The following is a 115,343-nucleotide window of genomic DNA, read 5'->3' on the forward strand; positions in this document are numbered from 1 at the left end:
AAAAAGGGGCAAAAATATGAATTTTATCTATTTCAGAAATACCACAGCCATCATCCTCAAAAGAAAAATGTATTTCATTGTCAGAAGACTCTTTAACAGAAATAGATATTATTCCGGCCTCTTTATCTTGGAAAGCATGATTAATTGCATTAGTGACAAGATTAGTAAATATTTGACTAAATACCCCACCATAAATACTAGCTTGTATGTCATTATCACAACATAGTTTAAACTTAATATTAGCGCTTTGGGTAACAGGAACTAAACTCACTAATATCTGTTCAATGTATGGCTTTAATTTAATATTTTGCAATTCATCTACGAACTGATCTACAGATACCTCTTTAAAGCTTTTCACTAACTTCGCTGTTCGTGAAAGATTATTCATCACCAACGTATTACTCTTTTCCATTTCCGCAATAAAATGATCAAATTTACTCTTAGTTAACTCTTGATCTTCATAAGATTTCCTGAGCATACCTAAGGTATCCCCTAAATACGAATTAGCGGTAATACTTATGCCAATTGGGGTATTAATTTCATGGGCCATACCGGCAACCATAATGGTTAACGATTCAATTCGTTCAGATTGTATAAGTGCATTACGTTGCTTTTCTTCTTCTAAATTAGTCTTTGTTATTAATAGTAATTGATAATCTTGAGCAACACTATTTGAAAGAATTAACCCAATTAAAGGCACAATAAAAGCTTTGGTAATCAAAATACTAATAACAATAAAGAAAAGTACCCTTACGGTTTTACTCACTAAAGGTTCAAATCTCATTCCACTGTATTCAAACTCATTAATTCCTTGATAAAGAAAATGTGTAAGTGCTTTTTTATCAAACACCGCTGCGTCGAATTCTTGCACTTTCTGAAGAAGATTATCCGCAACAGCAAGATCGTCATGACACACTTGCAGGATATTTTTAGTCCCTATCAACTTCATTATCAATATTTCAAAAGAGCCAATAAGTTCTATACATTTAATAGGTTGCTCTCTCACCAACATTATATCTTTTCGTACATCATTGGTAGATACCGAGTCAACTTCAAATGATTTTACAGTTTTCACTAACTGGGTAATATATTTTTGATGAAAGTAGTTTAACTCATGCATTTTTCCGCCTATTTGAATTTCGTACGCACCAATAATACTTATTAAACTTGAAATGATAATAAGAAAATTTACGATATTCAGTTTCATAGATACAGAAAAACGCTGAGTTTTCTCTGTACCATTGGACTTTAATTTATTTTTCGTCCAGATAGTATTTTTAAAAATCATGTAATGCCATTCAAGGTTATCTGCTCACTAGATTAAAAGTCATTTTAAAAATAACCTTGGTAGGAGTATTTATCAGATATAATTAATATTGTAGGCTAGTGAATATACGAAGTAATGACTTTATCAATACTAGCTTTTTAAAAGCATAGTTGTCTTTTAACAATTTTCCAGTATTTATATATCATTGAAATAAAAATTTATTTTTGAATAAAAAATATAACTAACCTATTAGTTAATAATGAGCTTAGTACTTTTATTGATTTTTACAAAAAATACGACCATGATATGAAAAATCACCTCGGTAATCTTGAGTTACTTTTCACTTGAATAATTATTTAATATTGTGCTTAATATTATTCCGCCTCTTGTTTACTTAATTTTTCCTTATTAATTAGTAGAGTTATTTTATCAATCATCAAGATCAAGCAAGTAGCCAAGACATCCCCTTTGATAGTCCATCCTTAACAAGCTCACTTGCCAATACAAAGCTCAAATTCGCTACATTCAATTTATTTAATTACCTTGAACCACCGAATGCCGCTTATGAGTTCGAACGTATTTTTAGTGCTGAACAATGGCAAAAAAAACAACGTTGGATTAGTGAATATTTAGACGAATATCGACCGGATATTATTGGCTTTCAAGAAGTATTTAGCCCTAATTCATTAAAAGAGCTAGTGGCGAGTCAAGGATATCAATATTTTGCCGTGGTTGATCAACCTCAAGTAATTGATGATTTTATTTATCAGCGTCCTGTTGTCGCTATTGCCTCTCGTTACCCTATTATTGAAGTATTTTCGGTAGAGCCTAACATTGAGTTTGCCCAAAAATTAGGCTTAACCGATCAGTTTTCTTTTAGTCGTAGAGTATTACGAGCAACAATTGATATTCCTCATTTAGGCAATTGTGATTGTTATGTTGTGCATTTTAAGTCTAAACGTTCAATGATTGAACTGAATGAGCACAATAATAACTTCTCACCTGAGCAGACCATTATTGAAAGTCTAAAAGCACAAATAGCCGGTAGCTGGGGCTCAACAGTGCAACGTGGCAGTGAAGCAACATTATTAATGATGGATATGATACAGCGCCGTGAAGAAACGAATCAACCAATGGTATTAATGGGTGATTTTAATAATACCTTAGCCGATGGGGTGTTAAGCCATATACTCACCAACACTTTACGGTTTGTCTCAACCATTGATCGTGATGCCTATCTGGCTAAGTATTGCTTACATGATGCTTGGGATTTATATCAAGCTGTGCTTGCCAATGAAGGAAAAACTGTTAACAAAGCTGAAGAAACGCGCCCCCCAACACATTATTTTGGCGCAAGTAGCTCTGTACTTGATTACATTTTATTATCTTGTGAATTTGATGCTAATTATCACGACAGTCTTTATGCAGTTAGTGCACATGAAACTTACGATCGCCATTTAATTAATCCCATTTTTGAACGTGATGGCGAAAGTACCGATCATGGCGTGGTCTTAGTATCGCTTACATTAAGATCATAATGGTTAATTATTGCTAATTAATCCTCACAACTAGTCATATTTATTGTTATATAGTGACTAAATAGTAAGAAGCTAAGGCACAAATGTTGATATAATCTCAATAACTAGCGACTAGTGCTATTTTATATCAACACTGATAAATATCATTACTGTATTCTGATAGCTATCAAATATTCTATTTTATCTTCGACATAACTCAACGAGACTGCAATGCCCTACTTACTTTTAATACTGACCACTTTATTTTGGGCAGGAAATTTTGTTATAGGACGAGCAATGCACTCAGTATTGCCACCTATTGTTATGGCGGAGCTTCGTTGGACATTAGCATTGGTGATTCTATTGCCTTTTTTAATACCAAGGCTTATTAAGCAGAAAGCTGTAATATTAACTCATTGGAAAATGCTGACGGTATTTTCAATATTTAGCGTTGCTTGTTTCAATACCTTTATTTATATCGGTCTTACTAGTACAAATGCCTCTAATGCCACAATACTACAATCAGCTATCCCAATATTTATACTAATATTATCTTCAGTATGGTTAAAAGAACGTGTTTCTCTTCAGCAATGGATCGGAGTTACTATTTCGTTAATTGGCGTTTTAATGCTGATAACTCAAGGTCAAATATCTAACCTACTTTCATTGTCATTTAATGTTGGTGATTTATATGTATTAACCGGTGTACTCTGCTGGGCTATTTATTCATTATTATTACGCTGGCGCCCTGCTGAACTTGATGGTTTTACTTTTTTTGGGGTAACAGTGCTTATTGGTTCACTCATATTACTGCCTTTTTCTGCGGTAGAATTTTACTTTGCTGAGCATATTGTATGGGGAAATAAAAGCACATACGCGGTGCTCTACATGGCGATTTTCCCTTCTATCCTTGCTTATATTTTTTGGAACAAAGGTGTTGCCGATATAGGCGCAGTAAAAGCAGGGCTATTTATTCATTTAATGCCGTTATTTGGATTGTTACTCTCTTCAATTTTTCTGAACGAGAAAATTCATAGCTTTCATATTGTCGGTATTCTTTTTATCTTTTCAGGTATTTATTTAGCAATAAAAGCCAAGTTAATTCAGTGATACTGTTTCCCCCCTTTAATAACGATGTCCGGTATTTACTTTTATAGGAATAACTGCACGACTAGAATAACTGCACGATTAATAGCGCATTGCATCTTTTTCTTTAAAAGAAGCAATCAAATCATTAAGCGCTTTTTCACGTTCAGGTTTTGACTCGTTAGGCACTAATCGACAAAACTTTACCGCCTCTATTGCACGGTCATCGCCATAAAGCGTTAATACTTGCTCTAAAAAGTCTTTATTTAATGAAAAAGTAGTGCTTAAGTAATCCAACATAGTAATAAAGCTTGTAAAAGTCAGGCCATCAAATACAAAATTCTCATCCACTACTGTATTTTCAATAGGAACACCATCAATAGATAATTCCCAACCACTAAAATTAACACGCTCTCGAGCAATCAAGAACATTTTCCAACCACTCTTTTTAAAGCCATCGAAGGCACTGCCAGTTAGCTCAGACTCTTGCAGCTCTTTTTCGGTCCAATTAGCCCCTATCGCTAACGCTTTAGCACTTTGTTTTACTATTTTATCTTTAATAAGCTTTTCAAGTATTACAAGTGCACTTGATTCGTTATGGCATCGGTAAGATTTACATTCATCACAAATTGGCATATTGACTGCTTGGCGTGTCTTTAATGTAGTCACAATCGTTTGGTGAGACCCTTCACCACAAAACCAACAAGTAAAACGACAATCGAAGGGGATATCAAGATTTAGTACATGCATACAATATTGCTCATTTTAGATTACCGCAAAGGCATTACTCGTTAGTTAGCTGCTATTTATTATATAGCGTCGTAAATATAAAACACTATCGGTTTATCGATTAAATCCAGGACAACAAACGACTTATTAAAAAATCACCTTAAAACTTAAGGTATTTATTCTATTGCCGATACATAATTAACATCAACTTAGCATTAAAAAATCATGATTAACAATGTACTAAATAGCTCATCTAGCTTAGTAACATCTGTTGCCCAACCAATCAATGATATAGCTCACACTCTCACCGATGAGCTTAAAAATATTGCACCAGAAATAGCTCAAGAGCTGCTAAGTCAATTTGACCAAGAAAAAGTTGAAACATTACTCAAAAAAGAATTTGCCTCTATCCTTACGTTAACGAGTCAACCGGTCACTGTTAACTATGATATTTCCCCTGAAGAATTAGCGATGCGTACTGTATTAACCAGCCAGCAGGAAGGATTGGATAAGAACGAGAATAGCGAAGAGTTAATGAAACGTTTGAATAAGTCGGTAAAAAACATCCACGGCGCTTACGCAAATACTAGTGATATCTTATCGCGTTTAGGGCAGCTAGGTCATGAACAAAAGTCATTTTTAGCATCCAGTGAACAGCGTGTTGAACGAATGTTAGACCCGTTAATGGAAAGCAGCTATCGCGAAATAAATGAGGGTGACGACAGCAATCGTTTTGAACTGTCAGTAAAAACTAAAGAAGGCGATATTGTTAATATAATCTTTAACTCTGCTCAAGGTTATGACGAAGATACAGGTGAAGCGGTTGATAGTTTTGGTATTAGTTATGAAGTTGAAGGAGATTTGTCAGAGGTTGAGCATCAAGCACTCAACCAAATATTGTTAGAAGTTGGCGAAATGGCTGATGAATTTTTTAAAGTCAGTGCAAACTCTTTTGGGCAAAGTTCATACACTAAATATGTACCTCCAGGCCAAGCTGAATTTAACCTAGATTTTTTAGCTAATTTCAATAATGAGCAATTATCTGGCTTTGACATTGCTTTTTCGACTACTGAAAACCAACCTATTGCCGCTTTAGAAAATAGTTTTGAGCTAAGTTACAATTTTGATGAAAAACACAATACACAAGCGCTTTCGTTTAAGTCAAACGCTGGCGTTACCGAAATAGATTTTTCATTAGATATGTCTATTTTTGGTGGTAAAGACGTAGACCAAATGCAGCAATACTTAAGCACATTAGACCAAAACCTTGAAGATAGCCGTTTTAATAGTAATGACAGCAAAGAAAACTCTGCATTTGGTAAGCAAAATGATGCACGTATGCAGCAAGGTTTTGCTGTATTTAAAGACGCTTTTACCAGCATGTCATCAGCTGCCGAGCGCTATAGTAATATCGAGTCAGTCGCCGCTCGCGAATTCACTAATGGCAGAGAAATGGTCGCCGATTTAGTTGATAACATGGTGACTAATGATCCTCGTTATAAAGGTCTTGGTGAAGAAACTAATAACACATTAGGCACGGGGATTTCTAAACTAGCCGATTTTAACGCTAAATTTTCATTTACGTCGGAGCCAGAAGGACTTCGACCTATACATCCTAAAAGTACTGTCGAATTAAGTCAGGTAACCGAGCACTATAAATCAGGTGAACTAAACGGCACAACGCAAAGTAAAACAGTTAACGCTCACTTTGATTATCAAGGTACCCGTCCAGATAATTATGATAAAACTGAAAGTTACAACATTAATACTGCTGTTAAAAAGCAAGAATTAGTAGGTCTTGATCAAGAACACCAAGTAGATATTGATAAAGAAACATACGAATTCAATCCAAAAACAAATCAGTATGAATTAGAAACGGCACTGCTTGAAAGAATAACAAACGAGAGCAGTATTCGCCAAATTAACGATATTTGGCTAGAGAAGAATGAAACTAGTCATGATAAAAAGGAAACTGAGCGTGTTGATTACACCGGAAAGCCTGAAGATTATGAAAGAACAAGCCATCACTCTCATGACAAATTAGTTACGTTGATTGGTGACTTAGACAAGCTAGCAAACAATAAACAGGTTAAACGTGACTACATGATTGACTTAAATAACGTAAACTTTTTTATGGATAATAAACCAGCAACTTAATTGCTCTTAATAAATGATATCTCCCACCCTGATATAAGTTAACGATAAGCCAGTTTTGAAATCAATGCTTAATTGCTTATATTGACTACAAAACTCACTTATTATTCATAATACTCGCTTAGCTAGCTTGCAATTCCGACATAATAAATTGCTTAAATGCTTCTACAGGTTGCGCTCCTGCTGCCGCAACTTTACGGTTAAGCACTACAGTTGGTACTGATGATATACCCAAACGTTGCCATTCAATTTCTTTTTCTTGAACTTCTTTAATTGCATTTTTATTTTCAAGTCTAACACTTGCTTCATTCGCATCTAAACCGACGGCTGAAACTTCTTTGATAAGGACTTCACGGTCTGAAATGTTTTTCTGTTCAGTAAAACAAGCGGCGAATAATCGTAACTTTAATTCGGTTTGAAGATTGTAATCTTTGGCAAACTCCAACATAACATGTGCATCACGTGTATTCACTATCCTCATTTCTTCAAAAAAGTTAAATTGAAAGCCAACCTCATTGCCGCGCTCAGCCATCTCAACTCTAAACTTAGCGCTACTTTCTGGCGTAGAGCCATACTTTCTTGCTGAATGTTCTCTTAAATGTTCGCCTTCTGGTGGCATATCAGGGTTTAATTCAAATGGCTGCCATTCAATTTCAACTTGATCTTGAACACCTAATTCAGCAATTGCTTGCGCTAAGTTTTTATAACCAATAATACACCAAGGACAAACAACATCCGAAATAATATCTATTTTTAGCTTGTCTACCATATATAATTCCTATTAACCTTAAACTCAATTTTTATTAACTGAGTGAGTCTTATTTAATTTCTATAAATGAATTAACACTATTTATTGCACACCTATACCAACAAGAATACTATCAATACTATATTCAAGCTCTGATTTATCAATGCCAGATCGCGCCATCGAAGCAGTCCCCTTTAATATAGTGTATAGACTTAACGCATTGGCTTGAGCATTATTATTTAGCCCTAATTTAATAGCCTCAGCATCACTATTAAACAGTTCGGTATAAACTTGAATTGGCATAGCATCGGCTTCTTTAAGTAACTGCTCTGCTTGTTCAGGAATATCACCGCTTACAAGCTCTGACTGACATAATGCCAAATAACAACCTTTTGCATCACTTGTATCACATTGCATAGCTACAATAGACATCATATGATTTTTTAAACGTTGTTTTAGTGTCACTTTTTCTTCAAAAAGCAGGCTAATAAGTGGCTTCATTTTAGTATCAATATAGCACTGGGTCGCTTTAACAAATAACGCTTCTTTATTACCAAAAGCACTGTACATACTCGGCTTATTAATTCCCATACGCTTAGTTAAATCAGTAAGAGAAGCACCAACATAGCCCTTTTGCCAAAAAACATCCATGGCAGCATTTAAAGCTGTATTTTCATCAAATAATTTTTTTCTACCGCTAGACACAATGACTCCGAATTAAACAACCAAGTATAAAACCAATTGTACTTAACGGTACATTTTAAGTCAAACCTTACCGAAAGGTACAATTAATTAACTAAAGTATTTCTTTAAATTTATAACCAACACCATAAACTGCAGAGATCGGGTTTACCCCCTCTTCTATCTCGTTTATCTTTTTACGTATATTTTTTATATGGGTATCAATATTACGATCTGACATATCTAACGCCTGATTATATATAGCGTTAATAATATCTTCACGAGTAAACACACGACCAACCTGACTGATAAAAAGCAGAAATATTTTAAACTCAACCGCAGTAAAACCTATATCCTTCCCCTTAAGAAGCGCAACATAATCTTCTTTATGTACCTCAAAACCCGATTGATAAATAATATTCATTTTAGTTTGCTGAGTTCTTCTTAACACAGCCTGTATTCTTGCAATCACCTCTTTTGGGCTAAAAGGCTTACAGATATAATCATCAGCACCAAGGTTTAAACCCAATAAGCGATCGATCTCTTCGCTTTTAGCTGTGACCATAATAATAGGGACATTCGAGAACAACCTGACTTCTTTACACAGTGTAATACCGTCTACATCTGGCAACATTAAATCTAACAGAATTAAATCAACATGATTATTTTTTACAAAATTAACCACGTCCTGCCCACTATTAAAATGTTCAGTGCAGTAACCTTGTTGTTTGCAGTAAGCGATTAGCACTTCAGCAATGTGCTCTTCATCTTCAACAATCAGTATTTTATGTGTTGTCATTATATTAACCTACAATAGGAAAGGTAACTTTTACCGCCAAGCCACCTAATGGTGAATCTTGTATAGCAATATCTCCACCATGTGCCTCTGCTATTTGTTTACATAGTGATAAACCAAGTCCTGAGCCGCCATAATCTCTATTTCTTGATTTTTCTACACGGTAGAAACGTTCAAAAAGTTTAGTATGCTCCTCAGGCAACACACCTGGCGCAGAGTCATGAACAATTATCACTAACTCATGCTCAAGTTTATTAATTTCTATATTTATTTGTCCACCAGCATGAGTATATCGGCAGGTATTTTCTAATAAGTTTGCAAATAGCTGGTGCAACCTATCTTTATCACCACTAACTAGGCATGAATCTGTATGTTGTAAAGCTTGACTATTAAGCGATAAGTTGTGCTCTTCAAATCTAGGTGTATAACTTTCAATTAATTGTTGAAGCATTTCGCATACGTCAATATCTACCGCATTATAAGTTAAGTTAGCTGTATCGCTGTTAGTTAATTGGGCAAGATCATCAACAATATGACTTAAATTATCAACCTGATTAATGAGTAAACTAATGCGCTTTTCATCAGCAATAAAAACACCTTCTTGCACAGCTAATAAGTGCGATCGTAGAACAGTAAGCGGTGTTCTTAATTCATGAGACGTATCAGACACCCACTGAAACCGCATTTGTTGATTATGTTCAAGCGTACCCGCCAATTCATTAAAGTTCTTAGATAATGTCCCTAGTTCATCCTGAGTAAGCGGTTTAATTCTACTGGAAAAGTTTCCTTTATTAAGCTCACTCGTACCAACAACAATTTGTTTGATTGGCTTAATTAAATGCCGAGATAACACAATTGCCATAATAAAAGCCAGGAGAATAACGAATAAGGTGATCAATAAATAATTATGAAGTTGTGCCGATAAAAAAGCTTCAGCTGGACTATTTTCAACTAAATTTGAAGGCACTAAACCGATCCAGCCGATCACGGTATTATTTAATAAAACAGCTTCGATATAAGGGTTTTCATTTATATCAGCCCTACCAACAACAACTTGTTTATTTTCATCATACAAACTGATGCGTTTACCTGTTTGTAATAAATCAGCGGGAAGGTTTACCCATAACATCGATGGTGACTTTTTTTGCGTGGCTGCTTGTTTATTTATTACTTTTTTATTATTAATGCTCTGCGTATTATGGGCAAAGCTAGTATTGTCTTTTGAATATACTTCTGACGTATTTGGATTCTTTTCAGGTGCAACAATAGAACGCCATAGTTGTGTATTGTCACTAATAGGATCCCAAGAGCCGAATTCAGAGTAGAGACTTACAAGTTGTTGCTTAACCTCGTTAAGATGCTTATGTTCTTCTTTTTCAACAAAGTGATTAAACTCTACTGAGAAATTCATATAGATAAACGCAAACATTAAGCCAACCAAGGTTATATTAGTGATGAAAAAAGCTAAAAAGAATTTATGGATTAACTTCATAGGCTCTCTGGTATTTAAGATCATGGCTTTATACTTTGTAGCAGTATTGCATATTGACTATATGCCTACAATTGAGGTTTTCACATAATAGATAGACTTACTCAAATTATTGTTAAGTAAACCTATCTATATATTAAAGAGCTAAAAAGTCATATGAGCAGTAGCGCCAGCACTGAGTAATTTGTACTGAGGCTTAACAAAACTCGTATGAACTGCTCCTAAGCTTTTATGAAATGAAACCGAGAGTTCAGTTACCTTTGAATAACTATGTCTTGCTTGAAAAATAATTTCTCTGGTGTGATCATCATTTTTATCCACAACGGTTTCTAAATAAGCAGTTTCAATACTTATCGGTTTTCCATTTACCGTTAAAAGCATTTTTTGTTTAAGCGCATCCACAATGAAAGCTTCCTGTTGGCTAGCATTTAAATTATCAGGCATTACGGCATCAATATCGCCCAATAACCAAGCCTGATCACTTTGTAAAGCAGCACTAAAATGTTCAAGATCGGTATACATTTTCACTTCTATTTGCCCGTCTCTTAAAATAACTTGCGCAGTTGTCTCATTTAAAATATGAGCACTTAAAGGTATGCTAAGCGTTATAAAATAACCAATACAAGCGAACATTAAAGCACGCAAGGTTTTTGTACATTTCAATTTTCTAACTAACGTCATTCTAGTTACCTCGGTTATTTATTACTGTTGAGATTCAGGTTGCTCAATGGTTGCACGACAAATTAATGTATTTACAGTTTCAAGATCATCACCCCAGATTATCTGAGCATTTTCATCCCAAGTTATCTCGTTATAACCATCTTTTGGCCCTACCGAGGCAGTATTATGTTCAGTTGCATCATCCCAAGATGAATCATCAAAATCAGTTTTTAACCAATTGTTAGGCGCTTCTTTAGACATAAAAGTACAATAGCCTTCGCCAGCAACAGGGTTAGACTCTTGCTCACATAACTTGTTCAAAGGGGCTCGATGAAGTACTTCACATTTCCAACTACTATCTGTAACAGAAACAACTTCATTAGTATCTATATCAGTTACTTGCATAATAAAACCGCCATCACCCATTTGTTGGTTTCTGGCACCTATGTACTCTAACCCTGAATCATTTTGCTTAAAGTCTTTAATAATCAAATTAAGCTGAATAGGATAATCTTCAGAAAAGATAACCCTTTCTGCATTAAAAGAACGCTCAGTGGTTATAGAGACTGAATCTTCAATAAGAAGGTTTTCGCCAACATAAACAGCAAACCAGTTGTCAGCCCATGCTTCTAGTTTAAAATGGTGTTCACCTGAAATGTTTGGATTTGTAGCATTAACAGTCACTAATGGCGTTAAAACATTTTGCTTACGCTTAGGTTCAGACTTAGGTCTGTCTTCTTGCTCTGTAGCTAAATTTTTCGCTGGTTCAGCTTTTGCTTGATCACTGTTTCTGCAAAAAGTGCCTTCTTCAACTTTGCCACCATTGCTAATGGTTTTTTGTTTAAAGTCATAACAGCTATCCCCCTGCTTTGATGGCGTATAAGTCGTGAAATACTCTTCACCTTGATATGAATAACGCATAGTACGGCTGCCATCTTTTGACACTGTGTGAGTTAAGTTTTCAACACCACCTGCAGGTGGACGAAGATCAGCTCTTATTCCTTGCGTATCACCACTTAATGGAGCAACTCTAGGTAATTTTGCGGTATCAACTTCACCAACTAAACATTGAATGATATAAGGTGGAGTTACTGAGGTTTGATAACGATAACCAAAAGTGTCATCTGCCTGACCATTACACACATCTAAATCACCTTTACTGATTTCACTGCCGTCAGGATTCTTGTCGCCATACAATGGATAACCATCGTATGCCCAACCAATAATGCTATCATCGTCTTTATTTTTCATAGTCTCAATCATACACGTTGGTGACACATGATAATGATAGTCGTCACCTCGACCAGAATGCCCTCCACAGTTATCTAACTGCCCTAACACTAAGGTATCGTGTTTAGCATCATATTGACTGACATCTAACTCACCTTGCGATGAATAGTCATAAATAGGTACACCATTTACAGCTACGCCAACGGCAGCATCAATAGTCGTTAACGTATCGGCTTTTTTAGGTTCGAGTTTAATCGGTGCTGCATAACCTTGTGCAGGTACGGGAATTTGTTCATTAGTGCCCGTAATGCCTGTCATCATTTCATGATCAGGATAGGTAGAAGATGCAATGTAGGCATAGGTTTCATCGCAAATTACATCAACATTTTTATCAAAACCTGCGTCACTTACCGACTGTTGAATTGTAGTGCAACGAGCAGAATCAATGTGTTTAGTCAAATCAGGTTGAATAAAAGGAGCTGGCTTAGGTCTTTTTTCAACGCCTTTTTTCATCCCACCATTTGAACGTTTATTTGCTCCCCTCTCACCTTTTGCCCTCTGGTTATCACGCTCATAACTTACAGTCATTTGTGCAGAATCTAACGTGATATCTTTCATTGCCGCTAAAAGTGTCTCTCGATCGACTTTTTCATGCTCATTAGAAACACTACGTTCAGGAAAAGTAACCGGCTCAGACAAAGCATAAAGAGTGTAAGTATAATTTTTCACTCCAGGACCTTTAGAGCACGGTGGCGCATATTCGTTTATATCGTTAACACTATTACTACCCAATAAACCGAGTGTTTCACCACTATTTATTTGTGTGGCATCCCCATTGATGTTGTACATCGTCCAGTACCAATGAACACCATCTGGTGCATTATGATGCATAATCAAGGTATAAGATTGTGTAGTTTCAGGTGCCCCACTCCAACTAAAAGGAGGGTGAACACTTTCACCATCACAAGTATAAGTAACAGGTAATTTACCACCGTCTTCCATAGCAGGGCTTATTAAAGTAAACACGTTAGTATCACTATATTGCTGAGTTAATTCACTACCATTATTACATGCACTTAGTGATAAACTACACACTCCTACCAGTAAAGCTGCCCACGAATTTTTCATCATTTTAAACCCCAATAAATTATGCTTAAACATTAAGAATTCAACGTCAAAATTAACTATAAAAATTAAACGTTAATACTTTATTGTCGTAAGCTTAACCACCAAATGTAGGGCAATTATGTAGTTATATAATTTATTTATCATTTCATTACAGCTATTTTATCTCGAACATAATTAGTTAAAGATGACGCACTGAAAACAATTAGCTGAAATTTTTTACCTTATTCTCCTCTCTTCTTTTAACAAGATTATTATTTTTTTCTATTAAAGGAATGGTGTATGCCCAGGTCATTGATAAAACTATTAACAGGAGTGTTACTTATTGTAGGCTTCACTGTACAGGCACTTGAAATTGAAGAATTAGGCGATGGCTTATACCGCTTTATAGACGATAGACACCGCTCAGTATTTTTGATCACTCCACAAGGTGCCATTGTTACCGACCCTCTTAATAAAAAAGCGGCTACCTGGCTGAATGAACAAATTAAAACGCGTTTTAACGTACCTGTTAAATATGTCATTTATAGTCATAATCACAGCGACCATATTTACGGTGCAGAAGTATTTAAAAGCCCACATACAATCTTCGTTGCTCATAGGTTAAGTGCACAAGATATTAAAAATACTAAAATGAAAACAGTTAGCCCTGATCTAATATTCGATAACGAACTCACACTGACGCTAGGAGATTCAAACGTTAAACTTAATTATCATGGACCAAATGACGGTCGAGGCTCAATAAGTATGTTGTTTGAAAAACAAAAAACCTTATTTGTAGTTGATTGGATAATGATAGGTAGAATGCCATGGCAAAAACTGTGGAGTTACGATATCCAAGGTATGATTAATTCCACACAAGCTGTCCTTCATTATGACTTTAATACCTTTGTCGGTGGCCATGCTGACATGGGTAATAAGGATGATGTAAAACGCTATTTACGTTACCTAAAACAGCTGTACAGTAAAGTTACCGAAGGTATTTTAGCTGGTCAAACGCTTGATGAAATAAAGCAAAATGTCAAGTTAAGTGAATTTAAAGACTTAAGACAATATGAAGCTTGGCTGCCACTTAATATAGAAGGTGTATATGAACGATTAATGGAAGAGTCCGGCATGGGATGGCGAAGTGACTTGTAATAACTACACCATCAATCTAATACCAAAAAGTAATTGAGGTTTGACTCTAGAAGATTTCAAGGAGAAGTCAAAGATGATTTATTTTTGACTTCTTAAATATATTCAGTATTACAACAACCAACGAAAAATTATCGATCGAAAGCAAGCATCTTACTCAGTGGCACTCTCTTCTTCTTTTTCATTCAATGAATCAACAAAGGCCTGCAATCCTTCTTGAACAAGATCGTAAGTGGTATCAATCGTATCACTTACTTCACCTTCTAATACATTCAAACCGCCCAATATGTCTTTCGCTTCACCAAAACCTTGATCAATGCCACTACCGATAACATCCATAAATGCATTAAGAGATTCTTCTTCACTCAGATCAGGATTTTGCTCTCTAAAAGCACCTAAAAATTGCGTACTAAAAGACACAATACGCTCTGCTGTTGCTTCAGGACTAAAATCAAGGCCAGACTCATAAGCATCTTCCACACTGCTTTCAACACCACTTACTTGCAATGCTTCATTAATACCTTGTAAAGCTGCTTTCAATGCTAATGATAAAGGTTGATCACCAAGTGAATTACTAAATTCTAACGTTGATTCAATAATAGCTGCATTAAGCTGTTTCTTTTGAGAAACCGCGATAGACTCCTGAACCTCGCCAGTTTGACCTGTTGTAACTTGCGGGTCTTCAACGCTGTTATTACTGTCTGTCGACTTAGTCATAGAACTGGTATCTTGGCTATAGGGATTTTTTGCCATAACGGTATTCATACTATTAATGGGTGAGCTCATGGTATTACCTTCATTAGTTAGCGCTTATAAAAGTGTATCGGCATTACTAAGTATAACTTAAGATTAAATTGTTTATATTTTATCCCCAATTTATTTCGTCTACTATATTATTTTTAGTCTGTTATTGTGAATATAAAATCACTTTAATGAAGCGATAACGTCTCTGACTTTCAGCATCACAACAATATAACTAAAAAATTCAATGTAAGTCATTTCATTAACTCAGTCCTATAGCCTTAGTTGGCAAAATTCATCTAACTTATTAATTTTAAAATATAAAAATGCTTGAAATTAAAGTTATTACTCTAATAATTTTAAAGTAAATTTTTTTTATGATTTGTAACTAACGATTTAAAAGAGAATTAAGACGTTATTAACCTCACTGATATTGCACTTAATTAAATGATTAACAACTGAATAAACAGGCTAAAATAAATTATTTTTTTAAAAAAAAATTGTTTATTAGTGTTGGAAAACATCAAAAATTAAATTAGAATGAACGTTCACCCTAAAAGAGAGATTGGTTAACATGCAGCGTTCACGCGTCATTATTTTTATTATCACTGCTTTAGCAAGTGCAATTGTTTTATCTGGTTGCGAACAAAATCAGCAGGCAAATGCACCGGCTCGGCAGCCTACTCCTGTTGGCGTTATTAAATTAACAAGCCAACCACTAACACTTACAAAAGAGTTACCAGGTCGAGTGACTGCCTCACGAGTAGCGCAAATTCGTCCACAAGTAAATGGTATTGTACAAACACGCTTATTTACTGAAGGTGCCGAAGTTAAAAAAGGTCAAGCGTTATATCAAATTGATCCAGCAACATTTGAAGCGCAAATAGCAAGCAGTAAAGCCGCTATCAGTAAAGCGCAAGCAAATATTGCTAATGCAAAAGCTAAATCAGATCGTTATGCAGAGCTACTAGAAATAAAAGCTGTTAGCCAGCAAGACTATGATGAAGCAGATGCTAATTATAAAAGTGCGCAAGCTGACTTACTCACCGCACAAGCACAACTTAAAACAGCGCAAATTAATATTAACTACAGTAAGGTTTCATCGCCTATCAGTGGTCAAATAGGTAAATCTAATGTTACAGCTGGAGCTTTAGTAAGTGCTAATCAGACAACTGCACTAGCAACAGTTACTCAACTTGATCCCATTTATATTGACCTTACCCAATCAAGCAGTGAATTAACACGTTTGAAAAAAGCTATTGCCAATGGCGAGCTCAATAAAGATCTTACTTCACAATCAAAAGTTGAGCTAAAAATGGAAGATGGCTCAGTATACCCGCATCAAGGCACTCTTCAATTTTCAGAAGTAATTGTTGACCCAAGCACCGGCTCGGTCACCTTACGAGCTGAATTTCCAAACCCTGAAAAACTACTGTTACCAGGTATGTATGTTAGAGCTGTCATTGTTGAAGGTGTTAAAGCTAACGCAATCTTAGTACCACAACGTGGTGTTAGTCGTAATAGTAAGGGCGAACCTACAGCGATGGTGGTTAGTAAAAACAACACTGTTGAAGCTCGAGTATTAAAAACTGACCGTACCGTAGGCTCTAATTGGTTGGTAACAAGTGGCTTAAATGATGGCGATCAAGTGATTGTTGAAGGCTTACAAAAAATAGCACCGGGTGCCCCTGTTAATGCAGTGCCAGCCGAATCAATCGCTAAAATTCAATAACGGAGCACATAAATGTCACGATTTTTTATCGATCGGCCTATTTTTGCTTGGGTACTTGCCATTGTTGTTATGTTGGCTGGTATCCTTGCAATTAAGAGTTTACCGATTGCTCAATATCCGTCAATTGCACCACCTACAATTAGCATTCAAGCTAGCTATCCAGGTGCATCTGCACGTACATTAGAAGATACGGTTACCCAAGTTATTGAACAAAAAATGAAAGGCTTAGATGGCTTACTTTATATGTCATCTACGTCTGAATCTAACGGTTCAGCAACATTAACACTAACTTTTGATGCCGATACTGATCCAGATATTGCACAAGTTCAAGTGCAAAATAAACTTGCGTTAGCAACACCGTTACTACCTCAAGAAGTACAGCGCCAAGGTGTTTCGGTTGCTAAATCTGCCCGTAACTTTTTAATGGTTGTCGGCTTTGTTTCAGAAAATGGCAGCATGAGTAATATCGACATTGGTGACTATGTAGCATCCAATGTGCAAGATATCATCTCTCGAGTAAATGGCGTTGGTGAAGTACAATTATTTGGTTCGCAATATGCGATGCGTATCTGGTTAGATCCAGATATGTTACAAAAATATAAACTAACCCCTTCAGACATCAGTGCTTCTATCAGTGCACAGAATGCGCAAGTATCAGCAGGTCAACTTGGTGCTTTGCCAGCAATATCAGGCCAACAGTTAAATGCGACAGTTACTGCTCAAAGTCGTTTACAAACGCCTGAACAATTTGAAAATATTTTTGTTAAAACCAATACTGATGGTTCTGTGGTGCGTTTAAGCGATGTAGCTAGAGTCGAGCTTGGTGGTGAAAGTTATGCCGTTGTTGCACGTTTTAATGGTAAACCTGCTTCAGGTTTAGGTATTAAATTAGCAAGTGGTGCTAACGCGCTTGATACAGGCGATGCGATTAAAGCGGCCCTTGCAGAGTTAGAGCCGCTTTTCCCTGAAGGTTTAGCAACAGTTATTCCTTATGACACCACTCCTTTTGTTAAGTTATCAATTGAAAAAGTAGTCAGTACCTTAGTTGAAGCCGTCGTTTTAGTATTTTTAGTTATGTATCTATTTTTACAAAACTTCCGCGCAACATTAATTCCAACAATTGCGGTACCCGTTGTATTATTAGGTACCTTAGCGGTACTACAAACGTTAGGTTATTCAATTAACACCTTAACCATGTTTGCAATGGTATTAGCAATTGGCTTATTAGTAGATGATGCCATTGTTGTCGTTGAAAACGTTGAACGTGTCATGACAGAAGAAAAACTTTCTCCTCTAGAAGCGACACGTAAATCTATGGATGAAATTAAAGGTGCCTTAGTCGGTATCGCAATGGTGTTGTCGGCAGTATTTGTGCCTATGGCCTTTTTCAGCGGTTCTACCGGGGTTATTTATAAACAGTTCTCGGTCACCTTAGTTACCGCGATGAGTTTATCAGTATTGGTTGCCCTAATTTTAACACCTGCTTTATGTGCAACAATGTTAAAACCAAGCCATGTACATAATGATTCATCATTTATTGGTCGCTTCTTTATGGCCTTTAATCGTGGTTTTGATAAAACCAATGCTGGTGCACAAAGTTTTGTTGGTCGTATGATTAGACTAAGCAAACGCTATTTATTATGTTACGGCCTCATTGTTGGTGGCATGATTTATATTTTTGCACAATTACCTTCAGCCTTTTTACCAGATGAAGACCAAGGTATTTTGTTCAACTTAGTTAGTTTACCTGCGGGATCAACAACTGAGCAAACCTTGAATGTAGTGCAAAAAATGGAGCGTCATTATTTAGAAGATCAGTCTGATGCAGTGCGTTCAATATTCACGGTAACAGGTTTTAGTTTCGCCGGCTCTGGACAAAATGCAGCAATTGGCTTTGTTGGTTTAAATCATTGGGATGAACGTCAAGATCCAAACCTTTCTGTTGGTGCCGTTGCAGGTAAAGCAATGGGCTTTTTCTCAACCATAAAAGAAGCCTTTATTTTTGCATTCCCTCCTCCTGCGGTTATGGAGCTTGGTACTGCTAATGGTTTTACTTTATTTTTACAAGACCGTGTAGGACTGGGACACGACAAATTACTCGAAGCGCGTAATATGTTACTTGGCATGGCTTCTCAAAGCCCTGTGTTAGCAGGCGTTCGCCCGAATGGTCAAGAAGATAAACCCGAACTTGAACTCGATATCGATTTAGCCAAAGCCCAAGCACTAGGTCTAACACAATCTGATATTAACAGTACGTTATCTACCGCATGGGGTAGTAGTTATGTGAATGACTTTATTGATCGTGGTCGTGTGAAAAAAGTGTACCTGCAAGGTAGCGCTGAGTCACGTATGGTTCCAGAAGATTTAGATAAATGGTATGTACGTAATAATAACGGTGATATGGTGCCATTTACCGCTTTTGCTCAATCATATTGGACTTACGGGTCACCTCGTCTTGAACGTTATAACGGTTTTTCAGCAATGGAAATTCAAGGTGCAGCTGCGCCAGGTTATAGTACAGGTCAAGCGATGGATGAAATCGAAAGGTTAGTTAAAAACTTACCTGCCGGTGTTGGTTTTGAATGGACAGGTATTTCATATGAAGAGCGTTTAAGTGGTGGTCAAGCACCATTATTATATGCCCTTTCGCTATTAATTGTATTCTTATGTTTAGCAGCATTATATGAAAGCTGGTCAGTACCTGCGGCGGTTATGATGATAGTACCATTAGGAGTTTTTGGTGCGACCATGGCAGCATTCCTAGGTGGTTTATCAAACGATATTTACTTACAAGTAGGCTTGCTAACAACCATAGGCTTGGCGTCAAAAAATGCAATTTTAATTGTGGAGTTTGCTATTCATAAAATGGATGAAGGTATGCCATTAGTTGAATCAGCCATTGCCGCAGTAAAACTACGTCTACGCCCTATACTAATGACATCAATGGCATTTATTTGTGGTGTATTACCACTTGCAATCGCGTCAAGTGCTGGCTCAGGTGCACAAAATGCACTCGGTATCTCAGTTATTGGTGGTACGTTAGCCTCATCATTAATCGTAGTATTATTCGTGCCATTATTCTTTGTATTAGTACGTCGAGTTTTTCCAGGTAAACATAAAACTGTGACAGAGGATAAATCATAATGACATTTAAAACATTCAGTTTAGCCAGTTTAAGTGTTGTAGTGCTAAGTGCCTGTCAAATGGCGCCACCACGTGAAGATATTGTACTGCCAGTACCAGAAAGTTATGCAGTACAAAGCCAACAAGGTGATATTACTGATTTACACTGGCAGCAATTTTTTACCAATGAAAAACTACAAAAACTGATTGAGCAAACACTGACTCATAATAAAGACATTAAACTTGCTGCGCTTAATGTGCAGCAAGTACGTGCACTTTATCAAATTGAAGACTCAGCTTTATATCCATCACTTGATTTTTCAGCTTCAGGTACGCGTCAGCGCTTACCCAGCGATTTATCATCTACAGGTAGTGCACAAATTAGTGAAAGCTATTCAGCTACCGTCGGTATGACAGCGTATGAACTAGATTTATGGGGTAAGGTTCGCAATCAATCAGATCAAGCACTACAAACCTTGTATGCCTCAGAGCAAACTCAAACGAGTGTAAAAATTAGCTTAATCTCTGAATTAGCCAATGCCTGGTTAAATTATGCTGCTGATAAAGAACAATTAACACTTGCAATGGAAACACTAAAAAGCCAGCAAGCTTCATTAGCATTAACCGAAAAAAGCTACGCGCTAGGCGCTGCATCAAAGTTAACCTTAGCGCAAATTCAAAGCACAGTGGCCGCGGCAAAAGTTGATATTGCAAATTATCAACGGATGTTAAAACGTGATAAAAATGCACTTGATCTATTAGTAGGCAAACCTGTTGCAGCAGACTTATTACCCATTGAGAGCTTGGATGAAGTACTAAACTTCCCCAATGTTCCCGTTGGTTTACCGTCGGAATTACTTGAACAACGCCCTGATATTAAAGCAGCTGAGTTTAAGTTATTAGCAGCGAACGCTAATATTGGTGTCGCTAAGGCAGCGTTTTTTCCAAGTATTACACTAACGGCAAATGCAGGCACTGCTTCAGCTGATCTTGATAATTTGTTTTCAGGCGGAACTGGCACTTGGAGTTTTATCCCTTCAATAACGATTCCTATATTCAATATGGGGCGTAATCAAGCAAATTTAGATGTAGCACAAACCCAGCAAGAAATTGCCTTAGCCAGCTATGAACAAACCATTCAACAAGCGTTTAGAGAAGTTTCTGATGCGCTTACGGATAGAGAGGGTTATATGCAACAGTTAAGTGCACTTGAAGAGCTATATAACAGTAATAAAGTATCCTTTACACTTTCTGAAGCACGTTTTGAAAAAGGTGCTGATAGTTATTTACAAGTGCTGGATGCACAACGTAATTGGTATAGTGCAGGACAACAGCTTATTAGTGGTAAACAAGCTTATATTACTAGCCAAATTAGTTTATACAAAGCAATTGGTGGTGGTTGGCAACGACCTACTCAACAGAGTAAATAATCGTTAGTGCCACAGAATTAATATTTTATCACTCGTTTATAAGTTCGTTGATTTAACTCATAATATTGTTAATTGAGGTCTTGTAAACTAGTGATAAGTATTAGGTTAAAGGGAAGCTGTGCTTTTCGGAGTTACTATGAAAGAAAAATCTAAAAGACAAACAGATCCTGCGATTGCGCAAGCTCGACGTGAACAAGTTTTATGCGCAGCTGCAGACTGTTTTAGACGTAAAGGTTATCACGGTGCCGGAATGGCCGAAATATCCAAAACGGCGGGAATGAGCGCAGGTCATATTTATAATTATTTTGCCAGTAAAGAAGCCATTATTGAATCGATTATTGAGCAAGATATGGAAACAATGTTCTCAATTTTTCAAGAATTTGAAGATCAATCTGGAGATTTAGTCACAATTTTAATCGATGGCTTAGATCATGCTGTAGATCATCATAGTGATGTCACTCAAAGGGCGCTTAATTTAGAAATGTTCGCCGAGGCTGCACGTAACGATAAAGTTTCAGAGCAACTACAAAAGTCTGACTGCTACGCAAGGAATAAAATGCGCAGCTTATTAGTAGGTGAACGTAGTTTAATAAAAGATCTCAGCGAGAAAGAGCTTGAAAGTCGCATAGAAGTAATGTTTTCAATGATAAGTGGCATTACCTTACGTAGAGCACTTAATCCAAGTGTTGATAAAGAAACCATTTTAATAGCCTTGCGCCCAGCAATGCGTGTACTGTTAATGCCCTTTACTACTGAAGAGCCAATGGAATAGAAAGTTACTTTTATTTCAGTGCTAATATGTCTACAACGTATTATCCAAATAGACTGAAGATAGTAACCCATTCAGTACGAAATAAAACATCAAAAATTCTCTCATTAAAAATTAGTAACAGGTTAATTTTGAGAGAGTTTTTCTCCATAAAGAATCACCTAATACCAGTTTCATTAATTAAGTGAACAAATTTATACGTAGAAAAAATTGCCAAATACAAGGCATTTATTTCAATAACTAGTTGTTCTAATTATTAAATAAATAACGATGTAGTTGGTGATTTTAGCAAGTAAAAATGATCACATAGTTAGTGAGATTGGTATAAACTAAGTTAATCAAGTCAACTGCCTTTTAGCTAAATATCCAATTGCGCTTTTAATACCGGTAGAATTACACTAACCATTTTTAGGTAAAAGAGCCAATACTATTCCAATAACACGAAAACAACCTCACAACAAAATTCCTAAGGCTGAATAAGTCTGCTATATTTTATTGGTTTGATTATAAATTTAGGTACTATATCCACTAAAACTGTAGCTATAACCTTGCATATTAGCTTTGGTATTAACCTTTATTCTTAACTGTTTATATTAAATTTGTGTATTAAATTTGTATATTAAATTTTGCATTCTCCTGCTCACTAATTATAAGAATCGAAAATAAGGAATAAATATGTTTTTCCACTTTACAGGTAAGTCTTCTATCTTCGTTTCGCTTTTAGTGCTCTTGTTATCAGCTTGCTCTTCTAATCCCAAATTAATGCCAACACCAAATGTATTTATAAATACGCCATACTCAGAAAAGGATATCCCAGAGGCGCTACGTGAAACCGGTATGGAGCTGATATATGTTACTGATCGAGGCACCTCCCCGAAAAAAAATATAAAATATGATGCCAGTCGCTCATCATCGATTGCTTACGGTGTTGCCAAAGTAAATTTTGGCGATAAATCACTACCGTGGAATGAATTACTAGTACAAAGTAATCTTCAAGAGCGCTCTACCGACTTAACTTATGTTTTAGAGCAAGTAGACGAGCAAGGACGTTTTCCTTTATCCCCTTATAAATTTAAAATCATAGAAGATCGACTTCAAATTGATGAAGAGATTCTAGAGAAAAAGTCTTTTCATGAAAATCAACTCAACCGCCAGATTAACCAGCGCTTAAAAAACAGTGCAAATAAAGATGTGGTTTTATTTGTACATGGCTTTAATAACACCTTTAACGAATCCGTATTTACCCTTGCAGGTATTTGGCACTTTATGAAACGACAGGGTGTGCCTGTGGTATATTCTTGGCCTGCTGCGGCCAAAGGTTTTAATGCCTACTTTGCAGATAAAGAATCAGGGCAATTTACTATTTTTCATTTAAAAGAAACCTTACGACTACTCTTTAAAAATCCTGAAATAGAAAAAATTCATATCATTGCTCATAGCCGTGGTACAGATGTAGTCACCACAACGTTACGAGAACTAATAATAGAAAATAGAGCCAGTGGTGGAAACCCAAGAAAAGACTTACGTATTGAAAACTTAATTTTAGCGGCTCCCGATTTAGATTTTGGTATTATCAAACAAAGATTAATGGCTGAACAATTTGGACCTGCATTTGGAAAAATCACTATTTACACCTCTCAAGAAGATAGCGCCTTAGGCATTTCTCAATGGTTAACAAATGGCTTGAGTTTTGGACGATTAAATACAAAAGATGTTAATAAAAATGAGCAAAACATCTTTAATTCTGTTGGCAATGTTAGTTTAATTAAAGTACCAAAATCAGGTGGTTTAATCGGACATGATTATTTTCATAGTAACCCTGCGGTTAGCTCTGATCTTATTAACCTGATTTTATACAATGCAGCACCAGGATCAAAAAAGCGACCATTGAAAAAGTTAGAAAATAACTTCTGGTCGCTCGGTTTTGATTATTTAATTAATAAATAAGTATTTTGACGAACTATCAATTATTAGCAAGTTGCTTGGCTTGCGCTTTTAATTGCGCCAAATCAGCTTGATCATAATAACGATTATGTGAAACAACTCCAGTAAGTTTTTGCGTATTACGCACATCAATTAACGGGTTATCACTTAAGAAAATAATATCAGCTGTTTTACCTTTACTCAATTCGCCAAACTGTTCACTTTTACCTAAAAACTTAGGGCCGGCAAGCGTAGCTGATTGTAAAGTTTGTAAAGGTGTTAAACCATAGTCACTAAAAATAGCTAGCTCCTGATGAAGTGATATGCCAGGGTAAATATAAGAATTTAAAAAGCCAGCATCAGTACCTGCAATAATGGACACACCTGCCTGTTGTGCCAACACAAGTAATTGAGCTGTTTTTATAAAACGTTCTTTACGTTGTTTTATTTGCTCAGGAGTATCTTTATTAGCTCTATCGACACGCCATTGATAAGTCGCTTTAAGCCCTTCACCAAGATAATTTAAAAATTCATCATTTTGGTGGTTATCTTCATCAATATAAGCGATAACTTGTCCACCAATTAAGGTTGGTACAACCGCTGTATTATTGTTAGCGAGTACTGCGTACTTACTTAATGCAGTTTTTTTATCAATATTTTCCGTAATGATAGGTAAAGCACTACGGTAACTAAGCTCACCTGAAGCTACTTTTTTTGAGATTTCAGGCTCATTAATAGCTGCTGCTTTTAATAAGTAGGTCATATGTTCTATGGCATCTAATCCGGCATTAGAAACATCGGTAACTGATAATGAAAAAGGAATATGTCCCGATATTTGGTAACCACGTTTCTTAACTTCTTTAACCGCTTTTAAATAAAGTGCTGGTGTTAACGCACTATCGGTAATTTTGATAAAGTCGACATTCATCTCATCAAGGCTATCAATCGCCGCATTCATTTCTTCAACTGTTTCTACTTCAAGATCACCCGGCCAAATAGAATCTTTACCCTCAAGTTTTGGTCCTGAAGTGTAAATGGTTGGACCAACTAACTGGTTGTTATTTACTTGCTCACGCCAGCTTAACACTGACTCACTTAAATCAGCAGCAGCATCTCGAACAGTGGTAATACCGTAAGCAATATACAATGGTAAAAGCTGTTTATTCTCTGCAATTAACTCTTTACCACCACCAAAATGTACATGCATATCCCACAAGCCAGGCATAATAAATTGATCATTAGCATCAATATGCTGCTCAACAATATAATTATTTTTTAGTGAATGACTACTGCGTTCAATAATCACACCATCACGAATAGCTAATGACTGTTCTTTATTTAGTTCACCTGTTTTTACATCAACAATAGTGGCATTACTAATCACAATATCAGCGTGTTCTGTGGGTTTAGTGACACAAGCACTAAGTAGCAAACAAGTTGACAATAAAAGTGTATATTTCATATTTTTATCCTAAATTTTTTTATTTAGATTATCACAATCATAAACGGTAACTAGTGGCTTTGAGTTAAAAGGTAAAAAAGATAGGATGACTGTTATAAGCTGTTGACTGCTAAAACAAATATTTCCTTTTTACTGTTCAGTTTTTTTAATATTCATTGGCTACTTTTATGTTTTTCACCAAAAAGTCTACAGCCGCTTTTACTTTGGGTACTAAGTAGCGCTGTTTTTGATACAACAAATACACTGCAAAGTCAGAATTTTGCGTGATCGCTAATTCATGCTCAAACTTAAGTTCTTGTAACTGCCCTGATTCTAAAAGTGAAGCGAGTGCCCATCGCGTTGACATAAGAATACCTTCACCATTACAGGCCTTTCTTGCTAACCAAGGACCGTTGTTTGAAATGGCTACAGCGGGCCCAGATACATCATGCCATTGACCATCCATTTTACATAACCAGGGTGTTGGTCCTGCTGGTGTTTTGAAATAAAGCCCTTTATGCTCTTTAAGCTCCATTACATTGTTAGGCATGCCGTACTTATCTAAATAACTTGGTGAAGCAACAGGAATAAAGCCATTTTCCATTAATCGTATTGCTAAAACTCGCTCATTTGGCGCATAACCACCGCGAATTGCAATATCGACATCATCACGTCCAAGTGTTGATAATTCGTCGCTCAAACTAACATCTAGAACAATTTCAGGATATAACTTACTGAATTCGTCTAACAAAGGTAGTAATATTTTATCACCAAAGCCTACCATCGAACTGATACGTAAACGTCCCATTGGCGTTGTTTGATAGCTACGCACAGTTTCATTACTTTGTGCTAGTTGATTCAATATTTGCTGTACATCTTTATAATATATTTGTCCTACTTCTGTTAGTTTAACAATTCGGGTGGATCGTTTTAACAAAGTGGCTCCTAAACTCTTTTCTAAATCAGCCACACGTCTAGATAATGATGATGGAGGCACATTAAAAACCTTTGCTGCTTTAGTAAAGCTACCCGTTTCAACGACTGTACTGAAATAGCGTATTGCACGAAGTTGATCCAACTTTTTTCTCCATAAATAATTTTTGCACTATTATTGTCTTTAAAGCAATAGTGATTGGTATTTTCACCTATATATCATCATATTTAAATAGGTAATAATAGATTTTAAGTTAAACATTGCAAACTAACGCCGTTGCAATGTTTTAAATACAGACGCTTTAATTGCACTTTGCGCAATTAGAAAATTTTCACGTTAATGATGGAATACTGACTTATGATTACTCTGCACGGTTTTGCCGCTAGCAACTATTACAACCTAGTGAAACATGTACTTCTATACAAAAACCTGCCATTTAAAGAACACCTTGTTTATGGGGGTAGTGACGAGTTACTGGCAATCAGTCCAGCCGGAAAAGTACCAGTTATAACAACAACTGAAGGTCTTAACATTTCCGAGTCGAGCGTTATTTGTGATTTTATCGAAGATACTTACCCAACCACAGCACTATACCCTAAAGAGGCTAGTGAACGTGCGGTTGTTCGTCAAATTATGAAAATAGCAGAGCTTTATTTTGAATTACCAAGCAGACGACTTATTCCTTATGCACTGTCAGGCACCGATGCGCCTGAATCAGTTAAAACTGAAGTTCGCCAAGTATTAAAACACCGTGGAATTAGCGCCTTAAGCCGCTTGTGTAAATTTTCCCCTTGGATTGCAGGTGAACAATTTACCATGGCTGACATTTATGTTTATTACGTCAACACCATTGTTAACACTTTTGCTACTAGTCAACTTGAATGGGATGTACTTGCAGAAGTCGCTGAAATGAAAGAATGGAACAATAAAATGAGCCAATTAACTATTTCTCAAAAAGTAGAGGCCGACCGCCTAGCAAATATGCCTGAGTTTATCGAAAAAGTGACCGCTCAAATTAAAGCAGCTAATGCGAGATAGCAGTAATTTATAAAAATTAATAGCATTATCGCTACCAATAGATTCAAAAAAGTAACAAAACACAATCAATAGCAACAAGGTTATTGATTCTAAATTTATAATTTGCAGGAGCAAAACTCATGACAAAATCAAATATTCAGCTTACTTCAACAATCAGTGAAGACAATAAATTAACATTAGCGCTACAAGACTTAGAAATACCACAACCAGGTGCTGATGAAGTCGTTATTCGCGTAGAAGCTGCACCATTAAATCCATCAGACTTAGCTGTGCTGTTCAGCGTCGCTGATATGTCAACAGCGAAACAATCAGGCACAGAGCAAAGCCCAGCAATTACTGCTGACGTCCCAGCTAAGTTTATGCCTGCAGTTAAAACCCGTGTAGGTAAAGCAACCCCCGTTGGTAATGAAGGTGCAGGAACCGTGGTAGCAGCCGGCTCTTCTCCTGCGGCACAAGCATTAATGGGTAAAACAGTTGCGGTTATTGGTGGTGGCACTTATCGTCAATATTTATGTGCTAATGTTCAAAGCTGCTTAGTGTTAAAAGAAGGGACTACAGCTAAAGAAGGTGCATCTTCTTTTGTTAACCCTCTTACGGCATTAGCTATGGTTGAAACCATGCGTGCTGAAGGTCATAAGGCAATCGTTCATGCAGCAGCAGCATCGAGTCTTGGACAAATGTTGAATCGCATTTGTATTGCTGATGGTGTTGATTTAATCAATATTGTGCGTAAAGCTGAGCAAGAAACCTTGTTGCGTGATATGGGTGCAAAATATGTGATTAACTCAAGCAGCGAAACTTTCCTTGCTGACTTAACTGCAGCAATTATTGAAACAGGTGCAACCATTGCATTCGACCCAATTGGTGGCGGGAAATTAACAAGTGACATCCTTAATTGTATGGAAGTTGCTGCGTCTCGTGATATGACAGAACATAGCGTATACGGCTCAGATACTTTTAAACAAGTTTACATTTATGGTGCATTAGATCGTGGCCCTATTACCTTAAATCGTAACTTCGGTTTTGCTTGGGCTGTTAATGGATTCTTATTATTCAATGCACTAGGTAAACTAGGCACTAAAACAGTGATGGGGATGCGTAAACGTGTTGCCGATGAAATCACCACAACATTTGCTAGCAAATATACACATGAAGTTTCATTGGCAGAAGCACTACAATTAAAATCGATAGCAGCTTACTCGAAACAAGCCACTGGTGAGAAGTACTTGATTACGCCTCAAAAGTAATTGTCGAACAAGAATCATCAGCAATAAAAAGTAACAAAATCTTAGCCGATTAATTTATATGTTAAGCAAAAAGCAGATACTTGTAGCAGTATCTGCTTTTTTATTAACTGATTTATACCCCAATCTGTCATCCCGATTTTATTCAACCACATGCACGGAATTCCGATCAAGTAACCTAATCAATGATAAAATTGAAAACCACTGTATGAGCAAGCCCCCTTTACTTTTACGTTTAAAATCTATTAATCGTGACAGTGTTTTTTGAACTATTCCTACATAAAAACCACTGGGGATGCAGCATTTTTTAGAATGGAAACAACGCTCCAAGCTGCAATAGCATAATCACCTGACTTAATCGTTAAATCTAACGCAACATTATCGCCTTTCACTTCAATCCTATAATCATCGCCAGTAAAGTTAGGCACGGCGTCAATATTAAATTTAGTCGCTTCGGGCCCAGCGCTCGCTAGTGAGGTGGCATAAATCACATTAAAAACATAAGGAAAAACCTCAACAATTTGCTTCGCTGTGCCCGTAAAAACTCTTTCTTGCTCAGTGATCTTCATCAAGCCATCTTTATAAAAAGGTGTTCGAGCAATAAAGCCAGGTGATTTTTTAGATGTTATAATCACATCAATCGGTGTGGCACTCATCAATGCAGCTGTTTGAAGAAGGTTAAACCCTCCCGTTGCACCACCAGCAATATAGATTTTAGTATTATTGTCTGCAGCAACTTTTACAGCCCTTTGATATAACTCAACATCTGCAAATGCTGCCGTAGATAAAACAATAATATGTGCACCATCTGCTAATATTCTTTCAGTATAATCAATGACGGACTCAGCTGATGCAGCTTCTGCAACAAATTCAGGTTTTAACTCCATCAACCCATCAATATCGGTACAAGGTTTACAATTAAAATAATCAGCAAATTGTTTTGTTCTGATTGGATTTCGACCTAATACTGCAATCAGCTCATATTCAGGAAGAGCCCCCTCTTTTATTGCTTGAGCAATAGTTTGACTTAAATAACCACAGCCTATTAGTGCTAACTTCTTTTTCATTTTTAATACTCCTCTTTGTTAATGATTTATTTGCCACCAAGCTAAACATTCACACAATGATGTATGCATTGCGAGATTATTATTGTGCTCAAAGCGCCTCGATTAGCTTTCATGATTAGCAAAATGAAAGTAAAAATTGATATGATTTTCACAATAAAGAGAACCCATTATTGTGTAAGATTATTGATGGACATACACGGCGACACTTTGTTGAAAGTACCGCAGTGTATTTTATGATTTTGTTCAGCTGCTTTATTATTGTTTAATCGGTAAAATTATTGCTAATAACTCAACCTCAGCACAATAACGCCTATAAAAGCAGTTATTAACCCGAGCAACTCTTGTCGAGTAAAAGACTCTTTTAAAATAATACGAGAATAAAGCAAAATAATTAAAATATTCATGCCTGAAATAGCAGAGACTAATCCGGTATTGCCGATGGCAAAAGCTGATATTATTGCAACCATACCCGCGACGTTAGACAAACCAATAAGCAACCCACAAGAAAATGTTTTTATTTCTGACCAATCTGACTGAGTATTATGCGGATCAACAACACCCGTTTTACGTTTTACTATCCAATTCATAGCAAAAAGAAAACTACCAAAACCAAACATTGACGTTAAGGTTGCAAAAGTATCTGCTTCAAGCAAGGTTGACTGCTTGCCTAATAAGTCATTAAAGGCGAAGAATAAAGCCGCAAGTAATCCCCATTGCGCACCTTGTAAATTTGTTAAAGAAATATCGTTAGAATAGCGAATAATATACAAGCCACCAAAAATAATAAAAAAACCAAGTAACTGAAGTGACGTTAACGTTTCACTCCACAACAAAAAGGCAAATGCCAGTACAAATAAAGGTGTTAACCCTGACAAAACACTAATGAGAGAGGCCTTACCAACTGAAAAGCCTTTATGCAAAAAAGCATTAGCGGCAAAAGAGCCAAAACCCAATGCCAAACCAACAACTACATCTGCCCAACCATACCATTGCTGATCTAATAAAATCACGCCTGAAATACTGATAATAAAGCCAACAAAAAACACACCAAATAATAATAAATTACGATTAAGTTTCTTCTGTGATGTCCATTGATACATTATTCCTCGGGCACCGAAAAAAACGGTCGCGAGTAATGCAAAAATTATCCACATAATAAATTGATTCCTTTAAAAAATTAAATTGAAGTAATACTTCTTTTAAATTGCTGACGTAAAATTACATAACTAACACCAACGCTGACATTACACTTAGTTTTACAAATTGATAATCCATACACTATCCATCTAAGTGTTAATTACCTCACCATACCATGCAGTTTATGATGCAGCTAAACGAGTGCAGCCATAGGCGTAATTCAAACGAAGCTAGTATAGTCACTTTCTTCATATTATAAATAAGCACATATGGCACAATACATTGCATAAGTGGTATTTACCTCCATTCTCTCTTTGTCATCCAAAGAGTTATGTTGAATCTACTATTTCATCATGGTGTAAACTCACATTTCTTACCAATTTGTGTTGGTATTAATATAATTCGTTAAAATAATGCTAGTGGCAATTGGTGTAACATTTTTTAACAAATGAATTAATTTATACAAAGCGGTAATTTGCAGCATAAAATAGCGTAACTTCAGTGATTTCATAGCCATGTTTCTTTCAACATCAATTTCAGCATTCTTAAAATTTTATAATCACATAAAAATAACAGTTATAACTTTACCATTTCGTTGAGAATAAGTATCATTTGCATAATTATTCTATTAACTCTACACAAAGGAAAGCAATTCAAATGAAATTTGCCTTAATCCAAACAAAAAAGATGGTCGCTAGCTTAATATTACTTGCTAGTTTTAGTACTTTTTCTGTGCTTGCCAATGGTGAGGTCGGTGAACATGTTAATCACCTTACAGCCAACCTCAAAAAGTATGAAGAAGAAGTAAATTGGTTATCAAGTAAAACAGAAGGTATTATTGCTGCCTATCAAAAAAGTGGTGCTAAAGCAGCTCATGCAGAAGCATTAATGGAACACTGGGAAGCAGTTGATTTTCATGCAGCTATTGAAACCAACTATGTGCTAATATACGCGTCAATTTGGCAAGGTTTGTATGGCGTAAAAGATAGTATTGATAACCAGTCACCTATCGAAAACGTAAAAGTTGAGCAAGCTAAATTAGAAAAAGCATTATGGCAAGCATTAGGTGCAGTTAAAATGGCTGCTAAATATCAAGACGATGGTTTATTAACCAAAGTTAAAACAACTGTTGATGCACCAAAAAATTCAATTGAAGCACTAGCAGTAATTGATACCAATTTACATTCTGTTGTAGCAAAATATGCTGAAAAATTAATTGATACTTCAACAAATATGGTACATGACACATACCTTAACTTATTTGAAGGTGTTGAAGGCGAACTTATCGCTTTAGATGCAAGTTTAGTTGAAGATTTAGAAAAAGATTTTAACGTAACGTTACCAAAAGCAATTAAAGAACAAAAGAGCGTCGAACAAGTACGTGAAATTGTTCTAGCTATGACTCAAAAAATTAGTAAAGCAAAAGCTTTATTAGAAAAAAATGCAAAAAACAAAAAGGCTGTATTTTAAGTTATGCAACGTAGAACCTTTATTAAAACACTTTCTTATTTAGGTGCAGCAAGCGCCTTTCCTTTTTTATCTGCTCGTGGTTTTGCTGCGATAAGTAGTGCTATTCCAGTCGCTGAATTACCGGAATTAAAAGGAGAGTTAACCCTATATCTCGGTAGAGGTGAAGGTGGTTTATATGAAGATGTTTTAGATGCAATAAAAAAGCGTAATCCTAACTTTAATTTACGCATCCGCCGCGGACCAACAGCCGCTTTAGCAAATATGATCATGGCAGAAGCTAAAGCCGGTGTTAGTCAGGCGGACCTCTTTTGGGCGGTTGATTCTGGTGCTATTGGGCAAGTAGTTGATGCTGGTCTTGCGCAAAAACTACCTGGTGATTTAACACAACAGTTACAACCTGAATTTCGTTTTAGTCATTGGGCACCTATTTCAGGACGCATTAGAACCCTACCCTATAATCCTGATCGTATTAGCGCAGCGCAAATTCCTGATAGTATTATGGCCTTACCCGATACTGACTTATCCATTGCTTGGGCGCCAGCTTATGCTTCATTTCAATCTTTTATTACCGCTATGCGTTTAATTGAAGGTGATAAAGCCACAACACACTGGCTAAAAGGAATGAAAAACAAAACTAAACAATATGCCGGTGAACTTGGTGTTGTTATGGCCGTTGAACGTGGTGAAGTTGATCTAGGCTTAGCGAACCATTATTACACCCTAAGATTAAAATCAGGTAAACCTGATGCTCGATTAGCATTAGCATTCACAAAGAATGATGCTGGTTGTTTAATCAATGCTTCCGGCGTACTAGCATTAAAAGAAGGTAAAACGGCGACTGATTTTATTCGCTATTTATTATCTAAAGAAGTGCAAACATATTTATCTACCGAAGCTTATGAACTACCTCTCGCGGGTCAGTTACCAACACCTGCTGGTATTCCAAATTTAGCTCAACTTTCTCCACCTAATGTTGACCTAACTAAGCTTGCTGATTTAAGACCAACAATAAACTTAATGCGTAAAGCTGGCATAATATGACCCGTTGGCCATTATCGTATACTATTTCTTTAGTTATTGCTTTATTAGCTTTTTTTCCCGTTATTATTCTATTTGCGTTGGCATCTGACAGCGTACAAATGTTTGATATTCGAAACCTAGAAATATTAAGCAATACCTTATTGTTAATGCTATTCACCGCTGTGGGCGCGGTACTCATAGGTGTACCATTAGCGTTACTCGTTACCTATGTAAAAATTCCATGGCGAAAGTTTTGGTTAATTCTGTTAGCAGCACCACTTGCCCTACCTAGCTATTTAGGCGCGTTTACTTTTTATGCCGCATTTGGCACTGGCGGCGAAATAGAAAATGTCACCGGAATCGCCACACCTGCACTTAATGGTTTATTGGGCTCTAGCGTTATCATGGCTTTATATACCTATCCATTCGTTTTATTGAGTACGCGCGCAGCGTTAAGTAGTTTAGACGCGAGTCAAGTTTATGCTGCAAGAACGTTAGGAATGCCACTACTATCAAGCATATGGCATGTAGTATTGCCTCGTATTCGTAATGGTATAGCAGCAGGTACATTACTCGCTGCCATGTACGCGTTGTCTGATTTTGGCACTCCAGCCATTATGGGATTAGATACCTTTACCCGTGAAATTTATGTTGAATACAACTCTTTTGGTTTAAGCCAAGCGGCTATGTTGTCTTTACAGTTATTAGTAGTCGTTGGGTTAATTTTATACTTAGAATCAAAAGTTAAAGGTAGTCAAGAGCCTCCAGGTCGACACTTAACTTTTTGGCCTAAACCTTGGCAAGCTAATTTATTATTATTAACAACTTTACCAATAGTGATGTTAGCAATTGTTCTGCCACTTGCAATTTTCTCTTTATGGTTATGGCGTGAAGGCACTGGTAACTTTGATTTTACTTATGCATTAAACTCCGCTTATGCATCCTTATTAGCCGCATTTTTTGCCGTAATATTGGCTTTACCTTTAGCTTATGCAGCGATTAAAGGTACAATGGGTCGTATTATGGAGCGGATAACCTTTATTGGTTTTGGTATCCCGGGCATAGTAATGGGTACAGCCTTAATCTATGCAGGTTTACAATTACCATTTTTATACCAAACACTCGCTTTATTGATATTAGCTTACGTATTAAGATTTTTACCGCTAGCCGTAGGTACAATACGCAGCTCTACCGAAAGCTTAGACGGCTCACTAGTAAACGCAGCACGCGTACTAGGGGCTAGTCCAAAAGAAGCCTATCAACGTATTACTTTGCCCTTAACAATGCGTGGCATAGTTGCCGGAGGTGCTTTAGTTTTTCTTGAAGTAATGCGTGAATTACCAGCCACCTTGCTACTTGGCCCTATTGAATTTGAAACCTTAGCGACTTATTTATGGCGTGTCTATGAAGCCGGTTATTTTGGTCGAGCTGCCATTCCAGGTTTAATATTAATTTTCATATCAGCGCTAGGTTTAGCGCTTATGTTTAGTACAGAACGCTGGAATAGTGTTGAATTAAATGAGGAAGAACAGCGTTAATGCTCACAATCAATAACTTATCAATCAAGTATGGTCATACGACCGTAATAGACAATTTAAATTTAGAATTAGCTAGCGATGAAATACTCATGCTAGTGGGCCCTACTGGCTGTGGTAAATCAACAATTTTAAAAGCACTTGCCGGTTTAATACCTATTGCGCAAGGTGAAGTATTCCATAAAAGTTGGACCGCCAATGTAAAACAACAGATTGCCCCTGAAAAACGTAATGTCGGTATGGTGTTCCAGGATTTCGCCCTATTTCCACATTTAACCGTTGAAAAAAACATTGGCTTTCGATTAACTGACACTACTCAAGCTGACCGATGGATAAAAACCCTAGGCTTAGAAGCTTTTCGTCATGTTAAACCAAGTAACTTATCAGGTGGTCAAAAACAACGCGTTGCATTAGCACGAACGCTAGCGCATCAACCTGCGTTTATTTTATTAGATGAGCCATTATCTAATTTAGATGCCGCGCTAAAAGACGACCTACGCTGGGAAATTCGTACCGCATTAAAAACCGCCGGTATTCCCGCTATTTGGGTAACTCATGATCAAGAAGAAGCCTTATCTGTTGGCGATCGTATTGGTGTATTGCGCGCAGGAAAATTAGAGCAAATTGACAAACCTGAGTTTTGTTATAGCCACCCTGTTAATCGCTTTGTTGCACGTTTTTTAGGAGAAGCAAATTTTCTTTCCGCTGAAATCGCGACAGGAAAAAACCTAATTGTGTCAGATATCGGTTTTGAACAAGTAGTAGAGCACGCACAACTGAGTGGCCATGTTGATTTATTATTACGACCAGAAGATCTTTTAGTACAAGAAGATGAGCAAGGTAATGGCAAAATAGTATCAATGCGTTATGAAGGAAGTAGTCGTTTATATCAAGTTGAAATAGGTGAAAAATTACTTAAGATAAGAACTCACCACGACGTAAGTTTGCAGCAAGGACAATCAGTGAGTGTAAAAATAACAACAACCAGACCTTTAACAGTATTTGAACAATTATAAATACGGTTAAAGCTTTTAATAAAACGTTATTTTTCCTATTTATCACTATATAAATTAAGACTTAGTTAGCTTAACTCGTGACTGTTTTTTCTGCTAACACAACACGATTACGCCCGTTGTTTTTTGCTTTATAAAGCGCTTGATCAGCTGATTTATATAAAGCATCAAACGACACTCTATTTTCAGATGTACATGTTAAACCAATGCTTGCTGTTATTTTAACGCATGAGTTATCAGGCAAGTTAATCGCTAACTCTTCAATCGTTTTCTTTATGCGATGAGCAATAACTTCCGCCTCTTCTAAAGAAGTGTTAGGCAATATTCCAATATACTCTTCCCCACCTAAACGAGCCACACAGTCAACATCTCTAAGCTCAGATTTAATAGCATTAGCGCACTCAATAATTAAAACATCTCCCACATCATGACCAAAGCTATCGTTTACTAATTTAAAGTTATCTAGATCAAGAATAAATACACAAAGATCTTGTTTATGCCTTTTATACAGTGCGATGTAAAGGTTAAAGGAAGACATTAACCCACGTCGGTTAAGCAAAGATGTTAGTGCATCCGTTTTAGCCTGCTTAGCCAATAGGTGTATCATTTTCGTTCTATTATCCGCATAGGCCCATGCGAGTATTGTGCCGCAAGTTAATGCTCCCGCAGCTGCTACAATACCATAAATATTAAAGCCCTTTTCAGGGTAATAAACAGAAAAATAAATAAGCGCAACAACAAACAACACATTAAGAAATATTGAAAGGATAAAAGCCTTTTTTTTCTCTAATAATAAGAAACAAATAAAGGGGAATAACGACAACCAAACAACGTATCCATTAGCAGAGGGGCTAGCAAAAGTGCCAACCATAACAACTAAAGCAACCGTCACAATTCCTAAAATAACGGGCCATAATTGGGCCGGCCTTTTTGTTTCTATACGGTGTATTATAAATAATACAATAGCGCCAATAGCTTCAACAGCACTATCCAAATACAAATCGAATAAAAAATAATCAATAAAAGAAAACAGCAGTAAGAATGAGCAACCAATAAAAGAGCCAATAAAAATAAAACGCCGATATCCTTCAACATCAGCTAAATCATCTGTATAAATGTTATGCAAATGTTCTTTCATTTATTTCCTAACTCAGCTCTGTATTTAAAAAACAATATAATGATTCTATTTATAGGGGATAATAACACTACGGCACACAATTATTGTAAAAAAAAGGAATATTTTGACCTTTAACTGATTAACTGTGCATTACTGTAGCTGAAACTTCATTTATTTTCTTCTCGATTTAGTTGGCTTCTTACTGTTTTTCTTAACCTGTTTTTTGATCGCCTTTTTAACAGGCTTAACCACTTTTGAAAATTCTTTATGAAAAGGCTGTTCGATAACAACCGGGATAACTTGCCCTATGCTATTTTCAATATTATTTAACTGTCTTACATCATTTTCTACAGCAAATGATATGGCCATACCATTTTTACCAGCACGAGCCGTTCGGCCAATGCGGTGTATATAGTTTCTTGGATCTTCAGGAAGATTATAGTTAATTACTAACGTAATATTATCAACATCAATACCACGAGCAGCAACATCAGTCGCTACTAACACTCTTAAATTAGCATCTTTAAAGTTCTGTAACGCTTCCTCTCTCACTGCTTGTGTTTTACCACTGTGCAAGCTAGCAGCCGTTATTGACGCTTTTTCTAGTGCTTTAACAATAATATCTGCACCATACTTTGTTTTACAAAAAATGAGTACTTTTTCATAGGCAGAATTTTCGAGAATATTAAATAACAAAGGTACTTTATTCGCTTTTTCAAGTTGATATACACTTTGATTAACCAAGTCAATGGTAACGGTTTCAGCCGCTATTTGAATTTTTGTTGGATTATTTAAGATAGCCTCAGCAAGTATTTCTATTTCCGCAGGCATGGTTGCTGAGAACAAAAGCGTTTGTCGGCTTTTCGGCAGTTTAGATATAATGGTTTGAACATCTTTAAAAAAGCCCATATCTAACATAGTATCGGCTTCATCTAGCACAAACACTTCTAACGCTTTAAAGTTTATATCGCCCGTTTCAATTAAATCTAATAACCTTCCAGGGGTTGCCACTAAAATATCAAGTCCAGCTGCGATAGCGTCAACTTGACCTTGTCTTCCTACACCACCATAAACAACCTTAGTTTTAAGTTCTAAACCCTCAGAATAATCATCAATATTTTCCATTATTTGCGAAGCAAGTTCTCGGGTAGGGGTTAAGATAAGCGAACGTGTGCTCTTAGCCTTAATATCTATTTTATTGCGTCCAAATTTATTGATAATAGGCAATGAAAAGGCCGCAGTTTTTCCTGTTCCTGTTTGCGCTATACCAAGCAGATCATCCCCATTAATAAGGGCTGGAATACATTCTTTTTGGATCGGTGTAGGCTGTTTATAACCTTTAAGATTAACACGGTCAATAATTGACTCTAAAAGTGAAAATGCTTGAAATTCTGACATGCTGGCTCGGTATACTTTAATTGATAGCCTACTATTCTAACAGAATGCTTTAACATGGTTAAGATGTATTAAAATAGGCTTGCTAACGCTCCCTTAACGTACGTGTAAGATTAATTTAGTTAAATAAACCACTATATAGTGGTAATCACCATTTAGTTTGTTAATATTTTATATTATAAAACATATTAAAAATACAACGCCTATTAAAATCCTTTTAAATCAAACACATAAAACATTGGCATAATTACTGTTATAAGAACCTTATCAATCAATAAACTATAATAAAAATACAGGATACTGACATGAACAGCATAACCAAAAATATAACTAAAAACATAAGCAAAACATTAATACTTTGCGCGATACTGGCTTCTTCCTCATTAGTGTTTGCAGCATCAAACCCCGTCATCAGTGAAGTTGAGTACGAACTAAACGATATTGAAAACCTCTCGTTAGACTTTGATCATACTAAAATTAGTATTACAGCAAACGAAAGTGACTTAATTTTACTTAGCATGGAACAAAAGCTAAAAAAAGGTAAGGCTGAGTATTGTTTACAAAAATTCACAAAAGACCATAGCAGTAGCACATTAAAACTATCGGCTGAAATTAAAGAATTGAGTGTTTGGGGAAGTAATTGTTCTGTTGAACGTAAGCTTGTTATTCAACTTGGCAAAGGAAGCATAAATAATCTACTTATCAAGCATTCACATGGTTCAATGACTCTTGATAACGCCAGTTACAGTGAACTTACATTAAATGCTAGTCATACTGAGGTAGATATCGCCAATTTACAAGCAAAGCAAGCTGAGTTGGAATTACACCATGGTCGTTTAGCTATTAAAACGATCAATGCAGATCAATTAATTCTTAATGGTAGCCATAGTACTTTAGATATTGATAAGGCCGTAGGCAATAAAATGGAAGCGCAGTGGCGTCATGGCAAGGCTGATATTGAAGAGAGTCAATTTGACCAAGTTGAGTTTGATAGTGCTCATTCAAAAATTGATTTTGTAAAACATAAAGGCCAAATGACGGACGTTGAAGCTGCGCATAGTAATATTCGCGTCAATACAACAGACTCAGAACGTATCGTATTAAGTAATAAGCATGGACCAATATACTATGAAGGTGATGCTAAATTTATAAAGGCAAAAAATGCGCATGGGCAAATCAGCTTAACACAAACATCGTCAGCAAGATTTGAAATTGAAGGACGAAACTCACATGGTAATATCGTTGTTAAAGTGCCTACTGAAAGCACCTATCAGTATTCTTTAGACTCAGACGATAAATCTTTCTTTACTAAAGCTACGCAAGCTGAGACCGAAAGTAAAAGCCAAATTAACTTAAAAGTTTCTCATGGAAAAGGCGTTGTTAAAGAAATTTAGCGGTTAGACTTAGTAACTAGTTTACTATCTAAGCACAAGTACAAGTACATCACTGTTATAAATAAGATCTGAGCCGTTTTAAACATAAAATGAATTATACAAAGCGTATAAATGCATTAATTCGGCTCAACCCTCGTTTAACTTTTATATCTTTTAAACTAACATGGCTTGAATTAAAGTAAAATCACACGAAATTCTGACGTATACTTTAATGAATAGCGAATGCTTCAACCTACTTAAAGTCTATTCAAGCAATTTTTTAAACAACCGCACGCAAACAATAGTCGCGAAAAGTAATTAAATAATAATTAAAAAATAATTCAGTAACCAAACGCTCAGCCTCCTTTGTTTTTTTAGCTATAAAAGGCTAAAACCAACAATTTAGCCATAAAAGGCTAAATTTGCATTATTAGCCAAAAAAGACTAAATTACACTCTATGTGTAGCAAGGAATTTTAATGTGAAATCTACTTATAAACCTATCTCAGTAATCAGTGGCGATATTATCAACTCAACGGAGCTAAGCTCTGAGCAATTCGAACGACTGCTTACACGGATCAAAGATATCCAAACATGGATCAACGAAGGTAATAAATCAAATGTACATAGTATTGAACGAGGTGACGAATTTAAAACCGTAGTACATGATATTGAAAACGCACTCAGATACACTATTATCTATCGCGTTGCTATTAAAGCGCTAGGTAAGAAATTTGATAGCCGTATTAGCTTTGCTATTGCTTCAAATGCTGATCTACGTGAGTCTGTTTCTGAATCGATGGGGGAGGCATTCGTTCTTTCTGGTCGAGGATTAAAGAACTTAAAAAATGATAGACTGTATTTTGACTCTGATCACTTAGAGCTCTCAGAAAACTTTAATTTACTCTTTAAATATTTAGATAGACAACTAACTGAATTAACTGCACGCCAATGTGAAGTTATGCTACCAATGCTCAGAACAAATGACGCTTTATCAGTAAATGAACTATCAAGTAGGCTTAATATTGCTGCTGCGACAGCCAGTAAATCACTTAAAGCATCAGGTTGGTCACTAATCAGCGAGTTAAATTACCGATTCATAAACCGAGTTATAGGTCTCAAACATGTTTGATTTTTTTGATACGCTAATCCCTTTTTTACTTGTACATATCATTGGTGATTTTTATCTACAACCCAAAAAATGGGTAGATGCAAAAAAACAAAAAAAACATCGCGCACCTGAGTTATATTTGCACTCATTATTACACGGTGTCGTGCTATTAATTCCTGCCATGGCATTAGGCCTTAGTTGGCAATCAACAAGTTTCTTGGTCGTTATTGTAGCCATAAGTCATTTTTTTATAGACCTATGGAAAGTATCTACACCTAACGGTCATAAGTTTTCCTACTTTGTTATTGATCAGACTTTACATATATTTGTACTAGCAGGTATTTCATTTCACATGACGGACGATTTAACTATTGGATCTATGATACAACATGAAAAGTTTTCTGATGCTATCATGATCATATTTGCTTATTTGATCATCCTAAAACCAACGTCCATTGTGATTGGTAGCATATTGAAAAAGTATCCGATTTCAGCAACCAATAATGAGGCAAGTGTTAATGGCCTTATCGCCGGCGGTAAGTTGATAGGTTATTTAGAACGAGTACTAATACTCACCTTTACACTTGTTGGGAGTTATGCGGCAATAGGGTTTGTATTGGCTGCTAAATCAATATTTAGATTCGGTGAATTGAATAAATCTGACGATCGAAGTATGACTGAGTATGTGCTAATAGGATCGTTAGTGTCGGTAGTAATCACAACACTGTTAGGAACCGTAATATCGCTTGGTTTAGATGTAAAAATAAAATGAATAATACAAAGTGTATAAATAAAAGTACTCTTTTGCGCACGATCATGTAAATAAATAGTGTCGCCTCACGATGGACCCCAAGGAAAACGATGCTTTGTTTACGTTATAAGCCAACATGTTCGCTTAATTCACATCAATGCTCAGCGATATCTAAGCCCCAGATAAAAGCTCATATCACTAATGCATAAAAACAGATAAACGCCTCCTCGCATGCTTTCATGCCTGTTAAATATTTAGTAGTTAAGTTTTTGTTGATTAAACTTTTAGTGATTAAATTGCTCAAACTTTACAGCTAATTCTGATGCTATTTTATCTTGCCCTTTCATTTTTAATACTTCGATTATACATTCTATCGTGCATAACCCACCTTTAGGTTGATTAGCCCTAAGTTTGTATAAAGAATCATTTGTCGTTTTCAACGTAAATTTCGGCGCATCTTTTAAATAAGGGCTGTGATTGAAAATTTTATGTGACTCCTGCCACGTACCATCAATAATGATAATATTTTCATATTCTTCAATGCTTGCCTGTAATTCTGTCGAAGGTTCTTCTGATGAAGACTCTCCTTTAGAATACAATAACAACGCCTGATTGTTTTCTATTAGTTTAGTCAGGCCTTTATTAGGATTTACTCTTTCCCAGAGTATACGTTCAACAATATCATTAGAATTACCTATCGCAAGAGAGCCAGTATTAGTTCCTCTATGTAACTCACGCTCATGTGTCAGTAAAAATATTTTCATTTATTTATATATTTATGCAATATTCCGCTTTAAATTCTTAAGCGTACTTTACACCACTACCCTCTCCAATAAAAACAAGCACTCTTCCGTAACGTTATTCACTTACTATTAACTGAATTAAACGCATAAGTCTGTCAATATTTAGGAAACTTGTTACAATGCTGTTTTTATTTTAGCTAAACTTTAGGCAAACAATGGATAACAGTAATGACCCACTTCATGGCGTAAAACTTGAACAAATCTTAACCGAACTAGAAAAAAAAATTGGTTGGGAGCAAATGGGTGAGTTACTTAACATTCGTTGTTTTATGAATAAACCACGTCTTAAATCAAGTTTAAAATTTCTGCGTACAACCCCGTGGGCGCGCAGTCGAGTGGAAATTTTATACCTAAAAACATTTTGTAGTAAGCATAAAGAAACCGGAAAAATAATCAGAGCGATACTCGCGCAAGATAATAAAGTGGCACAAACGACGTCTAAAAATCCTGATACCAGCAAGAACACTCCTTTTGTTTGGCCAACAGCGAAAAAGAAATAGATTTATGCCTCATGCCCTTATTAAAAGCAGAGGTAAATTTGCTGTCAAATATTTTTAAGTAGTTTCTAAAATAAAAAAGGCATTAACAATAAAAAACTACCTTATCGTTAATACCTTTTTTACACTATGTAATAAGACTTAAAGCGCCAAATCTAAACCTTCAATGATATATAAGCGATTGCCGTCAATGTCTGTTTGCCCAGCATCAAGGTATTTCTGTTCAAGTACACCACCAGATGCCCAAGTAGCAAAATCATCATCGTTTATTACACCAATAGTACTATCGTTGATTAACCACATACCTTCTAACTTGTCGTGTGGATAGCCAGTTTCTGCTACAAGATCAACTAACAATGTTTTGCTGATAGTGTGAATGCCAGCACTTTCAATTGTTGACCATCCATCAGCTTCTAACGCAACTTCTTCTAGGGTTTTTCCGTCAATTAACAGGCCTAATGCATCATCTTGTGTAATATTTGTACTTACTGAAACTGATTCAATGTCAGTTGCATTACTGATGTCGATTCTATAAAGATGCTTCATTGCTGAAATATCTTTATTGTAAAAACTACCATCACGCTCAATCACAACAAAATCAGTGTTACTTAATGCAACAATACCTGATTGTGAGTTTTGATTTTTTTCTTGTTTGTATAAATATTGACTTACAGCACCGTCTGTTAAGTTAACCGTTACAATACGTACAATGTCGTTATCTTTTACTGCACTACTTGGGTTGTAAATAGTAGATTGCATTATACCAACCAATGTTGTTTCATCAGGCGTAATAGTTAAACCTTCCATGCCGCGGTTCGCACGTCGATTAGCAAATTCAGCAGGTAAAGTGAATATATTACGTGTATCGTCAGCAAAAGCATTAATACGACCAATTTCAACACCTTCAGCATTAAAGTGAACCATATGGGGACCATACTCATCACTTACCCAAAAGGTTCCGTCAGACAGTGCCACTAAACCTTCGCCATCTAAGCCATAGTCATCTAGTTTAATTGGATTAGTTGTTTCATTAAACGCTAAGCTCATGTCAACTACAATAACATTACCATCGGCGTCATACGGTGTTTCACCAGTGCCACCTAATGCAGCTGTATTAGGTAATCCTGATATTTCTGTACCGTCAGGACGTTTTAATAATATGTCCTTAATTTTTTTAACATCGCCATTTTCTTGTAACTCAAATAACCCTATACGCGGTATATAATCGGGAGTAGGAAATTTTTTACCGGTACCTTGCTCGCCTGTAAATGCCGCATTTGGTCCGCGATCTGTTAATGCATAGAATTGTGTAGGCTCTGTTGGATGAGCTACCATATCTGAGCCAAAGCCCCCGTTTCTAATTTCCATAAAACTTCCAGACTTTGCACCATTATCAATATCAGAGCGCATAACTGAATAAGGTAATGGAGATCCTGATGACGTGATTGGGTTTGCGTCACAGTTTGTGCTAGTTGTTGTTATCTCAGAGTCAGCTAAAACATTATCGCTATTACTATCTAAACCAGAGGTTACCTTTAGACCACCAAAAAAACATTCGCCATTACCTAGATTTAAGGCTTCATGGTTAATTAAACTATTTAACCCAGAAGAACCTTGAACACCATCTTTACCTTGTGAGCCATCATCACATGCCGTTAAATATAGGGTAGCCATTAAAGCAAATGCTAGTTTTGTATGTTTCATATTTTGCCTGTTATTTAGTTAAATAAATCATTAGTCGAAATTTTAGACAAATATTAAAGATCTAGCATTACAGAAATATTACGCTTTTATAGCAGGATTGTGAATTTACGGCAGATTAATAAAAAGGGGAAAATAGGGTCAGAGCCGTTAAAAAATAGTAACAATATGAATGAGAACTGCTAGTAAATGTCACCAACCCCTTTTATACTTTTTTTATTGTTCTTTTATTAGAGTAAAAATACATTTTAGCCCTAATTCAATATTTTCAATGTGCATACCCGCAAATCCAAGTCGAATGAAGCGGTCTTGGCTTTGCGTTTTATCCACTAAAAACTGCGTTTCTTGTTGAATAAAAATACCATTGTCTAATGCCTTTTTTGCCAATTGCTCTGCACTTTGGGATATCTCTACCCACATTGCCATTCCACCGTCTGGGACGGTAAATGATGTTACCTTTCCTAATGTTTGATAATGCATTAGCTGCTGAACCATAAAATCACGCCGTTGATTATAAACCTTAGTTGCCTTTCTTAAATAACGTTCAAAGTCTCCAGCTTTCATCCATCGTGCAATCGCATCCTGCATTGGTACGTTAACCTTATGATTTATGATGGTTTTGTAATTAACCACTGCATCACTTAATGTTTTATCTAACGCCATAAATCCAATGCGCGCGCCAGGAAACATCACTTTAGAAAAGGTAGACAAATAGATAACCAATCCATTGGGATCATCACTCGCCATAGGCGCTAACGGCTGGCATTTATAATGATATTCGTGGTCATAATCATCTTCAATAATCGCAATATTATATGCACTCGCAATACGATAAATCGCATGGCGCCGGCTCACTGGCAAAGTGACTGTTGTGGGATACTGATGCAGCGGCGTTAAATAAATCAGCTTAATAGGTTTGTTTCTTTTTATTTGCAGCTTAATTGCCTCTTCAAGCGCACTTGGGATCATACCTTTGTTATCTTGCTTTATAGAAACAACGTTGGCACCTGCACTTTTAAACGCTTTCCACGCAGGTTCATAGCCCATAGCTTCTGTCGCTACACTGGTTTCAGAACAAAGTAATATCTGCGATAAAATATAAAGCGCTTCTTGAGAACCATTGGTGATCACAATTTCACGATTAATCAGCGATCTTGCACGACGAAGATACTCTGTTATTTGCTCAATTAACGGCAAGTAACCTGCGGTATTACCATAATTTAGTTCGTTAATGTTAGGCCGACTAAATACCTCGCTGGTGTAACTTTTAAACTCATTAAAAGGAAATAAAGCAATATCAGGCATGCCACCGGCAAAATTAAAACGATAATTGGGTTTTACTTGAACAGCGCTAGGCTCAACACTTTTTGTAAACTGCCAATTGAAAGATGAAGACTTACTATCTTGAAAAACGCCGATGCCAGCAACACTTTTTACCTGTTGCGAACTATTTACGGGCAAATCCTCTGCAACAAAATAACCTTTGCGTTCTTGGCTAACAATCCATCCTTGTGCTATTAGCTCATTAAACGCCGCCATAACAGTGTGGCGATTGGTATTTAATTGTAAAGCAAGTTGTCTGGCTGATGGCAATTGTTCTAATGGTTTTGCTTTGCCACTTTTTATCGCATCACGCAATGCTTGGCTAATACTTAAGTATTTTGCCGTTCTCTTTCCACTTTTGCCCCCCTCTTTTCCCATATTTTCTAGAGAGAGGATTGAGAGTGCTGATAAATTAAGTGCTTTCACTGGTCTAGTTACAAGTTTATTTCTGGTTGTTTATAACATACCAGTTTAAGTAACAATACACACAATATTTATGACTTCAATACGATAAGGTGATTAACAATGAAACAGCCTATGCCTATTACACTCTCGAATGATGTGGTGACATTAATACCAATGACCGAAGAACACGCCCATGCTTTTTATCAAGCGGGTAAAGATAAAGCAGTCTGGCGCTGGACGCCCCCCTACCAATGCGAAACACTAGAAACCGCTCAACAATGGATTAAAGAATCGTTGACCCAAGTGTCTAAAGGCGAACAAGTCATGTTTGGCATTATTGATAATGCCACTGGCACCTTTGTTGGCAGTACACGTTATTGCAGTATTGATGTTGCAAATAGCGCACTAGAAATCGGCTTCACGTTTATTAAACCTGAATTTCAACGTAGTCACATCAATAGTCATTGTAAATTGCTGTTATTAACTCACGCGTTTGAAGGTTTAGGCACGGTGCGCGTACAATTAAGAACCCATGAAAACAACCAAAAATCACGCAATGCTATTAGCCGCTTGGGGGCTACATTTGAAGGAATATTAAGAAGTCATCGTTTATTGTCAACCGGCGAATACCGTAATACCGCTTTATTCAGCTTGTTAAAAAATGAATGGTCACACGTTAAATTAAACCTACAACAAAAAATAACAAACCACACGCACAACGTTGTTTCAACAGGAGCAGCCCTACAAAAAACTAAAACAAGCGCAGCGTTAAATGAACACATTACATCAATAATAAAAGAATACCCCTTGGCACAAGTGATGATTGCAAGTAATGATAATTTACACGACCAAATAATTTACTTACCCGTATGTTTAAACCAAAACAAAAATGTAATAAACGGTCATTTATCTATCAACAACAAAATAGCTTGGTTATTAGAAAATAACGCCAAAGTCACCTTAGTATTTCAAGGCGATGACGCTTATATTTCCCCTTTAACGCATGAGAAAATTAAAGTGCCAACGTGGAATTATCGCCGCATTCATATCACAGGTCACTTTCGCTTTTTATTACCAGAGCAGAACAAGCAACAAATGACATTACAAATAGATAATTTGGAAGCTGGACAATGGACTATGGAGGCTCAACCCGAACAAATGATCAATGGCATGTTAGCCAATATTCGCTGTTTTGAAATATCGATTGAACGCGTTGATACAATATTTAAACTCGGCCAACAAAAGCCTTTAGCGGTTAAACAAGCAATTGCAACGCAGTTAATGAAACAACATAAAACGTCACTAGCAAAAGCACATTTACTAGATGAGTAATCAGAAAAGGTGACCTAAACTTAATGCCGTTCACTTAAGGTGAATGGCATTACGGCTCTACCCCTTTTATTTCTCTCGCCTATAATAAAGAAGTAGCACAAACCACTTCCATCAAACCCACGTCTTTGTTTGGCTAATAACGAAAAAGAAATAGACTTATGTGTCAAATTTTAGACATTAGGCACGAATTGTAGTGAATGGAATCAGAGCCTTTAAAATATAGTGACAATAGCTAGCAAGTGTCATCGACCCCTTTTATTCTTATTAGCCAAAAAAGGCTAAATTGAAGTTATTAGCCAAAAATGGCTAAATCAATATTTAGATTTGGTGAATTGAACAAGTCAGACGATCGAAGTATGACTGAATATGTGCTAATAGGATCTTTAGTGTAGGTAGTAATCACAACACTATTAGGGACCATAATTTCGCTGGGTTTGGATGTAAAAATAAAATCAGGCTATTAACATTACTCCTGTATTTTATGGCTACCAACTAAACCAGCAATATTACCCGACCCCGAAATAGCAAGTGTCACCGACTCCTTTTATTTTACATAAGTAGATGGGGCAGAGCCTTTTAAAATATATAAATGAATCATGAATGTATTAATTTGGTTCTGACCTTTCTGATTCGAATGTAAATAGATATCAAATGTCACCGAGCCCTTTTATTTTAAAAATTAAAAATTGATAAAATCATAACCTACAAATAATTTATTAGCTTCATCATAGAGTTCAGTTAATACACTCTCAATATCCACTAAAACTTTCTCCACCTTATTATTTATGTCAACCTCACTACTGTTCTTTGGAGGGGCTATAACTGTATCATTATTTTTCTTTGACTTAGATTGCATGCAATTTAAACTATCAATTTTCGTTAAAAGTTCATTAAATATATTTTCACTATCAATGACACTTTTCAGTAACGAACTGTTATTACTTTTGATTAGAAAGGTCAAACTATTAATATCAACATAGACTTGCTTACCTAAAGGCAATATTAAATTTGAAGACACTATATCTTGAGTTACCCCTTGCGCTTTACTTAAACGCTCAGAGAAATTATTAATATCAATCCTATCTTTTAAGGCTAATTGAATCCCTTGAACTAAGCTACGCTGTCTTGCTAAAGATATTAATGCATTATTCAGGCTTTCAACTTCTTTATCTTTCGTCTCAATCTTTTTTTCTCTAGTTCGATACGAAAAGGCCAAATAAGCACCGGTAGCAGTTGCTACCATAGTTATTATAAATCCAATAAATAAATCAAAGGAATTAGGTAATATTTCTTTTTCTATTACTAAACATGAAAAATACCACAATATTAAAACAAAAAAGGCACATAAAATACCAAGTAAATAAGGCGTAGCGTAACTGTTATCTTTTTGCATAAATACTCCATAAATAATGATTCTACAATACTATTTAATTATTTAAGATTAAACAAAAAAGCGAGCCTAAGCTCGCTTTTTAATAATCTATATCAAACAGTTAACTAATCAATATACGTTTCAATCGGAGGACAAGAACACACCAAGTTTCTATCTCCATATACATCGTCAATACGGTTAACCGTTGGCCAGAATTTATTGGCTGCAACGCTTGGTACTGGGAACACTGCGTCACTGATAGAATAAGCTCTATCCCAGTTAGCGTCAGTAATATCAGCTAACGTATGTGGCGCATGGTGTAATGGGTTGTTTTCTAATGTCCATTCGCCTGACTCAACTTTGCGTACTTCATCACGAATACATACCATTGCTTCAATGAAACGGTCAAGTTCAACTTTAGATTCTGACTCAGTTGGCTCAATCATTAACGTGCCTGCTACAGGGAACGACATGGTAGGTGAATGGAAACCGTAATCAATCAATCGTTTAGCAATATCCATTTCAGTTACGCCACTGGCTTCTTTAATTGGGCGTAAATCTACAATACATTCATGGGCAACGCGGCCATTGGTGTCTGTGTATAATATTGGGTAATGTTGGCTTAATTTAGTCGCTAAGTAATTCGCGTTAGTAATTGCATACTTACTTGCGGCTGTTACACCCTCTTTACCTAGTAATGCAATGTAAAGGTATGAAATACATAATATGCCTGCACTACCATAAGGTGCTGCTGATACTGCGCCATTGCCAGCGGTTGTTTCGTCAACATTAATTAATGCGTGATCAGGTAAAAATGGGGCAAGGTGCGATTTAACGCCAATTGGTCCCATACCAGGGCCACCGCCACCGTGTGGAATAGCGAATGTTTTATGTAAGTTAAGGTGTGATACATCTGCGCCAATAAAGCCTGGAGATGTAATACCCACTTGTGCGTTCATGTTTGCGCCATCAAGATAAACTTGACCACCGTTGTCGTGAACAATGTTACAAATTTCACGAATAGTCGTTTCATATACACCGTGTGTAGACGGGTAAGTGATCATGATACATGAAAGATTTTCAGCCAATTCTTCTGCTTTGGCTTTTAAATCAACCATGTCAACATTGCCTTTTTTGTCACAAGCAACAACAACCACTTTCATACCAACCATGTTAGCTGATGCTGGGTTAGTACCATGAGCAGAGGCAGGGATTAAACAAATATTACGATGTGAATCGCCACGGCTTGCATGGTATTTATGAATAGCGATTAAACCGGCATATTCACCTTGCGCACCTGAGTTAGGTTGCATCGACATTTTGTCGTAACCCGTTAATTCAACTAGCCATTCAGCTAGTTCATCAATCATTTTCTTGTAGCCAATTGCTTGGTCTTGAGGAGCAAACGGATGCATGTTGGCAAATTCAGGCCAAGATACCGGTATCATTTGTGCCGTTGCATTTAACTTCATGGTACAAGAGCCAAGTGAAATCATTGAATGATTCAAGGCTAAATCTTTGTTTTCAAGTCGTTTAATGTAGCGCAACATTTCTGTTTCGCTGTGATACGAGTTGAATACTGGGTGTGTTAATATTTCAGATTCACGTACTAGTGATGCTGGAATCGACGTTGAGCCTTGCGTCACTATTTGTGCATCAAGCCCTGCTACGTCTAAACCGTGATCAGCACCTAATAAAATAGTAAACAACTGAGCAACATCAGCACGTGTTGTTGTTTCATCAAGCGAAATACTGATTTGACCTTCAACGTCGGTACGTAAGTTAACGCCCGAGATTAAGGCACGTTCAACGATTTCAGCTTTGCTGTTCGTGTTAGTGTCAGCTACGTTAAACGTAAGCGTGTCAAAGTAGTTATCATGAAGAGGCGCTAAACCTTTAACACGTGTACCTGTTGCTAAAATGTCAGCAAAACGATGAATACGGTTTGCAATTGTTTTTAAGCCTTGAGGACCATGATATACCGCATAGAAAGCAGCCATGTTCGCTAATAATACTTGTGCTGTACAAATATTTGAGTTGGCTTTTTCACGACGAATATGTTGCTCACGCGTTTGCATAGCCATACGAAGTGCGTTGTTACCGCGAGTATCTTTTGAAACACCGATAATTCTACCCGGTAAAGAACGTTTGTATTTATCACTCGTAGTAAAGAATGCTGCATGTGGCCCGCCGTAGCCCATTGGCACACCAAAACGTTGGCTTGAACCAATAACAGCATCAGCACCTAATTCGCCCGGCGCTTTTAATAACACTAAGCTCATAATGTCTGCTGCAACCGCAACAATACCTTTATTTGCATGAATTTTTTCAATTAATTCGCTAACGTCAGTTACTTCACCAGTAGCACTTGGGTATTGAATAAGCGCACCAAAAACATCATGCTCTGGCGCTTCATTCGCTGGTGCAACAATTACGTCAAAACCAAACATATCGGCACGTTGTTTTACAAGGTCGATAGTTTGTGGAAAAACATCACTTGAGATAAAGAATAGGTTTGATTTTTTATTTTTAGAAACACGTTTAGCAAGTGCCATCGCTTCAGCAGCGGCTGTGCCTTCATCTAATAAAGATGCACTCGCAAGCGGTAAACCGGTTAGGTCGATACACATTTGCTGATAGTTAAGTAACGACTCTAAACGTCCTTGTGCAATTTCTGGTTGATAAGGTGTATAAGCCGTATACCAACCTGGATTTTCTAGTACATTACGCGTAATAACATTCGGTGTTAAGGTACCGTAATAACCTAAACCTATGTATGAAGTGTTTACTTTATTTAAGTTAGCAACAGCTTTTAAATCAGCCAATGCCTGTACTTCTGTTTTGCTATCACCAATTGCGGGTAATTGTGCTAAACGAATATCATTTGGAACAATTTCGTCAATTAATGCATCAACTGATGCAACGCCCATATCATTAACCATAGCCTGAGTTTGCGCTTCACTTGGGCCAATATGTCTGCGGATAAAATCTTGAGTTTGCTCTAATTCTGCCAACGGTAATGAGGCAAAAGAATTAGTTGGTGATTGAGAAGTCATATAAATTTCACTTAAATAAATTTACTATTTAGAGAATACCAAGATAAAAAATTGGTATGAAGAAAGCCTCAAACACAATCGGTTAAAGGCTTAATATTTAACTAATATAATCAGCGTTTAGTCAATGCCAGCTAAACGCGATTATCGAGGCTTACTTTAGCTAAGATAATCAACATTTAGACAAAGCCGTCAAGTTGCGAGCCGTTGGAGCTTAGTACACTAAGTGACAAGGCGAGTAACGCAGACAATGCCGACTAAATTTGATTAGCGACGCTAAAACTGAAAAAATTAATCTTCGTCGATAGAGTTAGCGTAACCGTCAGCGTCTAATAAGTCAGCTAATTCAGCTTCATCGTCTAACTTAATTTTAAATAACCAACCGTCACCAAAAGCATCAGAGTTTACTAACTCAGGTGAATCTTCAAGATCTTCATTCACTTCAACAATTTCACCTGTTACCGGTGCATAAATGTCTGAAGCCGCTTTTACTGATTCAGCAACAGCTACATCATCACCAGTGCTAACTTCATCGCCAACGTCAGGTAATTCAACAAACACCATATCACCTAATAAATCTTGTGCGTGTTCAGTAATGCCGACAGTAACAATACCGTTACCTTCATTACGTACCCATTCATGTGAACTTGCATATTTTAATTCTGAAGGAATGTTGCTCATTTTTATTTTTCCTGTTGGTTAGATTTTATTTTTTTAAAGTAAATAATTTAAAGTAAATAGCTTCAAATAAGCTGTTTAAATTTATAGCACAATGGCTAGTAAATAATTAGCACAATCGCTAATAAATAATAGTATAACGATTCAATAATTGTCATTACGATAAAGCAAAATAAATACAAATATTAACGTTATTTACTGTAATTTTTTATATCTCGAAATTAGAAAACTTTTTTGCCGTTACGTACAAAGCTAGGCTTGGTTACTGTTACTTTTACATTTTTCTTACGCATTTCAACTTCGATCACATCACCTACTTTTACGCTACGTGGTACACGTGCTAACGCAACGCTGTGACCTAATGTTGGAGAGAAAGTACCTGATGTTATTTCACCATTACCAAATTCAGTAACAACTACTTGGTGTGAACGTAAAATACCTTTTTCTTCTAGCACTAAACCAACAAGTTTAGGTTGGTCGCCCGCCGCTTTTTGCGCCGTTAATACATCACGACCAATAAAGTCACGATCTTCTGGCTCCCAGCTAATAGTCCAAGCCATGTTAGCGGCTAATGGTGATACTGTTTCGTCCATATCTAAGCCATATAAGTTCATGCCAGCTTCTAATCTAAGCGTATCACGAGCACCTAAGCCACAAGGAGTTACATCTAAATCAAGTAATTTTTGCCAAAAGTTTTCTGCTTCAGCTTCAGGAACAATAATTTCGTAACCTTCTTCGCCGGTATAACCCGTTGTAGCAATAAATAAATCGCCCACTTGTACACCAAAGAATGGTTTCATACCTTCAACTGCAGCAATTTGTTCAGGTGTTAGTAAGTTAGCAACTTTCGCTTTGGCTTCAGGACCTTGAACAGCAATAATGCCAAATTCAGGACGTTCTGTGATAGTGGCATCAAAACCTGCTAATTGCTTTGTCATCCACGCAAGATCTTTTTCACGAGTAGCAGAGTTAACAACTAAACGGTAGTTAGTGTCGGAAAAGAAGTAAATGATTAAATCGTCAATTACACCACCGGCTTCATTTAACATGCCAGTGTAAAGTGCTTTACCTGCAACAGTTAATTTAGCAACATCATTGATAACAAGGCGACGTAAGAAAGCTTTTGCATCAGGACCTTGTACATCAACAATAGTCATGTGAGATACATCGAACATACCTGACTTTTGACGAACGGCATTATGCTCTTCTATTTGAGAGCCATAGTTAATTGGCATATCCCAGCCATAAAAATCAACCATTTTTGCGTTAGAAGCTAAGTGTTTTGCATGTAATACGGTTTTGTTAGTCATACGTCATTCCTAAAGAAGTCATACTTTACGTAGTTACACCTGAAATTGTATGGTGACAAACAATTAAGGTGCTCATAAAATTTGCACAGATTATAGCCCTTGGATTCTGCTTATTCAACAAAATATAACCATAAATACAAATTTAAAACCAACTTTAACAGCTATACAGAATTTAATTTCAAAAAAGGTTATTTTAAAAAATTAATCCTTGTTATTTATTGTGAATTACAAAGATAGCCGCAATAAATTTTATTAGTGAGCGAGAATAGTAAGATTCTGAATCAAGTTCAGAATGACGGACGAGGAGTTTAGAATGACTACGGCGAGTTCAAGGTGACACAAAACTACCATTTCGTTGGTTTTCGATTTCGTCATTCCGTTGGTGGCTTAATATGGAATCCCATGCGTATGGTTGAATAAAACCGAGATTCTGAGCACTTTGAGCTACACAGCATAACGATTTAGATTCTGAATCAAGTTCAGAATGACGGACGGGCGTTTAGAATGACCACAGAGTGTTCAGGATGACAAAAAAAACCGTCATTCCGTTGGTCATTTAATATGGAATCACATACAGTTAGCACTAAACAATCATTGGCGTTTCGGTTGTGCTAGCTCAGGTAAGTCACTTTTTAAACCAAGGGCTTGTTCTATCAAGTGTTTTTTGGCTGGTTTGAAGTTATTAAGTAAACTCATACCAACGCCTCTAAGTAATTGAAACCCAGATTGGTTTATAGAAAACATTTGTTTAATCGCTTCCATCGCAGCAATCATTTCAATAGCTTCACTTTTTCGATAACGTGAAAATGCTTTCAGTTTTTTTGGATCCGCCAGTGTTAATTCATCACCACTGTCGGTATCAATAGTGCTAGAAAGTGTTTGTGCTAATGAAGCCGCGTCTAACAACCCTAAGTTCACGCCCTGCCCTGCTAACGGATGAATAGTGTGTGCCGCATCACCAATTAACACCATGCGATCTTTAACAAAATCTTGTGCTAACCGCATTGTTAATGGGTAAGCAAAGCGCTCACTGATTAATTCAATAGTGCCAAGTTTCCCATCACTCGCTGCCGTTAACTCTTTGGCAAAATCAGCAGGCGATAATTTGATTAAGCGTTCAGCTTCTTCAGGTGACGTTGAATAAACAATTGAACAGGTATCACTGTTTTTAGGAAAAAGTGGTAAAAAAGCTAAAGGTCCAGTCGGTAAGAACACTTGCCAGGCGGTCTTCTTATGACCTTGCGAACATTTAACTGTAGCGACTATTGCATGATGATCGTAATCTCGACTGATCATCGGTATATCCATTTGCTTACGTAACCAAGAATTAGCGCCATCAGCACCTACAACTAACTTAGCGATCAGCGGCACTTGCATTGAGCTATTTACAGCGTTGTTACCCACTTCATTACTCGTTGCAGGCATTTCAAAGCTAGCAAAAGCTTCACTATCGCCTACCGTTATATTGGCAAGTTTACTATCAGTAAAAAAACTTATGCCTTCATCTGCTTGGGCTTTATGCCATAAAACATTACGAATCACTTTGTTTTCAATAATAAAACCTAAGTTTTCATTTTGGGGAAATTTATTAAGATCATTAACAGAAAAGTCTAACTTGCCTATGCCAGCTTTATCCCAAATATGCATACCTTGATAAGATTGAGCGCGTTCAGCAATAATAGTTGACCAAACATCTAAGTTATCAAATAAGGTCTGGCTTGCAACATTAATAGCACTTACGCGCACTTCCGGTTCAGCCGTTAGCTCAGAAATAGGTAAAGTGTCTGCAATGGCAATGGTTAAGTTGCTCGTTTTTCTTAATGCCAAAGCGAGTGTTAACCCAACCATGCCAGCACCAACAATTAACACATCAAATTTTTGCATTTTTATTCTCTTATTTTAAACTTGCTTGATTAGCTACAGCCTAATCTATGTAGCCTATTTCATTCAGTTAGCTTAACGTAAACTACCGTAACTTAAATTAGTAACCCATCAACTTATTCACTAAAGTATTTTTAATGGGCGAAAAGTAATTCATGACTTTTAAGCCAACATTTCTACCCGCCACCAAAGGCATTAAATCATTAGAAAATAGCGTAACAAGGGAGTCAGTCAATTGGATAACTTGTTTTTGATCTTGCTGACGCTTTTGCGCATACTCATTAAGTGAAGCAAAACGGCCAATATCTTTTTGTTCTTGCAAACTTTTCTCAATAAGCTCTCGCATTTGCTGTACGTCTCTTAAACCTAAATTAAACCCTTGCCCTGCAATAGGGTGAATAGTGTGCGAGGCATTACCAATAAGCGCCATACGGTGATAAGTTTGCTGTTCTGCTTGCAGTAATACGAGTGGAAAAACATTTCGTTTACCCACGTGAGTAATTTCGCCAAGCCAACTACCAAACTCACGTTCTAATGTTTGTTTAAAATCGTGATCCGATAGTGCTAAAATTTCTTCTCTTTGCTCTGGCAACATAGTCCACACTAACGAACAACGACTATCACCACTTACATCAATTCTTGATTGCGAGCTCAACTTAGCTAACGGTAACATCGCGATTGGGCCAGATTTAGTAAAACGCTCGAAGGCTTTATGTTGATGTGAATTTTTAGTAGCAACATTAGTAATTAATGCCACTTGTTGATAATCACTGTGGTTAGTTTTAATGCCGGCTAATTTACGACAAGGGGAGTTTACGCCATCACAAGCGAGTAATAAATTAGCATGTAAAATCTGCTCTGAGCCAAGTACTACCGCTACTTGTTCGGTAGAAGCTTTTAGTTCATCGCTATTTAGTGTCGAACCTTGCCAATGAATATCAACAATAGAGTCTGGTGTAAACCAGTGAATATTGTTTTTTGATGCGAGTTCTTTTAGCTGGGCTTGACCAATTAACGCCATTTCAATGACATAACCTAAGGCTGAAACCCCATGCTCTTGCGCTTCTATTCTGGCTTTGCCGTAATAACCTTTATCAGAAATATCTATTTTTTCAATCGCACATGCATCACTAGATAAATGCTGCCACACCCCCATTTTTTTTAAATATGATGCGCTGCCGTGCGAAAGCGCTAAAACACGAGCATCGAATAGTGATGAAGTACTATTATCTTTTCCACTTACTCTGCTTTCTTTATTTACTGCATTACATTGTGCTGACTCTGTGGGTGTGGTCTCTTGCTCTCCTCTCTCTGTTGCTGTCGGCTTTGTTGCTTCAACAATGGCAATAGAAAGCAAGCTACCATCAGCTTTTTTCAAATCAGCTAAACTTAATGCCATCAGGCTGCCAGAAAGACCACCACCTGAAATGATAATATCAAAAGTGTTACGCTTATTTTTCATTAGTTTAATTAGCCATTAATGCTTCAATATCGGCAATAGTTTCAGGGCAATCTTGTGTTAAATTTTCACAGCCCAGCTTAGTAACAACAATATTATCTTCAATACGAATACCAATACCACGCCATTTCGCATCAATTGTTGTATCGTCAAGTGGCATATAAAGTCCAGGCTCTATGGTTAACACCATACCAGGGATAAATTCTCGGCACTGTTGTCGTGATTCATTCATCTGATAATCACCAACATCATGCACATCTAAGCCAAGCCAATGCCCTAAACCATGAATAAAGTATTTTTTACAAACCTTTTCTTCTACTAGTTCAGCTACGTTACCTGACAGTATGCCTAGCTCAACTAAACCTTTCGTTAAGCATTCATTCGCAATTGTATTTAACTTAATAAAGTTGGTGCCTGGTTTAATTGCGGCAATCACTTGTGATTTTGCTTCAAGCACTAATTGATAAAGGAGCTTTTGCGGTTCGGTAAATTTACCGTTAATAGGAAAAGTTCGAGTGATATCCGCCGCATAGCCAGACAACTCACCGCCAGCGTCAATAAGCAATAGCTCATTATCATTTAGACGATCGTCGTTATTGGTATAATGCAAAATATTCGCGTTATCACCACCAGCAACAATAGTTGCATAAGCCGAGTGACGAGCCCCGTGACGCGTAAATTCGTGTAATATTTCATTTTCTATTTGATATTCAAATAGCCCAACTTGAGTTTGCTGCATTGCTCTTTTATGCGCGAGAATAGAAATGTAGTTTGCTTGGCGCATCAATTCAATTTCATTGGTGCTTTTAATTAAACGTTGTTCATCAATCAATGGACTCGCATCAACTAATTGCGAAGGTGCTTTCACACCTTGGCGCACTGCTGATCTGACTTGTGCTAATAAATCAAACACTTTTTGAGTGAGTAGCTTATCGTCAAAAGCAAAGTAAACTTGTGTTAGACCATTTAAGTATTGTGAAATAAGATCGTTTTGTTCATCAAGCGTAAAGCATTGATCAAAGCCATACTCTTGACAGGCTTTTTCTTGTCCTACTCTCCGGCCATGCCACACTTCTTGAGCTTTATCTTTCGGCAGCGAAAATAAAATTGCTTGTGTTTTATTATCACGCTTTAGTAACACTAATAATGCATCAGGTTCATTAAAACCGGTTAAATAGTAGAAACTCTTATTCTGACAAAAATTAAATTCAGTATCATTACTTCGAGTAACTTCACTGGCAGCAGAGAATAATGCCAATGAATTATCTGACATTTGTGAAAAAAAGCGCTCACGGTGCTGTTTGAAATCACTTATCGACAAACTTGCCAAACCGGGTAATTTATTTTCTGTTCCTGTCATATATTCTACTTCTTTCATTTTATTACTGCGGGTATCAATAAGTTTTCATCAGTAATTCATTATCAGTAATGGATATCTGTAGTGCTAATGTTTGACTAATGTATTGTGCTATTTTTTTGAGTTTTCTCGCTTGCTTGGGTCGATAATGTACCTAATTCGCTAAAGCATAATAAAGCAGAAATGCGTACATATTCATTTATTTCAAAATAGGCTTGCTCAGTGTCTTCATTTTCTTCCATATCATCAGATATATTGGCTATTTCAGAAAAATCAGTAAGCACTTCTTTTACTTCTTCAGAAAGAACAGGGTTATCTTTTTGTTGTAAGCCAAAGCCTAAATTAAACCCTTGCACCCAAACACCTAACGCATGACCGCGCTCAGCAATAGAATCGTCGTCATCAGGTAGCATTAACTGAAAAGTGTATGCATCATCAAGAATATCAGTCCATAATTCAGTGAACATTTGCTTAATCGTTGATTTAACTTTGTTCGGTAAGCCTTCACCATTATTAAACAAGTCATTTATCATCGTTAAATAATTAGCATCGTCAACCGGAAAACCTGCACAGATTAACCCCGTTAATACCCCATGAATTTCACTGGCGTGGGCTTTAACATTTTCGGTAGTGATATCTGCCTGTGTGCTAGCAAAGTCTAACGTCTTGTTTACGGTCATATTTTCACCTGATATTTTAACTGAATGTTTGCAGAGCGTGACTCATTACAAATTATTTTAAAGAAAAAGAGCTAAGTAGCTATTCTAACATTGCCCTAGTTAAAAGACATCAGCACAGCAGCAAACTTTGATGACAAATTTAAAGGAATTAACTTAAATCAGCGGCATATTTTCTTAAAATCTCAAGTGGCACTATCTCAAGCGCCTTAATATGCGTTTTTTTAAGATAAACTCGTGGCGCCTTATCATCCATTTCAGCCTGTAGCCACCGAGCAGCACATAAACACCAAGTATCCCCTGGTTCTAATCCTTCAAAACCAAACTCGGGAACGGGTGTAGATAAGTCATTCCCTTTAAGGCGAGAATATTCTAAAAACTCAGCTGTTGCTTTAATACTAACGGTATGTGAACCAATATCTTGCTCACAGGTGTTGCACATATTATCGCGAAAAAAACCGGTAACCGGCTTACCCATACTGGCTTCAAGTGGTTCACCAAATACATTAATCGACTCATCCATTTCCATAATTTATACCCTAAAATTTTCAAGCTAATATTGACAAAGCATATAGCCATTAAAAAAATGAAATCAATATACCAAACAACACAGTGAAACGCTAAGTTACAAATAAATTTGTAACAGCTAGATAAAAATGTATACAAAATATGGTCATTTACTTGCATAGAAAGATCAGCACAGTTATAGTGCAAGTTAATCTGCAATTTATTCTATGTTGTTCAATAAGCTTGGAAATTATATAAAATGACTCAACGGACTGTTGAAATAAATGTGCTCGACCGTAAACTAAAAGTGGCTTGTCCTATTGGACAAGAAAGTGCTTTATTAAGTGCTGCCGCTGAGTTAAGTGATCGCTTAACTAATTTACGTAACAGTAAATCAATTGCGACCCCAGAACAAACATTGTTAATGACAGCATTAAATCTAACTAATGAGTTACTACTAACAAAACAACAACTTAAAACAGAAAAAGAAGAAAACAATCAAAAAATAGCGTTATTACAATCCACTATTGAACAAGCATTAGCCCCTGCGAAAAAACACGCTTAGTTATTTTTAATTAAGCTCATATTCTGCCACAACCTACTGGCAACTGGTCCAAGTAACCTAGACTTCAGTTTTATCACTTGATAATTTAATGCTAAATATGTTTCTACGTCACTTAGTTTTAACGCAATGAGTTCTTTTGATTTTAATTCGTTTTCAATCATATATTCAGGTAAACGCCCCCAACCTATACCACTCATAATTAACGTTTTTTTGGTATTAAAATCATTCACATACCAGCAACGCTGCCCTGTTTGTACACTATAATTGATTCCCTGACTGCTCTGCCCTGAATCTTGTACTACAATTTGATATTCATCTTTCAACGCTTCTACTGACATTAACGCTGGGTGACGCTCTAGTAATGCAGGTGATGCTACATTACATAAGCCGCCTTGATATAGTTTTTTTGCCTCGTAATCACCTGACTGTAACGCTAAAAGATCAATCGTTGTTAAGGCAAGATCAGCCTGTTCAGACTTCACGGCTTCTAATGCCCCATTAATATATTCTTGTTTTAAAATGATCTGTGTATGAGGAAAGTCATGACGTATTGATTCAAGTACAGGCAAAATTCTTTTTAGATCATAAGAGGCTTCAATTGCTAAAGTAACCGCGGCCTCATTGCCTATCGCTAAAAAAGAAGCAAGTTGTTTTATTTGCTTTGCCTCATTCATTAAACGCTGGGCATGTTGATAAATTTGTTTACCATTATCTGTTAGTACTAAACGATAACCTTGGCGATTAAATAACTGTAAACCTAATTGTGCTTCCAGCTGCTTAAGCCCTTGACTAACCGCTGGCTGAGTTTTAAATAGCTTTTCACTAGCCTCTTTAAGGCTGCCTAACTCAGCAACTTTCACCAACATTCTTAATTGTTCTAATGTCATTTATTAATCAACTTTTCATGAATATATTATTAGATTACCAATAATTATAGTTAAGCTAAAGTTAACAAGTTACAAACAAATATTCAATATTAATTAAGTTTTTATATTGTAATACTGTCGGCTAAGTAATGTTTGGATACATTTTATAGAGAGCTAAAGTACTCTCTTTGCCCAGTAATAGAAAATTATGGAGTTAGCATTGAACAACACAAAAGCAACTTATGGATTTATTAGTGTTTTTTTTCACTGGTTGTCTGCAGTCACTATCTTTGGCTTATTTGGCTTAGGCTATTATATGGTTGATTTAACCTATTATAGCCCATGGTATAAAACCGCCCCTGACTTACATAAAAGTATAGGTTTGATATTTTTTGCTGTAATGCTACTTAGAGTAATTTGGCGATTTAAACAAGTAACGCCAGATCATCTAGCAAGCCATAGCTCGCTTGAGAAAAAAGCAGGTAAAGTGACCCACCTTATACTTTATGTGCTGATATTTATTATCATGATAATGGGGTATTTAATTTCAACAGCGGATGGGCGAGGAATAGAAATATTTGAAATGATAACTATACCAGCACTGGGATCTATCATTGAAAATCAAGCGGATGTCGCTGGATTTATACATAAATGGTTAGCATATTTACTGATAGGGCTAGCGACATTACATGCGTTAGCAGCACTAAAACATCACTTTATTGATAAAGATGACACTTTAAACAGAATGATTGGCAAACGCCAAAAAAACGGAGAATAACTATGAGAAAACAATTAACAAAATTAGCACTTACATCGGCGTTTGTTGCAGCCACCTTCATGCCAACGGTCAATGCAGCTGACTACATTATTGATACTAAAGGTGCACATGCTTCAATCAACTTTAAAATTCAACATTTAGGCTATAGCTGGTTAACCGGTCGTTTTGACAAATTTGGCGGTTCTTTTAGTTATGATGAATCAAATATTGCCGCATCAAAAATTGAAGTAAATGTTGATACGAGTAGTATTAACTCAAACCATGCTGAACGCGATAAGCATTTAAGAACTGGCGACTTTCTTGATGTAAGCTCATTTGCTAATGCTAAATTTGTTAGTACTTCTGTTGCAGATAAAGGTAATGGTAAATTAGCCATTACAGGTCAATTAAGTTTGCACGGTGTGACTAAAGAAATCGTTATTGATGCAGAAACTATTGGTGAAGGTAAAGATCCGTGGGGCGGATACCGTGTAGGTTTTAGCGGTACAACAACGATAGCGTTAACTGATTTTGCAATTAAAATGGACTTAGGTCCTGCTTCAAAAACTGTAGAATTGAATCTACATATTGAAGGTATAAAACAGTAAAGCTAAGGTTATCTAGTAAGAGTAGTGGTTAATGGACGTTAATATTTTTTCTTTAACCACTGCTTATTCAATAGAAATGTCTCTCGCACTATCTTCTTCATTGAAGTGTGTAATTTACTTTCTCGTGTGCAAGATGATATTCAAACATTACTTACCGGTATAAATTACTGAAGCTGAAAAGAATGTAAACGCAGGTTCATCAGCAGCACGAAACTTACCGGTATATCCTGCATTTACTTGGCAGTAGTTAACCTAAGCCCGGTTTAACCAATTTTGAGGAACTAAATAGTGGTTAAGCTTTGCTTCATCACTATTCTCTTCAGCTTTAAAATTATATTCCCAACGTGCTAAAGGTGGCATCGACATTAGAATAGATTCTGTTCTGCCACCTGATTGCAAACCAAATAATGTACCTCGGTCAAACACTAAGTTAAATTCAACATAGCGACCGCGACGGTATAACTGAAATTGTCTTTGCTCTTCAGTGTATTCATCATTTTTACGACGATTGATGATAGGAACATAAGCGTCAATGAAGCCTTGTCCAACGGATTTAACATAATCAAAGCTTTTTTCAAAACCCCATTTATTTAAATCATCAAAGAATAATCCACCTACGCCACGAGTTTCATCACGATGTTTTAGGTAGAAATATTCATCACACCATTTTTTATAATCATCATAAACATTTTCACCAAAGGGTGCTGATAAGTCATGAGCTACTTGATGCCAGTGTAATACATCTTCGTTGACAGGATAAAATGGTGTTAAATCAAAACCGCCACCAAACCACCACACTGGGGCTTCTCCTTCTTTTTCAGCAATAAAAAAGCGTACATTGGCATGAGATGTTGGAATATGAGGATTTTTAGGATGAATAACTAAAGAGACACCACAAGCTTGCCATGTTCGGCCGGCTAACTCGGGTCTATGAGCCGTTGCTGACGGTGGTAATTTATCACCTGAAACAACTGAAAAATTAACACCACCTTGCTCTATAACAGTGCCGTCAGTCATTACTCGCGTACGACCACCGCCACCTTCTTTGCGCTTCCAATTGTCTTCAATAAATTGGCCACTGCCATCGGCTTGTGCTAATGCTTGGCAAATACGATCTTGTAACGTTTTAAAATAACCAATAACGTTCGATATTTCAGGAACTTCATTGGTAGGGTTTAAGGTGCTCATAAAATAAGGGATATCCATCAAAACAACGAGTAATGAAAATAATTATATCATTATTTCATTAACCTAAACTACTAATCCCCTGCTGTATTTTACCTAGTTTGCCATTAGCATTAATTACTTTAAATTTTAAATCTCTTAGTGAATAAGGTCGATAACCACTAACCAAGTTAAACCGTTCAATAACAGTATGGTGAATAATAGGAATATGCTTCGATTTAGCATCATCAATATTTACCCTAACTAAGCGAGGAGCCAAGGTTGCTGCGTTTCTATTCGTTCGAATTTGGCTATGTAATGTGCCATCGACCAAAGGCTTGATATTAAGATCATCAATACAGATACTATCTTGCGCCCCCGGTACTTTTAATCCAGCAAAATCAATTTCGTTAATATCTTGTATGCTCAATTTATCACGCACACTATCAAGCATAAATTGCAAAGTAATATCAGACAAACCATCAAACCAGTAACTACCACCAATATCAGAATGCACACCGGCAAACCATATTTCGGTCACTCTTTTATCATAATTAAATAAAGTTGGTTGAAACAAAATTCGTTTCTCATCCAGTGAAAGTAAATGCACCGCTTGTTCAACATGAGCACCAAGAGTGCCATTTTCAAAGACAATACCACTGGCAGGGAAAGTATCCGGATTTAAATCTAACGAACCACGTGTTGCGGCAACAGTATCAAACACGCCTAAAAACTTAACCTTATAAGGCAAATGTGCAGCAAACATGCGTGCAATAGCAGCACCACGACTAAAACCGAAGATATAAATAGCATCTCCTTCAGAAAAATGTGTAGATAGATCGGCACGCGCATTGGCGATAATATCATCCATATCGCCATAAGGCGGCGCAAACATTGCGTTGAATTTACGTTTAAGCCAACTACCGCGAGTACCAACACCACTGTAGTAAAAGCTTTTTTGTGCTGTTGTAATTGTATTTACAGAATTCCTTTTAACATTTTTTCTGGCATTAAATGAATTAAGCTTACCACCAAAAAAAGCATGTAGTTTTAATACATTACTGATACTAGAGTCTTCAAAAAAATCATCCGCATCTTGAGGTGAATTACATGTGCCATCAAAACAGAAAATAAGCTTTTTCATAAATTATTCCTTTAAAGTATTAGTGGATACTAAGTTGGTTAAATTTATTCCTTCCACTAAATAAAGTCTAAAATAGTGGTTATTTCAAGCAGTTCTTTACTGCTCATATCAACTTTTAGCCTTCTCCCTCTAGTCAACAACCCTGTGAGACTGGTAGAATCTACCTCATTATTTTTATGAAAATGAAAAACGAGAGATTGAATAATGGGAAGAGCTTACCAAAACAGAAAATTATCCATGGCAAAAACTGCCGGAGCAAAAACCAAAGTCTATTCAAAGTACGGTAAAGCGATTTACGTTTGTGCTAAGAATGGTGGTATAGATCCCGATGGTAACCTTGCTTTACGTGGTTTAATTGATAGAGCTAAAAAAGACCAAGTACCTACACATGTAATAGAAAATGCGATAAAAAAAGCATCAGGTACGGGTGGTGAAGATTTTGAAGAAGCACGTTATGAAGGTTTTGGCCCTGGTAACTGTATGGTAATTATCGATTGCTTAACGGATAACGGCAACCGTACCATTAAAGATGTTCGTCAATGTTTTACTAAAACCAATTCTAAAATCGGATCTTCTGGTACGGTTTCACATATGTTTGATCACCAAGCAATATTCGCTTTTAAAGGTGAAGACGATGAAGCTGTTTTAGAAAATTTAATGATGGCCGACATTGATGTGTCTGACGTTGAATTAGAAGATGGTATTATTACTGTTTATGCACCACACACTGAGTTTTTCAAAATAAAAACTGAATTTGCTAACTCTATGCCTGAATACGACTTAGAAGTTGAAGAGATCTCTTGGGTTCCTCAAACTTATATTGATATTGAAGGTGAAGAAGATTTAGCTAATTTTGAGAAATTCATTGCCATGTTAGATGATTGTGACGACGTACAAAATGTTTATCATAATGCAGAAATTAAAGACTAAATAAACGCGTAACATTGTTGCTCTAGTCGCCATATCAAGCCTATCTTAGTGATAGGCTTTTTTATTTACATTTATTAAACATGACTTTGTTGAGCCGAACATGGTTGAATTCGAGCCTAAAACGCTTCATCGACATTAAACGTCATTTCTTCCTGGCTAACAGGATGCCTTAACGTTAACCTTTGTGCATGAAGGTGTAAGCGCTGAGCAATATTGTCATTGTTATTTCCATATAAATCGTCACCCAATATTGGCGTATTTAACCCTTGTGGATGAGCACAATGAACCCTTAATTGATGTGTTCTTCCTGATTCAGGGCATAAATATAACTTTATTTTTTTATCGGTATGTTCAATAACTTGCCAATGGGTTTTCGATGCTTTTCCAGCCTCAAAACACACTAACTGTCGGGGTCTATCGTCCAAATCACCTCTTAACGGCAGATTAATTTCCCCTTCACTTTGTTCAACTATTTTATCAATGTTAGCCGCTACTTTATTTTCAAGTAATGCCACATAACGCTTTTTAATAGTACGATTAATAAATTGTTGCTGTATGTTTTTTTGTGCCCGTTTAGTTAACGCTAATACCATTACGCCTGAAGTAGACATATCTAATCGATGCACAATTAGAGTGCCCGTTGCTTCTGGAAACTGTTCTTTTATTCTTAGATAAACAGAATCTTCAATGTTTTTACCGGGCACAGATAAAAACTCATGCGGTTTATTAACCACCACAATATCGTTGTCTTGATAAATAATATCTAACGCTTTACCTTCTGCGGGGTTAACCAATAAAGGGTTATCATCTAATGTCATGCCCTCTAGCATATGCGCTAAAATTGGTTGACATTTACCAGAGCATGCACCATAAAACTTTTTATGTTGACGTATTTCAGACTTAGGCCCCCGACCCCACCAAAATTCGGCCATCGCTAGTGGTGTCATATTATTCATAAAAGCATATTGTAATAATTTTGGTGCGGCACAATCACCAGTACCTGCTGGTGGCATTGGATGGCGTGTGTCTTGAAATAATTCAAGTAAATCTCTTTCAACGCCAGCACTGTTTAATAAACTATACTGTTTAAATAGTTTTTTTTGTAACCTTGTCGACAACCGTTTTCGTTTATTTTTAACGGCATCAACTTCATCAGTTAACGCGGTTAATTTTTCTTGCGTTGCTGTTATTAAATCAAGCCAATGCTGTTTTAACGCTTTTAATTCATTTTTATCATAAACACTTTGTTTTGCTAATTCTTTCAGCTGCTGTGCTAACTGTTCTTCAGTAAAATCATCCCTTACTTGGCTACGTTTAGCTTTTCTCGTTTTCCGATTAAACGCCATTTTTTCATGCTGCTGAGCAAGCTGTTCTTCTTGTTGAATAGCAAGTGATGTAAGTTGAGATTGGTACTCTTCTAACTTCGGGTTAACTAAGAGTTGCTCGAGTTCATGATTAAGTCGATTGATAATAATACTGTCATCGTGATACCACTCGGCTTGATCATTAAGCTCAAAAACAGGTGGTACAAAGGTCATATTATTTTTAAGCGAAGCTTGTTGAATAGAAAGATCAAAGTGTTTTCCTGAAAAAGCAATAAGATAACCTATGTCACCTTGCTGATTTTTTACTAACAGCACGCCAAACATTTTCCCTTGTTGTTCAAGCTCTTTTGACAGTTGTTGATGGTTTTCAAGTTGGTTTTGTAATTCTGTTGCCGCTAATAAGCACAATGGATGAGGATCATAGCAAAATGGGAAAGTAAAACGTTCGGGTAGAGTGTAATCTTTTATATTCTGACTAAAAGCGTTAAAACAAGTTTTCGGGTAGATCATAAATTTCCAAGGGTCTTTATACGGCTAGGCGATTTTACAACAAAATAATCTCTAAATTATAGCATCACTTAACACCATTAACCGTTAGTACTTTTTAGGTATAATAATTGACATAGTTAGGTGTGTATTCAACTAGCTTGGCATAATTGTCAGGTGAAGTAAGCCCTTTGGTTCCCCAATTCATTGACATCTTAAATAAATCTGACTGTTCATCTTGCATTTGCACAATACTCATTAAAATTTCTTTGTCACTTTTACCCTTTGCACGCCCCTGACTAATAAGATCTTGTTCTAAATTTAACACATTCTGGTGTGCTTGTTTTAATGGCTCTTGTAAACGATTTATTCTTTCGGCTATTTCAAAACCATTATCGGCATTCATAATTTCATTTAAATTAATCGCCGCCATTGACGGCATTCGTCCGATTAAGGAATCAACCTTTGCGGTTAGTTCTTCAGGTGAAGCGTTTTCAATAAAAGAACTGCATATTTTCGGGTATCGTAATGAACGATAGCCTTGGTTTCTTGCGTGTTATCTGCCGAAATTTGTTCAACTTTATTGGTATTGTTTCGAACTTGTTGAACAGCATAGTGTTGTGAACTAATTGAATTTATCACTTATCTTCCTTAATCGTTTTTTTCATTCCTATTGATAAGTAATCTGTTATGTACATAATAAAATGACAGACTAATATGATGATTTAACTCTTTACGATACTAAACTAAAGAGCAAATAGCGTACCAACCCTCGTCAGCTATAAATTGTTAGCCGTGTATTGATTTACTCAATATGACCCAATAAAAACGGCAAAAAGTGCCTTTGAGTATTTTTACATCGGCAATAAATTGCCATTTATTTGTAATTGATATGGTAAGAACAATCATAATTATTGATGGTTAACAAGCGCGACAAAACATAAGTGGTAATGGTACATTTTTTGCTAAATATTGACTAAGAATCTGTATATTTATATGACGTAATCAAGTATCGAGGATAAAATGGAAGTCACCACTACAAATTTTCAAATTCATTCACAAAATGTGCAACAAACAAATAACACAACAGCTAACGCTAGTAATACTGGCACTACTTTTTCACAAGTTTTTGCCCGTTATCAATCAGCTAGTGCACAAAGTACAACTCCTGAAGAAATAAAGGAAAGTGCTGTATTTAAGATGAATACAAGTAAAGGTGATCAAACAGCAATTAATCTAGATGAATATCTGACTCCGGGACAGCAATCAACGCCAGTGAACTTGGATGATCTACCGTTATTACTTCCTACGACCCATAACATTGATACTTTGTCGAAATATTCACAAGAACAATTCAAAGACTTGTTGGCGCAATATAACATTCCATCGCCGCCAGCAACCGTAGAATTTGATAATCACGGTCAGGTCGTTTTACCTGCGGATTATGCTTATGCCGACCAATTAAAACAGGCATTATCTGAAAATCCAAAAGTTGAAAATGCACTACGAACAACGGCTGCTTTAGCAAGTCATTACGCCGGCATCATGGAAGGACAACCCTTTCGTGATGAAATGTCTACCGCAAGAACCCAAGCAGACAGAGACAGAATAATTGAAAAATATAGCGAATTATTTGACGATAATCGCCCTAGTAAGCAAATTATTTTAACCTTCTTAGAAAATGGCAATATGTTGGTAGGTAAGAAAGAACAGTAGTAAAAAGAGGATAACACCGAGGAAATTAAGCAAATGCCAATTAAAAAAGCCTCATAACGTTAATGATAAACCAACAACAAAACGACGGCCAAAATCTTCTGCTTTCATTAATGAAGCGGCGGCATCTGTTTTAGCGGTACTAAAAATGGGTTCATTGGTTACATTAAAAACATCCACCCGTAAGCGTAAACTATCTGAATACAGCCAGCTGAAGCTTAAATCCGTACTAGTATAAGCTTTAATATAGCTATCAGCATTGTTTGTCACATCCCTATCAGTAAGGAATTCACTCCGATGGTTAACATTCAGTCCAGCTTGCCAACTATCATCACTGACAACAAAACGTACGTTAGCGGTAAAATCGGAAACACCGTCAATTCGAACATTACTCTCATCTGGCGTGGTAAAATTTGCGTTGATAATACGTGTTATATTAGCGCCTACACTACTTTCTGAAAACCAAGCACTACGCAATGGTAGTAACCAGTGAATACTTGCCTGTAAACCGTTAATATTACCAGCGCCGTCATTTGTTCTTTGTAATGAGTTGTATTCTATATTTTGGTAATTAAAAGACTCTTTTTGTTCTACAATCAAGTTATCTATATTATGATTAAAACCCAACAATTGAGCATTTAATGATGTTTGTAACCAGGTAACAGAAAACGTAGTCGTATTTGCGACAACCGGTTGTAAAGCAGGATTCCCCAGTTCAGCATAAGGCAAACCACCAGAGTTCACATGAACTTTAGGATTTAAATCCGAGTAATTCGGACGATTATAAGAACGGCTATATCCCGCCCGCCACTGCCAATATAAAGACGGTTGCCACAGAATATTTAATGACGGTAACCAGGTTACAAAACTAAGGCTATCGTTGAGTGGAAAGACAGCTTCAGTTGCTGCATTTAATTGCGCCCCCGCTATTTGACTTTTCATATCACTATAGCGAAGCCCTGTATCAAATGACCAATGCCCTAACTGCCATTGCGATTGTAAATATCCCTCTTTTGAAACATAAGTTACTTTATAACTATTGAGTAAATCATTATCAGTAACACCTCCAAAGGGTAAACTTATATCGTACAATTGAAATAAATCACTTTTTGGAATCAGCCAATCTTGCGTATCTGAATTCATAAAGTCAGCGGAAAAAAGATCGGGAATAGATTCTAGCCATCGGCCATCTAATTTAGGTAATGCCGCTAAAGCAGAAACCGATAAACTTACATCACGACGGGTATATTTATACGCTTGGGCTGAATGTAAAAAACCAAAGTTTAACGTTTTCAATCTTTTACCCAAAAGAGAATCCCCAGTTGAATCCCATTGACTATCAATGCCCCATTCATCTACTTTATTCAATACATTAATGTTACGTTTACTCATCTGATTAATATTTGAATAACTACTGACCAGTTTTAGATTACGATCAAAGGTAAACTTATCAACCGAATAGTTTTGTAACTCAACAAGAGCATCCATCGGCGAGAGCCCTACATGTACTCGAGAAATAGGCTCTTTAGTCAAACTGTTAGCTACACTATGACTATAAAATGGTGTTATTATTAAGCGTTGATGAGGTTGCCACTTCATGTCTGTTTGAAAGGTTTTATTAGCATAATAGAGTGTTGACTCTTCACGGCTAGATTTGCCAGTAACATTTGAAAATATAAACTGATCTAAGCTATTTTTATTATGAATTGCCTTTGCTTTGGCCGACTGACTTAATGGATTTATCGATAGTCGATATTCATCAAAAGCAAAATCAGTTTCAGAACGAAACCACAATGTATTAATCGTTAATAGTTCGCTTGGTTGCCATGCTAAAGCACTATAAATCGTTGCTCTAATACGATCTTCATTTTCAATGGTTAGTGCCAAGCCATCCGTTGGCACTAAAATATCATCATCAATATCAGGCCACTGATAAACATTTAATGCACCGCCATTTTCCCCCCAATGCCAAGACTCAAATTGAAACTGACGCTGCAGTCGACTTTCATAATTCATCTTCACAATTAAACCGACGGTATCATCGGCAAATTTAGTATTTGCAGTTATTCCAAAACTAGGCTGAAGATCTCGCTCTCCCTCTAACGCAGCAACCGTCAACCTGACGTCTAAGTTGTTTTTTTGATAGTCTAATGGGGCATCGCTAAATAAATTAACGGTTGCACCTATTGCACCGCTAGGTAACCGAGGATCAGCAGTTTTAGAAACAGCGACATTTGAAAATAACCCCGCGCTAAAAATATCAAAACGATGCGCTTTACCATATTGATTTGAATTGCGAACATTTTCAGTATTAGCAAGACGACGGCCATTAAACAGCGTTAATTGATACTCTGCGCCTAACCCCATCGCATTAATATTAAGTGCCTCACCACGATCTCGAGTAATACTTAGTCCTGGAACCGCTTGTAATGCTTCAGCTAAATTTTCAGCAGGTAATTGGGTAAGCATAGCGCCTAAAATAAAATCGGTTTCGCCTGCATTATTACTTTTTATTAATTGTGCATAATCAACGGACTGTTGATATTTATCATTATATCTCTCAGTTAACGACCCCGTTGGCAATTGTCCAATAACAGTGACTTCTTCTAATTGATTTACTGAATTTTCAATTGATTTTTTAGGGATATTATTAACGTTATAAATGAGAATACCTGACGAGGTTTGCTTCCAGTTAAGCTGGTGCGATTTTAGCCAAGTCGTCAACTGCTTATTAAAATCAATACGATTAATGTCGTTATTTGGGGCACTACTTGCTTCTACCTCGACCCCTTCAAGTAATGATCTGTCATAAATAATCGCGATTGAAAACTTCTCAGAAAAATTGTTGAGCTGTTCAATTAAACTAACCCGTGCCGCATTAACATAAAAAGACAAGCCACATAACATGGCACTTAAGGCTAAATATAAAAAACGTTTCAACATTTATAGGCCCCGAAAAACGTAATCAAAACAGCATAGTAATAGTGCAAATATATTAATCAGTAGAGGACAATATAATGCTGTCATCAAAAGTATTGATTGAAAGCTTATTTAATTGCGCAATAAGGGTTAACGCACCAAGCACATCATTCGTTTTAAAACGTCCACTAACCCGTAAATTGGCATCAACCTTACTCAGTACAACTGGCCTTTGAGCATAACGATTAAGTTGATAAACAGCATTACTAATAGAGACATCGTCAAAATTAAGCCAACCAAGTTGCCAATCAGGTTGTTTGGCTGTAAAAGTAGAAACAATTATATTATTGTTATATACACGTGCTCGTTGTCCTTTAACCAGTTCAATCTGCTGTTTACCGTCAATAGTCTTTACGGAAACTTTCCCATGAAAGACATCAATATTTGTTTCACCTAAGGTATTATTCACATTAAAGGCAGTACCAAGCACACGTATAGTCGCGTTACCGACTTCCAGTGTAAAAGGTCTTTCAATATCTCTTTTTATTGAAAAATAAGCTTCTCCCTTACTTAATAGTGCAGTTCTTGATTGACTATTTTCACTAAATTTTAACGTTGAATGTTGATTTAAAGCGACTTTAGACTCATCAGACAAAATTAAATTTTCAGCATCATTACCACTATAATACTGCGCAGCTACACTAGCTGGAGCAGAAGTCGTAACGTCTGATTTGATAAAATTAAAGCTTATAAAAGAAAAAATAACACTCGCAGCTAAAGCGCCTCCCCATGTCCAAAGCTTAAGTTTGCGAGGTTCTTTTACAAGGAGGTGAACCTCTGCTTCTTCCTCTACTTTTTGTAAGGCTTCAATAAGCGCAGGATCATGCCAAATCTGTTGCGTTAATTGCTCATTGTTAGCGTTTTTTTTGGATGTCGATACCATTAAATGTCTCAATTTTTTAACTTAAACTTATTCTTATAACTAACTATGTTTCATTACTAATATGAATGACGGTTTAATCTCTACTAAGGGGACAATCAATTATTAATTAATGTTGATATAGCGTTTTTCAACATATCCATAGCACGCGATATATGCTTTTTGACCGCTTCTTCAGATACACCTAAATTTTTTGCGATTAATTGCCGACTTTCACCATGTAACCGACGACGAATAAAAACGTCACGACGCAATGGTGACATTTGCATTAACACTTGCTGATATAACCGCATACGCTGTTCATGTTCGAGTAAGTTTTCAAGTGATAAAGCTTCACTTTCTGGATCATGTTCAAGACTTTCTGGAAATTTTTTTTGATCTCTATGATGATCAATAACTAAGTGTTTCGCCATGCGAAAACCATACGCAAGTAAGTTATCTATATGCTCCGTATTTTCTATTTTTAACGCCTTTAACAAAAGCTTTTGAAATAAATCATCAGCATCAGCATGATCATCTACCGACCGACGAAAAAATTCCTGAAGCGAATTTTGGTTCGCTATAAAGCACCTAACTAATGGTCCATGTTGCTGAGTATTTTTACTAATAATCGGTGATGACATTTTAGTGAGGGACATGATTCTCTTTTTTGTATAGTTATTTACAGCGTCAAGTTATTAATCAATGAGCATTAAAATGGCGCTAATATTCGCTTAGAAAATACAGGTTTATTATGATGATTTAATGACAATTTTATGAAACTTCTGTAGTAAAACTGACATAAAAGTTTCATCAAATATATACGTCCCCTTTTCATTTTATGTTGCGTCTTTAGTGGAGAAATAACTTATTAAATCTTAATAAATACTAACAAATAGGAATAACGTAATGTCTAACCGAATGTTTCAACTATCGCCATTAGCACTTGCTTTAAGTACTTTATTTATAAGCCAAGTTCACGCACAAGAAAATGATTCAAATGAACACGCTATGGAAGAAGTTGTTGTTACCGCTAGCTATTCAAAAAGCTTAAAAAAGGCAGTCGATTTAAAACGCGAAAATATCGGTTTTTCTGATTCGATTGTCGCATCTGATATCGCGGACTTCCCAGAACAAAACTTAGCAGAGGCATTACAAAGAATGCCAGGGGTAACAATTGAACGTAATAAAGGTTTAGGGCAAAAAGTAAATGTTCGAAGTTTACCTAGTGATTTCACCTTTGTGTCTATTAATAACCTGGCAACAGCATCTGGTAGTGGTGGGCGTGACGTAGAATTTGATATTTTTGCCTCAGAAATAATTCAAAGTGTTACTGTAAAAAAATCACCTACTGCCGCAGATGAAGAAGGTGGTATTGCTGGTTCGGTTGATATTAATACAGCAAGGCCTTTTGATTACAATGAACGTAAAATTGTGGTTTCACTAGAAGGTGCTTATAACGAAATATCAGAAGAAACTGATCCTAAACTTGCCCTATTAGCTAGCGATACCTTTGGAGATTGGGGGGCATTAGCATCTTTCGCATACTCAGAACGTACCAACCGTTCAGACAGTAATTCAGGTATAGATTTTCGCCCTATTTCTCGTTGGTTAGAAAAAACCGGTTCATCGCAATTTCAAGCTGACCAAACAGCAGAAGTATTAGAGCGTGATGCAGGTATAATAATTAACGACCGATTTGATGATGATGAGACTAGCCGAGTTGTCTTTTTGAATAAAGTAGGTGATCGCGCTTACTTAACAGAGCAAGAAAAATGGGGGGCTACATTATCTTTGCAATATAAACCTAATAGTAACTTTAGTTTAACGTTAGATGGTTTAGTGGGAAATTTTGATGACCATGAAGACGAATACGATGCAGCAGCCTACACAGCATCAAGTATTAGTTCGCTTGAAAAAGTACATGCATATGACAATACAACCCTGTCAGAATATGGAATTACAGTAATAACAGATGCTGATTACGCTGCTACACAACATGAGCTTTTAAGTAAAGAAAATAGCAACAATACTGACTACCAACAATATAGTCTGACAATGGATTCATTACTTGGACAATGGGATATTTATGGTGTAATTGGTTATAGTGGTGCTCAAAAAACATCAGAAAACACCAATTTAAAGCACACAGCTTACCGTGCAACACGCTCTCGTTATACGAGTACAGGCGCAGAGACTCTTTCAAGTGATAACGCCGAAAGTTTTGATATGTACAATACACCCGAAGCTTATTTATTTGATTATAATGAAGTAAATATTGAAGATATTTCAGATGACAAATATGCCGCTCAATTAGACTTTTCACGCCAATTAAACTTAGCTTATTTACCTGCATTATCAAGTATTCAATTCGGTGCTCGCTATACCGATAAATCAAAAGAACGTAACTACGGCTCTAACCGTGTCACAGGTCCAACTGCTGGCGACTCGTCATGGGTAGGTACACGCACATTAGCTGACAGCCAACTAACAAGTATTTCAGAACTAGTCTCAGGTGGCGAATACTTACCTGAAGTTTCATCAAAAGTAGATTGGAGCCAAGTATCAAATAGCTATGCACGTAATGAATTAAGATACGACGGTTTTACCGTTGATTTTGAACCTGATCAATTTTATCAAGTTAAAGAAAAAACCTCTGCCATATATGCTATGGCAGATTTTTCTTTTCATATTGGCAAAATGCCCGCAACCCTAAATGCTGGTGTTCGTTATATTGATACTGAGGTGATTTCGTCTGGTTACCACCAAATACAAGGTAGCGATGGTACAACGAGTTACACATCCGCCCCTATATCAAAAAGCGGTAACTACACTGACTTATTACCAAGCATAAACTTCTCTCTTGATCTGAGTGACAACTTAGTCTTACGTGCTGCTGCATCCGAAACTCTTATTCGCCCAGCCTTAACTGACATTGCTTACAAGCGAACAGTCAGCCTAAGTGAATTTAAATACCGTGATGGTAACCCTGATCTACAGCCAACGTATGCCGACCAATGGGAAATGGGCTTAGAATGGTACTTAGAAAAAGGAGGTTTATTAGCCATTTCTTACTTTGAAAAAGAGATTAAAGGCGTAGTGCGAGAATCATTAACTGGCGTTGTTAATGATGTAACTAAATACAATGATAACGGTAGTATTGATGGTGTGTACGACTTTGATATTTATCAAAAAGTTAATGCCGAAGGTGCCTACGATGTCAGTGGTATTGAATTAATTGCACAAATTCCATTTGGACGTTTTCACAGTACATTAGAAGGGTTTGGTGTTAATGCTAACTACACTTCTTTAGATAATTCATTAACAGGCTCATCAGATTTAGGTATTCCAACCCCAGCAGAAGGTCTAGCTGACGAAACTTACAACGTAACCTTCTATTATGAAAACCTCAATTTCGATGCTCGTATTTCTTACAACTATAAAGATAAATATGTTGAATATATAGAGCGCGATATATATCCAGTTTATCGTGATGCTTATGGTCAAACAGATATTTCTCTTGGCTATAATATTAACGACACAATTAAAATGACATTAGAAGGTATTAATATTACAGACGAAGCCACTAAAGGCTATACACTTGATTCTGCTTTCCCGACAATGTATGAGTTTTCGGGTAGACGAATATCACTAGGTTTGCGTGCTATTTTTTAAATAACGTTTAAAAAACAGGGATCATTATGATCCCTGTTTCTACATAATTAAAAAATAATAAACTTAACTCATTGATACGGTTGACAGGAACTAAGCATGAAAGCCTTACTGCTCATCATTAGCTTAATAAGCATAACAACACACGTACAGGCTAACACTAAAACCCAAGTCGCTTTTATACCAGACATTCATTTTCATGATATTTACGGCGATTTTTCTCAACAAGGGTTTAAGGGGATTCAACTAGCGAAAGATATCCCACCGGTGAGTATTCGAAGTATGAGATCGCAAATTCATTCTACACGTTTATTTAATGAAAATTACTTTGCTTTAATTACCACACTTAACGATATTGCAGCTAAGGGTATAACACTTGTTGCTCTACCGGGTGATTTTACCGACGATGGCCAACTTGTACACCTTTATGGTCTAAAAAAAATTCTTAATAAATATACAAAAGAGTATGGTATGCGTTTTTTTGCCATTCCTGGTAATCATGATCCGGTAAAGCCATTTAAAAGTGCGGGTGGTAAACCTGACTTTTTAAATGAAAAAGGACAAGAACTAGCTATTTATTCAACAGAGCACCTTCGTTGCACCAAGAAAGTGCTCAACAACACAAACATAAACACTGATAATAAAAAAGTAATATGCAGTGACGATATAGCGCATGGAGGCTACAAAGAAGTAGTTGAGATTATGGCACCTTTTGGACTAATGCCCAGCAACAATGAACTTTTATGGGAAACGCCGTTCTCAAAAGGCCCCTCATTAGCTGAACGTAGCTACGTGCAATGCGCCGAAAATGATAAAAGCAACTGTATAAATATCCCTGATACTAGCTACTTAATTGAACCCTTAGCAGGCCTTTGGTTATTAGCTATTGATGCAAACGTATATATCCCTCAAGTAAAAAATGGTGTATTTGATTTTCAAGGCTCGGGGAATGCAGGATATAACAAAGTACTTTCCGAAAAACCTTTTCTACTCACTTGGATCAAAGAAGTAGTACAACGTGCAAAAACACAGAACAAAACATTAATCGCATTTAGTCATTTTCCAATGGGTGAGTTTTATGACGGTCAAACAGAGTCAATACAAGCATTATTTGGTAATACAGCTTTTCAACTAAAACGTGAACCTACAAATGACACTCGAAAATTACTCGCTGAAACAGGCTTAAGACTGCATATTGGCGGACATATGCACATGAACGATACATCAGTAATTAAAAGCAAAGAAAACACACTATTTAATATTCAAGCGCCATCAATTGCAGCATATCGACCTGCTTACAAGTTAGTTAGCATAGAAAACAGTTACGCGACTGTAAGCACGGTAACTATTGATAATGTTAAACACTTTAATCTTCTATTTAGCGCGTATCAAAAAGAACATAAATATCTGTTAAAGCATGATCCTGAACACACCTGGAATAAAGAAATTTTAAGCGCTAATAATTACCAGAATTACACTAAAATGCACTTGCAAGCACTTGCTAAATGGCGGTTTATACCTCGTGAATGGCCAGCAAGTTTTCGTGATGACGTCCTTAAACGCTCATTATTTGATACGTTAATGTTAACTAACAACCTTGATCATTGTGCAACAGAAGATCCGCCTTGCTTGCCAAGCGAATCTACCTCACAACGGCTAAATACAAAACAGCTTCACGCTCTGAAAAATACAACCGTATTCGATTTTATTTCAGACTTTTATTTAGTGCGTAATGCCGGTTCACTAGCCTTTGCCGACATTTCAGAAGAAACTCAACAAATATATACAACAATGGGTACTTTGCTTAAAGAAAATAATTCATGTAGATCAAAAAACCTAGCATACTCAACCTTAAACAACCTTTGCCAAGTTACAGATGCTTTAGCACGTGCTTTTGTCATTTACGAAAAATTCAGTAATGCACTACCCGACAGTTGTTTAGTGATTGATTTGTCATCACAAGCTCCTATACAACATTGCGCCATTAACAATACCGCTATTAAACGTCATTCAATGTAGGATTATTTCTATATATGAGTATTACTATTCTATGCTCTTAATTGGTTGAAAAAGCGAAACTGATATTTTTTAACAAACGCTGTAGATGTAAATGATGAATAAACTTAATAGAGTAAAAATAAAAGGCTCTTAAGCTAAGTTCAGGTTGATTACTAAAAAGAAAAACACCATGATAACTATTCTTAATTATTTTGATGGAATTCTTTATGGCTGGCGCTAGTTTACTTACTTTACTTGATGATATTGCCATGTTGCTCGATGACATTGCAGTGCTGTCTAAAGTAGCAGCTAAAAAAACAGCAGGTGTTCTTGGTGATGACCTTGCCGTCAATGCAGAACAGCTTTCTGGTGGTATACGTGCTGATCGAGAATTACCTGTAGTTTGGGCGGTATTTAAAGGTTCAATGCTCAACAAGGCCATGTTAGTTCCTATAGCCCTGTTACTTAGCTATTTCTTACCCATGCTCATTATGCCGTTACTTATGCTAGGTGGAGCCTATTTATGCTACGAGGGTTTCGAAAAAGTTTGGCATAACATTACAGATAAAGCCGCAGTTGAAGCGCATAAAGCAAAATTAAAATCCGCATTACAAGATCCAAACATAGATTTAAAAAGTTTTGAAAAAGATAAAATAAAAGGCGCTATCAGAACAGATTTTATACTATCTGCTGAAATTATAATTATTGCCCTAGGTACTATTGCTGATAAAGACATCTCAACACAAATATCAGTATTGGTTTTTGTCGCAATTTTAATGACTGTTGGCGTATATGGATTAGTTGCATGTATTGTTAAAATTGATGATGGGGGTTTAGCGCTAATACAAGATAAGTCGGCATCGATATGGGGAAAGTTCAAACGTGCTTTAGGAAGGCTGATGATTGGCTTTGCTCCGAAATTAATGAAATTTTTAGCCATTGCAGGCACAGCAGCCATGTGGCTTGTTGGTGGTTCACTTATCACACACGGTATACATGCCACGCAAACTTATATAACCGCAGTCGCTGACTTTATGGCAACAACTCCATTTATCGGAAATGTACTTTCAATGATTACACCATTGACCATCGATTTAATTGTTGGCTTTTGTTTAGGTGCTTTGTTGGTTTTTATTGAAGTTATGATTAGAAAAATAGTCGTTAAACCTGAGCATGCATAGTTTTACAAATCGTTATGCTGTGTAGTTCAAGAGACTCAGGGTCTCAGCTTTATTCAACCGTACGTTTGGGATTCCGTATTAAGTGACCTACGGAATGACAGCGCTTGGTGATCATTCTGAACTTGATTCAGAATCCCAATCGTTATGCTGTGTAGCTCAAAGGGCTCAGAATCCCTTTCTTATTCAACCACACGCGTGGGATTCCGTATTAAGTGACCTACGGAATAACGGCGCTTTGTCCGTTATGCTGCACGCTTTGTCGCCATTCTGAATATTCTCCGTTATTATAAACTTAATTCAGGCTCTTACGTTTAATGTCTAACAACCTCGCCTACTTTCTTTGTTGTTACTTTATCAACTAAGTAAATAATCGACTGATAATCAATACCCGCGTGTTGAGATAAGCCAATCTCACAGGTTCTGCTATTACTATAACCTGCGGTACAACCTTGAGGTACTTGAGCTTTTAACGGCGCCAGTGCGTTGTCATTTAGCTCAGGCGTGGTAAACCCTTTATCGCCCGCGAAACCACAACATTGAATATGCTCAGGAATTACCACCTGAGTACTACAACGCTCGGCTAATTGTTGCATTTTTCCAGCTAAGCCCATTTTACTGCTAGAACAGGTAATGTGTAACATAATAGGTTCATCAACAGGAGTGAAGTTCAAATGATTAATCAAAACTTCTTCAACAAAACCAAAAGGTTCAAATAGTGAAAGCCCCCTAATTTTATCTTTATTTTCTAATAACATCGATTTACAAGGGCTGGTATCGATTAAAATAGGATACTTACCTTGCTCACTTAATATCGCTAACTTATCGAGCATTGCATTACTTTTTTGCTCTGCTTGTGAAAACATCCCTTTACTATTAAATGGCATACCACAACATTCGCCCGTAAAATCTGGACTAATAACATCAAATCCAGCTTTTTCTATCAACGATAAAGTAACGTCTGTTAGCGAGCGCTGGTCTGTTGCCGTTAATGATTGCCCCATGTTGCGACTTGAGCAGCTTGGGATATAAACCACTTTAGGTCGAGAACCTGCTTCGTTAACATTGCTATTAGCTTTAATTTTCGTAGGATTATAGTGTGCTTTTTGTGGTATATATTTATTCCACAGAGGTAACTTATTTGCTGAAAGCTTTCTAATAGTACCTGTCACTCCTGCCATCACTTTATTACCCAATAAACGTTGGCCAAAGCTTGCGACTGCTAATGTCATTCGAGTTGTTTTTTCAACTGTAGAGAAGTTATTAGCAAAGGCATTAGCCACACCTTGGTGACCTTCATTATTGCGATGACGAAGCTCTCTAATAAGGTCACCCGTATTAATACCGACGGGGCAACGTTCAGCACACAAGCCTGTTGCAGCACAAGTATCGATACCTAAATAATTAAAGTCTTTTTTCAGCTCTGCTAACAATTCAGGGTTTTCATTAGTCGAAGTTAAACGACTAATTTCTCGATAACTGGTAATACGTTGACGCGGCGTGAAACTAAGGCCATTAGATGGACAGACAGGCTCACAAAAACCACACTCTATACATTTATCAACAATAATATCTGCGGCGGGTAAGGCTTTTAAGTTGGTAATATGTGCATGAGCATTATCATTAATAATTACACCAGGATTAAGCAAACTTTGAGGATCAAACAACTGCTTTATTTGCTGCATTAATGCCAACCCTTCGCTGCCCCATTCTAGCTCAACAAAAGGGGCCATATTACGGCCAGTACCATGTTCTGCCTTTAAAGAACCTTGGTAATCGACAGCAACAAGTTGACAAACATCATCCATAAATGACTGATAACGCTTTATTTCTTTTTCTGTTGAGAAGTCTTGAGTGAAAACAAAATGTAAGTTCCCTTCAAGAGCATGACCAAAAATAATTGCTTCATCATATTGATATTTAGTAAATAACAATTGCAAATCAGCAACCCCATCAGCAAGCCTAGCAACAGGAAAAGCAACATCTTCAATAATTACAGTCGTTCCCGTTTCTCGAACAGCGCCAACAGCAGGAAAAGTGCCCTTTCTTATTGCCCACAATTGAGAATATTCACTCGCAACATCAGTAAATTTAATCGCATTGGTTTGTTCAAAATCAGCTAACATTAATTCAAGTTCAGCCACTTGTTGCCTTAATATTTCAGCGTTAGCTGCACAAGTTTCGATTAACAGGGCGCCAACATGTTCATCAAGCGTATTGATAAAGTCAGGCAAACCATCCATATCGCTAACCGAAGCTAACGCACGTCTATCCATCAACTCCACGGCTGAAACATTTGCACTAGCTAATGCAGAGACAGCATGACAAGTAATTTGCATAGTGGGGAAAAAAACTAAGGTTGATGCACGATATTTATGTTCAACAACCGTGTTATAAGTGATAGAAGAAATAAAGCCTAAGGTACCTTCAGAGCCGATCATTAAATGCGCTAAAATATCGATAGGATCCTCAAAATCCACTAACGAATTAATAGCATAACCAGTGGTGTTTTTTAATCTATATTTATGATTGATTAACTGGCGTAAATTTTCATTCTTATTTGTTTCTAACGCCAAGCTTTTAATACCGCTTAACAAGATACTATGCGTTTTTCTAAATTCACTAACACTATCTTTATCGCCAGTATCTAACACGGCACCATCATGTAAAACAACACGAATACTATCTAAGGTGTGATAACTATTTTGTGCCACACCGCAGCACATACCACTAGCATTATTAGCAGCAATACCTGCAACTTTACAGGTGTTAATGGAAGCAGGATCAGGTCCTATTTTTCGGCCATAAGGCAGTAAATATTTATTTGCATCTGCACCAATAACTCCAGGTCCTAATTTTATTTTTAATCCTAAATCGACTATTTGATGATTTCGCCAACTAGTGGTTAATAAAATAAGGATAGAGTCAGATTGAGCTTGCCCAGAAAGACTAGTACCAGCAGCTCTAAAAGTAACCGGTAATTTAGCAATAGCAGCGTGATTTAATACTTTTACCACCTCCGCTTCGGTATCAAGTATTAATACTAATTTAGGGACTAGTCGATAAAAGCTTGCATCAACCCCAAAAGCTAGCCGCTTGGCATAACTACTAATAATTCGTTCTTCAGGCAAGAAGCAAGCTAACATTTTCGCAAAGTGTTGGTACGGTGGAAGTAACATAAAAACTCTCTAATTAACGAGTAAGCCCTAAGCAAAGGCGACTCAACTTATTTAACGCTATTCTTTCGGTAAGTATACGGGTAAAATCCCTCTTTTAAAATTATACCAATCAAAGTTGTAAAGTAGGTTATAAAAATGAGTTCTGAAATTGAATTATTAGCACCCGGTGGCGATGTTGATGCGATTAAAGCGGCAATAATTGCTGGTGCCGATGCGGTTTACTGTGGTCTAGATACATTCAATGCCCGAAATCGAGCGTCTAACCTATCCTTTGATGAATTAGTGGGTGTTATTCGATTAGCACACCAGTATCAATGTAAGATATTTCTCACATTGAATATCGTTATTTTAGAGCGCGAATTTAAATCATTAGCAAAACTGCTAAGTAAATTAGCCAATACCACGCTTGATGGGGTAATAGTGCAAGATATTGGCATGTTCAATTTAATCACCAAGCACTTTCCTACATTAGACATTCACGCATCAACACAACTTACCACGCATAATGTTGGTCAAATTCCATTCTTGAAAAAGTTAGGTGCTTCACGCGTTAACTTATCAAGAGAGTTGAGCTTAAAAGAAATTAAAGTGATAACAGCGGTAGCCGCAGAGCATGAAACCTTAGTAGAAGTTTTTGTGCATGGTTCACTCTGTGTTGCTTTTTCAGGTTTATGTTATTCAACTTCTGCCAGTGTTGGTAATTCAGGTAATCGAGGCCGTTGTAGCCAAGCTTGTCGTGAAGAATATGAAACAACGCCTTCGGGCAATAACTTTCCGCTGAATATTAAAGACAATTCGGCCTTTTTCGACTTACCAGCCCTTATTGAGGCAGGTGTTCATTCATTTAAAATTGAAGGTCGTATCAAAGGCGCAAACTATGTACATACCGTAGTAGATAGCTTTCGAAAACAAATTGATGGCTTCGTAAATACTGGTGAGCTAACCGAAGATGGCGAGCGTCTTTATCAAGTATTTAACCGTGACTTTTCTAATGCTTTCTTACGTGGTGACTTGAACCAGTCAATGTTTATTGATAACCCACGCGATAATTCAACTAAGCATGCAGTAGATAAAAGCAAAGCAATTTCTGTGGTTCAAATACATGAAGTTGAACAAGAGCTTCATCAACAAAACAAAGAAATTAAAGCCACTGTTTTTGATAAGATCAAACATTTAACCATTGAAAAACTATCACTGACATTAACCTTTTCAGGTGCACTGGATCAGCCTTTAACGATCACAGCAAATGTGATTGAAAAAGACGATAATATTGAATTTAAAGTGCAATCAACCAGCTTACTTACACAAAGTGATAAAGCGAGTATTGATTCAAGCGTTATCGATAAGCGTTTTAAAAGCTTTAACAACAGCAGCTATAATTTAACAGCAATCAATATTGATAATTTAGCACAAGGGTTAAGTATTCCGTTTAAAGAATTAACCGAATTGAAAAAGCAACTCGCGTTAACCTTAAATAACAACAAAGCAGTATTACCCGAAGTGACACTGCCACCACTTAAAAATTATCCTAAACCGACAAACGCTCAAGCAGAATATGTTAAGCCTAAGTTATCTTTACTGATTTGTGATGAAGAAGATATTAATTTAACTAACGTAACAAATGCTAACGTTTACTTTAAATTACCCGATGCTTATAAACGTGGTTGCACTAAATACGTTGATTTTTTCAAACAAAATCCAAAATTAATCCCATGGTTTCCATCGGTATTAATAGGTAAAGATTACGACGTTGCTTTAAATATTTTACAGCAAGTCAAACCTGAATTGATTGTAACAAATAACACAGGTATCGCTTATGAAGCACACCGGTTAGGCATTAAATGGATTGCAGGTCCATTTTTAAATACAACAAACTCTTATGCTTTATTAGCAATGAAAGAAACCTTTGATTGTAGCGGTGCGTTTATCTCAAACGAAATTAACAAGCAACAAATGAGAAGTATTGCCCGTCCTGAAAATTTTGAATTGTTCTACAGTATTTATCATCCTATTTTATTGATGACTAGCCGACAATGCTTCTTCCAACAAAGTGTCGGTTGTGAAAAACCAAGAATAGATAACGGTTGCATGCTCTCGTGTGATAAATCAACGAGCATAACCAACTTGAAAGGTGATAATTTTGCTATTGATAAACAAAAAGCAGGTTACCCAAGTATTTATAATCAGGATCAGTTTTTAAACATGGAGATCATTAACGATCTCTCTGATTTATATGATGGTTTTATGATTGACCTTACCAACATTGGCGCCGGCGATAAAGAGTCACCAGATAAAGTTGTATTGATCCGACAGTTTGAGCAACTACTAGCTAAAGCTGCGGATGAAAAAGAGGTTGAACATAATATTAATGCACTAGTACCACAGTCAACGAGTGTTCAATATTACAATGGCCTTTAGTTGAGTACAATTAGCTTATAATAGGAGGTTCCGTATTAAGTGACCTACGGAATGATGGAATCGACGACTACCGAATTAGCTTCTCGTCATTCTGAACTTGAGTCAGAATCTCATTCGTTATATTCCGTAGTTCAAGGGATTCAGGATCTCACGCACTATTCAACCACACGTGTGGGATTCCGTATTAAAATACCTACGGAATGACGGAGCTAGTGACCTAAGAAGTAGCATTTGAGAAGATCAATGTCATGAACGTATGTGGGTCATTAGCTTGAATGAGACTCAAAATCTTTCTTTTTTTGATTTTGAAGTAACATAATAAAAGAGCTAAACTCAATTGGCTTACTAAAAAAGTAACCTTGCACTGAGTTACATGAGTTTTGTTCAAGGAAGTCTAACTGTTCTTGAGTTTCAACACCTTCAGCAATAACCCCTAAATTTAAATTATGTGCCATAGCAATAACAGCTCTAACAATCGCTTTATCGTTATCATCACTAACAATATCTCTAACAAATGATCGATCAATTTTCAAAAAATCTAAAGGTAGTTTTTTTAAATACGCCAGCGAACTATAGCCAGTTCCAAAATCATCAATAGAGACACTTACACCAATAGCTCTTACTTTATTCAGTAATTTTTCAGTAATAGCATAATCATCAATCATCACGCCTTCCGTGATTTCTAACTCTAATAAACATGGGTCTATTTTATTATTCTTAATACAAGCATGCAGATGAGGAAAAAGGTTTTCATCAAACACTTGAGCAGGTGACAGGTTCAGTGATATTTTAACTTTATGTCCCATTTTGTTAATTTTATCCACCATTTGACAAGCTGTATCAATTACCCACTTACCAATAGTAATAATTAAGCCGCTTTTTTCAGCAATAGCAATAAAAGAGTCAGGAAACAGCATTCCTTTCGTAGGATGATTCCAGCGAATTAACGCCTCTGCTTTTACAATTTTATTAAGTTCTAAATCTATAATAGGTTGCAAAAACAATTCAAATTCATCATTTTTGATAGCTTCTCTTAGCTCATGCTCAACTTCAATAATAAGGCGCGATGCATCTTTCATAGACTGAGAATAAAACTGTAATGAATTAGCTTTTGATCTTTTACCGTTATAAGCACTTAAATCAACAAACTTCATTAATTCTTCAACACTATGTGCATCATGGGGGAAGTTAGCAGCACCTATACTTAAATTAACATTAAAGCTCTCTAATTCACTTGTTTGAAATGGCTCTCTGGTACAGTCAAGAATTCTTTCAACTACACCTTCACAACAAGCTTGATTATCGATATCAGTTAATATAATAGCAAATTCATCACCGCCTACCCTTGCGATGAAATCAGATGTTTTAATACTACTTTTAATACGACCACTGACTTCAATAAGTAACTTATCTCCTTCATCATGACCATAGAATTCGTTATGACGCCTAAAATCATTAACATCAACATACAATAAATAAAAAGGAATATTAGATATTATTTGTTTTTCCAATCTTTGCCAAAACGAAATTCGGTTAGGTAGTTGAGTTAACAAATCCTGTAAATCACTTTTTTCATTTCGTTGTACTAAATATTTAATATTACTTATGTCATTAGCAAAAATAATCCAGTTCTTTATTTCATTTAAATCATCTAAAACGGGATATAAAGCAACTTTTAACCATTTCAATGTCGATGGTGGCGACATCCAACATAGCTCGCCATCCCAACTAGATTTAGTAGCGATAATACGTTCATATTCTGGTAATTGATTTTTTAAAAGTTGTACAATAATATCTACAGGATTTGAAGACTCATGAGTTGAAGAGCCACCTTGTTCAAATAAATGTAACGCAGCTGTATTAGCAATAATAGTCGTTAAATCACTTTTTGTAATAAGTACTGCAAAGCCGGCATTCTCAATTGCTTTCGTTAGCGCGGTAATAATATTTTCTTGTTCGTAAGGTTTATTAAAAATAGCGAGAATTCTTGTATGCAAATACTCATTTTGTTCTATTAAATGATCATTATAGAGAGAGAGTTCTCGAGCAGACTGCATTGTACTTTGGCGAAGTGTAAAGTCTTCAGTTTGATTGCTGATAATCAGTAAACTTTGATCGTCTTGTTTAATTGCAATCGCTTCTAAATGTAATTCTTTGTTGTTTGCAACAACTTCAGTCCAAAAGCCAGAGCGAACCCGATTATCTTCACTGCCATTCCATATTAGTTGCGCATCAATAAGAAAATCTTGTAAAAAAGGTGTGTTATCGTCAATACTAAAAACTTTTTGACTAGCAGAAAGAGGAAGTAATTCAGTTGCCCATAAGCAAGAGCCCCCAACAAGTTTAAAAAGATTAAGACTACCCTCAACAGGTTCTATAATCACTTGTTGCATTGCATTGAGTACATTATTTAGTATCGAAGTCATGCGATTAACTCTCTTGCAGCAATTTAGCCAACTCAATAAACATGTTATCTACATTTGCACCGGTTTTAGCACTTGTATAGAAATGTAAATCAAACAAATCGTTATAATCTTCTAGCCCTTTATCTTCCCAATGCCAACTTGGTTGTAAATCACTTTTATTGATAGCCAGAATAGCAGGACATTTAGCAACTTTACGGGCGAGACTGTGAATCTCTAAACCTTCAATTAAAGAGGTTGTGCGTGTTTGATCAGCCACAATAATATAGGCTGAGGCGCCACGTAAATAACGTTCTTGAAAAGCATTATAGCGATCATTACCTTCAATATCCCAAAGCATAAATTGCAGAGAATTATTTTCTAGCGTGACAACCTTTTTATCAATTTTAACACCGATAGTGGTTAGGTATTTTTCATTAAAAATGCCTTCCACAAATTGCTTAACTAAACTTGTTTTTCCTACGCTAGACGCACCGAGTAAACAAATTTTCTTTTGAATCAAAAGCCGTCTCCAATTTCTGTATAGTGCTGTTAAAATGCCAGTTGATATACGGCATATCCCTTTTAACGTTTATTCTACATTTACATTTGTACTTGATTACATTTCATTGTTTGTTTTTTCATCATTACTTACATATAGCACGTTAAAGATAACTTTTCTTGCATTATTTTTTACTTTCATAATATCTATTTGCCCTAAACCTGTAACATACATTTGCGCTTTACTTAGCCCTAAAAGGTTTAAAGCATCACCCGTATTTTCTCCGCGTTGCCTACTTAATAACGTATTCTTAGCAATACTACCTGAATTATCACTACAGCCAATAATGACTAGACCAACGTTTAAATCAAGTTGATCGGCTAATTGATTTAGTTGATGAAAGTATTGATAAAGTTGCTGCAGAGTTAATTGCATACTAGGTGTTACATCAGCACTAGCAACAGGAAACTCAAGTTGAATCGTTGATATTCTACCAACTAAATCTTTAAATATTTGCGCTTTAATCGCCTTACTTGTAATAGCTTCATTAGCAAAAGGAGGCTTAATATCCTCTATTATTAAGTTTCTTTCTAACGTAAAACCAGCAGCCGTCAGTGCACTTAGTAGTTTTGCAGACTTTAATACCGCTAATGTCCCCGACAAGTGTAAAATTTTGCTATGCCACATCATGGTAATTTCAGGGTATTCGAGCAAAATTCTCTGTGCTCTAGTATTTAGAATTTCAAGGTCTAAAGAATGATAAAGTCGCTCAGTTAGTGATAATTGCTCAATAGTTAAATCATTTTTTTGTAACCAATCAGAAACAGAGATAGCATCAGGATCACGTAAAATATCAAGCACAACCTTATTATGATCTTGTACTTCAATATGATTAATAACAACACCTGACTCATGATCTAAAGTCATCAACTTATCGTTTAATACTTGATTTTCCCACCACTTTACTGTCTGAAAGCCAAGAATAATGATAAAAAATAAAACAGCTAACCAAGCAAACCAAGGTGTTTTGTTATTTTTAGGTTCAGTTGTTTTTTGCTCTGCTAATAAACAATCTCTCAGTAAATTTTCGGCAGTAACAAAGGCTTCATTATCGCCGTTAAACTGCATAAGCTCACTAGCATATAAACTGTGAATACTTTCTAATATTATTTGTAGTTTATCACTAACTTTTTGCGGTGGTTTACCTGTTACCGCAGCTACAACCAAGGCATTAGGCCCAGGCTTTATTAATAAGGTGAAATTATCGGTTGTCACCGTTTCTAGCTGTTCTTTTAATCCATCTTCATTATCTAAGAAAGAATCACCAACAAAGTCATTAATTGCCGTTAACATAGAAGAAATTAAATCAGCATCACTTTTCGCTGTGTTATTAAAATTAACCGAGTTAAGTAATAAACCTGTTTCTCGGTGGATCAAAAAAACATGTTCAACTCGATAGACAAATGTTTGTGAAGCAACATATTGGGAGAATTTAACCCCCGCTTGCCAAGCTTTAATACGCCAAGTTAACCCCTTAAATGTGAGACTACTATCAATTAACTGATTTGTTTTTTCCATAAAATCAGTTAGAAAAGCTGTCACGGATTTTCTAACTAAACTGCCCATTAAGGGATAAAGAGAATTAACTAATCTGTCACTATTATGTGCAACCGAATCTTCGACTGCATTTTCTACAATAGGCAATAAAACTTTATTAACTGAGCCATCTTTTTTTTGTCTATCATGTAGTGCTTCAGAAAGTACTTCACCCACAATAGTACGTGCTTCTTTTTGAATAGCGTCGGTTACCACATGACTGTTTTTACCCAGTATTAGCGATCTTAATTGTTCAAGTTGCTGCTGAGATTCAACTTGTTTGGCTTCGGTCGACTTCGACATTACAGCTGGTCATCTTCCAAGTTTGTTGCCATTGTCGCTAGCAACTTAGCCAGTGTTTTCCGGTCTGTTTTAGATGAGCTTAATTCATTTGATACCGCATCAAGGTGATTTTTAAGTTGCTCTAGTTGCTCATTAAAACCATTAGACAGTAAGGCACTTTCGCTGTTCAGCGCCTGTTCAATATCTTTAAAGTCTTGCTGTGTGGCTACGGTAAACATTTCAAATTCTGATACAAGATTGGTATGTTCTTTTTGCATACTCTCTTCATTGTCATCATGGCGTTTATCTACAAAATTTACTTGTTTTTCTATATTGTCTAACTGCTGACTAATATCTCTTTGTATTTTTTCTAAACGAATTGTAAACTTTCTCTCCTGTTCGTTGATGGCATGTTCCATATCGCTTCGTAATGTCGTTAGTTGTGTAATTAACTGCTGTTGGGCATCACCAAAGACAATTTGTCTAAGTTGATCAAGTTCTCCAAGGGGGGTAATAGGCTCTTGTGCTGCTTTATCGTTTTTGTTTTTATTTGACATACGAATATTCCATTTAAGCAAAAATAGTGCGTTATATTTTTTGTATTCCAGTAAATTTAAATATACTTATCGAGATAGAGCTTTTTAAACTGATTTAAATTAATACTATAGCACCACAATGATTATTATCTATACAGTATCCTAACTTTATTTTTTAAACTTACTTAATAAAGCTAACATTAAAATTAGCGCAACTATTGAAAAGTTTACTGCTATAGTTATGAGCGTCTTAATAGCTCTTTTAATAGCTCTACTTACCCATAATCAGTGTTTAAAATATAACAAATATATATAATTCAATTAGCTACATTAAAAAATATTGACTATAATGGCGTAGCAAAATAAATAAAACGAAGTTTCAAAGTTAACTAAAGGATAATAAATGGCTAATACAACCAACAAAGAACTCAATTTTTCAAATGATGAACAATTAGTTTCTATCACCGACTTACAAGGAGATATTGTTTATGCAAATGAAGAGTTCTGTCGGGTAGCTGGCTATACTTTAGAAGAACTTAAAGGACAACATCACAATATTGTTCGCCACCCGAACATGCCAAAAGAAGCGTTTGCTGATATGTGGAAGAAGTTAAAAAATGGTGAATCTTGGCGTGGTATGATTAAAAATCGTTGTAAAAATGGCGATTATTATTGGGTAGATGCCTACGTAACCCCTTTATCAGAAGGAGGTAGAATTACCGGTTATCAATCAGTCAGGGTAAAACCCACGACTCAACAAAAAAATGATGCTCAAAATTTTTATGATAAATTAAATGCTCAAAAAACTGTGACAGATTTTCACGCAAACACAAAATTAAAACGTCTTATTATCGGACTTATTCTCGCCACTTCCCTTTTATTTTCTTTATTATATTTAGACTCATATATCACCGCAGTTATTATTTTGTTTAATATCATGGCCACAGCACTTATTTTTTCTGAAGAATTATTTACCTTTCCAAACTATGTAGAAGAAATTAAAAAACGATCTGATAGTCCATCTCGCTTTATTTTTACCGGTAAGGGCTTAACCAATATAACGAAATATCAAACTACCTTATTGCAAGCGCGTATACGTACAGTTCTAGGTCGTAGTTATGACGCAGGAAAAATATTATCAGGTCAAGCGAATGCTTTAAAGGTAGCCTCAAACGAAATGCTGACAGGAACTGCCAATATTAATCAACAATTAGAGCAATTCTCTACTGCTATTGGTGAAATGAGTGGCACGATTAATAATGTTAGTGAAAATACGGTATCGACCCATGATAAAGTAACACAAGTTCAACAAGAATGTGACGATGCGACCAATTTAGTAACAAACAATCAGAAAAGAATGAAGAGCCTCGCTAATGATGTTCATTCTGCTGCAAACAGTGCTGAGAGTTTAGTGCTCGATGTTGATAAAATTTCAGGAATCATGAGTGAGATTCAAGGTATTGCTGATCAAACTAATTTACTAGCTCTTAATGCTGCAATTGAAGCAGCAAGAGCTGGAGAGCAAGGACGAGGCTTTGCTGTGGTTGCCGATGAAGTTAGAACATTAGCGAGTAGAACTCAAGATGCAACCGGAGATATACAACGTTCAGTGTTAGAATTACAAAAAACTTTACAAGAGTGGAGTAAAGTAATGCTAGTGAGTAAGGATAGTGCTGAAGCATGCTCTGCTAATACATTAATTATTAAACAAGCTATCGAAAATATCATGAACAGTATTGGTGATGTCAGTGATATGACCGCACAAATATCAACCGCTACAGAAGAACAAAGCGTGGTGTCTGAGCAGATGAATAAGCAAATTACAGATATAGATATTATTTCAAAAGAAAATGAAATGCTATGTAATAAAGTAAGTTTAAGTGGAGAAAATGTTAACAAAAGTGCCAAAGAAATCGAAGAATTGAGTACTACATTCCACTAACCCTCTGATTCATCATTAGGCTTAAAAAGCAATTATCAGTATTATTACTCCGTAAATAGTTTATTCCGTAACAAGTGATTTATGGAGTAACCTATGGAGTAACTGAATTATAAAATATAACTCGACTATGGATTATTACTTTTGCCGATCACAAATCTAACAAAACACACTAAAATGAAAAAGCACCGTGATATAACCAACGACAGTGCTACCAATACCCCCAGTGATATAAAGGGTAACCTTAATGTTTAATAACGTATTAATGATTATTCTTATTATCTGCTTAACTAGCTGTAAAACCACACCAAACTTTGATTCTATTCGAAGCGCCGAAACATTAATTAAGCAAATAGAATCCGATAACCCAGATATTATAGCCATTGCGCAGCAAGCGGTTCACACTAATAAACTGATTCAAAAAGATGTCGATGATATTAAAGCATTGCTCAATGAATTAAGCCAAAAAATTGCTGAGGTGTGGGGCGAAAAGAAACCGCAAGTACCTAATAATAAAAAACTGGTTAAATATACAAATAACTACAGAGCTCGTGCCATTGTTGACTTTGAAAAAGGCACTGTGTTGATCGAAACTTTAGCAGATAACTCTCAAACTAAAACACTTACTAATTTACAAAATGCCATTACTACTACTCTATTATCAACAGCAGATCCAAGTAAAACCGATATATTTTCCAGTGATGCTCCAACACTATCAGGCCAACCTTATTTATATCAGCAAGTACTTGATCATGATAATAAAGCGATTCAATACCAATGGCGTGCTAATCGATTCTCCAAGTATTTGACTGAATTCAAGTTACAAAAATACAGTAACAACGGAAAACAAATTTACGCAGTTAGAATTGATATGGTTGAAAAACATCAACATCTACGTGAACAAAAATACAGTACCTTTGTACTCGCTGCAGCTAAGCGTTATCAAATATCACCACAATTAATCTACGGCATAATTGAAACTGAAAGTAGTTTTAACCCGTTTGCAGTGAGTTCAGCTAATGCTTACGGCCTGATGCAAGTTGTGCCCAAAACCGCAGGTGCTGATGTATTTCAGCGTATTAAAAATAAAAGTGGTATGCCAACCAAGCAGCAACTATTCGATCCTGCTTATAACATTGATATTGGTACTGCCTATTTATATATTCTCAATAATAACTATTTAAATGCCGTAACTAATGCTACAAGTCGTCATTATTCAATTATTTCTGCCTACAATGGCGGTGCAGGAAATGTATTAAAAACCTTTCATAGTAACCGAACAACAGCGATGAAAGTTCTCAATACTAAAACATCTAAAGACGTTTATTATTTACTTACCCAAAAGCATCCAAAATCAGAATCTCGCCGTTACTTAGAAAAAGTAACTAAGGCTGAAAAAAGTTACTGATAGATAATAAGTAGAACGCCTCACGATAATAGTCAGTTCTGGGCTGTTGAATAAACCGAGATTCTGAATCAAGTTCAGAATGACGGAGGATATTCATAATAACAAAAAAATGCACATTATTTGCACATTGACCTATTATTATCTACAGCATATGAATCAATCGTAAATATTCCCCCTTTGGAGAATGTGTCAAATGAAACCATCGCTATTACACATAAAAAAAACGTTAAGCTGTAACAATAATGCAAATACCTTACTAAGTTTATTGCTAGCCTCTTCGCTTGCGGCTTGCGGTAGTGGTGCTAGCGATCCAGCTGACGTAGATGATGTCGATAATACTGTAGGCACTAACACAGTACCTTTTGCTAATGCTGGTGAAGACCAAATCTTACTTATTGGTAGTACCGCCACATTATCAGGCGAAGCAAGTAGTGATACTGATGGCGATACACTTAGCTACTCATGGAGTTTATCTACGTTACCTGACGGCAGTATTGCTACATTATCTAGCGATACAGACTCGACAACATCATTTTCAGCAGATGTAGCAGGTATTTACGTTGTAACGCTAATGGTCAATGATGATGAAGCAAATAGCGAAATTGACAGTGTTAATATTACAGTGTCTGAAGTCATTGATAGTTCAACTACAAGTATTTTATGTGATTATAGTTACCATGCCTATAATGATTCCGATTCAGTGCAATTAGATAGTATTGTCACCTGGAGTTGTACAGATGAGGATCGTGAAATAGCAGCAAACGGCGTTCCAGATCATGCAGTAGGTACATTCCCTAATAACAACACCCCAAAGAACAGCCTCCTCTAGAAATATCTGTTCTTGACAATATCCAGCTAAATAAAATTAAATAAACTATAAAGTGTCATTATGAAATATATAAAAAATAATCTTTTTTCAGTTCTAACCTTATTTTCTAGCATACTCGTGTCACACAACTCATCTGCACATGTCATTGTGGCACAACGTGGCACACTTAATATCCTTAATAACGGTGTGTTTATGGTACTTTCATTGCCTATAAGCGCCTTTGAGGGGGTCGATGACGATAATGATGGTAAGCTTTCTAAAATAGAATTTACTAAACACCGCAGCGTTATCACCAATGTAATTCACGAAAAAGTCGTATTAAAAGATAAAAACAGAAAACTCGTGTTAGAAGATATGATGCTTTCTCCCGTCACTTCTCATCAGTCGCCACAAGATCCTGTATCACAATTAGTTGTAATGGGGCGCTATAACTTGACTGACTTACTGAGCCCATTAGAGTACACAATAGAGTTATTTGGTACGACACCTGCTGAACAAGTATTAGACGTTGTCGCAACCCGTAAAAGTGATAATCAAAAAAGAAAAATAAAGCTAACACCTAAAAATTCGAGTGTTTCTATTTTTTAATAAAAGTAATTACAGAGTGAATATCGTCTGTTAATAGATGAATTACGATTAACTTTTCTGTTGATATAATATCAATCTCACTAGCTATGTGATCATTTCTACTGGCTAAAATCACCAACCACATCGTTATTTATTTAATAATTATAACAACTAGTTATTGAAAAAAACGCCTTGTGTTTTACGGTTTTTTTACGTATAAAATTGTTCACTTAATTAATGAAACGGGTATAGAGTATTCGAAACTATTCTACTGTGTTAACAAAAAAGGGTAATAACAGTGATGTTATTACCCTTTCTAATATTACAGGTCTAAGCCTAACTAAGCTAACGAGAAGCTTTCATTAAACTCAGCTCACTTTAATGATTTTCCGATACCATATTCACAGTATACTTAGGAATATCAACAACTAAATCTTCATCACCAACAATAGATTGACAGCTTAAACGAGACTCAGGCTCTAAACCCCATGCTTTATCTAGCATATCTTCTTCCAGTTCATCGCCCTCTTCGATAGAATCGAACCCTTCTCTAATAATCACGTGACACGTTGTACAAGCACAAACTTTTTCACAAGCATGTTCAATACCGATGTCATTTCTTAAGGCTACGTTTAATACACTTTCGCCTTTTTCAGCTTCAACGACGGCGCCATCAGGACATAACTCTTCGTTGGGTAAAAATATAATTTTTGGCATGTTATTTATCTCTTTTTCTCTTTGTTTTGTCATAAGATACAAGTAAGTTGTTTCTTTATAATTTATCGACAGACTGACCACTTAGCGCTTTATTAATAGAACTATCCATACGTCGTTCAGCAAATACATCTGTCGCTTGATCTAATTTTTTAATCGCGGCTTCAATTGCATCGGCATCATCACCTTGACTGATTTCAGCTAACGAATTTATCACTTGCTCAATAGTAGACGTTTCTTCTGCATCAAGTAAATGATGGTCTAAGGCGATTGCCGCTTTAACCGATTCAATAACCCGCGCAGCCTCAACCTGTTGCTCTTTTAACATACGAGCATCAATATCCGCTTTAGCGTTGTTCATTGAATCTTTAAGCATTTGTGCAATTTTACTATCGTCTATGCCAAAAGAAGGTTTCACTTCAATGCTTGCTTCAACACCTGATGATTTTTCCATTGCACTAACTGATAATAACCCGTCAGCATCAACTTTAAATGTTACACGGATATGGGCGGCACCTGCTGTCATGGCAGGAATACCTCGTAATTCAAAACGGGCTAACGAACGACAATCATCAACAAGCTCTCGCTCACCTTGTAAAACATGCACAGCCATGGCTGTTTGGCCGTCTTTGAAGGTAGTAAACTCTTGCGCTTTTGCTACAGGAATAGTGGTATTACGATGAATAACCTTTTCAACCAAACCGCCCATCGTTTCTAAACCAAGCGATAACGGAATAACATCAAGTAATAATATATCACTGTCAGGTTTATTACCCGCAAGGATATCAGCCTGAATAGCAGCACCAATGGCAACAACTTTGTCTGGGTCAATCGACGTTAATGGTGTTTTATTAAAATATTTTTCTACTTCACTGCGTACTAAAGGCACACGTGTAGAACCACCAACCATTACAACTTCAAGCACTTCATCAACACTAATATTAGCGTCTTTTAAGCTTCGACGGCATGCTCTTAAGGTTTTTTTCACTAACGCTGAAATCAAGCCATCAAACGTTTCTTTTGAGATGTTAGTTGACCATACTTGTTCATTCTTTTCGTTTGATTCATCAGCACTCAGCGTTAAGGTAACCTCAACATTATCCAAGGTCGTTAGTTGTTCTTTTGCATAACAAGCTTGTTTTATTAATTGACGCTCAAGTGTCGGAGACAATGGACGAGTTAAACCAGCCTGCTCAACTAAATAATCAGCAAGAACAACATCAAAATCATCACCACCTAATGCTGAATCACCTCCGGTAGAAAGTACTTCAAAAACCCCTTTATTCAAACGTAATACAGAAATATCAAAAGTACCACCGCCTAAATCATAAATAGCAATAACACCTTCTTGTCCTGAATCAAGACCATAAGCAACAGCTGCTGCCGTTGGCTCATTAAGAAGACGTAATACATTAACACCCGCTAATTTTGCTGCATCTTTAGTACTTTGGCGTTGTGCATCATCAAAATGGGCAGGTACAGTAACAACGACGCCGGTAAGCTCTCCACCGAGTGCTTGTTCAGCACGTTGACTTAAACTTTTTAGAATTTCAGCCGACACTTGTACAGGGTTAATATTACCTTTACGTGTAACAATTTCTGGCTTATTTTCGTCACCCGTAAATTGATATGGTAAAGAAGGATACTTACTTTGAATATCAGCTAAAGAGCGACCAATTAAACGTTTAGCCGATACTATAGTATTTTGAGGATCACTCACGCTTAATGATTTTGCTCCTTCACCTACCAAGATATCATTGGGTTGATAACTCACAATAGAAGGTAATATATCACGCCCATCTTGGTCAACTAATGTGCTCGCTTCACCACTTTGCACACTCGCAATAAGTGAATTTGTGGTACCTAAATCGATACCTGCAGCTAATCTATGTTCATGAGGTACTGTGCTAAGTCCGGGTTCTGCTATTTGTAATAAAGCCATGTTTTAATTATGTTCAGTTATTTGAGTTAAAAAGTAAAAGACGCTGTTTGCTAATCGTCAAACAAACTATCTTCAAGACGATCTACTTCAATATTGAGTTTTTGATAAAATTTCAATTTACGTAAGTTATCGCATGCTAACATATTAGCTGCATCAGTGTTTTCGCAAATTTGTGCTTGTAACAAGCTAAAATGTTGCTGATATTCTTGAGCAAGCTCTTGTTGGGCAGCAGCTAAAGCCGCATCAACATCTTCAGCATGAGTAACCTCTTCCAACATCTCTCTAAGTTCCATTTGCCTCATTAAAAAGCGAGTATCACCAAAAGTATGTTGCTCGTTCGGTAATTCTACACCTCGTAAAGTAAGAATATATTCCGCACGTGCTAAAGGTTGTTTGATTGTTTGATAGGCATCGTTAAGCTCTGCCGACTTTTGTACTGCAATGAGCTGTTCTTGGCTAGAAGCATGGGCAAACTTGTCAGGATGAACCGACTTTTGCAGTGTTTGATAGGTTTGAGACAGTTGATTTAAATCGACATCGAAACTAACTTCAATCCCGAATAATTGGAAGTAATTCACTTGGTTACCTAAAAAATTTAAACTCGATTAAGTTTTTGAATGATAGTTAAAGTTAACGTTATTTAGTGCTAATACAATAAAAGCTAAAACAAGAGCACGAAAATAGACCTTAATCATTATTTCGTACATCCTGTTTTGTGCTCTATACTTGTATTTTGTACTTCAGTTCAATTATTACTTTTTATGCTTGCATTCCGACTCAGTATTTTTTAGCAATTGACTCTTCAGATAATAATATATTATTCAACGAATTTATAAATACTAATAACACAATACTAGAGCCAAACAGAAGCAAACAATAAAGTACTTAGCCGTTATACGTTAAAGCTTTCACCACAGCCACATTCGCCCTTAGCGTTTGGGTTGGTAAACTTAAAGCCCTCATTTAGGCCTTCTTTAACAAAATCTAACTCGATACCATCAAGATAAACTAAGCTTTTAGTGTCAATGATTATGTTAACGTTTTCAATATTAAACATATGATCATCTTCATTTAAATCATCAACAAACTCAAGTACATAAGCCAAGCCTGAGCAACCTGTCGTTTTAATACCTAAACGCAAACCAAGACCTTTGCCTCGATTCGTCATAAAAGATTGAACTCGCTCTGTTGCCGCTGGCGTCATGGTAACTGACATACTACTTTTCCTGTTTTGATTCTTGTACTGAACTTATCTTATTAACTTAAACTCGGTTTATTAACCGTTTTTACTTTTATAATCTTCAATTGCCGCTTTAATAGCGTCTTCAGCTAAAATTGAGCAATGAATTTTTACCGGTGGTAAAGCTAATTCTTCAGCAATGGCTGTATTTTTAATCTGACCGGCTTCTTCAATTGATTTACCCTTCACCCATTCTGTTACCAATGAGCTTGAAGCAATTGCAGAACCACAACCATAAGTTTTAAATTTAGCATCTTCAATAACGCCATCAGCTGAAATTTTAAGTTGTAACTTCATTACATCACCACACGCAGGTGCACCAACCATACCTGTTGCTACAGATGGATCACTCTTATCCATAGAACCAACGTTACGTGGATTTTCATAATGATCGATTACTTTTTCGCTATAAGCCATAATATTTTCTCCTAACAGTTATCACTTTCTTTTTAATCCTTACCAACCTAATTGCCAGTAAGGAATAGATTAAAATTAGTGAGCTGCCCATTCAATTGAGTCTAAATCAATACCGTCTTTGAACATTTCCCAAAGCGGTGACATATCACGTAAGTGACCAATAGATTTCTGTATTAAGTCGATTGCATAATCAACTTCTTCACTTGTAGTAAAACGACCAAAGCTAAAACGAATTGAGCTATGTGCCATTTCATCATTTAAACCAAGCGCTCTTAACACGTAAGAAGGCTCTAAACTTGCAGAAGTACAGGCACTGCCTGATGATACAGCTAAGTCTTTTAACGCCATAATTAATGATTCACCTTCAACAAAGTTGAAGCTTACATTTAAATTACCAGGATAACGTTTGTCAAAGTCGCCGTTAACAAACACTTGTTCCATTTGGTTTAAACCAGCCCATAAACGATCGCGCATAGCAGTTGCATGTGCAAGATCTTGTGCCATTTCTTCTTTTGCTATACGGCAAGCTTCACCCATACCAACAATTTGGTGAGTCGCTAATGTACCAGAACGCATACCACGTTCATGTCCACCACCGTGCATTTGTGCTTCAAGACGAATACGAGGTTTACGACGTACATATAATGCGCCAATACCTTTAGGACCATACATTTTGTGAGCTGAAATTGATAACAAATCTACTTTTAGATGCTGTAAATCAATATTAATTTTACCAGCACTTTGTGCAGCATCAACATGGAAAATAATTTTACGTGCACGACACATTTCGCCGATTTCGCCAATATCTTGAATAACACCAATTTCATTATTTACATGCATAATACTAACTAAAACAGTATCTTCGCGCATAGCTGCTTCAAGTTTTTTCAAATCAATCAAGCCATTATCTTCAGGATCAAGATACGTAACTTCAAAGCCTTGACGTTCTAATTCACGACATGGATCTAATACAGCTTTATGTTCTGTTTTACACGTAATAACATGCTTACCTTTTTTACTATAAAAGTTAGCAGCACCTTTAATAGCAAGGTTGTCTGACTCTGTAGCACCTGAAGTAAAAACAATTTCACGTGGGTCAGCATTAATTAATTCAGCAATTTGGTTACGCGCAACATCAACTGCTTCTTCGGCTTGCCAGCCAAACTTATGTGAACGGGATGCAGGGTTTCCGAAATGACCATCAGTAGTCATATACTGCATCATTTTTTCAGCAACACGTTTGTCAACAGGGGTCGTTGCTGAGTAATCAAAATAAATAGGAAGCTTCATTGGCTCTCTCTCTCCACTTGTACGAATATTTAACTTAGCGCTTTATCAACTAACTATTGCTCTAAATACAGCACTAAATTAATGTAAAAGTTAATACGTTATAAATTAATAGGAATAATGGTTTCTAACGATGACTCTTTTTTACCAGATATATGCATATCACTTTGGCGTTGTGACACAGTTTTCACATCATTTTTAGTAATAAGTTCAGCCAATGATATGTTTTGTAAAAACTCTTCAATACGCTGACTCAAACCTTGCCATAGAGAATGCGTTAAACATTGCTCTCCTCCTTGACAGTTACCCTTGCCCTGGCACTTTGTCGCATCAACGCTTTCATTAACAGCGCTAATAACATCAGCAATAGCAATTTGTGCTGAACATCGACCTAAGCGATAACCACCACCAGGGCCTCGGATGCTAATCACTAAACCGCTTTTACGTAATTTAGAAAACAATTGCTCTAAATACGATAAAGAAATGCCTTGTCGCTCTGAAATATCAGCTAATGATACCGGGCCACTTACTGCATGAATTGTAACATCAAGCATTGCAGTTACGGCATAACGACCTTTAGAAGTTAATTTCATAATGTGCCCATTTAATCCACGTTAGTGACATATTTGATGACATATATAATCAGCTATTTTAATAGTACATAACATTGCGATAACGCACTGAATGCGATAATTGAGCGCAATTTTACATAACCCTACAAAATAGTCAAACATATACCCGAGTAATCTAGTCAAGTATTTTACACTAAGATCATTAAATGGAAAAGTAATACTTGACTATTTTAATCAACTATTACTTTTATAGTAAGAAAATCAAAAACAAAAAAGACAGTAATTAAAACAAAATCAACAGCTTATATTTAAATTATATTTATTAAAGCTACATTTCTGTTTAAATTTCAGGATCAAAGCTTTCTACTTTGCTTTCTCGGCGTTTAGCCGCAGCTTTTTTATCTTCCACAAATTCGCCAACACGTAACTCAGGTAAATCGTTCGGGCAAATATTACCACCTAACTGATTCACTTCTTTACAAACCTTTGAAACACGATCGTCCATTAAATGCATATGATCTAACAAGCGCCCTATTGCTTTAGCCACAGGATCAGGACTATCCGCAGAAACGGCATAAGCATCGAAGCCGAATTTTTTCGCCGCTTTATCGCGCGACTCTTTATCTAAACTGGCACCAAGTTTTTCACCCAACTCTTTATCAAGTAACGAGTTAGTACGGCCATTAACAATACGTGCAGGAATACCAACGGCAGTCGCATTTGCAGGTAAATCTTTAACAACAACAGAATTGGAGCCGACTTTACCGCCCTTACCAATAGTAATAGGACCAAGCACCTGAGCACCAGCACCAATAACTACGTTGTCTTCTAGCGTAGGGTGACGTTTTCCAGCGTTCCAACTAGTACCACCTAAGGTTACGCCATGGTACAAGGTAACATCGTCACCAATTTCAGAGGTTTCACCAATAACAACGCCCATACCGTGATCAATAAAAAAGCGACGACCGAGTTTTGCACCTGGGTGAATTTCAACACCCGTTAACCATCGAGAAAATGTAGATAGTACACGTGCCAATAACTTCCAATTAGCCTTCCATAGTTTATGACTTAATCGGTGAATCCAAATAGCATGTAAGCCGGGGTAATTAAGTAATACTTCAAGGCTGGTACGGGCGGCAGGATCTCTGTCGAAAACACTATTAATGTCTTCTTTAATACGGCTAAACATATTGGTTCCTTTCTTTCATTCACTGACTAAACTTACTGACTGGCTACTAACCATAATTTAATAGTTACTGAGCGCTTTCACAGAGTATTTCTCTTATTAAAATTACAGAACAGTATTAATTTTTTTCACTTTTATGATCGGATGCTTTGTCTATTGAAGTCTTAGCAGAAGCTCTTTCAACTGAAGCAAGAATACCACGCATCATTTTTATTTCTTTTACGTCTGGGCGAGCACGGTTAAACAATCGTCTTAACTTAGTCATCACTAGACCAGGGTGACTTTCAACAATAAAACCAGTACCTAACAATGCATTCTCAAAATGCTGATAAAAGCGCTCAGTTTCTTCCGTTACTGGATACACTTCATTGTCTTCACTTTTCGCATTAATTATTTTTTTACCGATATAATTACCATTACCAGTACTACGCTCTTGATGTTCATTATCAATAGACAACAAATAACTAGTACGAACCTCATAGCTTAGGGTTTGCACTGCCATAGCTAAATTTAATGAACTGTAATCAGGATTAGCTGGGATTTGCACATGAAAATGACACAGCTGTAGTTCGTCATTAGTCAATCCACTGCTTTCTCTACCAAAAACTAAGGCAACCGGATATTCATGTGCTTCAGCAATTAGTTTTTCACCACAACCTCGTGGCTCTAACATAGGCCAAGGTAAGGTACGTGAACGAGCACTGGTGCCAACAACCAAGCCACAATCTTCAATTGCTTCACTTAAAGTACTAACAACTTTGGCATTTGCTAACACATCAGTGGCACCAGCAGCTAACGCTTGCGCTTGACCATTAGGCATTTCTATTGGATCAACCAAAATTAACTGGCTTAACCCCATTGTTTTCATCGCTCTTGCAGCGCTACCAATATTACGGCAATCGGACGTATTTACTAAGACAATACGCACTTGATCTAATAAACTATTACTTTTTGAATCTGACATGTTACTTTATGCTCTTACTTTGTTTCATTGTTGGCTGGCTTTACACTACATTAAAGAAATATATAAAGTAATTGCCTCCCAGTTTTTATGCCTGTGATTCTAACATAGAAGAATACTGCTGTGACTAATAAAAAACACGTAAAATCAACAAATCAAATTCGCTTAACATAGTTTATTTTCCTATATAGCTGCTCACACAAAGTCATAGCAAACATAAACAGCTTATAAATTAAACTATTTATTTCAAGTTCCCCCCTCGCTAAAAAGATTAGAACTTGCTATACTGCGCGCGCTTGAAATTATAAGGGGACTTATCCCTGATAGATAAAAATATATTTTCTCTATCTTTCAAAGCGACTCGTTCTTTTAAAAGCCATTTACAAATAGGTACATTATTATGCATCCCATGCTAAATATTGCCGTGCGCGCTGCGCGCAATGCAGGAAAAGTTATTATTCGCTCATTTGAGCAACTTGATAAAGTAGAAATTGAATCAAAAGGTTCTAACGACTTTGTGACCAGTGCTGATCTTGCAGCAGAAGAAGCAATCATTGAAACTATTCGTAAATCATACCCTGCTCACACTATTATAGGTGAAGAGTCAGGCGTATTAACTGGCTCAGACGATGACTATCAATGGATTATTGATCCATTAGATGGCACAACAAACTTTATTAAAGGCATTCCACATTTTTCAGTATCAATTGCACTGAAAGTAAAAGGAAAACTTGATCAAGCCGTAGTATTTGACCCTATTCGTGGTGAAGTATTTTCTGCAAGCCGTGGTAAAGGCGCACAATTAAACGGTATGCGTATTCGTGTAAAAGCTCATAAAGAATTATCAGGCACAATTATAGCGACGGGTTTCCCACATAAACAAAAGCAGCATACAACGGCCTATATGGCAATGTTTACTACTTTATTTAAAAAATCATCCGATCTTCGCCGTGCAGGCTCTGCAGCATTAGACTTAGCCTATGTTGCCGCGGGTCGAGTTGATGGTTATTTCGAAATAGGTTTAAAACCTTGGGATACTGCTGCGGGTGAATTACTTGTTATCGAAGCCGGTGGTTTAGTAACAGATTTCGTTGGTGGTCATAACCATGCTTCATCTGGAAATATTGTGGCAAGTAGTACAAGACTACAAAAAGAAATTTTACAAAATATTCGTCCGCATTTAGGCGAAGCGTTAAGTAAGTAGTTAGTTGCATAACTAAGTCACTATTTAACTAAGTAAGTGGCTAGCACAGCTAACAATACCAACAACGTATAAGTTATATTTTTAAAAAGCGCCTATTGGCGCTTTTTTTGCTTTAATAAAAGATGAAACATAAATACAATTAAAAAATTATCTTCTGTTAGCGTCTTAATTAGAAGTAAAAACTAGTAACTAATACTGAAACAGTTACGAATATTAACCCCACTATTAAAAGCAGCCAGATCCATAATGAAATCTTTTCCGCAGTATATACCACCAGCACACAAACAACTTTTCACCCATGGCGAAGTTGCTTTAGTTGGCGCAGGCCCTGGTGATCCTGATCTATTAACCTTACAAGCTTTTCGATTCATTCAACAAGCAGAAGTTGTCATTTATGATCGTTTGGTAAGTGAAGAGATAATGGCGCTATTGCCCGCTAGCTGCGAGAGAATCTACGTAGGTAAAAAACAGGCTGACCATCGTGTTCCACAAGACACTATTAATCAAATTCTAGTAGACAATGCCAAGTTAAATAAGAAAGTATTACGACTAAAAGGTGGTGATCCCTTTGTGTTTGGACGTGGCGGTGAGGAAGCGAAATTTATAGTAGATAGAGGTATTGCTTGTCATATCGTTCCTGGAATGACAGCCGCATCCGCCTGTACCAGCTATGCAGGTATTCCATTAACACATCGAAAAGTTGCTCGAAGCTGCACCTTTATTACCGGTAATGTGCAAGATAATGGTGCACTTGACCTGCCTTGGAAGACATTAAATGATCCTGAGCAAACCGTTGTGTTTTATATGGGGATAAAAAGTTTACCTATTATAACCCAACAGCTAATTGAGGCTGGCCGTAGTGAAAATACACCAGCAGCATTAATCAGAAAAGGCACACATCAAAATCAACAAGTAATTAAAGGTAACTTAGCAACGTTAGAAGAGCTTGTAATATTACATAACATCAAGCCACCTAGCCTAATTGTTATTGGTGATGTGGTTGATACCTTTGCTGAGCTAGAGTTGAAAAACTTAGGCTATTTAACACCCGCGTAAGCACATTAACAATATAAACGAAGAGCGATAACAAGAGATACCTTAGCCGCTATTATTTAGCTAAACTTGAATGTGACTAATAAAACTTAAGTACGATTAAATTGTTCCTACAACCTATTCGATATAGGCATTTTTAAACGTACTTAAGTACTCTGTAGTGGTTTATGTGTTGTTGTTTCTTCTTTTACTTGCTGTCGCAGGTTTAGCATTACGTGGCTTTTGCTGGGCATTACTGTTATTTTTATTGTTAACACTTTTCTGACCATTGTTGCCAGAACGTTGACCAGCTTTATGTTCAACCTTTTCACCATTAAACGCTTTTGCTTTCTTTGGCTTCTTCGCTTTTAATGCTCTAATTGCTCTAGACTCACCTAACTCATTAACAGGAATAAATTGCTCTAGTATTTTACGTTCAATATGTTGCTGAATAACATTTTCAATATCCCATAGTAAACTCAATTCATCAGCACAAACAAGTGATACAGCTTGCCCTGTGTTACCTGCACGCGCGGTACGTCCAATACGATGAACATAATCTTCCGGTACATTCGGTAAATCAAAGTTGACTACATTAGGTAGCAAGTCAATATCAATACCACGCGCGGCAATATCAGTGGCAACTAATACCTGTACAGTACCGTCTTTAAAAGACGCTAACGCTTTAGTACGTGCACCTTGGCTTTTATTACCGTGAATAGCCGCTGCGGTTAACCCCTCAGCTTCTAAATATTTCGTGAGTTTATTTGCACCATGTTTAGTTTTGGTAAACACAAGCACTTGTCGCCATTCATTTTCTTTAATTAAATGTGTTAATAGCGCTGGTTTACGTTTTTTATCTACCGGTGTTAGCCATTGCGTCACTTTTTCTGCAGTTGAATTTTCAGCATTAACAGAAATTTCTAATGGGTTATGTACTAATCCTTTAGCTAAAGCACGAATATCAGCTGAAAATGTAGCTGAGAAAAGCAAATTTTGACGCTGCTTAGGTAGAACAGAAATAATTTTTTTAATATCACGAATGAAGCCCATGTCTAACATACGGTCAGCTTCATCTAAAATAAATACTTCTAATTGAGAGAATTTAACTGCATTTTGATTATATAAATCCATCAAACGACCAGGAGTCGCAACTAATACATCAACCCCTTGCCTAAGTCGCATCATTTGTGGATTAATTTTAACGCCACCAAAAACAACAGTTGAATGAAGATCTAAATATTTGCCGTAGGTTGCAATACTGTCACTAACTTGTGCTGCTAGTTCTCTAGTTGGCGTTAAAACTAAGGCTCTAACATTATTTGATTGCACTCGACTTTTTGCAGTACCACCTTTGGATAACTTTTCTAATAAAGGTAAGGTAAAGCCTGCTGTTTTACCTGTGCCTGTTTGTGCGGCTGCCATTACATCTCTACCAGCAAGTACTGCAGGAATAGCCTGTGCTTGTATTGGTGATGGTGTGTCGTAACCTTGGTCACGTACGGCTTTAAGTAATGGCTCAGATAAGCCTAAGTCAGTAAATTTAATTGTATTAGTGGCAATGGTGCTCATAAATAATCTCTTGGGTGATGTTCTGGAATACGAGCAGCGATATCAGCGATTAATACCTAATGGTATAAGACAACCTGCTAATTATACCAATGGGGACATTAGAACGGTGCAGCATACAGTATGCGTGTCTGTAGTGCAAAACTTTACCCCTTTTACTCATAAAAAATCGCTGTTGGCGTATAAAAAAACCGAGCAACAAAGTTGTTCGGTTTTTTTTATTGAGTAGGTTAACCAAGATATTGGATAGCCCGTAAAATAAGACTAGCTTATGGCATCATTTCTTCTTGATCTTCACCTTCTTTTTCAATAACTTCTGGTATTAGATCTTCTCTTGAAATCCCCAAACCTAATGCAACTAAAGAGGCTACATAAATTGAAGAGTAAGTACCTACAAACACACCAAATAGTAAAGCCGTTGCAAAGCCGTGAATTAATGCCCCACCTTTCCAGAACAATGCAGCTAATACTAATAACGTTGTTATTGACGTAATAATTGTTCTGCTCAACGTTTGAGTCAGTGACATATTAATTATTTCTTCTGGTGAAGTATCACGTATTTTTCTAAAATTCTCTCGAATTCGATCTGACACAACAATAGTATCATTAAGTGAATAACCAATAACGGCTAATATTGCTGCAAGTACGGTTAAATCAAATTCTAACTTTAAGAAAGAGAATAGTCCAAGTGTTAATAAAACATCATGAAACAAAGCAACTACAGAGCCAACCGCAAAGCGCCATTCAAAACGAAAAGCAACATATACTAAAATACAAATAAGCGCTGTTAGCATGGCTAAGCCACCCTGCTCTGCTAATTCATCACCAACACTAGCACCAACAAACTCAATACGGCGCATATCTACTTTTTGATGTGTACCTTCTTCAAGAATAGCCAGTATTTCATTACCCAGCATTTCCGCTTTCACGTCATCACGTAGACCTAAACGAATAACAACATCACGACTACTACCATAAAATTGCACCTTGGCATCTTCATGATTATTGTCTTCCATAAGTTGACGTAGTTTTTGTAAGTCGGCAGCTTCTTCAAAACCAACTTCAATTAACGTACCACCAGTGAAGTCTAAACCAAAGTTTAACTTATTAACCGCTAATGAATAGGCTGCAGCCATCATTAATAAAGCACTAAAAACCATCGCAAATTTGCGATACTTCATAAAGCTGACGGTTTCTTTTAACTGTAAAATTTGCATTATATTTAAATTCCCGTCTGACTATATCGATAACTTTTCAAGGCGTTTTCCACCCCAAATAGAATTTACTACGGTTCGTGAAGCAATAACCGATGTAAACATTGAAGTAATAATACCTATTGATAAGGTAACTGCGAAGCCTTTAACAGGCCCAGTGCCAACAGCAAATAATATTAATGCGGCAATTAAAGTAGTTATATTGGCATCAATAATGGTTGAAAACGCTGCTTCATACCCTTGGTGAATTGCTTGTTGAATTGTTTTGCCTTCACGTATTTCTTCACGAATACGTTCAAATATGAGTACGTTAGCATCTACCGCCATACCTACTGTTAGTACAATACCCGCCATACCAGGCAATGTTAATGTAGCTCCAGGAATTAACGACATTATGCCCACAATTAAGACTAAGTTAGCAAGTAATGCAACGTTAGCGACTAAACCAAAAGCACGGTAATAAATAGCCATAAATACAAATACTAAGCCAAAACCTAGTAAGATAGCTTGGAAACCTAATTGAACGTTTTCAGCACCTAATGTTGGACCAACTGTACGTTCTTCAACGATGGTAATTGGCGCAATTAACGCACCAGCACGTAATAATAAAGCTAAGTTATGCGCTTCAGCTTGTGAGCCAGATCCAGTTATACGAAAGGTTTTACCTAAACGTGCTTGGATAGTAGCAACTGAAATCACTTCTTGAACTTTTTCAAAAATAATATTTCCGTCGGCATCACGACGTTCTGTTGGCTTATATTCAATAAATACTGTAGCCATAGGCTTGCCAATATTGCTTTTAGTACCGTTAGACATTTTACTACCGCCAGCACTATCAAGTGAAATATTAACTTGTGGACGAGAGTACTCATCAAAACCTGAAGTAGCGTCAGTAATATGATCACCGGTTAACATAATACGCTTTTTCAATAAGGTCGGTTGACCGTCTTTATCTGTTAGTAAAATAGAGCTAGGTGGAATTCTGCCATTTAATGCAGCAGATAAGTCACCTTCTGTATCAACTAAACGAAACTCTATTGTTGCCGTAGCATTTAGAATTTCTTTTGCTTTGGCGGTATCTTGAACGCCAGGTAATTCAATAACAATATGCTTTTTACCTTGGCGTTGAACCAATGGCTCAGCAACACCTAACTCGTTCACACGGTTACGAATAATAGTAATGTTTTGTTGAAGGGCATATTCTTGAATTTCTTTAAGTTTTGCCTCAGTCATTTGTGCTGTAAGCGTTAACGTGTCGTCATCAGAGTTGAATAATAAATCGTTATAACGTCTTTTCAGTAACGATAAACCTTGCTCTAGATCTTCTATTTTACGGAACTTAACTGTAATAAAGTCGCCATCATCTTTTACGCTGCGGTAACGAATTTTTTCGTTAAGTAAATCACCACGAAAATCACCAACCATACCTTCTTTAACTTTGTTAATGGCTTCTTGCATATTAACTTCCATTAAGAAGCTAACACCACCACTCAAATCTAAACCTAGTTTCATTGGTGTGCCACCAATGCTTGCCAGCCAATCAGGCGTTGCCGGTGTTAAGTTTAGGGCTACTGAATATTCGTTTCCTAGACTATCATCTAACACATCACGTGCTTTTAATTGGTCTTCGGTATTTTTAAAACGTGTTAATACTTGGCCGTTTTCTAAGGCAACACTAGCGTATTCAATATTGTTGTCAGTTAAGTGCCCTTTAATTGTATCAAGGGTGGTAACGTTTGCTTCAACACCACGTAAACCAGAAACTTGTACGGCTGGATCTTCACCATATAAGTTAGGTGTGGCATAGAGCGCACCTAAAGCAACGATTAACGCTACCATTAGTGTTTTCCATAAAGGGTATTTATTTAACACAATTCTTCCTTTTTCTATTTATTGTGTTCATGTTTTATTCTTATAATAATTAAGTTAATCTAATTATTTGAATGAAACATAAACGAAACAGCTATTAGTTTTCTTTATTTAAACTTTTCTCTTTATAGCTTTCGTTAATGCATCAACTATTCACTATATATCAACGACCTACCTGCCGTTAGTGTTAAACTTGTGATCTCATATTTAAACATCTATTCAGTTAGTAATGTCACTAAAAGGAAATACTAAATTGACTAATACCAATAAGTATTTCCTTCCTGCTACAATGTTAAATAATCTCAATTCAAGTTAAATAGCAAAGAGGTGAATACTATAAAGATTTCATTGTGCCTTTAGGAAGTACTGCATTAACAGCGCCTTTTTGTACTGTTACTTCTGTACCTTCAGCGATGCTTACAACGATAAAGTCTTTTTCGTCAGATACTTTAGTTATTTTACCAACGATGCCACCTTGCGTTAAAACTTCATCACCTTTCGATAAAGCTGACATTAAGTTTTTATGTTCTTTAACACGTTTAGCTTGTGGACGATAAATCATAAAGAAAAATACTAAACCAAATACCGCTAACATTATCATCATTTCCATACCACCACCGGTTGATGCTGGAGCGCCTGCGGCGTGGGCTGTACTTATAAATAAACTCATAATATCCTCTTACTTTTTTATAATTAGTTAGTTGCTTTTCAAGTAATGCTAAGCGACTAGGTTATTTCACATTTGACGATTATTCGTCGTTTTTTTCTACTATATGATGTGCTCTTAATATATATATTCTAAACATTTATATTGTAAACATTCATATCTGAATTTTAAATTTGTTTACTACCTTCGGCTAAAGGTGGTACAGGCAAACCTCTAAGTGAGTAAAACTCTTCAACAAAGTCGTCTAATTTACCTTGCTCTATCGCATCACGCAAACCTTGCATGACTTTTTGATAAAAGTGTAAGTTATGTAATGTATTTAGTTGCGAGCCTAAAATTTCTTTACACTTATCTAAATGATGTAAATAGGCTCGTGAGTAATTTTTACAGGTATAACAGTCACAGGTTGGATCTAATGGTCCAGTGTCGGTTTTATTTGTAGCATTACGAATTTTTACCACCCCTGTATTAACAAATAAATGTCCATTACGTGCATTTCGTGTTGGCATCACACAATCAAACATATCAATACCGCGACGCACACCCTCAACTAAATCTTCAGGTTTACCAACACCCATCAAGTATCGGGGCTTATTTTTAGGAATCAAGGGGGCAGTATGATCTAATATTCTGATCATATCTTCTTTTGGTTCACCTACTGATAACCCACCGATTGCATAGCCGTCAAACTCAATAGCTTTTAGACCGTTAATTGATACTTCGCGTAAGTCTTCGTACATGCCGCCTTGTACAATACCAAATAATGCATTAGGGCTGTCACCATGTGCATCTTTTGAACGTTGTGCCCAACGAAGTGATAGTTCCATTGAATCTTTAGATTCTTTATGTGTTGCAGGGTATGGCGTACATTCGTCAAAGATCATAACAACATCTGAATTTAAACTACGTTGTACTTCCATTGAACGCTCAGGCGTTAACATAATTTTCTCGCCGTTTACAGGTGAACTAAAACGTACCCCTTCTTCGGTAATTTTACGCATTTTACCTAAACTAAAAACTTGAAAACCACCTGAATCAGTTAAAATTGGCTTATCCCAATTCATAAAGCCATGTAAACCACCATGCTGCTCGATAATATCTGTACCTGGACGTAACATTAAGTGGAAAGTATTACCTAAGATAATATGGGCACCCGTTGCTTCAACTTCTTCAGTTTTCATGCCTTTTACAGTACCGTATGTACCAACAGGCATAAAAGCAGGTGTTTCTACTATGCCACGCTCAAAGGTTAAGCGACCACGACGAGCCTTGCCGTCAGTGTTTAATAATTCATACTTCATTCGTTGTGTCATAAATAATTATTCCTACCTATCAGCGAAACAGGCTGATGGTTCTTATTCAAAGTGTCTACCTTGTACGGCTAAACATTAATTATTGTTCCGTTAGTGATAGTGTTGTTAACTATTTTTAGCAAGTTCTTGTTTTGTAAGAAACATAGCATCACCATAACTAAAGAAACGGTATTTTTCACTAATCGCATGTTGATATGCATTCATAATATGATCATAACCTGCAAAAGCGCTCACTAGCATTAATAAAGTTGATTCAGATAAATGAAAATTAGTTAATAATGCATCAACTAACTGAAATTCATACCCAGGTGTAATGAAAATATCAGTATCACCATAAAAAGCCGTTAACTCAGTTCCTTTTTCTTGTGCTGATTTTGCCGCACTTTCTAATGAACGCACAGAGGTCGTACCAACAGCAACAACTCTGCCACCAGCAGCTTTAGTTTTATTTATTTGACTAACAACTTCATCTGGCACTTCAACATATTCGGCATGCATAATGTGGTCTGCAATTTCATCAACTTTTACTGGCTGGAATGTGCCTGCGCCTACATGCAAAGTAACAAACGCAAGTTCAACACCTTTAGCTTTAATTTGCTCAAGTAAGGCATCGTCGAAATGTAACCCTGCGGTCGGTGCAGCTACAGCACCAGGCTTTTCATTGTATACAGTTTGATAGCGTTCACGATCACTATTTTCATCTGGTCTATCTATGTATGGCGGTAACGGCATATGGCCAATATCATCCAAAATAGAAAGTATTGATTTATCACCTTTAAATTTCAGCTCAAATAAAGCACCATGGCGAGCAACCATCGTTGCTTCCGCCTTTCCTTCAAGTATAAGCTCAGCACCTATTTTAGGTGATTTACTCGCACGTATATGCGCCAATACTGTACTTTTATCAATGAGTCTTTCAACCAAAACTTCAATCTTACCACCACTGGCTTTTTGTCCAAACATGCGTGCTGGAATAACGCGGGTATTATTAAACACTAATAAATCACCTGCGGTTAATTGTGCCAATATGTCTTTAAAACCAAGATCAGCGATTGCGCCACTATTGCCGTTAAGCGTCATTAAACGACTTCCTGTGCGTTCTGCCATAGGAAAACGAGCAATTAACTCGGAGGGTAAATCAAAAGAAAAGTCAGATACACGCATAGTAAATAGTTAAGAAAACCTTGCTGAAAATAAAGAGAAATATGAAGCGCGTAATTTTAGAGATCCCCGCCTTTGATAGCAAGTTAAATAATGTTTTTCCCTTTACAAATGCTAGTTTAAGCTCTGTTACATTAATACATATCAATATAACTATGAATTATGTTGAATATTTTACTAAAAGAGTCTGTTTAATTACTTATTTTCGAGTATGCTTTTATTATCTTTTCTCAATATTTGTGCCTGATTATGACTAACCTTGCTTCTACAATAGCGAAACATATAATTAACGGATTTGACCGACATATACACCTGTTTATTGAAATTACGAAATCAGCACAACAACGTTTTCAGCAGTGTCAATGGGCAGAAATTCAAAAGGCTGCGAAAGCAAGAACTACTTTTTATGAACAACGAGTAGAAGAGTCTTTTAATACACTTAAAAAAGATTTTTCAATTACGTCGCTTGATGACGAACTATGGTTACAAGTTAAAAAAGAATATATCGACTTATTAGCTGTTCATAACCAACCGGAACTTGCTGAAACATTTTATAATTCAGTATTTTGCCGTTTATTTGAACGTAAGTATTATCACAATGATTATATTTTTGTAGAGAGTACCGCTCATCGTTTAGATGATAGACCAACCCCTAAAATTTACACTAGTTACAAACCAGCTGAAAAAGGTTTAAATCAAACCATTTGCGATATTATGAACGCGCACAAAAGCACAGTGCCTTTTGTTGATCTTGAG

Annotated in this window: 92 protein-coding genes (2 of these 92 cut by a window edge); 36 read left to right on the forward strand and 56 right to left on the reverse strand. The window is 36.4% G+C overall.

Annotated features, from left to right (window positions below; all coding sequences use genetic code 11):
* Positions 1-1,288, reverse strand: partial view of a HAMP domain-containing sensor histidine kinase gene (locus tag KO509_RS16465; RefSeq protein ID WP_215974352.1) — the 5' portion only. Its footprint begins 161 nt before the window's first position; the window shows 1,288 of its 1,449 coding nt (coding positions 1-1,288); the start codon lies at positions 1,286-1,288; the stop codon falls past the left edge of the window.
* A 440-nt stretch (positions 1,289-1,728) separates the two neighbouring features.
* Between KO509_RS16465 and KO509_RS16470 the strand changes: the two genes are divergently transcribed.
* Both KO509_RS16470 and KO509_RS16475 read left to right on the forward strand, forming a co-directional pair.
* Positions 1,729-2,805: an endonuclease/exonuclease/phosphatase family protein gene (locus KO509_RS16470; protein WP_215974455.1), complete on the forward strand. Its 1,077-nt coding sequence runs from the start codon at positions 1,729-1,731 to the stop codon at positions 2,803-2,805.
* 210 nt (positions 2,806-3,015) lie between these two features.
* Entirely contained in the window at positions 3,016-3,894 is an 879-nt protein-coding gene (locus KO509_RS16475) for a DMT family transporter (RefSeq protein WP_215974353.1), read from the forward strand.
* 78 nt (positions 3,895-3,972) lie between these two features.
* Here KO509_RS16475 and KO509_RS16480 read toward each other — a convergent pair whose 3' ends face one another.
* Entirely contained in the window at positions 3,973-4,620 is a 648-nt protein-coding gene (locus tag KO509_RS16480) for a hypothetical protein (RefSeq protein ID WP_215974354.1), read from the reverse strand.
* A 204-nt stretch (positions 4,621-4,824) separates the two neighbouring features.
* On the opposite strand from KO509_RS16480, the gene KO509_RS16485 reads away from it, so the two are divergent.
* Entirely contained in the window at positions 4,825-6,756 is a 1,932-nt protein-coding gene (locus KO509_RS16485; RefSeq protein WP_215974355.1) for a hypothetical protein, read from the forward strand.
* Between the two features lie 118 nt (positions 6,757-6,874).
* Here the strand turns inward: KO509_RS16485 and KO509_RS16490 are convergent, their stop codons facing one another.
* From KO509_RS16490 to KO509_RS16515, 6 genes are all read right to left on the reverse strand, one after another.
* On the reverse strand, positions 6,875-7,522 hold the full coding sequence (locus KO509_RS16490; RefSeq protein WP_215974356.1) for a DsbA family oxidoreductase: 648 nt from the start codon (positions 7,520-7,522) through the stop codon (positions 6,875-6,877).
* A gap of 81 nt (positions 7,523-7,603) precedes the next feature.
* Positions 7,604-8,206 (reverse strand): TetR/AcrR family transcriptional regulator, encoded by a 603-nt coding sequence (locus KO509_RS16495; protein ID WP_215974357.1) that lies wholly within the window; start codon positions 8,204-8,206, stop codon positions 7,604-7,606.
* Between the two features lie 91 nt (positions 8,207-8,297).
* On the reverse strand, positions 8,298-8,981 hold the full coding sequence (locus KO509_RS16500; RefSeq protein WP_215974358.1) for a response regulator: 684 nt from the start codon (positions 8,979-8,981) through the stop codon (positions 8,298-8,300).
* A gap of 4 nt (positions 8,982-8,985) precedes the next feature.
* Positions 8,986-10,494: an ATP-binding protein gene (locus KO509_RS16505; RefSeq protein WP_215974359.1), complete on the reverse strand. Its 1,509-nt coding sequence runs from the start codon at positions 10,492-10,494 to the stop codon at positions 8,986-8,988.
* A gap of 117 nt (positions 10,495-10,611) precedes the next feature.
* The gene (locus tag KO509_RS16510; RefSeq protein WP_252727668.1) at positions 10,612-11,148 is read right to left on the reverse strand and encodes a hypothetical protein; all 537 of its coding nucleotides are present in this window, start codon (positions 11,146-11,148) and stop codon (positions 10,612-10,614) included.
* Between the two features lie 21 nt (positions 11,149-11,169).
* Positions 11,170-13,488, reverse strand: coding sequence for a YHYH protein (locus tag KO509_RS16515; protein ID WP_252727670.1), 2,319 nt, complete (start codon positions 13,486-13,488; stop codon positions 11,170-11,172).
* Positions 13,489-13,764: 276 nt separating this feature from the next.
* Here KO509_RS16515 and KO509_RS16520 point away from each other — a divergent pair, with 276 nt between their 5' ends.
* Complete coding sequence (locus tag KO509_RS16520; protein WP_215974360.1) at positions 13,765-14,622, forward strand: MBL fold metallo-hydrolase; 858 nt, start codon at positions 13,765-13,767, stop codon at positions 14,620-14,622.
* Positions 14,623-14,772: 150 nt separating this feature from the next.
* Here KO509_RS16520 and KO509_RS16525 read toward each other — a convergent pair whose 3' ends face one another.
* Entirely contained in the window at positions 14,773-15,405 is a 633-nt protein-coding gene (locus KO509_RS16525) for a DUF5610 domain-containing protein (protein ID WP_252727672.1), read from the reverse strand.
* Positions 15,406-15,934: 529 nt separating this feature from the next.
* On the opposite strand from KO509_RS16525, the gene KO509_RS16530 reads away from it, so the two are divergent.
* The 5 genes from KO509_RS16530 (at position 15,935) to KO509_RS16550 (ending at position 24,361) form a co-directional block, all read left to right on the forward strand.
* Positions 15,935-17,092 carry an efflux RND transporter periplasmic adaptor subunit gene (locus KO509_RS16530; RefSeq protein WP_215974361.1) on the forward strand — a complete coding sequence of 386 codons (1,158 nt, stop codon included), beginning with the start codon at positions 15,935-15,937 and terminating at the stop codon, positions 17,090-17,092.
* Positions 17,093-17,104: 12 nt separating this feature from the next.
* Positions 17,105-20,236, forward strand: coding sequence for an efflux RND transporter permease subunit (locus KO509_RS16535; RefSeq protein WP_215974362.1), 3,132 nt, complete (start codon positions 17,105-17,107; stop codon positions 20,234-20,236).
* Positions 20,236-21,645: an efflux transporter outer membrane subunit gene (locus KO509_RS16540; protein WP_215974363.1), complete on the forward strand. Its 1,410-nt coding sequence runs from the start codon at positions 20,236-20,238 to the stop codon at positions 21,643-21,645. The genes KO509_RS16535 and KO509_RS16540 overlap by 1 nt, the downstream gene beginning before the upstream one ends.
* Positions 21,646-21,781: 136 nt before the next feature.
* The gene (locus KO509_RS16545) at positions 21,782-22,417 is read left to right on the forward strand and encodes a TetR/AcrR family transcriptional regulator (RefSeq protein ID WP_215974364.1); all 636 of its coding nucleotides are present in this window, start codon (positions 21,782-21,784) and stop codon (positions 22,415-22,417) included.
* Between the two features lie 672 nt (positions 22,418-23,089).
* Positions 23,090-24,361: an alpha/beta hydrolase gene (locus KO509_RS16550; RefSeq protein ID WP_215974365.1), complete on the forward strand. Its 1,272-nt coding sequence runs from the start codon at positions 23,090-23,092 to the stop codon at positions 24,359-24,361.
* A gap of 16 nt (positions 24,362-24,377) precedes the next feature.
* Here KO509_RS16550 and KO509_RS16555 read toward each other — a convergent pair whose 3' ends face one another.
* Together KO509_RS16555 and KO509_RS16560 are read right to left on the reverse strand one after the other, a co-directional pair.
* The gene (locus KO509_RS16555; RefSeq protein WP_215974366.1) at positions 24,378-25,799 is read right to left on the reverse strand and encodes an amidohydrolase family protein; all 1,422 of its coding nucleotides are present in this window, start codon (positions 25,797-25,799) and stop codon (positions 24,378-24,380) included.
* 145 nt (positions 25,800-25,944) lie between these two features.
* Positions 25,945-26,856, reverse strand: coding sequence for a LysR family transcriptional regulator (locus KO509_RS16560; protein ID WP_215974367.1), 912 nt, complete (start codon positions 26,854-26,856; stop codon positions 25,945-25,947).
* Between the two features lie 213 nt (positions 26,857-27,069).
* Here KO509_RS16560 and KO509_RS16565 point away from each other — a divergent pair, with 213 nt between their 5' ends.
* On the forward strand, positions 27,070-27,750 hold the full coding sequence (locus tag KO509_RS16565) for a glutathione S-transferase family protein (protein WP_215974368.1): 681 nt from the start codon (positions 27,070-27,072) through the stop codon (positions 27,748-27,750).
* Between the two features lie 119 nt (positions 27,751-27,869).
* Positions 27,870-28,997 (forward strand): zinc-binding dehydrogenase, encoded by a 1,128-nt coding sequence (locus tag KO509_RS16570; protein ID WP_215974369.1) that lies wholly within the window; start codon positions 27,870-27,872, stop codon positions 28,995-28,997.
* Between the two features lie 272 nt (positions 28,998-29,269).
* Here the strand turns inward: KO509_RS16570 and KO509_RS16575 are convergent, their stop codons facing one another.
* Both KO509_RS16575 and KO509_RS16580 read right to left on the reverse strand, forming a co-directional pair.
* A complete protein-coding gene (locus tag KO509_RS16575) occupies positions 29,270-30,061 on the reverse strand; it encodes an aspartate dehydrogenase domain-containing protein (protein WP_215974370.1) in 792 nt (263 codons plus the stop codon).
* A gap of 281 nt (positions 30,062-30,342) precedes the next feature.
* Positions 30,343-31,215: a DMT family transporter gene (locus KO509_RS16580; RefSeq protein ID WP_215974371.1), complete on the reverse strand. Its 873-nt coding sequence runs from the start codon at positions 31,213-31,215 to the stop codon at positions 30,343-30,345.
* A 640-nt stretch (positions 31,216-31,855) separates the two neighbouring features.
* Between KO509_RS16580 and KO509_RS16585 the strand changes: the two genes are divergently transcribed.
* Genes KO509_RS16585 through KO509_RS16600 form a run of 4 tightly spaced genes read left to right on the forward strand, consistent with a single transcriptional unit; the run spans position 31,856 to position 36,239 of the window.
* Positions 31,856-32,668, forward strand: a complete 813-nt coding sequence (locus tag KO509_RS16585) for a hypothetical protein (protein ID WP_215974372.1) — start codon at positions 31,856-31,858, stop codon at positions 32,666-32,668.
* 3 nt (positions 32,669-32,671) lie between these two features.
* Positions 32,672-33,709 (forward strand): extracellular solute-binding protein, encoded by a 1,038-nt coding sequence (locus KO509_RS16590; RefSeq protein ID WP_215974373.1) that lies wholly within the window; start codon positions 32,672-32,674, stop codon positions 33,707-33,709.
* Positions 33,706-35,226: an iron ABC transporter permease gene (locus KO509_RS16595; RefSeq protein ID WP_215974374.1), complete on the forward strand. Its 1,521-nt coding sequence runs from the start codon at positions 33,706-33,708 to the stop codon at positions 35,224-35,226. The genes KO509_RS16590 and KO509_RS16595 overlap by 4 nt, the downstream gene beginning before the upstream one ends.
* On the forward strand, positions 35,226-36,239 hold the full coding sequence (locus KO509_RS16600) for an ABC transporter ATP-binding protein (protein WP_215974375.1): 1,014 nt from the start codon (positions 35,226-35,228) through the stop codon (positions 36,237-36,239). Before KO509_RS16595 ends, KO509_RS16600 begins: the two co-directional genes overlap by 1 nt.
* Positions 36,240-36,309: 70 nt before the next feature.
* Here KO509_RS16600 and KO509_RS16605 read toward each other — a convergent pair whose 3' ends face one another.
* Both KO509_RS16605 and KO509_RS16610 read right to left on the reverse strand, forming a co-directional pair.
* Complete coding sequence (locus tag KO509_RS16605; protein WP_215974376.1) at positions 36,310-37,374, reverse strand: GGDEF domain-containing protein; 1,065 nt, start codon at positions 37,372-37,374, stop codon at positions 36,310-36,312.
* Positions 37,375-37,524: 150 nt separating this feature from the next.
* A complete protein-coding gene (locus KO509_RS16610; protein WP_215974377.1) occupies positions 37,525-38,751 on the reverse strand; it encodes a DEAD/DEAH box helicase in 1,227 nt (408 codons plus the stop codon).
* 302 nt (positions 38,752-39,053) lie between these two features.
* On the opposite strand from KO509_RS16610, the gene KO509_RS16615 reads away from it, so the two are divergent.
* The 3 genes from KO509_RS16615 to KO509_RS16625 all read left to right on the forward strand — a co-directional run bounded on the left by KO509_RS16615 (position 39,054) and on the right by KO509_RS16625 (position 42,003).
* Entirely contained in the window at positions 39,054-40,142 is a 1,089-nt protein-coding gene (locus KO509_RS16615) for a DUF4097 family beta strand repeat-containing protein (protein WP_215974378.1), read from the forward strand.
* Positions 40,143-40,601: 459 nt separating this feature from the next.
* Positions 40,602-41,252, forward strand: a complete 651-nt coding sequence (locus tag KO509_RS16620) for a hypothetical protein (protein ID WP_215974379.1) — start codon at positions 40,602-40,604, stop codon at positions 41,250-41,252.
* Entirely contained in the window at positions 41,245-42,003 is a 759-nt protein-coding gene (locus KO509_RS16625; protein ID WP_215974380.1) for a DUF3307 domain-containing protein, read from the forward strand. The genes KO509_RS16620 and KO509_RS16625 overlap by 8 nt, the downstream gene beginning before the upstream one ends.
* 263 nt (positions 42,004-42,266) lie before the next feature.
* On the opposite strand, the gene KO509_RS16630 is transcribed toward KO509_RS16625, so the two are convergent.
* Positions 42,267-42,746 (reverse strand): tRNA-uridine aminocarboxypropyltransferase, encoded by a 480-nt coding sequence (locus tag KO509_RS16630; RefSeq protein ID WP_215974381.1) that lies wholly within the window; start codon positions 42,744-42,746, stop codon positions 42,267-42,269.
* A 194-nt stretch (positions 42,747-42,940) separates the two neighbouring features.
* Between KO509_RS16630 and KO509_RS16635 the strand changes: the two genes are divergently transcribed.
* The gene (locus KO509_RS16635) at positions 42,941-43,285 is read left to right on the forward strand and encodes a VF530 family protein (protein WP_215974382.1); all 345 of its coding nucleotides are present in this window, start codon (positions 42,941-42,943) and stop codon (positions 43,283-43,285) included.
* Between the two features lie 138 nt (positions 43,286-43,423).
* Here the strand turns inward: KO509_RS16635 and KO509_RS16640 are convergent, their stop codons facing one another.
* Complete coding sequence (locus KO509_RS16640) at positions 43,424-44,986, reverse strand: esterase-like activity of phytase family protein (protein WP_215974383.1); 1,563 nt, start codon at positions 44,984-44,986, stop codon at positions 43,424-43,426.
* Positions 44,987-45,199: 213 nt separating this feature from the next.
* Complete coding sequence (locus KO509_RS16645; protein WP_303495267.1) at positions 45,200-46,732, reverse strand: PLP-dependent aminotransferase family protein; 1,533 nt, start codon at positions 46,730-46,732, stop codon at positions 45,200-45,202.
* Between the two features lie 99 nt (positions 46,733-46,831).
* Here KO509_RS16645 and KO509_RS16650 point away from each other — a divergent pair, with 99 nt between their 5' ends.
* On the forward strand, positions 46,832-48,043 hold the full coding sequence (locus KO509_RS16650) for a GNAT family N-acetyltransferase (RefSeq protein WP_215974384.1): 1,212 nt from the start codon (positions 46,832-46,834) through the stop codon (positions 48,041-48,043).
* Positions 48,044-48,722: 679 nt separating this feature from the next.
* Here KO509_RS16650 and KO509_RS16655 read toward each other — a convergent pair.
* The 9 genes from KO509_RS16655 to KO509_RS16695 all read right to left on the reverse strand — a co-directional run bounded on the left by KO509_RS16655 (position 48,723) and on the right by KO509_RS16695 (position 60,359).
* Positions 48,723-49,436 carry a hypothetical protein gene (locus tag KO509_RS16655; RefSeq protein ID WP_215974385.1) on the reverse strand — a complete coding sequence of 238 codons (714 nt, stop codon included), beginning with the start codon at positions 49,434-49,436 and terminating at the stop codon, positions 48,723-48,725.
* 104 nt (positions 49,437-49,540) lie between these two features.
* Positions 49,541-52,471, reverse strand: coding sequence for an aminomethyl-transferring glycine dehydrogenase (gcvP, locus tag KO509_RS16660; protein WP_215974386.1), 2,931 nt, complete (start codon positions 52,469-52,471; stop codon positions 49,541-49,543).
* A gap of 288 nt (positions 52,472-52,759) precedes the next feature.
* Positions 52,760-53,149, reverse strand: coding sequence for a glycine cleavage system protein GcvH (gcvH, locus tag KO509_RS16665; protein ID WP_215974387.1), 390 nt, complete (start codon positions 53,147-53,149; stop codon positions 52,760-52,762).
* A 218-nt stretch (positions 53,150-53,367) separates the two neighbouring features.
* Positions 53,368-54,456, reverse strand: a complete 1,089-nt coding sequence (gene gcvT, locus KO509_RS16670; RefSeq protein ID WP_215974388.1) for a glycine cleavage system aminomethyltransferase GcvT — start codon at positions 54,454-54,456, stop codon at positions 53,368-53,370.
* Positions 54,457-55,047: 591 nt separating this feature from the next.
* The gene (locus KO509_RS16675) at positions 55,048-56,340 is read right to left on the reverse strand and encodes an FAD-dependent monooxygenase (protein WP_215974389.1); all 1,293 of its coding nucleotides are present in this window, start codon (positions 56,338-56,340) and stop codon (positions 55,048-55,050) included.
* 97 nt (positions 56,341-56,437) lie between these two features.
* Positions 56,438-57,799, reverse strand: a complete 1,362-nt coding sequence (gene ubiH / locus KO509_RS16680; RefSeq protein ID WP_215974390.1) for a 2-octaprenyl-6-methoxyphenyl hydroxylase — start codon at positions 57,797-57,799, stop codon at positions 56,438-56,440.
* Between the two features lie 4 nt (positions 57,800-57,803).
* Positions 57,804-59,156 carry a Xaa-Pro aminopeptidase gene (pepP, locus tag KO509_RS16685; protein ID WP_215974460.1) on the reverse strand — a complete coding sequence of 451 codons (1,353 nt, stop codon included), beginning with the start codon at positions 59,154-59,156 and terminating at the stop codon, positions 57,804-57,806.
* Positions 59,157-59,251: 95 nt separating this feature from the next.
* On the reverse strand, positions 59,252-59,833 hold the full coding sequence (locus KO509_RS16690) for a UPF0149 family protein (protein WP_215974391.1): 582 nt from the start codon (positions 59,831-59,833) through the stop codon (positions 59,252-59,254).
* Between the two features lie 148 nt (positions 59,834-59,981).
* The gene (locus KO509_RS16695) at positions 59,982-60,359 is read right to left on the reverse strand and encodes a DUF2237 domain-containing protein (RefSeq protein ID WP_215974392.1); all 378 of its coding nucleotides are present in this window, start codon (positions 60,357-60,359) and stop codon (positions 59,982-59,984) included.
* 237 nt (positions 60,360-60,596) lie between these two features.
* Between KO509_RS16695 and zapA the strand changes: the two genes are divergently transcribed.
* A complete protein-coding gene (gene zapA, locus KO509_RS16700) occupies positions 60,597-60,902 on the forward strand; it encodes a cell division protein ZapA (RefSeq protein WP_215974393.1) in 306 nt (101 codons plus the stop codon).
* On the opposite strand, the gene KO509_RS16705 is transcribed toward zapA, so the two are convergent.
* Positions 60,899-61,789, reverse strand: coding sequence for a LysR family transcriptional regulator (locus KO509_RS16705; RefSeq protein WP_215974394.1), 891 nt, complete (start codon positions 61,787-61,789; stop codon positions 60,899-60,901). The two genes, zapA and KO509_RS16705, sit on opposite strands and share 4 nt — an antisense overlap.
* A gap of 199 nt (positions 61,790-61,988) precedes the next feature.
* On the opposite strand from KO509_RS16705, the gene KO509_RS16710 reads away from it, so the two are divergent.
* Both KO509_RS16710 and KO509_RS16715 read left to right on the forward strand, forming a co-directional pair.
* Positions 61,989-62,546: a cytochrome b gene (locus KO509_RS16710; RefSeq protein ID WP_252727674.1), complete on the forward strand. Its 558-nt coding sequence runs from the start codon at positions 61,989-61,991 to the stop codon at positions 62,544-62,546.
* Positions 62,547-62,548: 2 nt separating this feature from the next.
* The gene (locus KO509_RS16715; protein ID WP_215974396.1) at positions 62,549-63,133 is read left to right on the forward strand and encodes a YceI family protein; all 585 of its coding nucleotides are present in this window, start codon (positions 62,549-62,551) and stop codon (positions 63,131-63,133) included.
* 252 nt (positions 63,134-63,385) lie between these two features.
* On the opposite strand, the gene hemF is transcribed toward KO509_RS16715, so the two are convergent.
* Positions 63,386-64,321, reverse strand: coding sequence for an oxygen-dependent coproporphyrinogen oxidase (hemF, locus tag KO509_RS16720; protein ID WP_215974397.1), 936 nt, complete (start codon positions 64,319-64,321; stop codon positions 63,386-63,388).
* A 58-nt stretch (positions 64,322-64,379) separates the two neighbouring features.
* Positions 64,380-65,441, reverse strand: a complete 1,062-nt coding sequence (locus tag KO509_RS16725; protein ID WP_215974398.1) for a DUF2235 domain-containing protein — start codon at positions 65,439-65,441, stop codon at positions 64,380-64,382.
* A 204-nt stretch (positions 65,442-65,645) separates the two neighbouring features.
* Between KO509_RS16725 and KO509_RS16730 the strand changes: the two genes are divergently transcribed.
* Positions 65,646-66,371: a YebC/PmpR family DNA-binding transcriptional regulator gene (locus KO509_RS16730; protein ID WP_215974399.1), complete on the forward strand. Its 726-nt coding sequence runs from the start codon at positions 65,646-65,648 to the stop codon at positions 66,369-66,371.
* Between the two features lie 116 nt (positions 66,372-66,487).
* On the opposite strand, the gene KO509_RS16735 is transcribed toward KO509_RS16730, so the two are convergent.
* The 3 genes from KO509_RS16735 to KO509_RS16745 form a co-directional block, all read right to left on the reverse strand.
* Entirely contained in the window at positions 66,488-68,206 is a 1,719-nt protein-coding gene (locus tag KO509_RS16735; protein WP_215974400.1) for an RluA family pseudouridine synthase, read from the reverse strand.
* 94 nt (positions 68,207-68,300) lie between these two features.
* Entirely contained in the window at positions 68,301-68,615 is a 315-nt protein-coding gene (locus KO509_RS16740; protein ID WP_215974401.1) for a hypothetical protein, read from the reverse strand.
* Between the two features lie 38 nt (positions 68,616-68,653).
* Positions 68,654-68,824, reverse strand: coding sequence for a hypothetical protein (locus KO509_RS16745; protein WP_215974402.1), 171 nt, complete (start codon positions 68,822-68,824; stop codon positions 68,654-68,656).
* Positions 68,825-69,205: 381 nt separating this feature from the next.
* Here KO509_RS16745 and KO509_RS16750 point away from each other — a divergent pair, with 381 nt between their 5' ends.
* Positions 69,206-69,898 carry a hypothetical protein gene (locus KO509_RS16750; RefSeq protein WP_215974403.1) on the forward strand — a complete coding sequence of 231 codons (693 nt, stop codon included), beginning with the start codon at positions 69,206-69,208 and terminating at the stop codon, positions 69,896-69,898.
* A gap of 51 nt (positions 69,899-69,949) precedes the next feature.
* Here the strand turns inward: KO509_RS16750 and KO509_RS16755 are convergent, their stop codons facing one another.
* The 3 genes from KO509_RS16755 to KO509_RS16765 all read right to left on the reverse strand — a co-directional run bounded on the left by KO509_RS16755 (position 69,950) and on the right by KO509_RS16765 (position 74,392).
* The gene (locus KO509_RS16755) at positions 69,950-72,838 is read right to left on the reverse strand and encodes a TonB-dependent receptor (protein WP_215974404.1); all 2,889 of its coding nucleotides are present in this window, start codon (positions 72,836-72,838) and stop codon (positions 69,950-69,952) included.
* A gap of 52 nt (positions 72,839-72,890) precedes the next feature.
* Positions 72,891-73,757 carry a FecR domain-containing protein gene (locus KO509_RS16760; protein WP_215974405.1) on the reverse strand — a complete coding sequence of 289 codons (867 nt, stop codon included), beginning with the start codon at positions 73,755-73,757 and terminating at the stop codon, positions 72,891-72,893.
* Between the two features lie 95 nt (positions 73,758-73,852).
* Positions 73,853-74,392 (reverse strand): sigma-70 family RNA polymerase sigma factor, encoded by a 540-nt coding sequence (locus KO509_RS16765; RefSeq protein ID WP_215974406.1) that lies wholly within the window; start codon positions 74,390-74,392, stop codon positions 73,853-73,855.
* Positions 74,393-74,642: 250 nt separating this feature from the next.
* On the opposite strand from KO509_RS16765, the gene KO509_RS16770 reads away from it, so the two are divergent.
* From KO509_RS16770 to KO509_RS16780, 3 genes are all read left to right on the forward strand, one after another.
* Positions 74,643-77,408 (forward strand): TonB-dependent receptor, encoded by a 2,766-nt coding sequence (locus KO509_RS16770; protein ID WP_215974407.1) that lies wholly within the window; start codon positions 74,643-74,645, stop codon positions 77,406-77,408.
* A gap of 96 nt (positions 77,409-77,504) precedes the next feature.
* Complete coding sequence (locus tag KO509_RS16775) at positions 77,505-79,424, forward strand: metallophosphoesterase family protein (protein WP_215974408.1); 1,920 nt, start codon at positions 77,505-77,507, stop codon at positions 79,422-79,424.
* A 206-nt stretch (positions 79,425-79,630) separates the two neighbouring features.
* Complete coding sequence (locus KO509_RS16780) at positions 79,631-80,584, forward strand: DUF808 domain-containing protein (RefSeq protein ID WP_215974409.1); 954 nt, start codon at positions 79,631-79,633, stop codon at positions 80,582-80,584.
* A gap of 311 nt (positions 80,585-80,895) precedes the next feature.
* Here KO509_RS16780 and KO509_RS16785 read toward each other — a convergent pair whose 3' ends face one another.
* Positions 80,896-83,760 (reverse strand): FAD-binding and (Fe-S)-binding domain-containing protein, encoded by a 2,865-nt coding sequence (locus tag KO509_RS16785; RefSeq protein ID WP_215974410.1) that lies wholly within the window; start codon positions 83,758-83,760, stop codon positions 80,896-80,898.
* 135 nt (positions 83,761-83,895) lie between these two features.
* Between KO509_RS16785 and KO509_RS16790 the strand changes: the two genes are divergently transcribed.
* Positions 83,896-86,178 carry a peptidase U32 family protein gene (locus KO509_RS16790; protein WP_215974411.1) on the forward strand — a complete coding sequence of 761 codons (2,283 nt, stop codon included), beginning with the start codon at positions 83,896-83,898 and terminating at the stop codon, positions 86,176-86,178.
* 266 nt (positions 86,179-86,444) lie between these two features.
* Here KO509_RS16790 and KO509_RS16795 read toward each other — a convergent pair whose 3' ends face one another.
* From KO509_RS16795 to KO509_RS16810, 4 genes are all read right to left on the reverse strand, one after another.
* Positions 86,445-88,604 (reverse strand): EAL domain-containing protein, encoded by a 2,160-nt coding sequence (locus KO509_RS16795; protein ID WP_215974412.1) that lies wholly within the window; start codon positions 88,602-88,604, stop codon positions 86,445-86,447.
* A 4-nt stretch (positions 88,605-88,608) separates the two neighbouring features.
* Positions 88,609-89,103: a Rab family GTPase gene (locus KO509_RS16800; protein ID WP_215974413.1), complete on the reverse strand. Its 495-nt coding sequence runs from the start codon at positions 89,101-89,103 to the stop codon at positions 88,609-88,611.
* A gap of 96 nt (positions 89,104-89,199) precedes the next feature.
* The gene (locus KO509_RS16805; RefSeq protein WP_215974414.1) at positions 89,200-90,981 is read right to left on the reverse strand and encodes an OmpA family protein; all 1,782 of its coding nucleotides are present in this window, start codon (positions 90,979-90,981) and stop codon (positions 89,200-89,202) included.
* Positions 90,981-91,517: a hypothetical protein gene (locus tag KO509_RS16810; protein WP_215974415.1), complete on the reverse strand. Its 537-nt coding sequence runs from the start codon at positions 91,515-91,517 to the stop codon at positions 90,981-90,983. Before KO509_RS16810 ends, KO509_RS16805 begins: the two co-directional genes overlap by 1 nt.
* Positions 91,518-91,899: 382 nt before the next feature.
* On the opposite strand from KO509_RS16810, the gene KO509_RS16815 reads away from it, so the two are divergent.
* The 4 genes from KO509_RS16815 (at position 91,900) to KO509_RS16830 (ending at position 96,260) form a co-directional block, all read left to right on the forward strand.
* On the forward strand, positions 91,900-93,438 hold the full coding sequence (locus KO509_RS16815) for a PAS domain-containing methyl-accepting chemotaxis protein (protein WP_215974416.1): 1,539 nt from the start codon (positions 91,900-91,902) through the stop codon (positions 93,436-93,438).
* 244 nt (positions 93,439-93,682) lie between these two features.
* Positions 93,683-94,843, forward strand: coding sequence for a murein transglycosylase domain-containing protein (locus KO509_RS16820; protein ID WP_215974417.1), 1,161 nt, complete (start codon positions 93,683-93,685; stop codon positions 94,841-94,843).
* A gap of 193 nt (positions 94,844-95,036) precedes the next feature.
* The gene (locus KO509_RS16825; RefSeq protein WP_215974418.1) at positions 95,037-95,672 is read left to right on the forward strand and encodes a PKD domain-containing protein; all 636 of its coding nucleotides are present in this window, start codon (positions 95,037-95,039) and stop codon (positions 95,670-95,672) included.
* A 60-nt stretch (positions 95,673-95,732) separates the two neighbouring features.
* On the forward strand, positions 95,733-96,260 hold the full coding sequence (locus KO509_RS16830; protein WP_215974419.1) for a hypothetical protein: 528 nt from the start codon (positions 95,733-95,735) through the stop codon (positions 96,258-96,260).
* A gap of 357 nt (positions 96,261-96,617) precedes the next feature.
* Here the strand turns inward: KO509_RS16830 and fdx are convergent, their stop codons facing one another.
* The 9 genes from fdx to trmJ form a co-directional block, all read right to left on the reverse strand.
* Positions 96,618-96,956 carry an ISC system 2Fe-2S type ferredoxin gene (gene fdx, locus KO509_RS16835; RefSeq protein ID WP_159818885.1) on the reverse strand — a complete coding sequence of 113 codons (339 nt, stop codon included), beginning with the start codon at positions 96,954-96,956 and terminating at the stop codon, positions 96,618-96,620.
* Between the two features lie 55 nt (positions 96,957-97,011).
* Positions 97,012-98,895: a Fe-S protein assembly chaperone HscA gene (gene hscA, locus KO509_RS16840; RefSeq protein WP_215974420.1), complete on the reverse strand. Its 1,884-nt coding sequence runs from the start codon at positions 98,893-98,895 to the stop codon at positions 97,012-97,014.
* Between the two features lie 50 nt (positions 98,896-98,945).
* A complete protein-coding gene (gene hscB / locus KO509_RS16845; protein WP_215974421.1) occupies positions 98,946-99,473 on the reverse strand; it encodes a co-chaperone HscB in 528 nt (175 codons plus the stop codon).
* Positions 99,474-99,787: 314 nt separating this feature from the next.
* Complete coding sequence (iscA, locus tag KO509_RS16850; RefSeq protein WP_159818879.1) at positions 99,788-100,111, reverse strand: iron-sulfur cluster assembly protein IscA; 324 nt, start codon at positions 100,109-100,111, stop codon at positions 99,788-99,790.
* A 60-nt stretch (positions 100,112-100,171) separates the two neighbouring features.
* Positions 100,172-100,552, reverse strand: coding sequence for a Fe-S cluster assembly scaffold IscU (gene iscU / locus KO509_RS16855; RefSeq protein WP_215974422.1), 381 nt, complete (start codon positions 100,550-100,552; stop codon positions 100,172-100,174).
* Between the two features lie 75 nt (positions 100,553-100,627).
* On the reverse strand, positions 100,628-101,842 hold the full coding sequence (locus KO509_RS16860) for an IscS subfamily cysteine desulfurase (RefSeq protein WP_215974423.1): 1,215 nt from the start codon (positions 101,840-101,842) through the stop codon (positions 100,628-100,630).
* Positions 101,843-101,940: 98 nt separating this feature from the next.
* Positions 101,941-102,432, reverse strand: a complete 492-nt coding sequence (iscR, locus tag KO509_RS16865; RefSeq protein ID WP_215974424.1) for a Fe-S cluster assembly transcriptional regulator IscR — start codon at positions 102,430-102,432, stop codon at positions 101,941-101,943.
* Between the two features lie 319 nt (positions 102,433-102,751).
* On the reverse strand, positions 102,752-103,600 hold the full coding sequence (gene cysE, locus KO509_RS16870) for a serine O-acetyltransferase (protein WP_215974425.1): 849 nt from the start codon (positions 103,598-103,600) through the stop codon (positions 102,752-102,754).
* A 115-nt stretch (positions 103,601-103,715) separates the two neighbouring features.
* Entirely contained in the window at positions 103,716-104,561 is an 846-nt protein-coding gene (gene trmJ / locus KO509_RS16875; protein ID WP_215974426.1) for a tRNA (cytosine(32)/uridine(32)-2'-O)-methyltransferase TrmJ, read from the reverse strand.
* Positions 104,562-104,958: 397 nt separating this feature from the next.
* Between trmJ and suhB the strand changes: the two genes are divergently transcribed.
* Both suhB and cobA read left to right on the forward strand, forming a co-directional pair.
* Complete coding sequence (suhB, locus tag KO509_RS16880; RefSeq protein WP_215974427.1) at positions 104,959-105,762, forward strand: inositol-1-monophosphatase; 804 nt, start codon at positions 104,959-104,961, stop codon at positions 105,760-105,762.
* Positions 105,763-106,008: 246 nt separating this feature from the next.
* Entirely contained in the window at positions 106,009-106,818 is an 810-nt protein-coding gene (cobA, locus tag KO509_RS16885; RefSeq protein WP_215974428.1) for a uroporphyrinogen-III C-methyltransferase, read from the forward strand.
* 162 nt (positions 106,819-106,980) lie between these two features.
* Here the strand turns inward: cobA and KO509_RS16890 are convergent, their stop codons facing one another.
* From KO509_RS16890 to queA, 6 genes are all read right to left on the reverse strand, one after another.
* A complete protein-coding gene (locus tag KO509_RS16890; RefSeq protein WP_252727676.1) occupies positions 106,981-108,366 on the reverse strand; it encodes a DEAD/DEAH box helicase in 1,386 nt (461 codons plus the stop codon).
* Between the two features lie 266 nt (positions 108,367-108,632).
* Positions 108,633-109,580 carry a protein translocase subunit SecF gene (gene secF, locus KO509_RS16895; RefSeq protein WP_215974429.1) on the reverse strand — a complete coding sequence of 316 codons (948 nt, stop codon included), beginning with the start codon at positions 109,578-109,580 and terminating at the stop codon, positions 108,633-108,635.
* Between the two features lie 21 nt (positions 109,581-109,601).
* On the reverse strand, positions 109,602-111,449 hold the full coding sequence (secD, locus tag KO509_RS16900; RefSeq protein WP_215974430.1) for a protein translocase subunit SecD: 1,848 nt from the start codon (positions 111,447-111,449) through the stop codon (positions 109,602-109,604).
* Positions 111,450-111,780: 331 nt separating this feature from the next.
* A complete protein-coding gene (gene yajC / locus KO509_RS16905; RefSeq protein ID WP_215974431.1) occupies positions 111,781-112,116 on the reverse strand; it encodes a preprotein translocase subunit YajC in 336 nt (111 codons plus the stop codon).
* 164 nt (positions 112,117-112,280) lie between these two features.
* Entirely contained in the window at positions 112,281-113,414 is a 1,134-nt protein-coding gene (tgt, locus tag KO509_RS16910; protein WP_215974462.1) for a tRNA guanosine(34) transglycosylase Tgt, read from the reverse strand.
* Between the two features lie 117 nt (positions 113,415-113,531).
* Positions 113,532-114,590 (reverse strand): tRNA preQ1(34) S-adenosylmethionine ribosyltransferase-isomerase QueA, encoded by a 1,059-nt coding sequence (gene queA / locus KO509_RS16915; RefSeq protein ID WP_215974432.1) that lies wholly within the window; start codon positions 114,588-114,590, stop codon positions 113,532-113,534.
* 246 nt (positions 114,591-114,836) lie between these two features.
* On the opposite strand from queA, the gene aceK reads away from it, so the two are divergent.
* Positions 114,837-115,343, forward strand: partial view of a bifunctional isocitrate dehydrogenase kinase/phosphatase gene (gene aceK / locus KO509_RS16920; RefSeq protein ID WP_215974433.1) — the 5' portion only. The gene runs 1,245 nt beyond the window's last position; the window shows 507 of its 1,752 coding nt (coding positions 1-507); its start codon is at positions 114,837-114,839; its stop codon lies off the right edge, out of view.

The organism is Colwellia sp. C2M11 (assembly GCF_018860915.1).
GTDB lineage: Bacteria > Pseudomonadota > Gammaproteobacteria > Enterobacterales > Alteromonadaceae > Colwellia.

Coding starts and splice junctions, on each gene's coding strand:
- KO509_RS16820 (WP_215974417.1), top strand. CDS start 93,683: ATGTTTAATAACGTATTAATGATTATTCTTATTATCTGCTTAACTAGC.
- KO509_RS16690 (WP_215974391.1), bottom strand. CDS start 59,833: ATGACCGTAAACAAGACGTTAGACTTTGCTAGCACACAGGCAGATATC.
- KO509_RS16585 (WP_215974372.1), top strand. CDS start 31,856: ATGAAATTTGCCTTAATCCAAACAAAAAAGATGGTCGCTAGCTTAATA.
- KO509_RS16830 (WP_215974419.1), top strand. CDS start 95,733: ATGAAATATATAAAAAATAATCTTTTTTCAGTTCTAACCTTATTTTCT.
- KO509_RS16860 (WP_215974423.1), bottom strand. CDS start 101,842: ATGAAGCTTCCTATTTATTTTGATTACTCAGCAACGACCCCTGTTGAC.
- secF (WP_215974429.1), bottom strand. CDS start 109,580: ATGCAAATTTTACAGTTAAAAGAAACCGTCAGCTTTATGAAGTATCGC.
- KO509_RS16530 (WP_215974361.1), top strand. CDS start 15,935: ATGCAGCGTTCACGCGTCATTATTTTTATTATCACTGCTTTAGCAAGT.
- KO509_RS16610 (WP_215974377.1), bottom strand. CDS start 38,751: ATGTCAGAATTTCAAGCATTTTCACTTTTAGAGTCAATTATTGACCGT.
- KO509_RS16500 (WP_215974358.1), bottom strand. CDS start 8,981: ATGACAACACATAAAATACTGATTGTTGAAGATGAAGAGCACATTGCT.
- KO509_RS16485 (WP_215974355.1), top strand. CDS start 4,825: ATGATTAACAATGTACTAAATAGCTCATCTAGCTTAGTAACATCTGTT.
- KO509_RS16825 (WP_215974418.1), top strand. CDS start 95,037: ATGAAACCATCGCTATTACACATAAAAAAAACGTTAAGCTGTAACAAT.
- KO509_RS16595 (WP_215974374.1), top strand. CDS start 33,706: ATGACCCGTTGGCCATTATCGTATACTATTTCTTTAGTTATTGCTTTA.
- hemF (WP_215974397.1), bottom strand. CDS start 64,321: ATGAGCACCTTAAACCCTACCAATGAAGTTCCTGAAATATCGAACGTT.
- KO509_RS16760 (WP_215974405.1), bottom strand. CDS start 73,757: ATGGTATCGACATCCAAAAAAAACGCTAACAATGAGCAATTAACGCAA.
- KO509_RS16510 (WP_252727668.1), bottom strand. CDS start 11,148: ATGACGTTAGTTAGAAAATTGAAATGTACAAAAACCTTGCGTGCTTTA.
- KO509_RS16810 (WP_215974415.1), bottom strand. CDS start 91,517: ATGTCAAATAAAAACAAAAACGATAAAGCAGCACAAGAGCCTATTACC.
- KO509_RS16555 (WP_215974366.1), bottom strand. CDS start 25,799: ATGAAATATACACTTTTATTGTCAACTTGTTTGCTACTTAGTGCTTGT.
- zapA (WP_215974393.1), top strand. CDS start 60,597: ATGACTCAACGGACTGTTGAAATAAATGTGCTCGACCGTAAACTAAAA.
- hscA (WP_215974420.1), bottom strand. CDS start 98,895: ATGGCTTTATTACAAATAGCAGAACCCGGACTTAGCACAGTACCTCAT.
- KO509_RS16545 (WP_215974364.1), top strand. CDS start 21,782: ATGAAAGAAAAATCTAAAAGACAAACAGATCCTGCGATTGCGCAAGCT.
- KO509_RS16590 (WP_215974373.1), top strand. CDS start 32,672: ATGCAACGTAGAACCTTTATTAAAACACTTTCTTATTTAGGTGCAGCA.
- queA (WP_215974432.1), bottom strand. CDS start 114,590: ATGCGTGTATCTGACTTTTCTTTTGATTTACCCTCCGAGTTAATTGCT.
- pepP (WP_215974460.1), bottom strand. CDS start 59,156: ATGACAGGAACAGAAAATAAATTACCCGGTTTGGCAAGTTTGTCGATA.
- KO509_RS16740 (WP_215974401.1), bottom strand. CDS start 68,615: ATGGCGGCGATTAATTTAAATGAAATTATGAATGCCGATAATGGTTTT.
- KO509_RS16695 (WP_215974392.1), bottom strand. CDS start 60,359: ATGGAAATGGATGAGTCGATTAATGTATTTGGTGAACCACTTGAAGCC.
- KO509_RS16770 (WP_215974407.1), top strand. CDS start 74,643: ATGTCTAACCGAATGTTTCAACTATCGCCATTAGCACTTGCTTTAAGT.
- KO509_RS16780 (WP_215974409.1), top strand. CDS start 79,631: ATGGCTGGCGCTAGTTTACTTACTTTACTTGATGATATTGCCATGTTG.
- KO509_RS16615 (WP_215974378.1), top strand. CDS start 39,054: ATGAACAGCATAACCAAAAATATAACTAAAAACATAAGCAAAACATTA.
- KO509_RS16540 (WP_215974363.1), top strand. CDS start 20,236: ATGACATTTAAAACATTCAGTTTAGCCAGTTTAAGTGTTGTAGTGCTA.
- gcvH (WP_215974387.1), bottom strand. CDS start 53,149: ATGAGCAACATTCCTTCAGAATTAAAATATGCAAGTTCACATGAATGG.
- tgt (WP_215974462.1), bottom strand. CDS start 113,414: ATGAAGTATGAATTATTAAACACTGACGGCAAGGCTCGTCGTGGTCGC.
- fdx (WP_159818885.1), bottom strand. CDS start 96,956: ATGCCAAAAATTATATTTTTACCCAACGAAGAGTTATGTCCTGATGGC.
- iscR (WP_215974424.1), bottom strand. CDS start 102,432: ATGAAATTAACTTCTAAAGGTCGTTATGCCGTAACTGCAATGCTTGAT.
- KO509_RS16765 (WP_215974406.1), bottom strand. CDS start 74,392: ATGTCCCTCACTAAAATGTCATCACCGATTATTAGTAAAAATACTCAG.
- suhB (WP_215974427.1), top strand. CDS start 104,959: ATGCATCCCATGCTAAATATTGCCGTGCGCGCTGCGCGCAATGCAGGA.
- KO509_RS16525 (WP_252727672.1), bottom strand. CDS start 15,405: ATGAGCTCACCCATTAATAGTATGAATACCGTTATGGCAAAAAATCCC.
- KO509_RS16750 (WP_215974403.1), top strand. CDS start 69,206: ATGGAAGTCACCACTACAAATTTTCAAATTCATTCACAAAATGTGCAA.
- yajC (WP_215974431.1), bottom strand. CDS start 112,116: ATGAGTTTATTTATAAGTACAGCCCACGCCGCAGGCGCTCCAGCATCA.
- KO509_RS16605 (WP_215974376.1), bottom strand. CDS start 37,374: ATGAAAGAACATTTGCATAACATTTATACAGATGATTTAGCTGATGTT.
- KO509_RS16600 (WP_215974375.1), top strand. CDS start 35,226: ATGCTCACAATCAATAACTTATCAATCAAGTATGGTCATACGACCGTA.
- KO509_RS16625 (WP_215974380.1), top strand. CDS start 41,245: ATGTTTGATTTTTTTGATACGCTAATCCCTTTTTTACTTGTACATATC.
- gcvT (WP_215974388.1), bottom strand. CDS start 54,456: ATGACTAACAAAACCGTATTACATGCAAAACACTTAGCTTCTAACGCA.
- KO509_RS16815 (WP_215974416.1), top strand. CDS start 91,900: ATGGCTAATACAACCAACAAAGAACTCAATTTTTCAAATGATGAACAA.
- KO509_RS16785 (WP_215974410.1), bottom strand. CDS start 83,760: ATGTTACTTCCACCGTACCAACACTTTGCGAAAATGTTAGCTTGCTTC.
- trmJ (WP_215974426.1), bottom strand. CDS start 104,561: ATGTCAGATTCAAAAAGTAATAGTTTATTAGATCAAGTGCGTATTGTC.
- KO509_RS16520 (WP_215974360.1), top strand. CDS start 13,765: ATGCCCAGGTCATTGATAAAACTATTAACAGGAGTGTTACTTATTGTA.
- KO509_RS16480 (WP_215974354.1), bottom strand. CDS start 4,620: ATGCATGTACTAAATCTTGATATCCCCTTCGATTGTCGTTTTACTTGT.
- KO509_RS16725 (WP_215974398.1), bottom strand. CDS start 65,441: ATGAAAAAGCTTATTTTCTGTTTTGATGGCACATGTAATTCACCTCAA.
- gcvP (WP_215974386.1), bottom strand. CDS start 52,471: ATGACTTCTCAATCACCAACTAATTCTTTTGCCTCATTACCGTTGGCA.
- KO509_RS16675 (WP_215974389.1), bottom strand. CDS start 56,340: ATGCAAAAATTTGATGTGTTAATTGTTGGTGCTGGCATGGTTGGGTTA.
- KO509_RS16505 (WP_215974359.1), bottom strand. CDS start 10,494: ATGATCTTAAATACCAGAGAGCCTATGAAGTTAATCCATAAATTCTTT.
- KO509_RS16580 (WP_215974371.1), bottom strand. CDS start 31,215: ATGTGGATAATTTTTGCATTACTCGCGACCGTTTTTTTCGGTGCCCGA.
- KO509_RS16730 (WP_215974399.1), top strand. CDS start 65,646: ATGGGAAGAGCTTACCAAAACAGAAAATTATCCATGGCAAAAACTGCC.
- KO509_RS16635 (WP_215974382.1), top strand. CDS start 42,941: ATGGATAACAGTAATGACCCACTTCATGGCGTAAAACTTGAACAAATC.
- KO509_RS16735 (WP_215974400.1), bottom strand. CDS start 68,206: ATGATCTACCCGAAAACTTGTTTTAACGCTTTTAGTCAGAATATAAAA.
- KO509_RS16890 (WP_252727676.1), bottom strand. CDS start 108,366: ATGAGCACCATTGCCACTAATACAATTAAATTTACTGACTTAGGCTTA.
- cysE (WP_215974425.1), bottom strand. CDS start 103,600: ATGTTTAGCCGTATTAAAGAAGACATTAATAGTGTTTTCGACAGAGAT.
- KO509_RS16640 (WP_215974383.1), bottom strand. CDS start 44,986: ATGAAACATACAAAACTAGCATTTGCTTTAATGGCTACCCTATATTTA.
- KO509_RS16565 (WP_215974368.1), top strand. CDS start 27,070: ATGATTACTCTGCACGGTTTTGCCGCTAGCAACTATTACAACCTAGTG.
- KO509_RS16655 (WP_215974385.1), bottom strand. CDS start 49,436: ATGCAAAAAGATAACAGTTACGCTACGCCTTATTTACTTGGTATTTTA.
- ubiH (WP_215974390.1), bottom strand. CDS start 57,799: ATGAAAAATAAGCGTAACACTTTTGATATTATCATTTCAGGTGGTGGT.
- KO509_RS16535 (WP_215974362.1), top strand. CDS start 17,105: ATGTCACGATTTTTTATCGATCGGCCTATTTTTGCTTGGGTACTTGCC.
- iscA (WP_159818879.1), bottom strand. CDS start 100,111: ATGTCAGTTACCATGACGCCAGCGGCAACAGAGCGAGTTCAATCTTTT.
- KO509_RS16550 (WP_215974365.1), top strand. CDS start 23,090: ATGTTTTTCCACTTTACAGGTAAGTCTTCTATCTTCGTTTCGCTTTTA.
- KO509_RS16705 (WP_215974394.1), bottom strand. CDS start 61,789: ATGACATTAGAACAATTAAGAATGTTGGTGAAAGTTGCTGAGTTAGGC.
- KO509_RS16570 (WP_215974369.1), top strand. CDS start 27,870: ATGACAAAATCAAATATTCAGCTTACTTCAACAATCAGTGAAGACAAT.
- KO509_RS16775 (WP_215974408.1), top strand. CDS start 77,505: ATGAAAGCCTTACTGCTCATCATTAGCTTAATAAGCATAACAACACAC.
- iscU (WP_215974422.1), bottom strand. CDS start 100,552: ATGGCTTATAGCGAAAAAGTAATCGATCATTATGAAAATCCACGTAAC.
- KO509_RS16715 (WP_215974396.1), top strand. CDS start 62,549: ATGAGAAAACAATTAACAAAATTAGCACTTACATCGGCGTTTGTTGCA.
- KO509_RS16790 (WP_215974411.1), top strand. CDS start 83,896: ATGAGTTCTGAAATTGAATTATTAGCACCCGGTGGCGATGTTGATGCG.
- KO509_RS16650 (WP_215974384.1), top strand. CDS start 46,832: ATGAAACAGCCTATGCCTATTACACTCTCGAATGATGTGGTGACATTA.
- KO509_RS16490 (WP_215974356.1), bottom strand. CDS start 7,522: ATGGTAGACAAGCTAAAAATAGATATTATTTCGGATGTTGTTTGTCCT.
- KO509_RS16795 (WP_215974412.1), bottom strand. CDS start 88,604: ATGACTTCGATACTAAATAATGTACTCAATGCAATGCAACAAGTGATT.
- KO509_RS16515 (WP_252727670.1), bottom strand. CDS start 13,488: ATGATGAAAAATTCGTGGGCAGCTTTACTGGTAGGAGTGTGTAGTTTA.
- KO509_RS16575 (WP_215974370.1), bottom strand. CDS start 30,061: ATGAAAAAGAAGTTAGCACTAATAGGCTGTGGTTATTTAAGTCAAACT.
- KO509_RS16755 (WP_215974404.1), bottom strand. CDS start 72,838: ATGTTGAAACGTTTTTTATATTTAGCCTTAAGTGCCATGTTATGTGGC.
- KO509_RS16805 (WP_215974414.1), bottom strand. CDS start 90,981: ATGTCGAAGTCGACCGAAGCCAAACAAGTTGAATCTCAGCAGCAACTT.
- KO509_RS16475 (WP_215974353.1), top strand. CDS start 3,016: ATGCCCTACTTACTTTTAATACTGACCACTTTATTTTGGGCAGGAAAT.
- cobA (WP_215974428.1), top strand. CDS start 106,009: ATGAAATCTTTTCCGCAGTATATACCACCAGCACACAAACAACTTTTC.
- KO509_RS16630 (WP_215974381.1), bottom strand. CDS start 42,746: ATGAAAATATTTTTACTGACACATGAGCGTGAGTTACATAGAGGAACT.